The organism is Agromyces mediolanus (genome assembly GCF_044917495.1).
Classification (GTDB): domain Bacteria; phylum Actinomycetota; class Actinomycetes; order Actinomycetales; family Microbacteriaceae; genus Agromyces; species Agromyces mediolanus_B.
In genome coordinates, this window is record NZ_JAVSSI010000002.1 from 222454 (window position 1) to 335590 (window position 113137).

97 protein-coding genes and 3 tRNA genes (2 of these 100 running past the window's edge) are annotated in these 113137 nt (G+C 71.4%); 41 read left to right on the forward strand and 59 right to left on the reverse strand.

Going from position 1 to position 113137, the window contains the following annotated elements; all coding sequences use genetic code 11:
- From ftsH to tilS, 3 genes are all read right to left on the reverse strand, one after another.
- Positions 1–943, reverse strand: the 5' portion of a protein-coding gene (ftsH, locus tag ROT00_RS03840; protein ID WP_404772450.1) for an ATP-dependent zinc metalloprotease FtsH. It extends 1076 nt beyond the left edge of the window; only the first 943 of its 2019 coding nucleotides appear in the window; it begins with the start codon at positions 941–943; its stop codon lies off the left edge, out of view.
- A 109-nt stretch (positions 944–1052) separates the two neighbouring features.
- On the reverse strand, positions 1053–1604 hold the full coding sequence (gene hpt / locus ROT00_RS03845) for a hypoxanthine phosphoribosyltransferase (protein ID WP_404772451.1): 552 nt from the start codon (positions 1602–1604) through the stop codon (positions 1053–1055).
- Positions 1605–1647: 43 nt separating this feature from the next.
- Positions 1648–2706 carry a tRNA lysidine(34) synthetase TilS gene (gene tilS / locus ROT00_RS03850; protein ID WP_404772453.1) on the reverse strand — a complete coding sequence of 353 codons (1059 nt, stop codon included), beginning with the start codon at positions 2704–2706 and terminating at the stop codon, positions 1648–1650.
- A 61-nt stretch (positions 2707–2767) separates the two neighbouring features.
- On the opposite strand from tilS, the gene ppa reads away from it, so the two are divergent.
- A complete protein-coding gene (gene ppa / locus ROT00_RS03855) occupies positions 2768–3253 on the forward strand; it encodes an inorganic diphosphatase (protein WP_404772455.1) in 486 nt (161 codons plus the stop codon).
- Positions 3254–3337: 84 nt separating this feature from the next.
- On the opposite strand, the gene ROT00_RS03860 is transcribed toward ppa, so the two are convergent.
- A complete protein-coding gene (locus ROT00_RS03860) occupies positions 3338–4657 on the reverse strand; it encodes a C40 family peptidase (protein ID WP_404772457.1) in 1320 nt (439 codons plus the stop codon).
- A complete protein-coding gene (locus ROT00_RS03865; RefSeq protein ID WP_404772459.1) occupies positions 4650–5930 on the reverse strand; it encodes a peptidoglycan DD-metalloendopeptidase family protein in 1281 nt (426 codons plus the stop codon). The genes ROT00_RS03860 and ROT00_RS03865 overlap by 8 nt, the downstream gene beginning before the upstream one ends.
- Positions 5931–6171: 241 nt before the next feature.
- Here ROT00_RS03865 and ROT00_RS03870 point away from each other — a divergent pair.
- From ROT00_RS03870 to ROT00_RS03880, 3 genes are all read left to right on the forward strand, one after another.
- Positions 6172–6244, forward strand: a tRNA-Glu gene (locus tag ROT00_RS03870).
- Positions 6245–6281: 37 nt separating this feature from the next.
- Positions 6282–6355, forward strand: a tRNA-Asp gene (locus ROT00_RS03875).
- Between the two features lie 76 nt (positions 6356–6431).
- A tRNA-Phe gene (locus ROT00_RS03880) sits at positions 6432–6504 on the forward strand.
- 36 nt (positions 6505–6540) lie between these two features.
- Here ROT00_RS03880 and ROT00_RS03885 read toward each other — a convergent pair.
- Positions 6541–7851, reverse strand: coding sequence for a tyrosine-type recombinase/integrase (locus tag ROT00_RS03885; RefSeq protein ID WP_404772461.1), 1311 nt, complete (start codon positions 7849–7851; stop codon positions 6541–6543).
- On the reverse strand, positions 7851–8048 hold the full coding sequence (locus tag ROT00_RS03890; protein ID WP_127794348.1) for an XRE family transcriptional regulator: 198 nt from the start codon (positions 8046–8048) through the stop codon (positions 7851–7853). The genes ROT00_RS03885 and ROT00_RS03890 overlap by 1 nt, the downstream gene beginning before the upstream one ends.
- A gap of 138 nt (positions 8049–8186) precedes the next feature.
- Between ROT00_RS03890 and ROT00_RS03895 the strand changes: the two genes are divergently transcribed.
- The 6 genes from ROT00_RS03895 to mobF all read left to right on the forward strand — a co-directional run bounded on the left by ROT00_RS03895 (position 8187) and on the right by mobF (position 17434).
- A complete protein-coding gene (locus tag ROT00_RS03895; RefSeq protein ID WP_404772463.1) occupies positions 8187–8900 on the forward strand; it encodes a hypothetical protein in 714 nt (237 codons plus the stop codon).
- A gap of 139 nt (positions 8901–9039) precedes the next feature.
- A complete protein-coding gene (locus tag ROT00_RS03900) occupies positions 9040–9750 on the forward strand; it encodes a hypothetical protein (RefSeq protein WP_404772465.1) in 711 nt (236 codons plus the stop codon).
- On the forward strand, positions 9747–10889 hold the full coding sequence (locus tag ROT00_RS03905; protein WP_404772467.1) for an XRE family transcriptional regulator: 1143 nt from the start codon (positions 9747–9749) through the stop codon (positions 10887–10889). Before ROT00_RS03900 ends, ROT00_RS03905 begins: the two co-directional genes overlap by 4 nt.
- 207 nt (positions 10890–11096) lie before the next feature.
- The gene (locus ROT00_RS03910) at positions 11097–12887 is read left to right on the forward strand and encodes an ATP-dependent nuclease (RefSeq protein ID WP_404772469.1); all 1791 of its coding nucleotides are present in this window, start codon (positions 11097–11099) and stop codon (positions 12885–12887) included.
- Positions 12868–14619 (forward strand): UvrD-helicase domain-containing protein, encoded by a 1752-nt coding sequence (locus ROT00_RS03915; protein ID WP_404772470.1) that lies wholly within the window; start codon positions 12868–12870, stop codon positions 14617–14619. Before ROT00_RS03910 ends, ROT00_RS03915 begins: the two co-directional genes overlap by 20 nt.
- Positions 14620–14746: 127 nt before the next feature.
- Positions 14747–17434 (forward strand): MobF family relaxase, encoded by a 2688-nt coding sequence (mobF, locus tag ROT00_RS03920; protein WP_404772472.1) that lies wholly within the window; start codon positions 14747–14749, stop codon positions 17432–17434.
- Between the two features lie 143 nt (positions 17435–17577).
- On the opposite strand, the gene ROT00_RS03925 is transcribed toward mobF, so the two are convergent.
- Entirely contained in the window at positions 17578–18717 is a 1140-nt protein-coding gene (locus ROT00_RS03925) for a hypothetical protein (RefSeq protein ID WP_404772474.1), read from the reverse strand.
- A gap of 374 nt (positions 18718–19091) precedes the next feature.
- On the opposite strand from ROT00_RS03925, the gene ROT00_RS03930 reads away from it, so the two are divergent.
- Positions 19092–20189 (forward strand): hypothetical protein, encoded by a 1098-nt coding sequence (locus tag ROT00_RS03930; protein ID WP_404772475.1) that lies wholly within the window; start codon positions 19092–19094, stop codon positions 20187–20189.
- Between the two features lie 53 nt (positions 20190–20242).
- Here ROT00_RS03930 and ROT00_RS03935 read toward each other — a convergent pair whose 3' ends face one another.
- The gene (locus ROT00_RS03935) at positions 20243–20665 is read right to left on the reverse strand and encodes a GIY-YIG nuclease family protein (RefSeq protein WP_404772477.1); all 423 of its coding nucleotides are present in this window, start codon (positions 20663–20665) and stop codon (positions 20243–20245) included.
- A 411-nt stretch (positions 20666–21076) separates the two neighbouring features.
- Complete coding sequence (locus tag ROT00_RS03940; RefSeq protein WP_404772478.1) at positions 21077–21424, reverse strand: hypothetical protein; 348 nt, start codon at positions 21422–21424, stop codon at positions 21077–21079.
- A gap of 300 nt (positions 21425–21724) precedes the next feature.
- Between ROT00_RS03940 and ROT00_RS03945 the strand changes: the two genes are divergently transcribed.
- The 5 genes from ROT00_RS03945 to ROT00_RS03965 are packed head-to-tail and all read left to right on the forward strand — an operon-like array spanning position 21725 to position 24004.
- On the forward strand, positions 21725–22021 hold the full coding sequence (locus ROT00_RS03945; protein WP_404772480.1) for a hypothetical protein: 297 nt from the start codon (positions 21725–21727) through the stop codon (positions 22019–22021).
- Positions 22018–22296: a hypothetical protein gene (locus ROT00_RS03950; protein WP_404772482.1), complete on the forward strand. Its 279-nt coding sequence runs from the start codon at positions 22018–22020 to the stop codon at positions 22294–22296. Before ROT00_RS03945 ends, ROT00_RS03950 begins: the two co-directional genes overlap by 4 nt.
- Positions 22293–22664, forward strand: a complete 372-nt coding sequence (locus ROT00_RS03955; protein WP_404772483.1) for a hypothetical protein — start codon at positions 22293–22295, stop codon at positions 22662–22664. The genes ROT00_RS03950 and ROT00_RS03955 overlap by 4 nt, the downstream gene beginning before the upstream one ends.
- 58 nt (positions 22665–22722) lie before the next feature.
- On the forward strand, positions 22723–23397 hold the full coding sequence (locus ROT00_RS03960; RefSeq protein ID WP_404772485.1) for a TetR/AcrR family transcriptional regulator: 675 nt from the start codon (positions 22723–22725) through the stop codon (positions 23395–23397).
- 10 nt (positions 23398–23407) lie between these two features.
- Positions 23408–24004 carry a TetR/AcrR family transcriptional regulator gene (locus ROT00_RS03965; RefSeq protein ID WP_404772487.1) on the forward strand — a complete coding sequence of 199 codons (597 nt, stop codon included), beginning with the start codon at positions 23408–23410 and terminating at the stop codon, positions 24002–24004.
- Between the two features lie 16 nt (positions 24005–24020).
- On the opposite strand, the gene ROT00_RS03970 is transcribed toward ROT00_RS03965, so the two are convergent.
- The 4 genes from ROT00_RS03970 to ROT00_RS03985 all read right to left on the reverse strand — a co-directional run bounded on the left by ROT00_RS03970 (position 24021) and on the right by ROT00_RS03985 (position 28570).
- Positions 24021–25832, reverse strand: coding sequence for an amidohydrolase (locus tag ROT00_RS03970; RefSeq protein WP_404772489.1), 1812 nt, complete (start codon positions 25830–25832; stop codon positions 24021–24023).
- A 50-nt stretch (positions 25833–25882) separates the two neighbouring features.
- The gene (locus tag ROT00_RS03975) at positions 25883–27283 is read right to left on the reverse strand and encodes an APC family permease (RefSeq protein ID WP_404772491.1); all 1401 of its coding nucleotides are present in this window, start codon (positions 27281–27283) and stop codon (positions 25883–25885) included.
- 212 nt (positions 27284–27495) lie between these two features.
- Positions 27496–27882, reverse strand: a complete 387-nt coding sequence (locus ROT00_RS03980; RefSeq protein WP_404772492.1) for a hypothetical protein — start codon at positions 27880–27882, stop codon at positions 27496–27498.
- A gap of 10 nt (positions 27883–27892) precedes the next feature.
- On the reverse strand, positions 27893–28570 hold the full coding sequence (locus ROT00_RS03985; RefSeq protein ID WP_404772493.1) for a DUF2510 domain-containing protein: 678 nt from the start codon (positions 28568–28570) through the stop codon (positions 27893–27895).
- 135 nt (positions 28571–28705) lie between these two features.
- On the opposite strand from ROT00_RS03985, the gene ROT00_RS03990 reads away from it, so the two are divergent.
- Positions 28706–30151: an MFS transporter gene (locus ROT00_RS03990; RefSeq protein WP_404772495.1), complete on the forward strand. Its 1446-nt coding sequence runs from the start codon at positions 28706–28708 to the stop codon at positions 30149–30151.
- On the opposite strand, the gene ROT00_RS03995 is transcribed toward ROT00_RS03990, so the two are convergent.
- A complete protein-coding gene (locus ROT00_RS03995) occupies positions 30135–32624 on the reverse strand; it encodes an HAD-IC family P-type ATPase (protein ID WP_404772961.1) in 2490 nt (829 codons plus the stop codon). The genes ROT00_RS03990 and ROT00_RS03995 overlap by 17 nt on opposite strands.
- Positions 32625–32774: 150 nt before the next feature.
- Between ROT00_RS03995 and ROT00_RS04000 the strand changes: the two genes are divergently transcribed.
- Complete coding sequence (locus ROT00_RS04000) at positions 32775–33014, forward strand: hypothetical protein (RefSeq protein ID WP_404772497.1); 240 nt, start codon at positions 32775–32777, stop codon at positions 33012–33014.
- A 112-nt stretch (positions 33015–33126) separates the two neighbouring features.
- On the opposite strand, the gene ROT00_RS04005 is transcribed toward ROT00_RS04000, so the two are convergent.
- From ROT00_RS04005 to pip, 3 genes are all read right to left on the reverse strand, one after another.
- Entirely contained in the window at positions 33127–33336 is a 210-nt protein-coding gene (locus ROT00_RS04005) for a hypothetical protein (RefSeq protein WP_404772499.1), read from the reverse strand.
- A gap of 98 nt (positions 33337–33434) precedes the next feature.
- Complete coding sequence (gene ypfJ / locus ROT00_RS04010) at positions 33435–34319, reverse strand: KPN_02809 family neutral zinc metallopeptidase (RefSeq protein WP_404772501.1); 885 nt, start codon at positions 34317–34319, stop codon at positions 33435–33437.
- A gap of 9 nt (positions 34320–34328) precedes the next feature.
- Positions 34329–35429 (reverse strand): prolyl aminopeptidase, encoded by a 1101-nt coding sequence (gene pip, locus ROT00_RS04015; RefSeq protein WP_404772503.1) that lies wholly within the window; start codon positions 35427–35429, stop codon positions 34329–34331.
- A 140-nt stretch (positions 35430–35569) separates the two neighbouring features.
- Between pip and ROT00_RS04020 the strand changes: the two genes are divergently transcribed.
- The gene (locus tag ROT00_RS04020; RefSeq protein WP_404772505.1) at positions 35570–36580 is read left to right on the forward strand and encodes a malate dehydrogenase; all 1011 of its coding nucleotides are present in this window, start codon (positions 35570–35572) and stop codon (positions 36578–36580) included.
- Between the two features lie 25 nt (positions 36581–36605).
- Here ROT00_RS04020 and ROT00_RS04025 read toward each other — a convergent pair whose 3' ends face one another.
- Positions 36606–37034, reverse strand: a complete 429-nt coding sequence (locus ROT00_RS04025; RefSeq protein ID WP_404772507.1) for a GyrI-like domain-containing protein — start codon at positions 37032–37034, stop codon at positions 36606–36608.
- Between the two features lie 141 nt (positions 37035–37175).
- On the opposite strand from ROT00_RS04025, the gene ROT00_RS04030 reads away from it, so the two are divergent.
- Complete coding sequence (locus ROT00_RS04030) at positions 37176–37352, forward strand: HPP family protein (RefSeq protein ID WP_404772509.1); 177 nt, start codon at positions 37176–37178, stop codon at positions 37350–37352.
- Here ROT00_RS04030 and ROT00_RS04035 read toward each other — a convergent pair.
- From ROT00_RS04035 to ROT00_RS04060, 6 genes are all read right to left on the reverse strand, one after another.
- A complete protein-coding gene (locus ROT00_RS04035) occupies positions 37330–38112 on the reverse strand; it encodes an alpha/beta hydrolase (protein WP_404772510.1) in 783 nt (260 codons plus the stop codon). The genes ROT00_RS04030 and ROT00_RS04035 overlap by 23 nt on opposite strands.
- 23 nt (positions 38113–38135) lie before the next feature.
- Positions 38136–40220 (reverse strand): acyl-CoA dehydrogenase family protein, encoded by a 2085-nt coding sequence (locus ROT00_RS04040; protein WP_404772512.1) that lies wholly within the window; start codon positions 40218–40220, stop codon positions 38136–38138.
- Positions 40221–40421: 201 nt separating this feature from the next.
- Positions 40422–40820 (reverse strand): DUF7144 family membrane protein, encoded by a 399-nt coding sequence (locus tag ROT00_RS04045; RefSeq protein ID WP_404772514.1) that lies wholly within the window; start codon positions 40818–40820, stop codon positions 40422–40424.
- Positions 40821–40944: 124 nt separating this feature from the next.
- Positions 40945–42774, reverse strand: a complete 1830-nt coding sequence (locus ROT00_RS04050) for a glycoside hydrolase family 3 protein (protein ID WP_404772516.1) — start codon at positions 42772–42774, stop codon at positions 40945–40947.
- 126 nt (positions 42775–42900) lie between these two features.
- Positions 42901–44889: a DNA helicase RecQ gene (gene recQ, locus ROT00_RS04055; protein ID WP_404772518.1), complete on the reverse strand. Its 1989-nt coding sequence runs from the start codon at positions 44887–44889 to the stop codon at positions 42901–42903.
- Positions 44890–44987: 98 nt separating this feature from the next.
- Entirely contained in the window at positions 44988–48998 is a 4011-nt protein-coding gene (locus ROT00_RS04060; protein ID WP_404772520.1) for an ExeM/NucH family extracellular endonuclease, read from the reverse strand.
- A 290-nt stretch (positions 48999–49288) separates the two neighbouring features.
- Here ROT00_RS04060 and ROT00_RS04065 point away from each other — a divergent pair, with 290 nt between their 5' ends.
- Positions 49289–50260 (forward strand): GNAT family N-acetyltransferase, encoded by a 972-nt coding sequence (locus ROT00_RS04065; protein ID WP_404772521.1) that lies wholly within the window; start codon positions 49289–49291, stop codon positions 50258–50260.
- A gap of 28 nt (positions 50261–50288) precedes the next feature.
- Here the strand turns inward: ROT00_RS04065 and ROT00_RS04070 are convergent, their stop codons facing one another.
- The 3 genes from ROT00_RS04070 to ROT00_RS04080 form a co-directional block, all read right to left on the reverse strand.
- The gene (locus tag ROT00_RS04070; protein ID WP_404772523.1) at positions 50289–51779 is read right to left on the reverse strand and encodes an HNH endonuclease signature motif containing protein; all 1491 of its coding nucleotides are present in this window, start codon (positions 51777–51779) and stop codon (positions 50289–50291) included.
- Positions 51780–51916: 137 nt separating this feature from the next.
- Positions 51917–52366 (reverse strand): hypothetical protein, encoded by a 450-nt coding sequence (locus ROT00_RS04075; protein ID WP_404772524.1) that lies wholly within the window; start codon positions 52364–52366, stop codon positions 51917–51919.
- A gap of 181 nt (positions 52367–52547) precedes the next feature.
- Positions 52548–55028 (reverse strand): DEAD/DEAH box helicase, encoded by a 2481-nt coding sequence (locus ROT00_RS04080; protein ID WP_404772963.1) that lies wholly within the window; start codon positions 55026–55028, stop codon positions 52548–52550.
- A 373-nt stretch (positions 55029–55401) separates the two neighbouring features.
- Here ROT00_RS04080 and ROT00_RS04085 point away from each other — a divergent pair, with 373 nt between their 5' ends.
- Entirely contained in the window at positions 55402–57426 is a 2025-nt protein-coding gene (locus tag ROT00_RS04085) for a hypothetical protein (protein ID WP_404772526.1), read from the forward strand.
- A gap of 4 nt (positions 57427–57430) precedes the next feature.
- On the opposite strand, the gene ROT00_RS04090 is transcribed toward ROT00_RS04085, so the two are convergent.
- The 8 genes from ROT00_RS04090 to ROT00_RS04125 form a co-directional block, all read right to left on the reverse strand.
- Positions 57431–58354: an AEC family transporter gene (locus ROT00_RS04090; RefSeq protein ID WP_404772528.1), complete on the reverse strand. Its 924-nt coding sequence runs from the start codon at positions 58352–58354 to the stop codon at positions 57431–57433.
- 36 nt (positions 58355–58390) lie between these two features.
- Complete coding sequence (locus ROT00_RS04095; protein WP_404772530.1) at positions 58391–58930, reverse strand: DUF6328 family protein; 540 nt, start codon at positions 58928–58930, stop codon at positions 58391–58393.
- Positions 58930–59187, reverse strand: a complete 258-nt coding sequence (locus ROT00_RS04100) for a hypothetical protein (RefSeq protein WP_404772531.1) — start codon at positions 59185–59187, stop codon at positions 58930–58932. Before ROT00_RS04100 ends, ROT00_RS04095 begins: the two co-directional genes overlap by 1 nt.
- Before the next feature lie 70 nt (positions 59188–59257).
- Positions 59258–60445: a carboxylate-amine ligase gene (locus ROT00_RS04105; RefSeq protein ID WP_404772533.1), complete on the reverse strand. Its 1188-nt coding sequence runs from the start codon at positions 60443–60445 to the stop codon at positions 59258–59260.
- Between the two features lie 148 nt (positions 60446–60593).
- The gene (locus tag ROT00_RS04110) at positions 60594–60968 is read right to left on the reverse strand and encodes a hypothetical protein (RefSeq protein ID WP_404772535.1); all 375 of its coding nucleotides are present in this window, start codon (positions 60966–60968) and stop codon (positions 60594–60596) included.
- Positions 60969–61221: 253 nt separating this feature from the next.
- Positions 61222–61662: a VOC family protein gene (locus tag ROT00_RS04115; protein WP_404772537.1), complete on the reverse strand. Its 441-nt coding sequence runs from the start codon at positions 61660–61662 to the stop codon at positions 61222–61224.
- Between the two features lie 17 nt (positions 61663–61679).
- Entirely contained in the window at positions 61680–62150 is a 471-nt protein-coding gene (locus ROT00_RS04120) for an SRPBCC family protein (protein ID WP_404772539.1), read from the reverse strand.
- Positions 62147–62581: an ArsR/SmtB family transcription factor gene (locus ROT00_RS04125; RefSeq protein WP_404772541.1), complete on the reverse strand. Its 435-nt coding sequence runs from the start codon at positions 62579–62581 to the stop codon at positions 62147–62149. Before ROT00_RS04125 ends, ROT00_RS04120 begins: the two co-directional genes overlap by 4 nt.
- A 224-nt stretch (positions 62582–62805) precedes the next feature.
- On the opposite strand from ROT00_RS04125, the gene ROT00_RS04130 reads away from it, so the two are divergent.
- On the forward strand, positions 62806–63225 hold the full coding sequence (locus ROT00_RS04130) for a VOC family protein (protein ID WP_404772542.1): 420 nt from the start codon (positions 62806–62808) through the stop codon (positions 63223–63225).
- Between the two features lie 88 nt (positions 63226–63313).
- Here ROT00_RS04130 and ROT00_RS04135 read toward each other — a convergent pair whose 3' ends face one another.
- The 4 genes from ROT00_RS04135 to ROT00_RS04150 form a co-directional block, all read right to left on the reverse strand.
- A complete protein-coding gene (locus ROT00_RS04135; protein ID WP_404772544.1) occupies positions 63314–63697 on the reverse strand; it encodes a TFIIB-type zinc ribbon-containing protein in 384 nt (127 codons plus the stop codon).
- A gap of 263 nt (positions 63698–63960) precedes the next feature.
- Positions 63961–64164: a transcription antiterminator/RNA stability regulator CspE gene (gene cspE / locus ROT00_RS04140; protein WP_189083548.1), complete on the reverse strand. Its 204-nt coding sequence runs from the start codon at positions 64162–64164 to the stop codon at positions 63961–63963.
- A gap of 301 nt (positions 64165–64465) precedes the next feature.
- Positions 64466–65026, reverse strand: coding sequence for a hypothetical protein (locus tag ROT00_RS04145; RefSeq protein ID WP_404772546.1), 561 nt, complete (start codon positions 65024–65026; stop codon positions 64466–64468).
- Positions 65027–65277: 251 nt separating this feature from the next.
- Positions 65278–65850: a hypothetical protein gene (locus tag ROT00_RS04150; RefSeq protein WP_404772548.1), complete on the reverse strand. Its 573-nt coding sequence runs from the start codon at positions 65848–65850 to the stop codon at positions 65278–65280.
- Between the two features lie 196 nt (positions 65851–66046).
- Between ROT00_RS04150 and ROT00_RS04155 the strand changes: the two genes are divergently transcribed.
- The 3 genes from ROT00_RS04155 to ROT00_RS04165 are packed head-to-tail and all read left to right on the forward strand — an operon-like array spanning position 66047 to position 69521.
- Positions 66047–66574 (forward strand): hypothetical protein, encoded by a 528-nt coding sequence (locus tag ROT00_RS04155; protein ID WP_404772550.1) that lies wholly within the window; start codon positions 66047–66049, stop codon positions 66572–66574.
- Positions 66575–66609: 35 nt separating this feature from the next.
- Positions 66610–68751 (forward strand): ATP-binding cassette domain-containing protein, encoded by a 2142-nt coding sequence (locus ROT00_RS04160; RefSeq protein WP_404772552.1) that lies wholly within the window; start codon positions 66610–66612, stop codon positions 68749–68751.
- 14 nt (positions 68752–68765) lie between these two features.
- The gene (locus tag ROT00_RS04165) at positions 68766–69521 is read left to right on the forward strand and encodes an ECF transporter S component (protein WP_404772554.1); all 756 of its coding nucleotides are present in this window, start codon (positions 68766–68768) and stop codon (positions 69519–69521) included.
- A gap of 87 nt (positions 69522–69608) precedes the next feature.
- On the opposite strand, the gene ROT00_RS04170 is transcribed toward ROT00_RS04165, so the two are convergent.
- The gene (locus tag ROT00_RS04170; protein WP_404772964.1) at positions 69609–73190 is read right to left on the reverse strand and encodes a methionine synthase; all 3582 of its coding nucleotides are present in this window, start codon (positions 73188–73190) and stop codon (positions 69609–69611) included.
- A gap of 415 nt (positions 73191–73605) precedes the next feature.
- Here ROT00_RS04170 and ROT00_RS04175 point away from each other — a divergent pair, with 415 nt between their 5' ends.
- Together ROT00_RS04175 and ROT00_RS04180 are read left to right on the forward strand one after the other, a co-directional pair.
- The gene (locus tag ROT00_RS04175) at positions 73606–75339 is read left to right on the forward strand and encodes an ABC transporter ATP-binding protein (protein ID WP_404772556.1); all 1734 of its coding nucleotides are present in this window, start codon (positions 73606–73608) and stop codon (positions 75337–75339) included.
- Positions 75336–77498, forward strand: coding sequence for an ABC transporter ATP-binding protein (locus tag ROT00_RS04180; RefSeq protein ID WP_404772558.1), 2163 nt, complete (start codon positions 75336–75338; stop codon positions 77496–77498). The genes ROT00_RS04175 and ROT00_RS04180 overlap by 4 nt, the downstream gene beginning before the upstream one ends.
- A 303-nt stretch (positions 77499–77801) precedes the next feature.
- Here ROT00_RS04180 and ROT00_RS04185 read toward each other — a convergent pair whose 3' ends face one another.
- Positions 77802–78656, reverse strand: a complete 855-nt coding sequence (locus tag ROT00_RS04185) for a 3-hydroxyacyl-CoA dehydrogenase (RefSeq protein WP_404772560.1) — start codon at positions 78654–78656, stop codon at positions 77802–77804.
- Between the two features lie 91 nt (positions 78657–78747).
- A complete protein-coding gene (locus tag ROT00_RS04190; protein WP_404772562.1) occupies positions 78748–79194 on the reverse strand; it encodes a MarR family winged helix-turn-helix transcriptional regulator in 447 nt (148 codons plus the stop codon).
- A 142-nt stretch (positions 79195–79336) separates the two neighbouring features.
- Here ROT00_RS04190 and ROT00_RS04195 point away from each other — a divergent pair, with 142 nt between their 5' ends.
- Together ROT00_RS04195 and ROT00_RS04200 are read left to right on the forward strand one after the other, a co-directional pair.
- Entirely contained in the window at positions 79337–79810 is a 474-nt protein-coding gene (locus ROT00_RS04195) for a pyridoxamine 5'-phosphate oxidase family protein (RefSeq protein WP_404772564.1), read from the forward strand.
- Positions 79804–81162, forward strand: a complete 1359-nt coding sequence (locus ROT00_RS04200) for an MFS transporter (RefSeq protein ID WP_404772566.1) — start codon at positions 79804–79806, stop codon at positions 81160–81162. The genes ROT00_RS04195 and ROT00_RS04200 overlap by 7 nt, the downstream gene beginning before the upstream one ends.
- A gap of 81 nt (positions 81163–81243) precedes the next feature.
- Here ROT00_RS04200 and ROT00_RS04205 read toward each other — a convergent pair whose 3' ends face one another.
- Positions 81244–84369 (reverse strand): DEAD/DEAH box helicase, encoded by a 3126-nt coding sequence (locus ROT00_RS04205; RefSeq protein WP_404772568.1) that lies wholly within the window; start codon positions 84367–84369, stop codon positions 81244–81246.
- A gap of 117 nt (positions 84370–84486) precedes the next feature.
- On the opposite strand from ROT00_RS04205, the gene ROT00_RS04210 reads away from it, so the two are divergent.
- Entirely contained in the window at positions 84487–85476 is a 990-nt protein-coding gene (locus ROT00_RS04210) for a helix-turn-helix domain-containing protein (RefSeq protein ID WP_404772570.1), read from the forward strand.
- Positions 85477–85546: 70 nt separating this feature from the next.
- On the opposite strand, the gene ROT00_RS04215 is transcribed toward ROT00_RS04210, so the two are convergent.
- From ROT00_RS04215 to ROT00_RS04225, 3 genes are all read right to left on the reverse strand, one after another.
- On the reverse strand, positions 85547–86791 hold the full coding sequence (locus tag ROT00_RS04215) for an ROK family protein (RefSeq protein WP_404772571.1): 1245 nt from the start codon (positions 86789–86791) through the stop codon (positions 85547–85549).
- 229 nt (positions 86792–87020) lie between these two features.
- Positions 87021–90656 (reverse strand): glycoside hydrolase domain-containing protein, encoded by a 3636-nt coding sequence (locus ROT00_RS04220; protein WP_404772573.1) that lies wholly within the window; start codon positions 90654–90656, stop codon positions 87021–87023.
- Between the two features lie 341 nt (positions 90657–90997).
- Positions 90998–91507: an FBP domain-containing protein gene (locus ROT00_RS04225; RefSeq protein ID WP_404772575.1), complete on the reverse strand. Its 510-nt coding sequence runs from the start codon at positions 91505–91507 to the stop codon at positions 90998–91000.
- 75 nt (positions 91508–91582) lie between these two features.
- On the opposite strand from ROT00_RS04225, the gene ROT00_RS04230 reads away from it, so the two are divergent.
- Positions 91583–92131, forward strand: a complete 549-nt coding sequence (locus ROT00_RS04230; RefSeq protein WP_404772577.1) for a TetR family transcriptional regulator — start codon at positions 91583–91585, stop codon at positions 92129–92131.
- 309 nt (positions 92132–92440) lie between these two features.
- Here ROT00_RS04230 and ROT00_RS04235 read toward each other — a convergent pair whose 3' ends face one another.
- A complete protein-coding gene (locus tag ROT00_RS04235; protein ID WP_404772579.1) occupies positions 92441–92806 on the reverse strand; it encodes a winged helix-turn-helix transcriptional regulator in 366 nt (121 codons plus the stop codon).
- A gap of 111 nt (positions 92807–92917) precedes the next feature.
- Here ROT00_RS04235 and ROT00_RS04240 point away from each other — a divergent pair, with 111 nt between their 5' ends.
- On the forward strand, positions 92918–93778 hold the full coding sequence (locus ROT00_RS04240) for an SDR family oxidoreductase (protein WP_404772581.1): 861 nt from the start codon (positions 92918–92920) through the stop codon (positions 93776–93778).
- 83 nt (positions 93779–93861) lie between these two features.
- On the opposite strand, the gene ROT00_RS04245 is transcribed toward ROT00_RS04240, so the two are convergent.
- Genes ROT00_RS04245 through ROT00_RS04260 form a run of 4 tightly spaced genes read right to left on the reverse strand, consistent with a single transcriptional unit; the run spans position 93862 to position 97354 of the window.
- Positions 93862–94836, reverse strand: coding sequence for an aldo/keto reductase (locus ROT00_RS04245; RefSeq protein WP_404772583.1), 975 nt, complete (start codon positions 94834–94836; stop codon positions 93862–93864).
- Positions 94833–95621, reverse strand: a complete 789-nt coding sequence (locus ROT00_RS04250; RefSeq protein ID WP_404772585.1) for an amino acid ABC transporter ATP-binding protein — start codon at positions 95619–95621, stop codon at positions 94833–94835. Before ROT00_RS04250 ends, ROT00_RS04245 begins: the two co-directional genes overlap by 4 nt.
- The gene (locus ROT00_RS04255; RefSeq protein WP_404772587.1) at positions 95608–96507 is read right to left on the reverse strand and encodes an amino acid ABC transporter permease; all 900 of its coding nucleotides are present in this window, start codon (positions 96505–96507) and stop codon (positions 95608–95610) included. The genes ROT00_RS04250 and ROT00_RS04255 overlap by 14 nt, the downstream gene beginning before the upstream one ends.
- Entirely contained in the window at positions 96491–97354 is an 864-nt protein-coding gene (locus ROT00_RS04260) for an ABC transporter substrate-binding protein (RefSeq protein ID WP_404772589.1), read from the reverse strand. Before ROT00_RS04260 ends, ROT00_RS04255 begins: the two co-directional genes overlap by 17 nt.
- A 155-nt stretch (positions 97355–97509) precedes the next feature.
- Here ROT00_RS04260 and ROT00_RS04265 point away from each other — a divergent pair, with 155 nt between their 5' ends.
- Complete coding sequence (locus ROT00_RS04265) at positions 97510–98121, forward strand: MarR family winged helix-turn-helix transcriptional regulator (protein WP_404772591.1); 612 nt, start codon at positions 97510–97512, stop codon at positions 98119–98121.
- A gap of 34 nt (positions 98122–98155) precedes the next feature.
- Here the strand turns inward: ROT00_RS04265 and ROT00_RS04270 are convergent, their stop codons facing one another.
- Genes ROT00_RS04270 through ROT00_RS04290 form a run of 5 tightly spaced genes read right to left on the reverse strand, consistent with a single transcriptional unit; the run spans position 98156 to position 103290 of the window.
- Complete coding sequence (locus tag ROT00_RS04270; RefSeq protein WP_404772593.1) at positions 98156–99121, reverse strand: BadF/BadG/BcrA/BcrD ATPase family protein; 966 nt, start codon at positions 99119–99121, stop codon at positions 98156–98158.
- Positions 99118–100029, reverse strand: coding sequence for a carbohydrate ABC transporter permease (locus ROT00_RS04275; protein WP_404772595.1), 912 nt, complete (start codon positions 100027–100029; stop codon positions 99118–99120). The genes ROT00_RS04270 and ROT00_RS04275 overlap by 4 nt, the downstream gene beginning before the upstream one ends.
- Positions 100029–100982 (reverse strand): carbohydrate ABC transporter permease, encoded by a 954-nt coding sequence (locus tag ROT00_RS04280; protein ID WP_404772596.1) that lies wholly within the window; start codon positions 100980–100982, stop codon positions 100029–100031. The genes ROT00_RS04275 and ROT00_RS04280 overlap by 1 nt, the downstream gene beginning before the upstream one ends.
- 41 nt (positions 100983–101023) lie before the next feature.
- Positions 101024–102310, reverse strand: a complete 1287-nt coding sequence (locus tag ROT00_RS04285; protein WP_404772598.1) for an ABC transporter substrate-binding protein — start codon at positions 102308–102310, stop codon at positions 101024–101026.
- A gap of 44 nt (positions 102311–102354) precedes the next feature.
- Entirely contained in the window at positions 102355–103290 is a 936-nt protein-coding gene (locus tag ROT00_RS04290) for an N-acetylmuramic acid 6-phosphate etherase (protein WP_404772600.1), read from the reverse strand.
- Between the two features lie 94 nt (positions 103291–103384).
- On the opposite strand from ROT00_RS04290, the gene ROT00_RS04295 reads away from it, so the two are divergent.
- The 3 genes from ROT00_RS04295 (at position 103385) to pbp4b (ending at position 108373) form a co-directional block, all read left to right on the forward strand.
- The gene (locus tag ROT00_RS04295; RefSeq protein ID WP_404772602.1) at positions 103385–104443 is read left to right on the forward strand and encodes a serine hydrolase domain-containing protein; all 1059 of its coding nucleotides are present in this window, start codon (positions 103385–103387) and stop codon (positions 104441–104443) included.
- A 160-nt stretch (positions 104444–104603) separates the two neighbouring features.
- The gene (locus ROT00_RS04300) at positions 104604–105470 is read left to right on the forward strand and encodes a MurR/RpiR family transcriptional regulator (protein WP_404772604.1); all 867 of its coding nucleotides are present in this window, start codon (positions 104604–104606) and stop codon (positions 105468–105470) included.
- Between the two features lie 215 nt (positions 105471–105685).
- Positions 105686–108373, forward strand: coding sequence for a penicillin binding protein PBP4B (gene pbp4b / locus ROT00_RS04305; RefSeq protein WP_404772966.1), 2688 nt, complete (start codon positions 105686–105688; stop codon positions 108371–108373).
- 92 nt (positions 108374–108465) lie between these two features.
- On the opposite strand, the gene ROT00_RS04310 is transcribed toward pbp4b, so the two are convergent.
- Positions 108466–108978 (reverse strand): methylated-DNA--[protein]-cysteine S-methyltransferase, encoded by a 513-nt coding sequence (locus ROT00_RS04310; protein WP_404772606.1) that lies wholly within the window; start codon positions 108976–108978, stop codon positions 108466–108468.
- A gap of 84 nt (positions 108979–109062) precedes the next feature.
- Here ROT00_RS04310 and ROT00_RS04315 point away from each other — a divergent pair, with 84 nt between their 5' ends.
- The 4 genes from ROT00_RS04315 (at position 109063) to ROT00_RS04330 (ending at position 112999) form a co-directional block, all read left to right on the forward strand.
- Positions 109063–110175 carry a hypothetical protein gene (locus ROT00_RS04315; RefSeq protein WP_404772608.1) on the forward strand — a complete coding sequence of 371 codons (1113 nt, stop codon included), beginning with the start codon at positions 109063–109065 and terminating at the stop codon, positions 110173–110175.
- A gap of 200 nt (positions 110176–110375) precedes the next feature.
- On the forward strand, positions 110376–110663 hold the full coding sequence (locus tag ROT00_RS04320; protein WP_404772609.1) for a DUF1905 domain-containing protein: 288 nt from the start codon (positions 110376–110378) through the stop codon (positions 110661–110663).
- A gap of 31 nt (positions 110664–110694) precedes the next feature.
- Entirely contained in the window at positions 110695–111498 is an 804-nt protein-coding gene (locus ROT00_RS04325; RefSeq protein ID WP_404772610.1) for a hypothetical protein, read from the forward strand.
- Positions 111499–111556: 58 nt separating this feature from the next.
- Positions 111557–112999 carry an outer membrane protein assembly factor BamB family protein gene (locus ROT00_RS04330; protein WP_404772612.1) on the forward strand — a complete coding sequence of 481 codons (1443 nt, stop codon included), beginning with the start codon at positions 111557–111559 and terminating at the stop codon, positions 112997–112999.
- A gap of 30 nt (positions 113000–113029) precedes the next feature.
- On the opposite strand, the gene ROT00_RS04335 is transcribed toward ROT00_RS04330, so the two are convergent.
- On the reverse strand, positions 113030–113137 hold the 3' portion of the coding sequence (locus ROT00_RS04335) for an NADPH-dependent F420 reductase (protein ID WP_404772614.1). 537 nt of this gene lie beyond the right edge of the window; 108 of the gene's 645 nt are visible here — the last part of the coding sequence; its start codon lies beyond the right edge, outside the window; the stop codon is at positions 113030–113032.

Sequence of the window (113137 nt, forward strand, 5' to 3'; positions counted from 1 at the left end):
GGATGTCGGGGCGGTTCGTCGCCGCGATGAGGATGACGTTCGTCTTCGGGTCGAAGCCGTCCATCTCGACGAGCAGCTGGTTCAGCGTCTGCTCGCGCTCGTCGTGGCCGCCGCCCATGCCGGCGCCGCGGTGGCGGCCGACGGCGTCGATCTCGTCGACGAAGATGATGGCCGGCGCGTTCTGCTTGGCCTGGTCGAACAGGTCGCGCACGCGGCTCGCGCCGACGCCGACGAACATCTCGACGAAGTCGGAACCCGAGATCGAGTAGAAGGGCACGCCCGCCTCGCCCGCGACGGCGCGCGCGAGCAGGGTCTTGCCGGTGCCGGGAGGGCCGTACAGCAGCACGCCCTTGGGGATGCGCGCGCCGACCGCCTGGAACTTCGCCGGCTCCTTCAGGAACTCCTTGATCTCGTGGAGCTCCTCGATGGCCTCGTCGGCGCCGGCGACGTCGTCGAAGGTGACCTTGGGGCTCTCCTTCGAGACGAGCTTCGCCTTCGACTTGCCGAACTGCATGACGCGGTTGCCGCCACCCTGCATGCCCGAGAGCATGATCCAGAAGAAGAGGCCGATGAGCAGGAGCGGCAGCAGGATGCCGAGCATCGAGAGGAACCAGTTCGGCTGCGGCACCTCGTCGTTGAAGCCGTCCTTCGGGTTCGCGTCGTCGACGGCCGCGATGACGTCGGCCCCGCGCGGGGTGACGTAGTAGAACTGCACCTGCGTGCCGAGCTTCTCGTCAGCCTTCGCCAGGGTGAGGTCGACCCGGTTCTCGCCGTCGACGATCTTCGCGGCGGCGACCTTGCCGTCCTTCAGGAGCTCGAGGCCCTCCTGCGTCGACACCTCTTTGAACCCGGAGGCCGTGATGAGGCTCGCGCCGATCCACACCACGATCGCGGCGATCAGGATGTAGATGATCGGTCCGCGCAGGATCTTCTTCATGTTCATGGTGCTGCCAGGCTACCGTTCACCCGCTGATCGCCGGATGTGTGTTCGCTGAGGGCTGCGCAGCAGTCCCGAAGCGGACCGGCGGGCACAGCCGCTGAGGGCTGCTGGCTCAGCTGTAGACGTGCGGCGCGAGGATCGCTACGTCGCGGAGGTTGCGGTAGCGCTCCGCGTAGTCGAGGCCGTAGCCGACGACGAACTGGTTCGGGATGTCGAAGCCGAGGTAGCGCACGTCGACCTCGACCTTGGCGGCGTCGGGCTTGCGCAGCAGCGCGCAGACCTCGACGGAGGCGGCGCCGCGGGAGCGGAGGTTCTCGAGCAGCCAGCTGAGGGTGAGGCCCGAGTCGATGATGTCCTCGACGATGAGCACGTCGCGGCCGGTGAGGTCGGTGTCGAGGTCCTTCAGGATCTTCACGACGCCGGACGACTGGGTGCCGGCGCCGTAGCTCGACACGGCCATCCAGTCCATGTTCAGGTGCGGGCGCAGCTCGCGGGCGAGGTCGGCCATGACCATGACGGCGCCCTTCAGGACGCCGACGAGGAGCAGGTCGCGCCCCGCGTAGTCGACCTCGATGCGTCGGGCGAGCTCGGCGAGCTTCGCGTGGATCTCGGATTCGGTCACCAGGACTTCGGTGAGGTCGCCCTCGATGTCGCTCGCGTGCATGCATCGATCCTAGGCGACGCCGAGCGCCGCCGGGTGCCCCGGATCAGTGATCGTGCGGGAGGATCTCGGTCGCCCCGGTCGCGGAGAACACGACGTGGGCGCCGGCCCGGGTCGCGACCGCCCCGCCGGGGAGCGACACGGGCCCCTGCCCGTGCCAGTCGGTGACGAGTCGGGCCACCTCGAGCGTCTGCACGCGGCTGAGCGCGACGCCGAACTCGCTGCCGACGACGTGACGGATGATGCGCTGGCGGAGGGCGGCCGGGTTCGCGGCGAGCACCGCGGCGGAGACGGCGATGCCGGCTTCGGCGGGCTCGCAGATCTCCTCGATGAACTCCTCGAGCTGCTCGTCGAAGGCCGCCTCGTCCTCGCGGAGCTGCTCGGCGGTGCGGGCGAGTGCCTCGGCGATGCCGGGGCCGAGCTCGGCCTCGAGCACGGGCAGCACCCGGTCGCGGACGCGCACGCGCGCGTACGCGGGGTCGGTGTTGTGCGGGTCGTCCCAGGGCTCGAGCCCGGCGTCGAGGCAGGCGCTCCTGGTGGTCTCGCGCCGGATGCCGAGGAGCGGGCGCACGGAGCGGCCGTTCCGCTGCGGCATCCCCATGAGGCTCGCCCCGCCGGATCCGCGGGCGAGTCCGAGCAGCACCGTCTCGGCCTGGTCGTCGAGCGTGTGGCCGAGCAGCACGAGCGCGGCGCCCGTCTCGGCGGCGGCCGCGTCGAGCGCGGCGTAGCGGGCGGCGCGGGCGGATGCCTCGGGGCCGTCTCCCCCGGCCGGCACCTCGACCCGGCGCACGAGCACCGGGTCGAGCCCGAGCTCCCGCGCCTGGGCCGCGGCGCGCGCGGCGACCTCGGCGGATCCCGCCTGCAGGCCGTGGTCGACGACGACGGCGCCCGCGCGCCATCCGGCCCGCGGCGCCTCGAAGGCGGTCGCCGCGGCGAGCGCGAGCGAGTCGGCGCCCCCGGAGAGCGCGACGAGCGCGAGCGGCGCGACCCCGCCCGTCTCGGCGGCGTCGACGGGTTCGAGCACGGCGCGCACGGCGCGGCGAACGTCGGCGATCGGGGGTGTGAGGCGGGGACGGCGCTCTGCCGTGCGGTCGTCAGAAGGCATCGAGGTAACCTTATTCCGCCGCGCGCCACGTGCCCGGCGGGACTTCACACAAGGAGAGCACATGGGCGAGTACAACGCCGTCATCGAGATCCCCAAGGGGAGCCGCAACAAGTACGAGGTCGACCACGAGACCGGTCGGGTCTTCCTCGACCGCGTGCTCTACACGGGCTTCGTCTACCCCACCGACTACGGCTTCTTCGAGAACACCCTGGGCGACGACGGCGACCCGCTGGACGTGCTCGTGCTCCTCGAGTACCCGCTGTTCCCGGGCGTCGGCGTGAAGGTGCGCCCGGTCGGCGTCTTCCACATGACCGACGACGGCGGCGGCGACGCGAAGGTCATCGCGGTGCCCGCGGGCGACCCGCGCTGGACCCACATCCAGGACGTCGACACCATCCCCGAGTACACGAAGAAGGAGATCGAGCACTTCTTCGAGCACTACAAGGACCTCGAGCCCGGCAAGTGGGTCAAGACCGAGGGCTGGGGCAACGCGGCCGACGCCGAGGCGCTCATCCAGAAGGCGATCGAGGCCTTCCCGGGTCACTGAGTCCTGAGCGGATGCCGAGGCATCCGCCGCACGACGAAGGGGGCGAGCCGCACGGCTCGCCCCCTTCGTCTGTCTCCCCGCGGCTCAGCCGGTGGGCCGGGCCGCCGCGGACGGGCTGCCCCAGATGAAGTACTCCCGCACCGGGACGCCCTCGCGGGGCGCCTCGAGGATGCGGCCGCCGCCGAGGTAGATCGCGACGTGGTAGTAGTCGCCGCCCGAGCCCCAGAACAGCAGGTCGCCGCGCTGGATGCTGCCGAGCGAGACCGCCTTCCCCTGGCCCGCGAGCGTGTAGTACTGGTTCGTCGCCGAGTGGGTGCCGACGTAGATGCCCGCGTAGCCGTAGGCCATCTTCGTGAGTCCCGAGCAGTCCCAGACGTCGGGGCCGGCCCCGCCGAGGCGGTAGGGCTCGCCGAGTTGCTGCGAGGCGTACCAGATGGCCGACTCCACGGCGCTCTGGTTCGGCGGCTTCGGGTTCGTGGGCTTCGGCGGCGTCGTCGGCTTCGGCGTGGTGGGGTTCCCACCGCCGGTGTTGCCTCCACCCGTGTTGCCGCCACCGGTGTTGCCCCCGCCGGTGTTCCCGCCGCCGGTGTTGCCGCCGCCCGTGGTCGGCGGGTCGGGCCGCAGCGCCTCTTCGGCCTCCTCGCGGGCGATGCCCTCGACCCGCTCGCGCTCGAGCTCCGCCGTGGTGTCCTTCAGCCGGGCGAGCTGCGCGTAGAGCTCCGCGGAGCGCCGCTCCTGCTCGGCGACGGCCGCGGTCGCGGCATCCGCCTTCGCCTGCGCGTCGTCGTACTGGCCCTTCGCCTCGTCGGCGAGCTTCTTGCGCTCCTTCGCGGCGGCGTCGGCCTGCTCGCGGAGCGAGTCGGCGGCGTTCCGGTCGGCGAGCGCCTGCTCGTACACCGAGGTCGACTGCTCGCCGAGCTTCGAGGCCATGCCGAGCTGCTTCAGGAGCCCCGCGCTGTCGCCCGAGAAGACGAGGGAGGTGGTGAGGTCGTTGCCCGCGGACTTCGCGAGGTGCGCGGCGATGAGGCCGGCGCGCATCTTCGAGATCTCGGCGACCGCCTCGGCCTCCTCGGCCTGCTTGCCGAGGGACTCCTCGCGCTCGACCGCGTCGTCGCGCTTGACGACGGTCTGCCGGTACGCCTCGGCGGCGATCTGCGAGTCGCGCACCGCGGCATCCGCCGTCGCCTGGAGACCCGCGAGCAGCTCGCCGAGCCGGGCGATCTCCGCCTGCTTCGTCTGCTCGTTCTGCTTCGCCTGCTCGATCTCGCCCCAGGAGGGGTAGTCGACGGCGAACGCCGGGGCGCCGGAGACGCCGATCGAGGCGGTGACGGCGCCCACGGCGACCGCCGAGAAGACGGTCGCGGGCTTCACCCGGGACACCGGGCGGGTGCGGTTCTCAGCCAAGGGAGACTCCTCGTGCGGACATGAACGGCCCGGGGTTGATGCGGTCCCAGCCGTCCCAGACTTCGAAGTGCAGGTGGCAGCCAGTCGACGCGCCCGTCGTGCCGCTCCAGGCGATCTGCTGGCCCGCGTTCACCCACTGGCCGGAGCCGACGAGGATGCCGCCCTCGCGGATGTGCGCGTAGCCGGTGGAGATGCCGCCGCCGTGGTTGATCTTCACGTAGTTGCCGTAGCTGCCCGTCCAGCCCGCGATCGAGACGGTGCCGCTGTTCGCCGCGTAGATCGGGGCGTCGCAGCCGGTCGCGATGTCGTACGCGTAGTGGAAGCCGCTCGAGCAGTAGCCGCCGCCGCAGATGATCGGGCGGGCGCCGTAGCCGTCGGAGATGTACCCGGAGGCGGGGCGCGCCCAGCCGGAGCTCGCCACGGTGCCCGGGGCTCCGGCGGCGAGCGCCTCGCGGCGGCGCTTCTCCTCCTCGGCCTTCCGGATCCGCTCGCCCTCCTGGTAGGCGGCCGTCGTCTTCGCCTCGGCGTCCTTCATGAACTTCAGCTGCTGGTCGAGCTCGACCTTCTTCGCCTGCGACTCGTTCAGCGCGGCCTCCGCGGCGGCCTGCGCCTCCTGGGCGGCGGCGAGCGCGTCCTGGGCGGCGATCCTGAGCTTCTCGCGCTCGGCCTTCGCGACCTCGGCCTGCTCGCCGAGCGACTCGGCGTCGTTCGACTTCGACTGCGCGCTCCGGTAGACCTCGGAGGTGCGCTCGACCATCTTCTCCATGTTGCCGAGCTTCGAGAGCAGGGCGTCGGTCGCGACGGCGTCGCCCGACTCGAGGAACAGGTCGATGCTGAGGTCCCCGCCGCCGGAGCGGTAGAGCTGCGCGGCCACCTGGCCGGCGTTCTTCTTCGCGTCGGCGGCCTCGGCCGCGGTCTCCTCGGCGAGCTTCTCGATCTCCTGCGCCTTGCGGGCGGCGTCGTCGTAGCGCTGCTGGGCGTCGAGGAACTCGCCCATCCGCTTCTCGGCCTCGGCACGCGTCGCCTCGACGTTCTGCTCGAGCTGCGCGATGAGGGAGGTGATCTCGGCGACCGCGCCGGCCGCCGCGGCGGTGTCGGCCTTCGCCGCCTGCAGCTCGTCCCAGGTGGGGTAGTCGGCGGCGACCGCGGGGCTCGCGCCGAGCACGGACCCGGTCACCGCGAGTCCGGCGACGAGCAGGCTCGCGAGGGCACGGCGCAGCCGCGCCGGGGTTCGGCGTCTCGTCGTCGGGCGGTTGACTGTGGTTCGGTACATGGTTCCCCGTCCACGCGGGCTCGGGCCCCCGCGCCGTTCTGTGTTCAGAGCTTCTGGTTCAAGCTCAGCTTGAGGCGATCAGAGCCACGATAGGCATGGAATCGCGGTGCGAACGGCATTTCAGCGGGCATGTCCAGGCCGCGCCGCGGGCGCTCCGGAACCATGCCGGGCCCCGTTTTGGAATCTCGGCGGGAAACCCGTATGCTTGGCTGTCGGCGGGAGAGCGCAAGCACTCCCACCCGGCCCCATCGTTTAGTGGCCTAGGACACCGCCCTTTCACGGCGGCAGCACGGGTTCGAATCCCGTTGGGGTCACTCTCGAAGGTTTTACAATTGAATAGTCTCATTACGAGGCCCTGTGGCGCAGTTGGTTAGCGTGCCGCCCTGTCACGGCGGAGGTCGCGGGTTCAAGTCCCGTCAGGGTCGCTCAGGCGACAAGCCCTTTCCCTTTCGAGAGAAGGGGCTTTCTCCTTATCGAGGCACCCTTCATCGGATGCCTCGAGGCTCTGTAGCTCAGTTGGTAGAGCGTTCGACTGAAAATCGAAAGGTCACCGGATCGATGCCGGTCGGAGCCACAGCGAAACCCCCGGGAGACCGGGGGTTTTTTCGTGTCAGCGGGTGATTCCGCGAGGCCGCCGGTGAGGCTGTGCCATTAATGTGCCATTAACGGTTCGCCCGGTTCGGCGTTGTGCCATTTCTGGTTCTGCATGGGTGGTCTTCGCGGTGCGCTTGTCGCTGTTCTGGCCGGCGCTTCTGTCGGTGCTGTTGCCCGTGCTCGCGCTCGCGCTTTCGTCGGCTCGCTTGAGCGCATCGTTCAGTGCTGCCCCGGCTCGGATCGCGACGCCTTCGCGAGCGCGCGAGTAGCGCTCGGTGACCTGCAGGCTCGAGTGGCCGAGGGTCGCCTGCACGTCGGGCGCGGTGGCGCCTGCGTCGAACAGGATCGTCGCGAACGTGTGCCGCAGATCGTGGATGCGCAGGTCGGGTCGGCCGATCGCCTCTCTGAGCTCCTCCCAGTTCACCGCGCGCCGCGCGTTGTGGTTCGTGAGGCGTCCACCGTCGGGGCCATCGAAGAGCAGGTCGCTCCCCCGCTTGCCTCGTGCCGCGGCTTCGGCGTACGGACGCAGGGCGTCGATCAGCGGGACATCCCTCGACTTGTGGCTCTTGGGCGACTGCTCGATGAGCTCGCTGCGCATGCCCGGGCTCAGCGATCGGCTGACGCGGATAACACCGCGCCCGAAGTCGACGTCGCCGACGCGCAGCGCGGTCGCCTCGCCCGCTCGCATGCCCGTGTAGACGAGGGCGGCGAAGTACCGGCGGTAGACGCCGTCGGGAATGAGGCCGAGCAGCGTGGCGATCTGCTCGAGCGTGAGCGCCCGCGACACCGGCGAGATCGACTCGCGCATGCTCGGCCGCTTCACCTCGCGGGCCGGGTTGTAGTCGATGAACCGCGACCGGCGCGCGCCGTCGAGGAGGCGTGAGAGAACTGCGAGCGCATCGTTCTTGGCGGATGCCCCACCCGACCACGCGACCATCGCCGACTCGATCATGGGCGAGGTGATCTCGTCGAGCCGATGCCTGCCGAGACTCGGCTTCACGCGCAGGCACCAGGCCACGCCGTAGCTGCGGGCCGTCGCCGGGCGGATCGACGACTCGATCGCCGGCCAGTACTTGTCGTACCACTGGTCGAGCGTCATCGACCCGTTCGGGTTGCGGCCGGCGACCATCTTCGCGAGCTCGCGCTTGGCCTCGGTCAGGGTGAGGAAGGTACGGGAGCGTTCGGCTGCGCCGCCCTCCACGCTCGGGCCGACGACGCGGATCTGGTAGCGCTGGCGGTCGGCACGCCAGCGGATGCCCTCGGGCAGCGGCCGGCCCGTCCGCGGATCGACCCGCGTCGGGGTGCCCTTCGTCGGCCGCCCGGCCATCAGTGTTCCGTTCCACCCCGCGCGAGCAGCTCGTCGATCGTGTCGGCGCTCCAGAGCAGGTGCTTGCCCATGCGGGCGTCGGGCTCGGGGATCAGCCCGTCGTGGCGAAGCTTGTCGAAGCTCGACACCGGGATGCGACATCGCTCGGCCGCCTCGACTCGACTCAGGTACTCGACCCTCCACGCAGTGTCGGCCATGATGCTCCCCCTCGACTCATCGGCCGCCGGCTGGCATCTCGTGCATGCCGACCCACGCGCGGCTATTTGCAAGTACCTGAGATTATCACCGGTCGCGGGTTTCGGCAAGTATCTGAGTTGCATGGCTAGACTCGGGCCATGAACGCCCCCGAACCAGGTGAGTGGGTGGACCAGTCGGCAGACGGGCTCCTACTCCAGAGCGACCTCCCCGACGAGTGGTTTCTCGCGAACCGCTTCCCCGGCGAACGCACCGACGATGGCAGCGCTCAGATCGACGAGCTCCTCGGGTACAACGTCTGGCCGCCCGTCCGACCAGTGGTCAAGAACCCGGAAGAATCCGAACAGAACGAGACCATCGACGGTCGTTGGCGCTACATCGAGCACACCGCATCGAGCACACGCGTGATGATTCGTCTACAGCGCCAGAAGCTCGCCGTACCCGAGGAGGTGCGCATCACCGGAGTGATCTACCTGCCTTTCCGCCCAGGCAACCCGATCACAAGCCATCTCCTCCGCGAGCTGCCGACCGCCCGCATCGAGGCCGCGATCAACAAGCGCCTCTTCGCGATGAAGCGCAAGGAGACGATCGCCGGCGGCAAGATCGTGCTGCCGTCGGGCCACAAGATCAGCGAGCGCGACCTGCTCAACCCACTCGGTGACCCGAAGAAGACGCCCGACTTCTACGAGCTGGTCGCCCTGCAGCACGGCCACCTCTCCCGGGAGGGCGACAGAAACCCGAGCACAACGATGGCGGAGATCAACGGCGTCGCCCTCTCCACCGCTCAGGGCTGGATCACGAAGGCCCGCGACCGCGGACTGCTCCCACCTGGGCGCCGAGGCCGTGCGGGCTGACCACTGCCTGACGATGGACGACTACTGCAAGAACCTGACCGACAGCGAGACACCCCTTCTGAAGCACTTGTGCAAGTTTGCTGTATGGAACTAAAGTGATGATCGTGGTTATCGGTTGAGTTCTTCAGAGGGAGTGGTCGTGACGGATATGGTTCTGGGTGGAAGCGAGTGGTTCCAAGGGCGTTTCGGGACGGTGGCAGGCGAAGTCGCTGAAGCACTCGTCCGTGCTGGACGGAACGCACATGAGACGGCTGCTGACTCGAAGGCGGCCAGCAAGCTGAGGACCGATGAGCCCTACGGCGCGACCTTCTGGCAGATCCTGGCTCTGTCTACCGTCGAGGAGCTCTCCGGCACCCAGGGCGTACAGACCACGAAGCCGAAGGGCAGCCGGTTCGAACTCCCCGTGGTGAACGGCACGATCCTGTACGCAGCTAAGTGCGCGTCGCAGTCAGGCCCCCAGGCGGACCGCTTGATGATCCGATGGTCGAACTTCCGTGAGCGCCTGTTCGACAACGTCGAACGCGCGGACGCCATGCACCTGCCCCTGCCCGAGTGGGAGCCGGAAGCAAGTCGAATCGAGACACCGAGCTCCGCCGCAAATGCTGTCATCCTCGTCGCGTATGTGGCCAGCGATCGTGGCGGTCTCGAGCGCATCTACATCGGGGACGGCTACCTCGACGCTGAGGGACATGTGCACTGGGTGTACTACGAAGAACTGCCGGTGGGGCCCGCCGAGATGGGCACGGGCATGATGTCGACCGAGCAGGCGGGGCGCTTCGACGAGGCCCCTATGCCGGATCTCGACATGGGTCTCTATGTAGATGACGACGCTGCTGAAGGTGGCCGATGAAACCTGTAACACCTGGTCGGCCAAACGGTTTGAACGCCACGGATGTCGCGCGGATCTTCGATCCCGAGCGACTCCGTCAGGCACGCCAGCTGGCTTTGCGCACCAAACAGGATGTTGCGAACGCGGTCAAGGTTTCGCCTGCGGCGGTGGGCCAATTCGAAGCGGGCATCATCGCGCCCCGCCCTGACGTCATCGAAAAGCTCGCGGACTACTTGAGAGTGCCTGCAGCGTTCTTCGCAGCAGGCCGACCGCGCGAAGCGCTGGAGTCCGGAAGCGTGTTCTTCCGGAGCCTCCGTGCGACAACGGCGAAGCAGCGGAACAAGGCGGTGGCCTACACCGAGCATGTGTGGGAACTCTCGAATGCCCTCGAAGCCCACGTGCGATTTCCGCATGTGGACATACCAGGATTCTCCGGCGGCGAGATCACCCCCGGCACTTTTTCCGACGACCCAGTCATTGCGGCACAACAACTGCGTGATGCGTGGCAGCTGGGCGACGGGCCAGTGCCCCAGATGGTCCGACTAGTCGAGTCGAAGGGGATCATCACGGTCTTGGTTCCGATGGTCGAGGCTGAGGTTGCTCGGATCGATGCGTTCTCGACTGTCTCGTTCGGCAGGCCTGTCATGGTCCTGTCCCCCGACCGGGCTGACGACGTTTATCGTCATCGGTTCAGCGCCGCGCACGAGCTCGGGCACATCATCCTTCATGGCGGCCGCACCTCGGGAACGGTCGACATCGAGCGCCAGGCCGACCGCTTCGCCGCAGAGTTCCTCACACCGCGCCGAGTTATGGAAGTCGAGCTGAAGTCCCGTCTTGAGATGTCAGTGGTCATTCGCCAAAGCCAGCAGTGGGGCGTGGAGCCCAGCTCGATCATCCTTCGCAGTCGGGAGCTAGGAAAGATCTCCGAAGCAACGGCCCGGCGCGGCTACATCCGGTTGAACCAGATCGGCGTCGCGCACGAACCCGTCGTAAAGTTCCCGGGCGAGCAGCCAGCCCTGCTATCGAAGGCGGTTGAACTCGCCGAGCAGCGCGGTGTTACGGTCCGCGACCTCGCGAACGAGCTGGCGTGGTCGACAGCACATGTCCGCCGAATGCTCGGCGAGCATGATGAGCGCCCTCGACTTTCGCTCGTAACCTGAGGCCCCTTGCTGGACGCGATCGTCCATCCGTGATGGCAACGACATGTCTTCGCGTCGTCAATGCGTTTCAAGTACGACCAGCGAGCGGAATCGCCCGCGGCGGATATGCGCGCGAGTCGCAGCCGAACTCGTCCGGGTTCTGAGATCATGCGAATGCATGCCAACAGCTGCTCATTTCACCGTGCTCACTGACTGAAAGCGACCCCCATGCACCTTGCTCAGATCAAGGTCCAGAACTTCCGTGGCATCTCTTCGGCAGACGTCTCGCTGGCCGGCAATACCGTCCTACTCGGTGACAACAATTCGGGAAAGTCGACCTTGCTCGAAGCCGTGGAGCTGGCGCTCGGCGCAGATCGCCTGTTCCGGAGGCCGACGATCGACGAGCACGACTTCTACGGCGGCAATTACCGGGAGAACGAGGTGCAGGTCGACGTGATGGTCGTCGACCTTGACGAGGAGATGCAGTCTCGGTTCCGGAACCACCTCGAGTACTGGGATGCGACCAACAGCAACCTGCTAACGTCCCTGCCCGGGCCCGACTCGGATGCCCTCCCCTGCGTACGGATCCGGTTCGTCGGCAGGTACGACGCCGACGAGGACGATTTCGAGGGTCGTACCTGGTTCTGCAGCCCCGAAGATGAAGAGGGCAAGCCGACCAGTGAAGCGAGGTCTGCAGACAAGCGTGAATTCGGCTTCCTTCTCCTGCGTGCTCTACGAACTGGGACACGTGCGATGTCGATGGAGCGCGGGTCGCTGCTCGACGTCGTTCTTCGCGCGTTCGAGGTCGAAGTACAGATGTGGGAGAACTTGCTCGAGAAGCTTCGCGGAGTTCCGGTCGCGGGTGTTGAGAACCCTGAATTCGGTCAGGTTCTTTCGAGCATCGACGAAGCGATGAAGCAGATCGTGGCTTCGGAATGGGCAGATGCGCCGCACCTCCGGGTTTCAGAGCTCACGCGCGAGGACCTGCGACGGGTGCTGCGTTCCTTCATGGCTACCGGCGCGCCTGGTTACGCAGCGCCGTTCAACCACCAAGGATCGGGGACGATCAACTCCTTGGTAATCGCGATGCTGACCCTGATTGCTCAGAAGCGCAACGGGCGCGTGATCTTCGCGATGGAGGAGCCAGAAATCTCTGTACCTCCGACAGCACAAAAGCGAGTCGTGGATCTGATCCTCGCGCTTGGCGGCCAGGCTATCTTCACGACCCATTCCCCGTACGTCCTCGAAGAGTTTGAGCCTGAGCAAATGGCGGTGATCTCGCGGAATCACGGCACAGGTGAATTGTCGAGTACACGGGTGCATTTGCCCGCTTCGCTGCGCATCAAGGCGTTTCGGACTGGTATTCGGACTCGGTTCTGCGAGGCGCTTCTCGCGCGACGGGTCCTAGTCACGGAAGGCGACACCGAAGCCGTGTCGTATGCGGCGCTCGCCAAGACGGCCGCGCGCGCGAACCCGACGCGGTTCGCACGGCTCGACACCCGCGGCTGGGCCATCTTCGATGCACAAGGCGAGACCAACGTCGCGGGGTTCGCCGGCTTTTTCCGCGGGCTCGGTAAGGATGTCGCTGCCGTGTTCGATAAGCAGCCCGCCGATCGTAAAGCCGACATCGAAGCGAGTTCAGACCACGCCTTCGAGCAGCAATATGGCGGCTTCGAGGACCTGGTTATCGCCGAGGTGCCCATCGCAGCGATTCGCGCCTACGTCGATGCACTGATCGCAGATGCGGTTTGGCCTTCGCACGTGTCGGAGCCCGACGATGGCACGGACGCCGCCTACTTGAGCGCGCTTAGGAAATTGCTCTCAAAGAATAAGGGCGATCGCTACGCAGCGGACCTCGTCACCGGGCTTGCCGAAGCTGACTTCCCGACTTCGATGGTGGACGTCCTCGAGCGGCTGAAGGAGGCGAGCGAACCACCCACAATGACCAGTGCGGCGCCGACCTACGAACCCGCAGCGGAAGCCGAGGGAGGACAGGACGATGGCGGCGCCCCAGCCTGACGAAGACTACGAGCTGGCAATCGAGCCACTACTCACGGCGACTGGCCACGTGATGGTCACTGGCAGCGCCGGGTGTGGAAAAACCACCGTCGCACTTCGCAAAGCCGCGCTCGCGATCACCGATGGGCTCGGAAGCCGCCACTCGCGCGTGCTATTCCTGAGTTTCGCCAACGCCACCGTCGACCGCGTCGCAGAGCACGCAACCAGTCAATTGGCGAAAGACCATCGCTCACAGCTGGAAGTCGGTACATATCACAGCTTCGCGTGGTCCATCCTTCGAAGCCACGGATACCTTCTTGGAGCACCGCGTGGCGTGAAGATCATGTCGCAGGCTGAACAGAACGCCTTCCGATCGCACATTCAGGACCCTGACGCCGACATACGTGCCGAGTTCCGACGCCAATTTGAGACGTTGGGACACGTTGGGTTCGACGACTTCGCTGGCCTCGCGAACGAGATTCTCGCCGGCAGCCCCTCCCTGCTAAGTGCGTACACCTCTGCATACCCGGTGATCGTTCTTGACGAGTTCCAGGACACCACCGACGACCAGTGGGCGCTCGTCAGAACGCTCGGGCAACACTCCCAGCTCATCGCGCTTGGGGATCCCGACCAGCGCATCTACGACTTCGTGGATGGGGCCAGCGAAGCGCGGTTCGAAGACTTCGCGGCTGCATTCGCACCGCGACAGGTGGACCTTTCGGCGTGGAACTGGCGCAGCCCTGGTAGTTCGATCACTCGGTTTGGCCGCGACGTCCTGCGAGGCGACTTCGAGAACTCGTACGAGGAAGTCGCGGTCCTGACGAGTGGCTTCCCACCCCTACTGACTTTGAAAACGACCCTGCTCACCACGCTGAAGCGAGTTACGGCTGCGGGCGGTGGCACGGTCGCGATCCTTACGCCGACCAACGCCCTTTCGGCGCGCGTCTACGAATACATCAGCGAGGCGCAGGAAAACCCGAAACTGCCAGGCCTAAGGATCGAGATTCACGCCACGAAGGAGGAGGGGTACGCCGCCCTTATCTTCATTGGCACCCTCCTGGAAATCGGCGCTACCGACCCCGATCGGTACGCCGTCGCGTGCGAGGCTTTGGCGCACTACTTGCGTACGAAATCGACGAAGCTCGGGTCGACAGCGCGCAGTCTGGCAGATCGCCTCGCGGGCTACGCCGCGAAGCTACAAGCAGGGAGTCCTGTGAACGTCAAGATTGTCAATGCGATCCGGGCGGTCGTCGACGGGTCGATCGAGAACGCCCGTACCGGACACGTATATGGGGACTACCTCACGGTCGTCAGCCTCCTCGCGTCCTCCGGAACGACCGAGCTCAAGCCGATGGCAGCGAACGTGCGAATGCTTAATCTTGTGACTCGTGGCTCGGACATTGAGACATCACTCGCCGCCTCATGGCGTGTGAACGGCACTTACGTGAACGCCAGGGAGATCATCCGAGACGCGGTGTTGCAGTATCAGCTCACGAGCAGCAAGCGCAGCAATCGGGATCTCATCGTCATGACCGTTCATCGAGCCAAGGGTCGGGAGTTCGACGAGGTAATCGTCTATGAGGAGCGATACGATCCGCTTCTCAAGCTGACGCCCACCCAGAAGGACTTGGGATCCGCGCGATATGCGTTGAACGTCGCAGTAACGCGAGCTAGGAAGCGCGTCACAATCATCACGCCTCAAAACGCACCCTCACCCCTTCTCACCCTCAAGCTCGATCACGTGCTGAGATAGGCCTGCACGGCTATCTCAGTCTCCTGGCAATCACAGAGCGATCGCGCAAGATTACCGAATGGACGTATGCTACCGTAGGTAGTTGCAAGAACCTGAGCTAGCTCGGAGGAAGGCGATGCGTGGTGGAGTGATCTTGTACCGGGGTTCCGGGGCCGACGCGCGCCGGTACCTCGAGTCCGATCGCTCCCGCGCCGACGACTACTACCTCGAGGGCGGCACGGCGCTGGCCGATTTCTCCGTCGTTGACGGCAACGGCGACCTGATCGGCGAGGGCGCGCTCACCCCCGACCAGTACGCCCAATGGGTCGACTGGATCAACCCGCTCACCGGCGAGTCGATGGGCACGCCCCGCCACGCCGGCGACGCTCGCCATGGGTCGCCGCGGTTCGCGGAGATGGTCGTCAACGCGCCGAAGTCGTTGTCGATCGCCGCAGCGCTGCACCCCGAGGTATCCGATGCGCTCGATGCGGCGCAGCAGGACGCGGTCGCCGAGCTCCGCGTTTGGCTCGGCGAGCACTCGGTCACGCGCGTCGGCCCGCGTGGTGCGCAGCGCGTCGTGCCGGTCGAGCAACTCGAGACGGTCGCGGTCTCGCACAAGACCTCGCGAGCGGGCGACCCGCACCGGCACATCCACTTCCAGATCGGCACGCGGGTGTGGGCGGATGCCGCGTGGCGAGGTCTCGACACTGCCGCCCTGTTCCGACAGCAAGGCGCGATCCGCGCGCTCGGCACGGCCGTGATCGCAGCGCACCCACGGCTCGCGGCCGCGCTCGACGCGGTCGGCCTCACGCTCGATCCGGTCACGGCCGAGGTCACCGAACTACAGCCGTTCAACGCGGCGATGAGCAAGCGCGCCGAGCAGGTTGCGTGCAATCTCGCGCAGTTCGAGAAGGTCTGGCGTGCCGAGCATCCGGACCAAGAACCCGGACCCGCCGCGATGTCGCGACTGACCGCGATGGCGTGGGATCACGAGCGGCCGCACAAGAAGCCGACCCGGCTCGGCAGCGAGGAAGCGTGGCGGCGCGAGCTCCAGGCATCCGGTTATCGACCTGATCTCGAACGCGTGCGGGCGCAACGGGCCGCCGCGCTCGATGAGCTGATCGTGCAGGATGTCGCGTCCCGCGCGCTCGATCGATGCGCGGCCGCCGCGTCGACGTGGACGGTGCACGACATCCAGGAGCACGTGTCGCACCTCGTCACCGAGGCCGGCGTGCGTGCCGACCCGACGCCGCTGCGCGAGTTCGTCACGCTCGCCACAGAGCTCGCAGCGGAGAACTGCCTTTCGGTGCTGCCGCCCGATGGGCCGCGTCCTGAGCACGTCGCGCACCTGACGAGCGTGCACGTCATCGCCGTCGAGACCCGGCTGCGCGATCTGCTCGCGGCCCGGGCCGAGCGACCGCAGGTGCTCACGCCCGACCTGTCGCGCATTGCACATCGACTCCGACTCGACCCGGCACAGGCGCGCGCGGCTGCCTCCGTGGCATCCACTAAATCGCTCGTCGTCGTGGAAGGTGCGGCCGGCGCGGGAAAGACGACGATGCTCGCCGCTGCGATCAAAGCGGCGGCCATGGAAGGCCGCAAGACGCGCGTGGTCACGCCGACGAAGAAGGCGGCCGACGCTGCGCATCAGGAGCTCGGCGTTGCGGCCGACAGCGTCGCCAAGCTCGTGCACGAGCACGGGTGGCGGTGGAATCGTGACGGCGTGTGGACGCGGCTCACCATCGGCGACCACGACCCAGATACGGATGCCGTGTACGTCGGCCCTGCGGCATCCGCTCGACTGCGCCGCGGCGAGCGAATCGTCGTCGACGAAGCGGGCATGCTCGACCAAGACACTGCGCTCGCGCTCCTGACCATCGCCGATGAGGCCGGCGCTACGGTCGCCATGGTCGGCGACCGTGCGCAGCTCTCGGCAGTCGGCCGCGGTGGCATGCTCGATATGGCCGCGCAACTGCTCCCCCGCGTGCACCACATGACCGCCGTGCACCGATTCGTCGACCCGGAGTACGCCGCGCTCACCGTGCAGATGCGGCGCGGGGATCATCCGGAGGCGGTCTTCGATCGACTGTGCGCGCTCGGTCTCGTTGCGATTCATGAGAGCCCGGATGCGCAGCTCGAGGCGCTCGCACGTGAGTGGCGCGAGGGTTGCACGATGACCGTTGCAACGAACGACGAGGCGCGCGAGCTGAATGCGCGGATTCGCGAGGAGCGAGTGCGCGCTGGCGACGTCGATGACAGCCGCACGGCGATAGGGAGCGATGGGCTACGCATCGGGCGCGGAGATGTGATTCAGACGCGGCGGAACGACTCAGCCGTGCGGGTGGCGAATCGGCAGGTGTGGGTCGTTCGGAGCGTGGTCGACGACGGCGTGGTGTGGGCGACGGAGCGTGCCGCCAGCCATCTGCCGCGATCCGTGCGTCTGCCAGCCGAGTACGTCGCCGAGCACACACATCTCGCGTACGCCGCGACTGCGCACGGGGTGCAGGGGATGACGGTTGCCGAGTCGCACACGGTGGTCGGCGATGTGATGGGTGCAGCGGCGTTGTACGTGGGCACTACCCGTGGGCGAGACTTCAACCGGCCTCATCTCGTCGCGGCCGATGTGGACGACGCACGAGACCGGTTCGTCCTCACGACGGTACGCGATCGCGCCGATCGCGGCCTCGCGAACGCGACGGCGACGGCACGTGAGTCGCTGCGCGGGCTCACGACAGGTAGGGAGCAGCGACACCGCCGGATGCAACGGATGGACGAGACTAATTTCGCTCAGACCAGTGCGTCGAGTACAACTCCCGATGTCGGACTGATGCGATGAGAAAGACCGCTGCGATCTCACGGTCGTGGCAGGTGCGCGATCGAGATCAGATGCGGATCCAAAACCTGGCGGCGAACTGAAGCGGAACTGTCCGCGTGCATTCCGCCGATGTACGGGCGGCGCCGACCGCGCTCCGGCCCCCTTCAGACGAAAGTCACAAGCTCCGAAGTGCGGCTCTGAGGGTCGTACTTCAGCGCGAGCGTAAAGTTCCGTAGGCCCTTGGATGTCTCGACCTCGATCAGCGAGTTGTACATCAGCACTTCGTCGCCGGTGTTGGCATGCCGCTCGAATCTGAGGTTGTACATGTGACCATCTGCGCTGTGTTCGGTGAGCGTCATTTCGAGTCGCTCCTGATCAAGATCTGCGAATTCCGCAAGTGAGAGCGCGCCGCCGTGCCGCACGTGCAGGTACTTGAATCGTCCATCGGTCATCCATACGGTCGGTGACTCGATCGCGCCCACGTGCGGATCTAAGGTTCCAATCGCGAGGTCGATATCTGAGAAGTTCCTTCCACTGAGTCGCGTGTTGATCCTGAAGGTCAGGAACGGAAGGTACAGCTGCGACCAAACTCCGACGGGAGTGAAGCCGTTTTCCTCAAACGGGTAGCCGAGAGGATTCGCGATCTCACCGTCAACGCCGTCCAAGAGGATCGAGCCCACTCTTAGACCGATCTGTGGGAGAGAGAGTGCGAGGTGCTCCTTGAGGTCGCTGTGCATCGTGCAGTCGGCAAAGCCGACATACGCGGGGTTGGGACGCACCGCTTCGACCAATGCCCTAGCTTGGGTCGGAGATAGGTTCGAGATGTAGACGGCGTAGATCTGATCGGCGTTCATCGACCGAGGCGTCTCGATGTCGGCGTCGTTCAAGAGCGCCCGCCGAAGTGATGAGCCCCGCCCTTCCAAGATGTCTCCATGCAGGATGGCGTTTAGCCCCCGGTTGTGTGCAGGCCGGGGCAGAGCGGGGATCCACGTTTCCGCGAGATATCGACCGTAGAAGCCGTTTGATGCTTCCGAAGCGACTGACCAGTCGAACAGGAGCGCGATCTCTCGCCGACCACTGTGGGGGACGAGAGCGCGAGCGATCAGGTCGTAGTCGACACCGACTTGTGACAATTCGCCAACCAGCATGGAGTGCATCGATCGAATCCAGTGATGGAACTCGGCCGACCGAACTCCATATAGCGACTGAGCTTGTGTAAGCACACTGCTGTTGAGCGCTGTGACTGCGTGAATACGGAACGGCCCACTACTCAGCTCATCCCAGGTCATCGACGAGCTGGTCATGTCCTCACGCTACCGTTGACAACGGTTCCGACAATTTACGGCCACGGTGGCCCTCGTGATTCCTGCGATCTCGTAGATCGGCTTGCGGCGCGCCGCGTTCTGCCGAGGCGGCAAGTCACCGGCACCTACGCGACGTTAGTGTATGCGACGTGATGGTTCGACACGCGTTGCGGTGCCCTGGATGCGAAGAAGTGCTGTTTGTCCGAGTCCCGGCAGATTCCACCACGGGCACTCGCTTCTACTTTCCCTGCCCCTATTGCGAGCTGCCGATTCGTGGCCGTGCTCGTGAGGTCGACGGCAGTTCATTCGAAGTGACATTCGACGCCGAGGAAGTCCAGTGGGACGTCGCCCCTACCGACTCAAGGGTCGTGACAGTGAACCCGTTCGCACCTGGCGACTTCGCGGCCGATTCGCTTGTCGCCCTCGGAGGCTCGAGCATCTTCACCCTCTACGATCTGCTCGGCGACCGAGTAATGGACTTCTTGTCCGACCGCGGGACTGCGGATCATGCGGCCGACGAGCTGTGGCCACCGGTCCGCCGGCTTTACGAGTACTACCTCTCGGAGGGCTGGACCGGATTCGATCGAACAATCACCAGGTCATTCTCGGACTGGAACTTGCCTCGTGGAACCACGTTGCCAGAAAGGATAGTTCAAGCCCATCAGCCAGCACTCGCATTGACGTCGGCGCTCGTAACACCTGGACAACCCGTGACCCAATTTCACGAGCGCTTCATGCGCAAACATGTGGCTGCGGCAACGCGCCCAACCTACTTATCGCTTCTAGAGAGCGACGAAGCGGCCGGAAAGATCAGGGCGCTTCAGAGATCGGTGTTCGATGTGATCGAGCTCTTCGTAAATAGGAGGGAGGCGTGGCTTATTGGCGCACTTCCACGATTCATCGATCCGCAGCGACTGCCGGACCTGGAACGATTGACGCTCGCGCGTGACGAGTTCAGTGAAACACGCGATCTGTTCCAGCAAGCTTTCGAAGTCATATCCAAGACCCTCGTCTACCCGATCGCGGCACAGAACACAATCAAGCGTGGGCATCCCGGAGACTTTGGTAAGGCGCATCCCACACTCGTGCCAGTTAGGTCCAGACCGACCTCTCTCGCCAAGTATCAGCAGCTCGCCAATGCATACAAGATCGCCTATGCGGCCGAAGTTCCTGGGTGGGAAGGCTTCACGAGCATCCTCGACAATCGCGTCCGGAACACGATCGGTCACGCGTCAGTTCGCCACGACCTCCGCTCGGGGCGAGTGGTCTCGGGTTCCGACGCTACAAGCGTCGACTACATGACCTTCCTGCGCGGCGTCTACGATCTATTCGATGCTCTGGCCGCGACCTTGCAGGTATTGCGGTCGGTACGCATCACTGCCACGAGACGTCCGACCTCCGGACCGGCAACGGCATCAGGTACTGCCACAGGTGCTGGTAACGAGCCGCCGGACATTCAACCATCCCCCTGAGGTGGCCCTACCCTCGGGGCGCGGCCGTCGACTGCGATCTCGGCAACGCCGCGCTACGCAACATTGATTGGCGGATGCCACTCCGAAAGCAGTCTCGCTTCGAGTGACGCGGCCTCTTCTTTCGAACCGGTAGTCAGCCACGCGAGATCACAGGATCGGATCCAGGCTGTAACGACCGCGACCTGCACGTCGGTCATGACCGTTGGACGCCGACGCGTCTGCTCTCTCGTCAGCCCGAGCTCTCGCACGGCGACCCAAGAACGCAGCGTGCTCCGGCTAAGGTCTAGAGATGTCCGGAGGTGCGTACTGATACGCGATCTCAGGTTCGAGGCCTTCCCGAGATAGACGCACTCGTCGTCCCTGAACCATGCGTAGACGCCCGGACGATCGGGGATGTCTGACCGCCGAATCGAGCCCGCGATCATGCGAGGTTGAGCAAGCACGACTTTCCACTCCGATGTGGTGAGATTGGCCATTTCGTTAGCGTAACGACGAGGTCGACATCGCGTACTTTCGCACCGCGGTGAACACGCAGGCAACCGCCGCCTGCCTCGAAGACAGGCACGCCAGCGGTCGATCAGCTCGAAGGCGAAAACATCGATCCCGGGTAGCCTGAATCCCAGGTCTGATGTTCAATTGCGCTCCGATCTTGTGCCATTAATGTGCCATCAAATGCGCGAAAACCATCTGAAACCAACTGGGACCGTTTCGAAGAATCCCTGATCAGAGCGATATCGCAACCAAAAGAACTGAGCGAAAACCGCCCAGGCTCACTGAAAATCGAAAGGTCACCGGATCGATGCCGGTCGGAGCCACAGCGAAACCCCCGCAAGATCGGGGGGCTCCTTGTTGCCACGTGCCGGTTCGCGCCGCCTGCGAGTAGCTCCCTATCCTCCCGACTGCCACGGCTCCGACGATCCCCACCGCGCGAAGTACGCCTCAATCGCGCTCGGTGAGTCATGATCGACGGCCAGCCACTCCGAAGCCGCCTTGCGGCCGATCCCGTCCGTCAGCTCTTCGGACAAGGGGCCCTGCGGGTCATCGGTGAGATCGCTGATCTCCATCCACACGGAGTACGCGGCGCCTCCGTGCTCGCAGTCGATGTACTCGTCGCTGAACTGACCAGCACCATCCACCACGATGTCGTACGTGCGCCGGCCTCCCCGGTTGAGGACCGCTTCGGCCACGGCACTCATCGCCGCGCGGAACCGCGCCTCCAGCTCCTCGCTGCTCATCGTGCAATCACCCGCTCCGGCACTCGCCGTCCAGCGGCGCTGGTCTGACGATAGCGTCGGCCAGGCTCGCCGCAGGTGCATCGGTGCGCCGACGCGCTTCGCTCCAGTCATGAGCGACGGCGGAGAGCGGGCAGCCGATCCGTTCCGTGCTCAGCTCGACGCCGATCCCGAGAAGTGGGAGGCGGCATTCTGGGGCCGGCTTCGCGATCAGGCGCCCGAGCTATACGCCCGATTCGACAGCAGAATGACCTAGCTTCCCTCCGGGTACCATCGGGCGGCCCGGCCCCATACGATCAGCAGGTGGACGGACTCGCGAACGGCTTAAAGCGCCTCGATGCTGCGCAGACGACGGATCAGCTCATCAGCGCCCTGTGGGATCTGCGCGACTCCGCCTACGACGAGCCCGAGCGCTGGAGCACGTTCACCGCCGAGGACCTGCTGCAGCGTCTGACCTCGGAGCTGGACGACGACGCCGTCGAACCTGCAGTCGAGATTCCGGTGCCCGCGCTTGGACAAGCCCTGGCGCGGGCGCTCGACCCTCGACCGCGCGACCAGCGCTCAGGTGACCAGGAACGCCGCATGAAGGAGCAGCGATGAAGATCGGCCTCGCAGCGATGGGCATCGGTGCCGGAGTCCTCGCGACACTCGGGGTCGTGCTCGTTCTGCTCCCGGCGCCGAGTGCGTCGTTCGGGTGGTTCGCCTATCAGCGCATCGCCGATTTCGGCTTCGTCGGCGGCTGGCCGCCGGTGGCACCCGAGCGCATCTGGGGCATCGTGCTGCTCGCGCTCGCGCTGGCCCTCGGCGCATTCACCACCGGGTGGGCGTTGGGCAGCGCCCGCGCCCGCAAGCGCGAACGGAGCGCCCGAGCATGACCACGATCCCGACGACCACCTGGGCCCCGCCGAGCAATCGCCCGGCGGCCACCGCCAAGAAGCTCGTTCCGTGGACCATCGCGGTCGCAGCCCTGTTCTGGCTCGTGCCGATCGCGCTCACGTTCGCCCCGTCGCCGACCCTGCAGACGATCGGGCTGATCGTCGTCTGGATCGGGTTCCTCCCCTACCTGGGCCTCACCGTGACCACCATCGTGTTCGCCGTGAAGGGACTCGCCGACGCCGGCCGACTCGGCGGCCTCGGTCGCTCGGAGGCCCGGTTCGCGCTCGTCGCAACCATCGTCATGTTCGCCACAGCGCCGATCGTCGCCATCGTCGTCGGGGCCCTCGTGTCGCTGCTGTTCGCCTGAACGAGCGGGGATCCCTCCCGGCATCCGCCGTCCGCGCCGCGCGCCTAGAATCGGACTCGTGCCCCACGCCCAGCAGCCCGCGGAGCCTCAGCTGCCCGCAAAGGCGCCGAAGCCCTCGAGATCGGGGGCGACGCGCGCGGCGATCCTCGGGGCGGCGACCGAGCTGCTGAGCGAGCACGGCGTGCGGGGCGTGACGGTAGAGGCCGTCGCCGAGGCCGCCGACGTCTCGCTCGGGCTCCTCTACTACCACTTCGAGAACCGGCAAGACCTGATCCGCGCGGCGCTCGCGGAGGCGCTGCAGAACTACGCGTACCGCCGCCCGCCGCAGGACCTGCCGCCGGCCGAGCGCCTACGCACGGCGCTCAGCCAGCACATCGGCGTCGAGGCCGAGGCGGCGCGCCAGGACCGCGTCTACGCGGAGGCGATGCGGGCGGCGGCCTTCGATCCCGCCATCCGCCCCGCCCTGACCGAGACCCTCACCGGCTGGAACGGCGGGATGACCCGGCTGGTCGCCGCGGCGGTGCCGCAGCTCGCCGCGCCGGACTCCGCGGCCCAGTCCGCGGAGCAGGCGCCGACCGCACCGGCCGCGGAGGCCGCGACGGCGCTCACCGCGCTCGTCGACGGCCTGCAGCAGCGCGTCCGCTCCTCGCTGCTCCCGCCCGAGCGGGCGCTCGAGCTGCTCGGCATCGCGACCGGCGCCGTCCTCGAGAGCGGGGCACCGGATGCCGGCTGAGCAGAAGCGCGTGAAAGCCGCGACACCCGCGAAGCCCGTCAGCAAGCGCGACCGGATCCTCGCCGCCACGGCGCAGGCGATCGGCGAGCGCGGCCTCGACGCCTTCGTGGTGAAGGATGTCGCCGCGATCGCGGGCGTCACGACGCAGCTGACCTACTACCACTTCCCGAACCGGCAGGCCCTGATCCGCGGCGTCTTCCAGTACGCCGCCGAGCGCGCGCCCTCGGTGAACCTGCTGAGCCTCGACCGGGAGGCGAGCGGCTACGAGGCGCTGCGCAGCGCGCTGCACGCCGAGTTCGACGACTCCCCCGAGGTGCGCGACCTGAACCTCATCTGGAACGAGGTCACCGCGCTGCCGATCGAGGACCCCGAGCTCGCCGAGGCGGTGCTGCGGGCCACTGAGCGCTGGAACGAGCAGCTCACCATCGGCATCCTGCGCGGCCTCGCCGACGGCTCGATCGCGACGGCCGCGGCGCCGCAGGCCGTCGCGGAGATCCTCACGGCGACGGTCGAGGGGCTGAGCCAGCGCTGGCTCGCCGGGCTCGTCTCCCCGGACGACGCCCGCCGGACCCTCGACGTGGTGCTGTCGACGATCCGGCGGGCGTGAGGCGGTTCAGAACCGCTCAGAGCTTGCCGTAGACGGCCTTCCCGCCGAGCAGGGTGAGCTCCACCTTGGTGTCGACGATCTCGTCGACCGGCACCTCGGTGAGGTTGCGGTCGAGCACGATGAGGTCCGCGAACTTGCCGACCTCGATCGATCCGCTGGTGGCGTCGCCGTGCATGATCCGCGCCGGGTTGATCGTCATGGCGCGGATGGCCTCCTCGATCGTGAGCCCGCGGTCCTCGCCGAGCTTGCCGGGGAAGCGGTCGCCGCCCTCGGGGTTCTCGCGCGTCATCGAGATCTGCAGCGAGGCGAACGGGTTCAGCGGGTCGACCGGCCAGTCGCTGCCGTTCGCGACCTGCGCGCCGGCGTCGGCGAGGCTGCCGATCGGCTCGGTGCGCGCGAAGCGCTCCGGCCCGAGGGTGTCCTGGGCGGCGTCGATCGAGTCGAACGCCGGCTTCGCCCACTGCAGGCCCATGGCGGGCAGCACGTCGAGCTCCGCGAACCGCGCGAGGTCGTCGGGGTGCACCGACTCGGCGTGCGCGATCGCGAGCGGGGTGTCCGAGTCGGACTGGGCGCGCGCGATCTCGAAGGCGTCGAGGGCGGTGCGCACCGCGCGGTCGCCGATCGCGTGCGGCTCGGGCGTGATGTCCTCGTCGAGGAGCAGGGCGACGATCGCGCCCATCTGCTCGGCGGTGTACTCCGGCTCGGGTCCGGCGTTCGTACCGGGCCGCCAGTCGGGGGCCTCCTCGGTGCCGAAGTTCTCGTAGTACGGCTCGAGGAAGGACGCGGTCAGGGCGGGCGCCTGCAGCACCCCGTCGAGGCCGAACTCGGCGACGTTGTTCACGGCGATGCCGGGCTCCTCGGCCGAGGCATCCGTCGCCCACTGCTCGCGGAACGCGACCACCTCGTCGACCGCCGCGCGCGGGTCGGTCTTGCCGAGCTCCGCCGAGATGTTCGGCGCGAGGAACACGCGCGTGGTGAGCTCGCCGCGCTCGCGCAGCTCGGTCATCGCGGAGGCGACGTCCTCGCCCGAGAGCTGGTCCATGTAGGCGGTGACGCCGACGGCGGACAGCGCGGACATGGCGGCGGATGCCGAGGCGACGCTCTCGTCGAGCGTGCGCGGCGGCACGATCTTGGCGCGCGCCATGAACGCGGCGCCCTCCTCGAGGATGCCGTTGGGCACGCCGTTCGCGTCGACCTCGATGTGCGGCGGGCCGGAGTCTTCCGAGGTGATGTTCGCGGCCTCGAGCGCCTTCGTGTTGAGCAGCACCGAGTGGCCGTCGGTCGTGTAGACGAGCACGGCCCGGTCGGTGTCGAGCGCGTCGAGGACGCTCTTGTCGACCTTCACGCCCTGCGGCTGCATCGCCTGGCGGTACCAGGTCTCGACGATGAGGGGCTTGTCGGTGTCGCCCTCCTCGTCGAGGCAGCCCTGGATCTTCTCCTGGAACTGCGGGATCGTCAGCGACTCGAAGTTCAGGTTGCAGGCGGTCAGCTTGTCGCCGCCGAGGAAGGTGTGGATGTGGGCGTCCTGGATGCCCGGCATCACCATCTTGCCGCCGAGGTCGATCGTCTCGGTCCGCTCGCCGATGAACTTCCGGGCGCCGGCGTCGTCGCCGACGTAGACGATCTCGCCGTCGGTGATGGCGACGGCCTGCTGGACGCTGTCGTCGGCGTCGACGGTCCAGACGAAGCCGTTCGTCAGCACGGTGTCCGCGGCGTCCGCGTCGGACGTCGTCGTCGGCGTGCAAGCGGCGAGGGCGCCGGCGACCGCGACGGCCGCGAGGCCGATCGCGAGGAGCCGTGGTGCCTTCGAGGGGGGATGGATGCGCATGCGCGTTCCTTTCTCGGTGTGGCTGGGGTGCTGCTCGGCGGGGAGGGCCGTCAGCGGGTCGGGACGACGGGGGCCTCGTCGTGATCGGGATCGTCGGCGCGCTCCTCGCCCTCGTCCATGCCGAGCTCGGCGACCGGCCGGCGGAAGCCGCGGGTGAGCCCGAAGAGGAGCACTACGCCGATACCGGTCCAGACGGCACCGAGGAGCATCGCGTCGGCGCTCAGGTGCACCCAGAGCAGGCCCGTGCCCGCCGCGCCGAGGAGCGGCAGCACGATGAACCGCAGCACCTCGCCGAGGGTGCGCCGACGCCCCTGGCGGATCGCGTAGTGGGCGATGACGGCGAGGTTCACGAAGGTGAAGGCGATGAGCGCGCCGAAGTTGATGACCGAGGAGATGAGGTCGAGCGAGGGCGTGATCGCGAGCAGCACGACGAGGCCCGAGAGCACCGTCGTGAACACCGGGGTGCGGAAGCGGGGGCTCACGGCGCCGAACCAGCGCTTCGGCGCCAGCACGCCGTTGCGGCCCATCACGTAGAGCAGCCGGGAGACGCTCGCGTGCGAGGAGAGCCCGGAGGCCACGGCGGCGGCGAACGCGACGGCGACGAAGAGGAGCTGGAAGACCTGGCCGCCGACGAAGAGCGCGAGCTCGGGCAGCGTGTCGTCGATGTACTCGAAGCCGTCGAGGGTCGGGAAGGCGGACTGGGCGAACCAGGCGCCGGCGAAGAAGATCGCGCCGCCGATCAGCACCGTGAGCATGACGGCGCGGGGCACGGCGTTCGGGGTCTTCGCCTCTTCGGCGTACATCGTGACCGCGTCGAAGCCGATGAACGAGAAGGCGACGATCGTGGTGCCCGCGAGCACGGCCGACAGCTGCACGCCGTCGTGCCAGATGGGCTGCAGCGAGAAGAGCGTGCCGGTGCCCATGCCCTTCGAGATCTGGAGCCCCGCGAGCACGAGGAACGCGGCGATGCCGGCGAGCGCGGCGATGAGCAGCACGCCGTTCACACGGGAGGTCGCCTTCACGCTCACGACGTTCAGGCCGATGAGGAGCACGGCGACGCCGATCACCCAGACCGCGCCCGGCACCTCGGGGAAGAACTGCTCCATGTAGAGCCGGATGATCACGGCGTTCACGACGGGCAGCAGGAGGTAGTCGAGGAGCGACGCCCAGCCGACGAGGAAGCCGAGCGCGGGGTGGATCGCCTCGCGGGTGTAGGTGTACGCGGAGCCGGCGGCCGGGAACGCCCGCACCATCGCGCCGTAGCTGACGGCCGTGAACAGCAGGACGACGAGCCCGACGAGGTAGGCCATCGGCACGACGCCGTCGGTCTCCTCGGTCACGATGCCGAAGGTGTCGAACACGGTCACCGGGGCCATGTAGCCGAGGCCGAGCCCGACGATGGCCCACATCCCGAGCGAGCGCTTCAGGGTCGGTGCAGTCACTGCGCACATCCTTGTGTCTTCGAGACGCGGGTCGCCTCATCGCGGATGCCGGGGCGGGCGCCGCCGGCGTGAACGACTGCGAGCCTAGGAGAAGTTCTTGAAAGTCACAACATGATTTCCTAGTGACGTTTTCAAACCGTTACCGGCGTGAGCCCACGGCAACGCGAACGCCCCCGCATCCGGGCGGATGCGGGGGCGTTCGAAGCTGCGGGGCGGGCCGCCTAGCCCGCCGTGGGGAGGGTGCGCAGCGCCACGGCCTGACTGACGGCGAAGAGCGCGACGTCGACCGCGACCGCGAGGACCGCGAGCACGACGAGCACCGTCGCCGCGGCGAGCGAGACGGCGGCCACGGCGAGCGCGGCAGCCAGGTTCGCGAGCATCACGAAGCGCAGCGCCCGCCGGAGCGGGAGCCGTGCGAGCATCCATGCCACGATGCCCGCCCAGAGCACGACCGCGACGCCGATCGCCACGACGAGCACGACGGGCAGGCCGACCGCGGGCGCGATCGGCACGGCCCAGAGCGCCACCCCGGCGCCGAGCACGGCGCAGTACGCGGCATCCAGCCGGAGGCTCCACCGCCCGACGGCCCCGCCGTCGATCGCGCGCATGTCCGGCGCCTCAGTAGCTCGTCATGGGCATGGACCGCACGAACTCGAAGATCTGCGTCATGAGCCAGGCGGTCCAGATCATGGCGACGACGAAGCTCGCCACATTCACAGCGATGACAGCCCACATCGGCGCCATTCCGCGGCCGCCGGCCTCGCGGCGGACGAACACGCTGCGACCGATGACGTAGACGAGCGCGGAGAGGAACGTCCACGCCCAGTGGAAGCGGCGCACGTAGCCGAGCTTGGCGAGCGCGGCGTAGTCGAGGTAGGAGAACCAGACCGACAGGCCGTAGACGATCCAGCCGAGGATCATCAGCGTGAGGTACCAGGGATCGAAGAAGATCGCCGTGCTCGCGGCATAGGGGCTCGCCACGGAGGCTTCGAGGTAGCCGCGCACATCCCAGAAGAACAGCATCACCAGCGGGATGATCGGCAGGAAGACGACGAGCCAGACCCAGACGGTGCTGGTCGGCGTGCCGTCCGGCACGCGATGGACGGGAACCCCGTACCCCTGGTAGGGCGCGGGGCTCGGCGCGCCGGGCACCGCTGGCGCAGCGGACGCGGCTGGCGCTGCCGCCGGCGCCAGGTGCTCGGTCCAGCCGATCCCGTCCCACCATCGCTGTCCGCCGCCGCCGGCGGGGTCCGGGTACCACCCGGGGGCGATCTGCTGGCCGTGCGCGTCCGTCATCGAGGCTCCTGTCTCTCTCCGGCCATGCTAACGACGTCGCACGGCTTGACGCGGGTGCGACGCTCCGCTATATCTATACCCCCTAGGGGTATTAACTCTCGATGCCCCGATCCTCATCCGAAACGGAGCAGCACCATGTCACCCAGCAGCAGATCCGGCGGCCGCCGCGGCCTCGGCCTCGCACTCATCGCCGCGGCCCAGTTCGTCGTCATCATGGACACCTCGATCATCGGCGTCGCCCTGCCCGACATGCAGGCCGCGCTCGGCTTCACGCCCGAGTCGCTGTCGTGGGTGTTCAACGCCTACGTCGTCGCATTCGGCGGCCTGCTCCTCCTCGGCGGCCGCCTCGCCGACGTCCTCGGCGCCCGGCGCGTGTTCATCGCCGGCTGGACGATCCTCGCGCTCGGCTCCGTCCTCGCGGGAGCGGCGCCGGACGCCGTCACCGAGATCGTCGGCCGCGCCGTCCAGGGCGGCGGCGCCGCGCTGATCGCCCCGGCCGCGCTCTCCCTGCTCATGGCGCTCTTCGGCGGCACCGCCGAGCTCCCCCGCGCCTTCGCCGTCTACGGCGCCGCGGCACCGATCGGCGGCACCGCGGGCGTGTTCCTCGGCGGGGTGCTCACCGAATACGCGAGCTGGCCCTGGGTGTTCTACGTCACGGTCCCGATCGCCGTCCTCGTGATCGCGTTCACGCCGGCCGCCCTGCCCGCCGTGCCCGGCGGCCGCGGCTCGGTCGACCTCGCCGGCGCGCTCACCGCCACCCTCGGACTCGCCACGATCGTCTACGCCGTCGTCCGCGCCCCGGAAGCCGGCTGGGGCGGGCCGGAGACGATCCTCGGGCTCGTGGCGGGCATCGTGCTGCTCGTGCTCTTCTTCGTCATCCAGTCCCGCCGTCGCACGCCGCTGCTGCGGCTCGGCATCTTCCGCGCGCCGCAGCTCGGCGGAGCGAACCTCGCCCAGCTCCTCCTCGGTGCGGCGTGGGTGCCGATGTGGTTCTTCCTGAACCTCTACCTGCAGCAGGTGCTCGGCGCCGGCGCGTTCGCCTCGGGCGCGGCGCTCCTGCCGATGACCGCGCTCATCGTCGTCGTGATGGTGGCGCTCGCGCCCAGGCTGCAGGCCCGCTTCGGCGCGAAGGCGCTCATCGCGTGGGGCTTCGTGCTGCTCGCGGCGGGACTCGGCTGGCTCGCCCTCGCCCGCCCGGACGGCGCCTACGCGCTCGACGTGCTGCCGGCGTCGCTCGTCGCCGCCTTCGGCATGGCGCTCGCCTTCGTGCCCTCCCTCGGGACGGCGATCAGCGCGGCCCGGCCGGAGGAGGCGGGCGTCGCCTCGGGGCTCGTGAACACGAGCTACCAGATCGGCTCGGCCGTCGGCCTCGCGGTCCTCACCGCGGTCGGCGCGGCGATGACGAGCGGGACGGATGCCGCAGGGCTCACGGCGGGCTACTCGGCGGCGTTCCTCGGGGCCGCGATCGTCGCGGCGGTCGGCTTCCTCGCCGCGGTGCTCTTCCTCCGCGGCCGCGCTCGTCCCGGTGCGGGGCAGTCGGCCTCGGCGGAGCCCGCGGCGGAGCTCAGCCCCGGCGCCTGAGCCGCTTCACCTCGATCTCCGAGGCCGCGCCGAACCGGCGGCGGTGCCAGAAGCCGATCGACTCGATCAGCACCCAGGCGGCCGGCACCGTCCAGGCCATCGCGACGAGCGTCTCGTGCCCCGGCATCGAGAGCTCGAGGAACTGCTGCGCGATCGGCACGACGAGCACGAGCGCGAGCCCGGCGACCATGGCGAGCACGACGCCCGCCTTGATCCAGGTGAACGGGCGCGACAGGACGCCGAGGATCCAGAGCCCGATGAGCGCGAGCGTCACCATCGACGCCGTGCGCACGGCATCCTCGGCGTCCCCCGTCGCGCGGGCGAGCCCGGAGACGACGGTGATCGCGGCGGCGACCACGAGACCGGCCGGGATCGCGAACGACAGCGAGCGGCGGAGGAAGCCCGGCACGTAGCGCCGGGAGTTCGGCAGCAGGGCGAGGAGGAAGGCGGGGATGCCGATCGTGAGCCCGTCGGTGATGGAGAGCTGGCGCGGCAGCAGCGGGAAGGCCCAGAGCAGGATGCCGAAGAGCACCGACATCGTGATCGCGTACGAGGTCTTCGAGAGGAAGAGCATCGAGACCCGCTCGATGTTCGCGATCACCCGGCGCCCCTCGGCGACGACCCCGGGCAGGTGCGAGAAGCGGTTGTCGAGGAGCACGATGCGGGCGACCGCCTTCGTCGCGGCCGAGCCCGACTCCATCGCGATGCCCATGTCGGCGTCCTTGATCGCGAGAGCGTCGTTCACGCCGTCGCCGGTCATCGCGACGGTGTGGCCGCGCTCCTTGAGCGCGTGCACCATCGCCCGCTTCTGCACGGGCGTGACCCGGCCGAACACGCGGTGCTCGTCGAGCACCCGGCCGAGCTCGGCCGGGTCGCTCGGCAGCTCCCGGGCGTCGAAGCCCTCCCCCGCGTCGAGCCCCACCTCGCGGGCGACCGCGGCGACGGTGAGAGGGCTGTCGCCCGAGATCACCCGGACGGCGACGCCCTCCTTCGCGAAGTAGCGGAGCGTGGATGCCGCGTCGTCGCGCACGACCTCGCGGAAGGTGAGCAGGGCGACCGGGCGGAGCCCGCCCGGCAGCGCCGCCCGTTCGACGAGGTCCGGGTCGAGGGGCTCCGGCGAGTGCGCGAGCAGCAGCGTGCGCCGGCCGCTCGCGGCGAGCTCGCGACCGCGCTGCAGCGCGTCGCCCGCTGCGGCGCCGGACGCGCCGTCGTCGGCGAGCACGAACTCGGGCGCGCCGAACACCCACGTGCCCGAGACGCCGTCGGCGAAGGTGACCGCGCTCCACTTGCGCCCGGAGGAGAACTCGATCCGCTCGGCGGGCGCGAGTCCGGCGTCGTCGGGGAACCGCTCGACGAGGCAGCGCGCGGTGGCGTTCGCCTCGGGCTCCGCGCCGTGCCAGGCGAGCACCCGCTCCCAGCCGGTCGGACGGTCGTCGCCGAGCTCGTGCACGCCGTCGAAGCGGATGTCGCCGGTCGTGATCGTGCCGGTCTTGTCGAGGCAGATGAGGTCGACCCGGGCGAGCCCCTCGACGGCGGGCAGCTCCTGCACGAGCACCTTGTGCGAGCCGAGCTTCACGGCGCCGACGGCGAAGGCGATGCTCGTCATGAGCACGAGCCCGAGCGGGATCATCGCGATCACCGCCGCGACCGAGGCGGTCGCGGCATCCCGCCAGGCGCCGCTCTCGATCGCGTGCTGCCAGCCGCCCGCGGCCTGCATGTTCGCGTTCACGACGACGATCATGATCGGGAAGATCGCCCAGGTGATCCACTTCAGGATGCGGTCGACGGAGCCGCGCAGCTCGGAGGCCACGAGCGAGAAGCGCTTCGCCTCGGCGGTGAGCGTCGCGGCGAACGCCCGGTCGCCGACGGCGGTGACGACGGCCGCGCCCTGCCCGGCGACGACGATCGAGCCGGAGAGCACGCGATCTCCCGGCAGCTTGTCGACGGGGTCCGACTCGCCGGTGAGCAGGGACTCGTCGACCTCGAGCCGGAGGCCGTCGAGCACGACGCCGTCGGCGGTGACCTGATCGCCGGCGCGCAGCACGAGGAGGTCGCCGAGCACGACCCCGGTCACCGCGAGCTCCTGCTCCGCGCCGTCGCGGACGACCCGCGCCCGCGGGGCGTGCAGCAGGGCGAGCCGGTCGAGCGCGCGCTTGGCCCGGTACTCCTGGGTGACGCCGATCGCCGCGTTCGCGATCGCCGCGAAGCCGAACAGCGCGTCCTGCCATCGGCCGAGCGCGAACAGCAGGGCGAAGCCGCCGACGACGATGCCGTTGAACAGGGTGAAGACGTTGGCGCGGAGGATGCTCCAGAGGCTCCGGCTCGAGGCATCCGTCGCGATGTTCGCGAGCCCCGCCGCGGCGCGCCGCGCGGCCTCGGCCTCGCTCAGGCCGACTGCGGGATCCGTGGGCTCGAGCTCGGCCCGACGGGCGGCCTCGGCCGCGATCGCGCCCGGCGTGCCGGCCAGCAGCATCCCGTCGTCCACGGCACCCCCGATCCCCCCGGTCGGCGCACCCCCGGCCGACGGGGTCGAGTCTGGCACAGCGCCGCCGCCGGACGCGAGCGCGCTCGCGCGCGTGTCAAGGCCCTGGGGCGCGGCGGCCCGCGGTGCGACGATCGGGCCATGGATGCCGGAGCAGAACACACGAGGTCCGAGCCCGTCGAGGACGGCCACGACGAGGCCGAGCGCGGGCGGAAGCTCGAGGGCGTGATCGAGCAGGTGCGCGCCGACGCGCTGCTCGGCAACGTCGACGACGTGCGACGGATGGTCGCGGAGCGGCTCGAGCAGGCGGGGCTGCCCGCCGCGGAGCACGACGTGGACGCGGTGGTCACCGCGGTGGGCGACGCGCCGTCGGGCGGCTGAACACGGGGCTCGCCGCGCACCGCGGATTGTGTAACAATGTGCCCGGGTGGCGGGACGGCGCGGCCGGGACACCGTCCCGTCCCGCCACCCGATCAGTCGAGCGGGCGCGCCGCTACCGCGCGGACTGCGCCGCGGGCTCGGCGAGGCCCTCGGACTCGAGCGGGCCGACGAGCTCCTCGGCCGTGAGTGCCGGAGCGCCGATCGGCGCCCCGTACCAGTGGTCGGCCGCCCGCGTGCAGGTGCACAGGCAGGCGATGACCTCCTCGGAATTCATGGCCCGGAAGAACTCCCGGTGCGGCACCGGTGGCGTGCGTCGTCGCATGTCCCATCCCATCGCTCACGCGGACGACCCGTCGGCCGTCACTGAAGAGACGGCGACGGGCGGCGATCATGACGCGGATCGCGGAACGAGTTTCGGGCTCAGAGCGACCCGGTGGCGACGTCGAAGGTGTTGCAGGCGCCCGCGCCGCCGTCGAAGCCGGTCTCGAACCAGCGGATCCGCTGCTCGCTGGTGCCGTGCGTGAAGGTGTGCGGCATGACCTGGCCCTGCATCGACTGCTGGATGTGGTCGTCGCCGACGGCCGCGGCGGCGTCGAGCGCCGAGCGGTACTCGGCGGGCGTGATCGGCTTCAGGAAGGCGACGCCCTGCTCGTCGGTGGTGCTGGATGCCGCGGCGGCCCACGCGCCGGCGAAGCAGTCGGCCTGCAGCTCGACGCGCACCGCGTTCGAGCCGGGTCCCGTCTGCCCGTCGCGGGTCGAGTCGAGCACCCCGGCGAGATTCTGCACGTGGTGGCCCCACTCGTGGGCGATGACGTACATCTCGGCGAGCGGACCGCCCTCGGCGCCGAAGCGCGTACGCAGCTCGTCGTAGAAGGAGACGTCGAGGTAGATGGTCTCGTCGGGCGGGCAGTAGAAGGGGCCCGTCGCCGAGGAGGCCTGCCCGCACGCGGTCGAGACCGCCTGGTCGAACATCACGAGGTCGTTCGGGGCGCGGTAGGCGACGCCGATCCCCGGCGCCTCGGCCTCCCAGTAGGTCTCGAGCGACGCGGCGGCGCCCTTCATCCGGCACTCGACCCGTTCGTTCGCGTCCTGGCCGGTGAGGCACGTCTCCAGCCCGGACTCCTCGACGACCTCCTGCTGCTGACCGGTGCCGCCCGCGAGCCCCGTGAGGTCGACGCCGAGTAGCTGCGAGACGAGGAAGAGCACGATGAGCACACCGCCGCCGCCCGCGACCGCGATGCCGGTGGTCCGGCCCCGCTTCGAGGCCTTGCCGCGGCTGATGTCGGCGTTCGGGTCGAAGGTCATGGTGCGACGCTACTCCGCCTCGGGGCGTCCCGTCTCGATGTCCGGGTCGTCGAGCTCGCTGGCGTCCTCGTCGAGCTCGTCGGCATCCTCGTCGAGCTCGTCGGCGTCGGCATCCGCCGCCTCCTCGGCATCCGCCGTGTCCTCGTCGGCAGCCTCGGCCGCGAAGCGGTCGGTCGCCTCGATCAGCGCGTCGAGGATGCCCGGCTCGTCGAAGGCGTGCCCGGCGTCGTCGATGATCCGCAGCTCAGCCTCCGGCCACGCGGTGTGCAGGTCCCAGGCCGTCATCATCGGCGTGCAGAGGTCGTAGCGGCCCTGCACGATCACGGCGGGGATGTCTCGAAGGCGCACCGCGTCGCGGATCAGCTGCCCCTCCTCCCACCAGCCGCCGTGCCGGAAGTAGTGGTTCTCGATGCGGGCGAACGCCGTCGCGAACTCCGGCGAGCCGTAGGCCTCGAGGTTCTCCGGCCGCGGCAGCAGGGTGATCGCGGCGGCCTCCCACCGCGCCCAGGCGATCGCGGCGGGCTGGTGCACGGCCGGGTCGGGGTCGCTCAGCAGCCGGCCGTAGGCCTCGATCAGGTGCGAGCGCTCGCCGTACGGCACCGGCTCGAGGAACTCGCGCCAGCGGTCCGGCAGGAGCGCGGCCGCGCCGCCCTCGTAGAACCAGTCGAGCTCCGCCCGGCGGAGCGTGAAGATGCCGCGGAGCACGAGCTCGGTGACCCGCTCGGGATGCGTCTCGGCGTACGCGAGCCCGAGGGCGCTCCCCCACGAGCCGCCGAAGACCTGCCAGCGGTCGATGCCGAGGTGCGCGCGCAGCCGCTCGATGTCGGCGATGAGGTGCCAGGTGGTGTTCGTCGCGAGGCTCGCGCCGGGCTCCGAGGCGTGCGGGATGGACAGCCCGCAGCCGCGCTGGTCGAAGAGCACGATGCGGTACTTCTCGGGGTCGAAGAGGCGCCGGTGCGCGGGCTTCGTCGCGCCGCCCGGTCCGCCGTGCAGGAACACGACCGGCTTGCCGGCGCGGTTGCCCGACACCTCCCAGTAGATGTGGTGGCCGTCGCCGACGTCCAGCATGCCGGTCTCGAGCGGCTCGATCTCCGGGTACAACTCGCGCATGGGGCCACGGTAGCGGCCCTTGGGATGCCTCGTGCGCGCGCCGCGCCGATTGGTCTGACCGATCCGGCCGCCGCGAGATCGAGCCTTGCTCAGGATGCCAGGCGCCGGAGACGCCCGGCCGACGGGCGTAGGCTCGGGGCATGGCAGCGAAGAAGCCGGTCACCGTCACGCTCACCGGAGCGGGCGGCCAGATCGGGTACGCCCTCCTGTTCCGCATCGCCTCGGGCGCCCTGCTCGGGCCCGACACCCCCGTGCGGCTGCACCTGCTCGAGATCCCGCAGGGCGTCCGCGCGGCCGAGGGCGCCGCGCTCGAGCTGCAGGACTCCGCGTTCCCGCTGCTCGCCGGCGTCGAGGTCACCGACGACGCCCGGACCGCGTTCTCGGGAGCGAGCGTCGCCCTCCTCGTCGGCGCACGCCCCCGCACGGCGGGCATGGAGCGGGCCGAGCTGCTGCAGGCGAACGGCGGCATCTTCGGCCCCCAGGGCGCGGCGATCAACGCGGCGGCGGCCGACGACATCCGCGTCGTCGTGGTCGGCAACCCGGCGAACACGAACGCGCTCATCGCCTCGGCGCACGCCCCCGACGTGCCGGCCGAGCGCTTCACCGCACTCACCCGGCTCGACCACAACCGCGCCCTCGGCCAGCTCGCGGTGGCGACCGGCACCCCGGTCGCCGAGATCCGGGGCGTCACGATCTGGGGGAACCACTCGGCCTCGCAGTTCCCCGATCTCGCGCACGCGACCGCCGCGGGCGACGCGATCCCGGCGCTGCTCTCGGCGCGCCTCGGCCGGGAGGGCTACCGCGAGTGGCTCGCGGGCGAGTTCATCCCGCGGGTCGCGAAGCGCGGCGCGGAGATCATCGAGGTGCGCGGCTCGTCCTCGGTCGCCTCGGCCGCGGCGGCGACGATCGACCACGTGCGCGACTGGGTGAGCGGCACCGCGAACGGCTGGACGAGCGCGGCCGTCGTCTCCGACGGCTCGTACGGCGTGCCGGAGGGACTCGTCTCCTCGTTCCCGGTGGAGTCGGTCGACGGGGCGTGGCGCATCGTGCCGGACCTCGCGATCGACGAGTTCGCGCGGCACCGCATCGACGCCTCGGTCGCGGAGCTCGTCGACGAGCGCGAGCAGGTGCGCGCCCTCGGCCTGATCTGATCCGGCCTGATCTGATCCGGCCCGCTCAGGAGGCGAGCGAGACGAACAGCTCGTGCGCCTGGTCGGAGCCGTCGGCGCGGTAGCCGACGTCGAGCTTCGCCGCGCCCGCCGTGCGCCCGGCGGCCCGCAGCCAGTCCTCGATCTCGCCGAACGCCCCCGCGATGCCCGCCCGCGGCCCGCGGTGCTCCAGGTAGGCGTACTCGCCGCCGGGGACGAGCGCGTGCACGAAGCCGTCCCGGCGGGCGTCGAGGGCGGCGAGCACTCCGACGACCTCGTGGTACTGGCCGCCGACGCGCGTGCTCGCCTCGGCGAACGGCCGACCATCGCCCGCGAACTCGGCGAAGGCACGGGTCCACGCCGCGGGGACGAGGGTCGAGAGCCGGTCGAAGGGGGCGAGCACGGGCACGCCGATGACGAGCCGCGGCGGCATCCGCACGAGTTCGACCACCGTCATCCTCCTCGCTGCACTGCCCCGCTTGCTGCACCGCCCCGCTGGCCGCGCTGCCTCACCGATTGAACTGAACATAGCCGCGGCCGCCGCCGGGCGCCAGGTCTCGCGCGGGAAGGCGCGGCCGCCCACGCCTAGGCTTGACGCATGGCCGATCGCGAACCGCTCTCCCCCGCCCGCCGCAAGCAGCTCATCGTCGGGATCATCGTCGGTGCGCTCGTCGGCGTGGGCGTGAGCCTCTGGACCGAGTTCTGGCTCTGGCTGCCCGCCGGACTCCTCGTCGGCCTCGCCGCCGGCGCGATCATGCGGCCGCCGGGCGACTGACGTCGCGGGCGTCCAGGAAGCCGGTGACCGCCGCGGCGATCTCGCGCCGCACCTCGGTGTCGTCCACGGTCGACTCGCCGTCGCCCGGCTGCACGCCGTAGTCGCCGAAGTCGGCGTGGTTGACGCCATCGAGCTCGACGAACTCCGCCCCGGCCGGCAGGAGCCCGCTCGCCCCCGCGATCTTCGCCGGCGTGGAGAGTCCGTCGTTCGATCCCGAGACGCTGAGCGCCGCGAGGCCGGTGCCCGAGAGATCGTTCGCGCAGTACGAGCCGAACAGCATGACGCCGAGCACCTCGGGGCCGCCCGAGGCATCCGCGCCCCCGGCGAGCTGGCAGGCGCGCACCCCGCCGAGGGAGTGCCCGCCCACCCACCACTCCTCGATTCCGGGCGCGAGCGCGGTGAAGGTCTCGAGCGGCCGGGTGTCGAAGAACGCCAGGTTCAGCGTCGGCTTCGTGATGACGATCGTGAGCCCCGTCTCCTCGGCGACCCCGGAGAGCTTGAAGAGGTAGGCGAAGGGGTCGACCTTCGCGCCGGGGATGAACACGAGGCCCTGCCCCGCCGCCGGACCGCGGTCGTCGGCGACCGGCTCGATCAGGATGCCGACGTCGGTCGAGGTGATCGACACGGCGTCGTCGCGCCACGCCTCGAGGGCCGCGGGCCGCTCGCCCTGCATCACCGTGTGCGCGTAGGCGAGGAAGACGACGCCGAGGAGCACGACGACACCGACGATCGAGACGAGGATCCGGAGCAGGCGGCGCATGTCCGAAGCCTACGTCGCGCGCGCTACTTCTTCGGCGACTTCTCCGGCACCGGCAGGGTGCCCGCCCGGCGCTCGGCCTCGAACCAGGCGCGCGCCTCGTCCTGCCGCTCCTGCTCGATGCCCGTCGCGATCGTCGCGCGGAGGTGCTCGGGGCGGAAGCCGAAGGCGTCCACGAGGTCCTGCGCGTGCGGGCGCAGGCGCTCGACGAGCCGGTCGATGTAGGCGCCGACGGCCTGCGCGCGCTGCGGCGAGAGCCGGCCGTTCATCAGGTACCAGGCGAGGTGCTTCTCGAGGAGCCCGAGGCCGAACAGGTCGCGCACCCAGGTGAGCACCTGCTTCGTGCCCTCATCCTCGACGCGGGCGAGCGCGCGGGTGAACGCCTCCCACTGCAGCAGCTCGCCGTGCGCGCGGGCGGCCTCGATGAGCTCGTTCTGGTTGCGGTTGAACGCGGCGGCCGCGTCGGCCTTCGGCAGCTTGCGCGCGTCGCGGAGGCGGCCGGCGATCTCGGCGATCATCGTCTCCACGCGGTCGGTGAGGAGTTCGCGCTGGGATGCCTCGTCGCGCAGCTCGCTCACCGAGCGGGCCGTGGAGCCGAAGTCGGCGATGGTCTGGCCGAGGCGGCGGAGGCCGGTGCCGTGGTAGGCGCGCTCGGCGGTCTGCGAGACCACGTAGCGGGCCATGGCGCCGGCGTCGGCGTTCTTGAACTGCTTCGAGAAGTCGGTGAGGAGGCGCTTCGCGACGAGCTGCAGCAGCACGTTGTTGTCGCCCTCGAAGGTGACGTAGATGTCGAGGTCGTGGCGGAGCCCGGTGATGCGGTTCTCGGCGATGAAGCCGGCCCCGCCGCAGGCCTCGCGGGCCTCCTGGAGGGTGTCGAGCGCGTGCCACGTCGACAGCGGCTTCAGGGCCGCGGCGATCGTCTCGAGGTCCTGCCGGTCGTCGTCGCTGTCGGCCGCGCCGCTGAAGACGGCGTCGAACTTCACGAGGAACTCGTCGTGCGCGAAGTACTGGGCGTAGGTGGTCGCGAGCCGGGGCAGCAGGCGGCGCTGGTGGCGCTGGTAGTCGAGCAGCACCTCTTCCTCGGTGTCGCTCGAGGCGGTGAACTGTCGGCGCTGGTTGCCGTAGGTGATCGCGATCGTGAGCCCCATCGCGCTCGCGACGGTGGCGGCACCGTCGAGCGAGACGCGCCCCTGCACGAGCGTGCCGAGCATCGTGAAGAAGCGGCGGCCCGGGCTCTGGATCGGCGAGGAGTACGTGCCGTCGGCCGCGACGTCGCCGTAGCGGTTCAGCAGGTTCTCGCGCGGGATGCGCACGTCGGTGAAGTGCAGCCGGCCGTTGTCGATGCCGTTCAGGCCGCCCTTCAGCCCGTCGTCCTCGCCGCCGACGCCGGGCAGGAAGTTCCCCTCGTCGTCGCGGATCGGCACGTAGAAGCAGTGCACGCCGTGGTTCACGCCCTTCGTCACGAGCTGCGCGAAGACGGTCGCGTGCTTGCCGTGCAGACCGGCGTTGCCGAGGTACTCCTTCCACGCCGCGCGGAACGGCGTGTGGATGACGAACTCCTCGGTCTCCGGGTCGTACGTCGCGGTCGTCGCGATCGAGGCGACGTCGGAGCCGTGCCCGATCTCGGTCATGGCGAAGGCACCGGGCACCTCGAGCGACATGATCGCGGGCAGGAACTTCTCGTGGTGCGGCTTCGTGCCGAGGTGCAGCACCGCGGCGCCGAAGAGACCCCACTGCACGCCCGACTTGATCTGCAGGCTCGGGTCGGCGATGACGAGCTCCTCGAACGCGGCGATGTTGCCGCCGTGGTCGTCCTCGCCGCCGAGCGCCTTCGGGAAGGCGCGGTGCACGGCGCCCTGCTCGACGAGCAGCTTCAGCTGCCCGAGCACGCGCTCGCGGTGCTCGGCCATCGGCTGCCCCTCGATGCGCTGCAGCTCGGGCGCCGCGGCCCGCTCGCGGGACGCGAGACGGATGTCCGCCCAGGTGCCGAGGAGCTGGCGGCCGAGGGCCGCGACGTCGACCGCGGGGCCGGGGCGGCCGCGATCGGATGCCGCGGGGATCGCGGGCTCCGTGGCGCCGTTCGCTTCGGTGCGCGCTGCAGTGTCAACCATCTTCGGTCTCGCCTCCGACTTCGTGGGGTGTCCCCTCACGCTACGACCGGCCCCGCGGGAGCCGAAACGCTCGGTCGACCGGCGACAATCCGGCCCGGGCGCGCGTCGACGCCAGCTGTGCAGTGTCTACAAACGAGGCATCCGCACGCATTGGAGGTTCGACAAGGCGGACGTTCGACAAGGCGGAGCCCGCCGAACGCCTCAGCCGCGGAAGAAGGCGTTCGCCCGGCCGGTCCAGAGCAGCGCGATGACGATCACGGCGATCGCCGCCGAGAAGTACTCGCCGATCGCGCCGGCCGGGTACGCGATGGCGAAGAAGATCGAGGCGACGATCGAGAGCACCTCGATCACCGTGATCACCATCCGCGAGACCGCGCTGCCGCGGAGCAGGCCGTTCGCGACGACGATCACGATGGCGCCGATGAGGATCGACACGATCGCCGAGGTGATGAGCCCGCTCGCCCCGCCGAACGCCTCGGCCGTCGCCGCGACGCTCGTCTGGAAGAGCAGCAGCGTACCGCCGATGATGTCGAGCAAGCCCGAGATCCACGTCAGCACCGCGACGAGCGTGACCCCGCCGGGCCGTTTGACCTGTCCCATGTCGATCCCCCCGGATCCCGCCGCCCGATGCGGCGCCTGGCCCCGATCGTAGCGACGAGACCCGTCAGCGGGCGAGACCCTGATTCAGTCGGCGAGACCTTGGCTCAGTCGGCGAGCCCCTGACTCAGTAGTCGAGCCCGTGCCCGTGACGGAACAGCGGGTCGGCCGTGTCGAAGGGCACGTCGGGCCGGTTCGCCTCGACCGCCGCCATGCTCGAGGGGAGGTCGAACGGCAGCCGCCCCTTCGGCTCCGCCGCGCCCGTCAGCACGTCGAGGAGCGCCCGCGGGCTCGCGCCCCAGTTGCCGGTGAGCGCCGCGAGCTCGTCGACGAACGGCGTCAGGATGGCCGGACGGTCGAGGAAGACGTCGACCACCGTCGGCACGGCGGCGGCGACCTCGCGCACGTGCGCGACGACGTCGGCCGGGAAGTCGAGCGAGCCGGAGTGGAAGAAGTTCTCGAAGAACGTCGGCCGCTCCTCGAAGGGCGCCTGCAGCCGGAGCACGGCGACGTCGGCCTCCGCGGGGCTCGCGACGACCGTGCCGTACTCGCCGGCGATCTCGGCGTCGATGCCCTCGACGTAGAGCTTCAGCCCGCGGGCGAGCGGCAGCACGGGAGCGGCGGGCGCGCCCGAGAGCTCGCGCTCGCGGTTCACGAGCAGCGCGATCGCGGCGCGCTGGGCGGCCTCGCCCGCCGCGACGAAGTCGGCGCGGCCGACGAGTTCGCGGGCGCGGTCGACGTCGACGTAGGGCTGGTCGAAGAGGCCGAGCACGAACTTCTCGCGGAGCAGGCGCCGGGCCGAGGCATCCAGTCGCTCCTCGGCGATCTCGCCGTCGCGCACGAGGGCGATCAGGAGCTCGGGCACGGCCTCGCCGCCGAACTGGTCGCAGCCGGCGTCGATGACCTTCTTCATCCGCTCGCGCGGCGCGAGGTGCTCGACGCCCCAGGCGCGGGCCGGGAAGGGCGCGCCCATGATCTCGGAGTCGCTGATGAGGCCCCAGTCGGTGCAGACGATGCCGTCGAAGCCGTAGCGCTCGCGGAGCAGGCCCGTGATGACCGACTTGTTGAAGCCGAAGCCGACCTCCTCGTACTCGGTGCCGACGGGCATGCCGTAGTACGGCATGATCTGGCTCGTGCCGGCCTCGAACGCCGCCTCGAACGGCTTCAGATGCAGCTCGAACTCGCCGCCGGGGTAGACCTGCTCACGGCCGTGCGCGAAGTGCGGGTCCTCGCCGTCCAGCTGCGGGCCGCCGCCGGGGAAGTGCTTCGTCATCGTCGCCACGGAGTCGGGGCCGAGGGTCTCGCCCTGGAAGCCGCGGATGTAGGCGGCGCCGAGCCGCGACGCGAGCTCGACGTCCTCGCCGAAGGTCTGCAGCGCGCGCGACCAGCGCGGCTCCGTCGCGAGGTCGATCTGCGGGTGCAGCGCGACGCGGATGCCGACCGCCGTGTACTCCTGCCGGGCGATGTCGCCGAAGCGCTCGACGAGCTCCTCGTCGCCGATCGCGGCGAGGCCCATCGTCTCCGGCCAGACCGAGAACGCCCCGGCGAGCAGGCCCGCGAGCGGGTTGTCGGTGTAGGAGTGCCGGGGGTCGGTGGAGATGGTGACCGGGATGCCGAGGCGGGTCGAGGCGGCGAGCTCCTGCAGGCGGTTGTGCCACTCGGCGATCTGGCCCGCGTCGGCGGGCGCCTGGAGCACGTTGAAGTGGGTCAGGTGCCGGTCGAGCACGTAGTCGGTGGTGGCGGGCAGGCCGAAGGTCGCGTCGCCCTCGGAGAGCGTGCCGCCTTCGCCGATGCCGATCATGGTCTGGAAGAAGAGCCCGGCCTTCTCCTCGAGCGTCATCTGCGCGAGCAGGATCTCGACGCGCTCGGCGACGGGGAGGCTCGCGTCGCGGTAGCGGGTGTCGAGCGGCGCGTCGCCCGCGGATGCCTCGGGGGTCGCGTTCTGCTGATCGGTCATGCCTGCACTCCTTCATGCTCGGGCTCGCGCGGCCGCGGAACGGGCTCGCAGCGGTCCAGCCATCATAAACCGAATGTCGCTAGGTTTTCGAGCGCTGCGTCGGGATGGATGGGGCGGGCCGGCCGCTCAGGCGGCCCGGACCACCTCGATGAGCCCCTCGCCGTAGGCCTCGCGCTTCTTGGCGCCGATGCCCGTGATGCCGTCGAGCTCGGCGAGACTGCCGGGCCGGGCGACGGCGACCGCACGGAGCGTGGCGTCGCCGAAGACGATGTACGCGGGCACGCCCTGCTCGCGCGCCACCCCCGCGCGCCAGGCGCGCAGCGCCTCGAACAGCTCGGCCTGCGCCGGCTCGAGGTCGGCCGCCGCGGGTGCCGCACGGCGCTCGCCGCGGCTCCGGCCCGGGCGCTCCGCCTCGGTGCGGAACTGCACCTGCCGCCCGCCCGCGAGCACCTCGGCCGACGCCTCGCTCAGCCCGATCACGCCGTACTCGCCGACGGTCTGCGCGAGCCCCTGCGCGAGGAGCTGGCGCACGACGCCGCGCCACTGCTGCTCGCTGAGCTCCTGCCCGATGCCCCAGGTGGCGAGGGAGTCGTGGCCGTACTGCTCCACCCGCGGGGTGCGCTTGCCACGGAGGATGTCGATGAGGTGCCCCGCGCCGTAGCGCTGCCCGCGCTCGCGCTGCAGCCGCACCACGGTCGAGAGGAACTTCTGCGCGACGACCGTGCCGTCCCATGAGGCGGGCGGCTCGAGGCAGGTGTCGCAGTTGCGGCACGGTTCGCTCTGCTCGCCGAAGTAGGCGAGCAGGTTCTGGCGGCGGCACTGCACCGTCTCGCAGAGGGCGAGCATGGCGTCGAGGTGCGCGGCGAGACGGCGACGGTGCGCGAGGTCGCCCGGGCTCTCGTCGATCATGCGGCGCTGCTGCACGACGTCCTGGAGGCCGTAGGCGAGCCAGGTCGTCGAGGGCAGCCCGTCGCGGCCGGCGCGGCCCGTCTCCTGGTAGTAGCCCTCCACCGACTTCGGCAGGTCGACGTGCGCGACGAAGCGCACGTCGGGCTTGTCGATGCCCATGCCGAAGGCGATCGTGGCGACGACGACCACGCCGTCCTCCCGGAGGAAGCGGTCCTGGGTGCGGCGACGGAGCTCGGGGTCGAGCCCCGCGTGGTACGGCATGGCGTCGACGCCGTTCGCGGCGAGGAAGGCGGCGATCTTCTCGGTGCTCGCCCGGCTGAGGGCGTAGACGATGCCCGCGACCGGGCGGCCGTCGGCGTCGACGCCCTCGGTGCGGACGAAGTCGAGCAGCTGCTTGCGCAGCTCGAGCTTCGGCGCGATGCGGTACTGGATGTTCGGCCGGTCGAAGCTCGCGACGAAGTGCTTCGCGTCGCCGAGCGAGAGCCGCTCGGTGATCTCGCGGTGCGTCGCCTCGGTCGCCGTGGCGGTGAGCGCGATGCGCGGGACGTCGGGCCAGCGCTCGGCGAGCTCGGCGAGGGCGAGGTAGTCGGGGCGGAAGTCGTGCCCCCACTGGGCGACGCAGTGCGCCTCGTCGATCGCGAAGAGGGAGATGACTCCGCGGGCGAGGAAGCGCTTGGCGCCCTCGCTGTTCAGGCGCTCCGGCGCGATGTAGAGCAGGTCGAGCTCGCCGGCGAGGTACGCCCGCTCGACCTCGGCGCGCTCGTCGGGCGCCTGGCTCGAGTTCAGGTAGGCCGCGCGGACGCCGTTGCGCACGAGCGCGTCGACCTGGTCGTGCATGAGCGCGATGAGGGGCGACACGACGACGCCCGTGCCCTCACGGAGGAGCGCCGGGATCTGGTAGCAGAGGCTCTTGCCGCCGCCCGTGGGCATGAGGACGACGGCGTCGCCGCCGCCGGCCACCTGCTCGATGACGGCCGCCTGGTCGCCGCGGAACCCGTCGTAGCCGAAGACGGAACGGAGGGCCTCGAGCGCGGAACCGAACTTCGCCGGCGCCGGCCGCGACTGCACGGGCTGCGAGTGCACGGATTGCGGCTGCACGCGCGCCTCCGGCGGGGGCGGCGGCGCCCACTCGTCGTCGGGCGGGAGGAGCTCGTCGGGGTCCCAGGGGACCTCCTCGATCCCGTCGGGCGCGCCGTGCTGAGTCATCGGATGGAGTCTACCGGCGGCCGCCGACGCCGAAGGGCGGGCGGATGAGTCATCCGCCCGCCCCTCGGGTCGGGATCGCGCGTGCGCGCCGTGCCTCGCTAGTAGGCGAGCACCGGCACCTTGAAGGAGCGCGAGTCCTCGTAGCCGTCGCCGGTGAAGGAGGCCTGCAGCACGTGCAGCCCGCGGCCGAGCTTCGGCAGCTTCACGTCGACGCGACCGCGATCCTTCGCCGCGATCTCGACGGTCGCGATCACCGTCGAGCCGTCGGTGATCGTGACCGTGCCCACCGGGCGGCTGCCGTCGCCGGTCACGACGAGACCGACCCAGCGGATCGTCGAGTTCGACTTGAACAGCAGCTTCGACGGGAGCCCGACGATCGCCGTGTCGACGAGATCGGGAGCGGCCTGCACCGTGATCGGCACCGTGACGCTCGTGCCGGTCGCGGCGACCGCGATCGTGAGCGACTGCGCACCCTCGACCCCCTCCGGGATGACGATCTCGACGGTCGCCCGACCGCCCTCGTCGGTGGTGGGCACGACCGTGCGGTCGACCGCGGCGGTGCCGAGGACGGTCCCGCCGAGCGACACCGTCACCTCGCCGGCCGCCGGCTCGCTCGTCGAGAAGTCGAGCGAGCTGAGCTGCAGGCTGAGCGTCTCGCCCGGCGCGTACGCCGTGCCGTCGGCCGGGGCCGGCAGCACGAGACCAACGGAGCGCTGCGCGGCATCCGGCGTGGCCGTGCCGTTCGCCGCGAACCAGTCGACCATCGACTGCAGGTCGACGCGGCCGGTGTCGGCCTTGTTCGCGCCCTTGCCGAGCGTGAAGAAGTTGTCACCACCCGAGGCGAGGAACGAGTTCGCCACCACCCGGTACGTCGCCGCCGGGTCGATCGCCGTGCCGTTGAGCGTCACCTGCGTGACACGGGAACCGGCCGCGGCCGTCGGGTCGTAGACGACCTGGAGCTCCTTATTGACACCGAGCTTCAGGAACGGCCGCGACGAGCCCGCGGGCTGCCACTGCTCCTCGAGCACCTGCTTCACCTGCGCGCCCGTGAGGTCGAGCGTCACCAGCGTGTTGGCGAACGGCTGGACGCCGGCCGCCTCCTTGTAGGTGAGATTGCCGTCGGGGTCCTCGGCGCTCGTGCCCTTGTAGACGAGGTCGGTGCGCAGGCCGCCGGGGTTCATGAAGGCGATGTCGGCCTTGGCGTCCTGCTTCGCCGCCCACAGCTGCACGTCGGCGACGAAGTTGCCGAGCGTCGACTCCCCGCCGCGGTTCTCGACGAGCGTCGGGTTGCCCTGCGCATCCGTGCCGGGCTGGCGGGCCCGGTTGAAGTCGCCCGTGATGTCGCCGACCTTCTGCTTGCCGAGCTGATCGGCGACCTTCTTGGCCTCGTCGACGATCGACTGCACCGCCGGCACCGCCGGGTAGAGCGGCGTCGTGCCGTTCATGAGGGGCTTCAGCTCGTTCGAGATCGAGAGCAGCTCCTTCGTGACCGGGTCGACCTGCAGCTTCATGAGACCGAAGCGCTCGCCGTACTGGCCCGCCGAGACGACCGGACGGCCGTCGACGACGTGGTTGTACGGGAGGTGCGTGTGCGCCGAGACGATCGCGGCGACCGAGGGGTCGACGCCCTGGACGATCTTCGCGAACGCCGAGCCGTCGCTGAGGCTCGCGATGTCGGTCGTCGTCGCGCCCTCGTGCACGAGGAGCACGAGCACGTCGGCCTCGCCGTTGGCGGGGTCGCCGTCCTTCAGCTGCTCGGCCACCGCGTTCACCGAGTCGACGACGCCGCGCACCTCGAGGTCGGCGATGCCGGCCGGGCTGACGAGCGAGTCGAGCTCCTCGGTGACCGCGCCGATGAAGCCGACGGTCACGCCGTCGAGCGTCTCGGTGTAGTACGGCGCGAGGGCGGTGTCGTCACTGCCCTTCAGGAAGACGTTCGAGGAGATGTACTCCCAGTCGGCGCGGGTCTGCACCCGGTCGCGGAGGTCTTCCCAGCCCTGGTCGAACTCGTGATTGCCCGCCGCGCTCACGTCGAGCCCGGCGGCGTTCAGCGCATCGATCGTCGGGTTGTCGTCCTGGATGAACGAGGTGAACGTCGAGGCGCCGATGAGGTCGCCCGCCGCGGCGAAGATCGTGTTCGGATTCTCCGCCCGCACCTGCGCGACGGCGCCCGCGAGGACCGCGGCCCCTGCGGCCGGCGCCGACTGCTCGATGCGACCGTGGAAGTCGTTGATCGTCACGATGTCGATGTCGACCGGTGCGACCTCGGCCGAGAGGCCGAGCACGATCGGGTCGTGGTCGCTCGAACGGTAGGGCGTGCCGGCCTCGGTCGCGCCGAAGGCGTAGCCGCGGTCACCCCACTCGGGCGAGTTGATGTTCCAGACCCCGACGCCGGTCACGTCGGAGGCGACCGAGGGGCTCGCCAGCACGTGGTCGAGGGAGCCGAGCTCGCCGTTGAACGAGTAGGTGAACTGCTCGGTCTGGGACGGGACGAGGTCGGTCCATCCGGCGCCCGTGAAGACGTCGATCGGGTCCTCGTGGGCGTAGGAGTTGAAGTCGCCGATGAGGAACATCGCGTCGCTGCCGGATGCCTCGGCCACCGTGTCGGTGAAGGCGAGCAGCGATTCCGCCTGCTCGACGCGCTCGGCGTTGAAGAAGCCCTGGCCGTCGGCCGGCTCCGGCGGGTTGCCCGAGGGCGGGCTCTTCGACTTGAAGTGGTTCGCGACGACCGAGAACACCTTGCCGCTGTCGAGGCGGAAGGCCTGGGCGATCGGCTCGCGCGCGATGTCCCACACGGTCTCGTCGACGACGGTGAGGCTGTCGCCCACCGGGGTGACGAGGTCGTTGCGGTAGATGATCGCGCTCGTGATGAAGTCGGTGATCGCGGCGTCGTGGAGCGCGGCCGGGGTCGGCACGTACGACCAGACGTCGGCGCCTGCGGCCTCGTTGAGGCCCGCGACGAGGTCGGCGAGGGCCTCGTCGGGCGCCTCGCCGAGCTTCACCGAGTTCTCGATCTCCTGGAGCGCGACGACGTCGGCGCCGAGGCCGGAGATCGCGCTGACGATCTTCGACTTCTGGATGGCGAACTCCTCGGCGTCGGCCGCGCCGCGCGCCTGCGAGTTCACCGAGGTGAACGTCGTGAAGTAGTTGTAGACGTTGAACGCGCCGACCTGGACGTCGCCGCCGACCTCGGGGGCCGTCTCGGGACGCGGGTTGAGCGACTCGAAGGTGGGCTTCAGGGAGGCGTCGCTCGCCGAGTCGATCGGGGTGGTCGGCTGGAGGCGCCACTCGTTGAAGCCGTAGCCCAGCACGTAGCCGGTGTCGGGGAAGACCACACGGTCGCCGTTGCGCACGACGGTGTCGGCGGTGAAGTACGGCTGGTCGTTCGGGTGGGCCGAGTTGTCGACGCGCGTCGACCAGCCGTCGTCGAGCAGGAGGCGCGAGTCGCGGTTCGCCTGCGCGATCGTGGCGTTCGCGGGGTCTGCCGCATCGACCTGCTCGGTGCTCTTGACCGGCAGCTCCTCGCCGGCGTTCAGCCAGAGCTCGCCGAAGCTGTAGAGGGAGTGGCTCGACACGAGGCGGTACTCGCCGGCCGGGGCGACGTACATGCCCTCGTAGGCCTCGCGGTCCGCGCCGCGGACGTCGTCGGGCAGCGGAGTCGTCTCGGGGAGCCCCGCGCCGGCCTGCACGACCGAGACGGCGGCGGCGTTCGCGACCGAGATCTGGGTCTGTCCGCCGAACTCGTTCGGCTTGCCGGTGACCCGCACGAGGTCGCCGATGGCGCCCGGCGTCGTCGCCGCGGCGTTGCCGAGGAAGACGAAGACGGCGTCGGAGGCGCCCGGCGTCGCGTCATCCGCGCCGCCCGAGCCCTGGGTCTGGATGAAGATGCCGCGGTAGCCGCCCGTGCGGTGATCGGCGGTGATCACGCCCTCGACGGTGACATCGGCGTTCGCCGGCAGCGGGGTGGCGGATCCCGTCCCCTGCACCTGGGCGATGGTATGGGTGACATCGGCGGCCTGGGCCGGTGTCGCGGCGAGCAGCCCGCTGGCGAGCGCGCCGGCGGCGACGACCGCGACGGCCGGCCACCTGCGGATGGTGCGGCGTTGCATGAGTTCTCCCTCCGAGTCGCCCCCACTCGGGGGACGCACTGCCCCAGAGCATAGGAGGACCGGGCGACGCTGCCAAGGGGTGATCCACCCCGGAATCCGTTGATTTCATGCGGCGCACCCGACGATTTCACGCCTCGTTCACGCCCGCGCGCGCAAATGAGCAATGGCCCCCGGATGGGGTGCTCGGATGCGCAGCCATCTGCGATCCGTCATCGAGACGTGCTCGCGGCGCCAAGCGCGCTTCCTGGACGGTCAAGTGCGGGAGGCGCCGCCGTTCCTACGCTGGACGGATGGATCACGACGAACGCGTCCACGCGCTCGACTCGGTGCTCGCCGCGGCTCCGCCGCTCGACGCGGCGGCGGGAGGCTTCCTCTCGGCAGTCGTCGGCGCAGGCAGCGCCGAGGCGGTCGCCCACTTCGACTCGCTCGAGTCGACGTCGCCGGACGCGGTGTGGGGCGCGCTCCGCCAGCACTCCCTCGAGCTGCGGAGCGCCGGACCCGACCGCGAGCGCACCGCAGCCGTCGAGCGGGTGCTCGACGACTGGCTGGCCCGCATCGCCGCAGCGGAGACCCCGGGCGACCTCGACAGCAGCGCACGCCTCTCGCTGCCGACGCGGGACATCGCCCTGGTGAACGCCCTCTACGCCCGCGGCTTCGGGCCGACGGGCGTGCGCGCCGTGCGTCAACGACCGCGCACGACCCCCGCCCAGGCTCCCGTGCTGCCGCAGCGACTCGACGGCGCCCTCGTGCGGCTCGCGACGCTCAGCGATGCCGAGCGGCTCGGCGCGCTCGACGCGCGGCTCCTCGAGCTGGACGCCCACTTCGCCGGGGTCACGCTGCGCGACGGCGCCGACGCCGGATTCGCGACCGCCTACCGCGACCGGCTCCGGCGAGCGCCGGACACCACCTGGGTGCTCGAGCGCGACGGCGACATCACGGGATTCATCCACGTCGTCCCCGATGCCGACTCCCCCGAACCCGATTCGCAGCTGCTCGCCGAGACGGGCGGCCAGTACCTCGTGGTGATGTACCTCGACGAGTCCGAGCGCGGGGCCGGCCTGGGAGCCGCCTTCCTGCAACTGGCCCACGACGCGCTCGACGCCGCCGGAACGCCGTACGTGCTGCTCAGCTACGCGGTCGCCAATCCCCGCTCGGGCCCGTTCTGGGCTCGGAACGGCTACCGGCCCGTCGTCACCGAGTGGCAGCGCCGTCCGGCGATCTTCGCCCCGATCGCGCCGCCGGAGGCCGACCGGCCGGCCTGATGCGCTCACGCCAGCCGGCCTGACGCATTCACGCCACCGCGCGGGCACGCGCGAGCCGCGCGCTGAACTCGCGTTCGACCGGACGGTTGCCGGCGCGTGGACGCTGCTCTGGATCGAGGTGCGCGGGCGGGATGAACCAGCTCGACCCGTCGCGGATCCGGATGGTCCAGCCGTCGTCGTGCACCCGATGGTGATGATGGCTGCAGAGCAGGATGCCGTTGTCGAGGTCGCTCGTGCCGTGGTCTCTTCCCCACCACGCGAGATGATGCGCCTCCGTCTGCCCGGGCGGCCGCGGGCACGCGGGCCAGGCGCAGCCGCCGTCGCGTTCTGCGAGCGCCAGCTTCTGCGCCGGGCTGAAGAGCCGTGCGGAGCGCCCGAGCCGGAGCGGCAGCTCGCCGCGTCCGATGAGCATCGGCGCGATGCCCGCGGTCGCCGCGAGTTCGCGCACGGTGTCGAGCGAGACGGGCTGCTCGATGCCGTCGATCGTCGCGGCGCCGCGCCCGGTGCGGAGCGCCTCGGCATCGGCACGGACCACCACCGTCACGGTGCGGAGCGCCGGGATGTCCGCGCAGCCCAGCGCGTGGCGGGCGAGGTCGGCGAGGGCGTCGGCGTTCAGCTGCGCGATCGTGCGCGTCTCCGCCACGACATCGTCGGCCGGGCCGGCGGCAGCGCCCGAAGCGCCCGCCCCGGCGGAGGCAGCGAGCGATGCGGCTCCCGCACGGGCGCCGAACGACGGTCGCGCGTCGCGCGCGCGGTGCAGCTCGGCGCCGACCAGCGCGTCGATCGCCGTCTTCACGATCGCGCCGCCCACCGGATCGAACGCCCCGCGCACCCGCACCATGCCCGCCGCATCTTGCCAGACGCGCAGCCCCCGTGCGGCGCGGAGCTCGTCTTCGCGCGGCTTCACCCCGTCTGGGTCGAGTCGTGCCTCCAGCCGCTTGACGAGGAGTCCGAGCCCGTCGGCCCCGACGACGGGGGCGCGCTCGACGAGCAGTGCCTCGGCCTCGGCGAGCTCCTCCGGCGCAGCACGGAGTTCGACGCGGTCGAGGAAGCGCCGGATCACCTCGGCCGCCTCGACCCCCACCTCGCCGCGCTCGACCGCCCGTGCGAGCGCCGGACGCTTCGGCGGCAGCGGACCCGCGGTGAATGAGGTGCGGCTGCTGGTGGCGCGGCCGACCGCGACGAGCTTCACCGCATCGGCGTACCGCCCGCCCGTCGTCTGCGCGATCAGGCGCTCGGGCGTGGTGAAGCCATGCGCCTTCGCGAGGTCGTCGCCGGCGATGCCGCTGCATCGCTCGTCGAGCTCGGCGGCGATCCGCACCTGCAGGGACTCCACCACCCGGGCGAGGTGCGCGAGCGCGTCGTTCGCCCGGAGCAGCCCGTCGTCGCTCATGGCACGGGCGTCGGCCTCCGGCTCGGATGACGCTCGAGTGAGCGCCCCGCCCCAGGCCGCCACGACCGCGGCGCCGGCCGCATCGAGCAGCGCGAGCGCCGCGGTCGGGGTCTGGGAATCGGGCATGCATCCATCGTCCCAAGCCCCGGCACGAGTGTCGAACGTTTCTTCGACATCGCGCCACTTCCATCGCACTCGGGCGGGAGGAAGGGGGAAGGGGGAAGGGTGCAGCGCAGCCCGAGGTACCGACCGCCGCGCGGCGCTCAGCCCTGCCGCGAGGCGTACTGCGGAGCGAGCGACAGCGCGCTGAAGGTGAAGGGCCGGTCGACCCGGACGAAGCCGAGGGGGCAGTGCCGCACCCCGGCCGGGATGTAGACCGAGCCGGTGGTCGTGATGAGTCGGCGTTCGCCCTCGATCTCCAGGAAGATCTCGGCGCCCAGCTCACGAGGGTGCTCGGGGTCGCTGCCGGTCCAGGTGAGCACCTCGTCGTAGTCGTGCACGTGCTCGCGCACCCACGGGGTCTCCTGGTCGACCTCGGTGATCCAGACGTGCGTCATGTGGATCGTGCTCTCGGGCTGGGTCAGGCGTCCGACGAGCTCGTAGCCCTCGCCGACGTTGTCGGGGTCGGGGAGACCGGCGGCCTCGCCCTCGTCGGTCCAGACGACGTCGAGGAGCGGGAGCGTGGTGTTCAGGAGGTCATCGATGCGGGCCATGTCCCGACGCTAAGGGTGGACCGCGGCGGCGTGAAGGGCGCGAGCCCGACCGTGCCCGGAGCGGCAAGCGGCCGTGCACGCGCAGACAAGACACATAGACAAGACGCAGTCAGGAAGCGCAGCAGGAAGCGCAGACCAGACACGCAGACCAGACCCGCAGACACGCGCTGCAGCGGCGGGCCTACAGGCGTACGAACGCCACCTCGCCGAGCACGGCCGTTCCGGCCTCGGCGGACTCCTCCAGATCGACGACGGCGCGGATCCGCCAGTCGTGGTGCCCGGCCGGGTCGTCGACGGTCTGCTCGACCCGCCAGATGCCGTTCGAGGCATCCGTCTCGTCGATCGCGACGAGTCGCGGCGAGCGTGCCGACGGTCCGGTGCCGATGGCGTCGTGCTCCTCGTAGTAGGCGTCGAGCGCATCCGGCCAGCCCGCGTCGGGGTCGAGCTCGACGAGCTCCTCCTCGCGGTCGAGGGCGGCGAGCTGCACCCGGCGGAACAGCTCGTTCCGCACGAGCACCGTGAACGCCCGGCGGTTCGCGACGACCGAGGGCGGGGCGGGCGGCACGACCGGCGCCTCGTCCTCGGGCAGGTGGGCGGCGGGGTCGACGAGCTCGGCCCATTCGTCGACGAGGCTCGAGTCGACCTGCCGCACGAGCTCGCCGAGCCACTCGATGAGGTCGAGGAGCTCCTCGTTCTTCGCCTCCTCCGGCACGGTCTGCCGGATGGCGCGGTAGGCGTCGGAGAGGTAGCGCAGCACGAGCCCCTCGCTGCGGGCGAGCTGGTAGAGCGCGACGTATTCCCCGAACGACATGCTGCGCTCGAACATGTCCCGCACGACCGCCTTCGGCCGCAGTTCGAAGTCGCGCACCCAGGGCTGACTCGCGGCGAACCGTTCGAAGGCGTGCGAGAGGAGCTCCTCGAGCGGCTTCGGCCAGGTGACGTCCTCGAGGAGGGCCATCCGCTCCTCGTACTCGATACCCTCCTGCTTCATCGCCGCGACGGCCTCGCCGCGGGCGCGGAACTCCTGCTGCGAGAGGATCGGCCGCGGGTCGTCGAGGGTGGACTCGATGATCGAGACGACGTCGAGCGCGTAGTGCCCGGTGCCCTGCTCGCTCGTCTCCGGGTCGAGCAGCTCGATCGCGGCCAGCGCGAACGGGGAGAGCGGCTGGTTGAGCGCGAAGTTCGGCTGCAGCTCGACCTCGAGCCGGATCTCGACGCCGAGGGCGGTGCCCTCCGCGTCGGGCGAGAGGGTCACGACCCCGGCGTCGCGCAGGGTGCGCAGGATGCCGAGGGCACGGCGCGCGAGCTCGAACCGCCGGGCCTGCGGCTGGTGGTTGTCGAACACGAGCGACGCCACGTTCGCCGCCACGTCGCCGCCGCGCGCGATGACGTTGATGAGCATCGCCGCGGTGAGCTGCAGCTGCGGCACGAGCGGCTCCGGCTGCGCGGCGACGAGCCGCTCGAACGCGCCCTCGCCCCAGCTGATCTGCCCGGCGGGCGGCTTCTTGCGCACGACCTTCTTGAGCTTCTTCGGGTCGTCGCCGGCCTTCCGCACGGCCTGCTCGTTCTCGATCTCGTGCTCGGGGGCGAGCACGACGACGGTGCCGGCGGTGTCGTAGCCGGCACGGCCCGCGCGCCCGGCGATCTGGTGGAACTCGCGGGCGCTCAGGTGCCGCATCCGCTGACCGTCGTACTTCGCGAGCGCGGTGATGAGCACGCTCCGGATCGGCACGTTGATGCCGACCCCGAGCGTGTCGGTGCCGCAGATCACCCGGAGCAGCCCGCGCTGGGCGAGGGTCTCCACGAGCCGCCGGTACCGCGGGAGCATCCCCGCGTGGTGCACGCCGATGCCGGAGCGGACCAGTCGGGAGAGCGTCTTGCCGAAGCTCGTGGTGAAGCGGAAGCCGCCGATGGCCTCGGCGATCTCGTCACGCTGCTCGCGCGCGACGACCCGGATCGACGAGAGCGCCTGTGCCCGCTCCATCGCCTGCGCCTGGGAGAAGTGCACGATGTAGACGGGCGCCTGCCGGGTCTCGAGGAGCTCCTCGACGGTCTCCTGCACGGGCGTCTTCGCGTAGGAGAAGCTGAGCGGCACGGGGCGCTCGACGCCGGTGACCTCGGCGGTGGCGCGGCCGGTGCGCGCGGACAGGTCGTCGGCGATGGCGGTCACGTCGCCGAGCGTCGCCGACATCAGCACGAACTGCGCCCGGGTGAGCAGGAGCAGCGGCACCTGCCAGGCCCAGCCGCGATCGGGGTCGCCGTAGAAGTGGAACTCGTCCATCACGACCTGGTCGACCTCGGCGTCGGCCCCGCGGCGGAGGGCGAGGTTCGCGAGGATCTCGGCCGTGCAGCAGATGATCGGGGCATCCGGGTTGACCGAGCTGTCGCCCGTCACCATGCCGACGTTCGCCGCGCCGAACACCTCGACGAGCTGGAAGAACTTCTCGGAGACGAGGGCCTTGATCGGCGCCGTGTAGTAGCTGCGCCCACCCTGAGCGAGGGCGACGGCGTGGGCGGCGACCGCGACGAGCGACTTGCCGGTGCCGGTCGGCGTGGAGAGGATGACGTTCGCGCCCGACACGATCTCGATGACCGCTTCGTCCTGCGCCGGGTACAGCGAGAGCCCCCGCCCGGCGGCCCAGTCGACGAAGGCGTCGTACATCGCATCCGCGTCGTAGGGGCGCGGGACGAGGTCGAGGAGCTGCGGGGTCACCCGTCGAGTCTGTCACGGCGCCGCCCCGCCCCGGCTCGCCCCACCGTGCCGGAACGGGGGGAGCCGGCCCATGACCGCGGTTCGGGTCGCGATCGGGGCCGGCTCTCAGCGGACGCGCCCGCCGGAATCAGTTCCCCCTGCAGTCGCGGCGGGCTGCGGTCCAGTGCTCACGCTAGAGCGAGGCCCGGGCCATCCGCCTCAGGGGTGTCCCTGAACCCCTGCTCCAGGCATCCGCCCTTGCCGGGGCGTTCCGCGCGCCAGTAGCGTTCGCTCAGCCCGAACGGACGCCCCGCAGGGGTGTCCGGCCCGAGAGGAGACCGCGATGTTCATCGCCGAGGACGCCGGCCGCGAGTCGGCGAAGTCACCGGAGCCCGGCGCGTTCGACAGCGCGCTCGTCGTCGTGCACGGCATGGGCAGCGCGTACACGAGCCAGATCCTGCTGGAGTGGGCCGAGCCGCTGCTCGAGCGGATGGACTGGATCGCCCGCGACCGCATCATCGGCGGTCGCGACGAGCACGGGGTGACGATCGTCGACTCCGAGCTCACGGGCGACGTGCCGATCGTCACGGCGACGGTCGCCTTCCCGACGCGCGGCACCGGCCGCCTCGTCGACGGGGCGGTCGTGGATGCCGAGACCAGCCGCCGCCGCATCGCGATCGTCGAGGCGCGCTGGTCGGAGTCCTTCGTGCCGATGTCCCGGGCCCAGGTGTTCCGCTGGGCGGTGCCGTTCATGTGGCGCGCCCTCACCCGCATGCTCGGGCTCTTCCGGCAGACCCTCGTCGAGCTGCCGTGGCTCACCCTCGTGGAGCACCAGCGCCCGCCCTACGACCGGCTGCTGCTCGGCCGCGCGCTCACCGCGATCGTCGACGCGGTCCGGGTCGCGGTGCTCACCGTCGTGTTCGCCGCCGTGTGGCTCGGGGTCGTGCTGCTCGGCGTCGTGCTGACGCCGATCCTGCCCTTGCTCAGCCCGCTGCTGCTCATCCCGTGGTTCAAGGATCTCGCGCAGGGCGTGCTCGATGCGCTCGTCGGCTCGATCGGCGACGTCGCCGCGTGGAAGGAGCGCCCCGTGCGCGCCTCCGCCATGCGCCTCGTCGTGCGCGACGCGCTCGCCCGCGCCCGCGAACTCGTCGGCGACGACGGCGAGGTGCACCTCTTCGCGCACTCGCAGGGCGCCGCCGTCTCGACCTTCGCACTCTTCCAGGAGCTCGACCCGGCGGCGTTCAACGTGCGCCGGCTCACGACCGTCGGTGCGGCCGTGGTGCTCCTCGGTCGCGAGAACTGGCGCGGCCGCAGCGACCGCTACGCACCGGTCTCGAACTGGATCGGGGCGGATCCCGCCCAGCCGGTCGCCTGGGCGAACCACTGGGCGGTCTGGGACCCCTTCTCGGCCGGGCCGATCGCGGACACCCGCCGGGCCGCGCGGGAGCGCTGGCGGGCCGCCTACTTCCCCCGGCCGGGCGACGCCGCGCTCGGGCCGGAGGAGCACGCCGTGCACAACACCAGCCAGCCCTTCCTCGACCACAGCGAGTACTACCGCAACGTCGTGCAGGTCGTCGACCCCACCGCGCGGCACCTGCTCGGCCCGGACCTCGCCGCGCGCCCGGCCGAGGTCGCCTACCTCGAGAACCGGCTCGCGGTCATCGACAAGAAGTCGCTCGGCACGAACCTCCTCGCCGCACTCGTCACCGCCGCGATCCTGCCCGGCCTGCCCGCGGCATCCGCCGCCTTCGCCTGGCTGGTGCAGTCGTTCGCGCTCGCCGTCGGCGGCGTCGCCGGCTTCTTCACCGGCGCGCCCGCGAGCGACGCGCTCGCCTCGGTGGCCTGGCTCGTCGACGACGGCCGGCTGACGGACTGGGGATGGCTCATCGCCTCCGCGCTCGTCGCGGCGCTCCTGATCTGGCTGAACCAGCTGCTGAACGGCATCACGCAGCGCTCCCTCGTCTGGCAGCGCTGCCCGATGGAGGCCCGGCGCTGGCTCGTGCTCACCGCGCTCCCCCGCGTCGGCTACGTCGCGGCCGCGGCCGTCACCGTGTGGTGCGCGATCGCCGTGTGGACGGCACCGCCGCTGCCCGCCGCGGCACTCTGGGCGTGGGGGCTCGGCATCGCGCTCATCGCCGCGTTCGTCATCGCCGAGCCGCGGTTCGCGCCCTCGCCCGTCGTCGTGCCCGCCCGCCGCACGGCGCCGACCGCGACTGCGAGCTCGGACCTCCGGCCGCCGCTCACGATCGGGCGGGCGCTCGCGAGCACCGCGTACCGCGAGGAGCTCGCCGCGCGCCGGCGCCTGCTCGCCCCCACGACCGCGTGGTCGCGGTTCTGGGCGCGGGTGCTGCACGACTGGCGCGGCTGAGCCCTCAGGTACCGAGAAGCAGCGCGATGACCGTGAGCACCGGCACCGCGCCCACCGTGGTGAGGAAGATCGTGTCGCGCGCGAGCACCTCGGCCGTCTCGTAGCGCTGCGCGTAATTGAAGACGTTCTGCGCCGTCGGCAGCGCCGCCAGCACCGTGACGGCGTAGAGGGCGGTGTCGTCGAGACCGAAGACGAAGCGCCCCACCGCCCACGCGACGAGCGGCATCGCGACGAGCTTCAGCCCCGCCGCGATGAAGACGTCGACCCGGGCGCCGCCCGGCGCGAGCAGACGCCGGCCGTGGAGCGACATCCCGTAGGAGATCAGCATGAGCGGCACCGCGGCGTGCCCGATCAGCTCGATCGGGTCGAGCACGATCGGCGGCAGCTCGAGCCCGGAGACCGCGACGAGCACCCCGGCGAGCGAACCGACGATGATCGGGTTCGTGAGGGTCCCGCGCACGATCGCGACGACGGAGGTGCGCTGCTCGACGACGGCGCCGAGCACCGCGAGCGCGACCGGCGCGAAGAGGAGCAGCTGCAGCAGCACGATCGGCACCGACAGCGCGGCATCGCCCAGCATGTAGACGGCGATCGGGATGCCGATGTTGTTGCCGTTCACGTAGCCCGAGGCGAGCGAGCCGATCACCGTGTCGGCGAGGGGGCGGCGGAGCAGCAGCATCGCCACGAGGCCGAACACGAGCATCATCGTCGCCGCGGCGATCGCCGAGACGGGCAGCAGCGTCGAGAAGAGCTGCCGGACGTCGGCCGTCGCGAGCACCGAGAACAGCAGGAACGGCGCCAGCACGTTGAAGGTGAGCTTCGCGAGCACCGGCCGCGCCTCCGGGCCGAACAGGCCCGAACGGGCGGTGATCCAGCCGACGACGACCGCGAGGGCGATGACGACGAAGCCGGTGAGCACGCCGATCATGCAGCGGCCCCGGTCGCGTCATCCACGGTCCAGAGCCTACGCGCCCGGCCGCGGCCTCCGTCCCGCCGAGGCCATGAGCGCCCAGAAGCCGATGACGACGAGCGCCGCGACGACGAGCGCGACGACGCCGATCGTGCGCCCGGCCGCGACGTCGAAGATGAGCCCCGTGACCCCGGCGGCGATGAACGAGACGACGGCGATCTGGGCGATGAGGAGCCGGTTCGCGGTGCGCACCAGCCGGGGCTTCTCGTGCTTGCGGAAGAGGGCCCGATGGAGCATCACGGGCGCGAGGCCGAGCACGGTGGCGAGGCCGGCCGCGACGACGAGGCAGAGGTAGAGCGCATGTGCGTAGGGGTCGAGGTCGCCGAAGCGGGGCTGGAAGGCCACTGCGAGGAGGAAGCCCGAGAGGATCTGCGTGCCGGTCTGCACCGCGCGGAGCTCCTGCAGCAGGTCGCTCCAGTTGCGGTCGTAGCGCTCGGTCTCCGTCTCGGCGCGGCCGTCGGCGGGGTCGGCGTCGGCGTCGGGGTTGCCGCCTGCTGAGCCCGGGCGTCCCGCGCCCGGAGGGGTCGCCGTCATCACTCCCAGGCCGCGGTGTGCGTCCAGCCCGCGAGGTACGCCCGCTCGTTCTCGTTCAGCCGGACGTAGTCGCGGCCCGGGAGCCGCTCGAGTTCGCACAGCTCGTAGATGCGTCGGACGACGGCCCGCCGCAGCGGCGCGCTCGGGTGCTCGAGCACCTCGCGCTGCAGGGTGGGTTCGAGCATCGGCCACCACAGACCGATCGGCGGAAGCGCGGCGCGTCTCGCGCTGGTGGGTTGCGGTGCCTCGATGGTCATGGCGGTTCCCTCTGTTCCCCGATGTGGTGTTCCCCGAGCCGAGCGCGACGCCGCCCTCGGCAGTCTGAAGCTACTCCGCCGCGGCCTCCGCCGCATCGGGCTTGACCCCCTGGGGAGCCGGTGCTAGCCCGGAGGTGCGGAGCGGTCCGCGATGGGCGGCCACCGCGGCGCCGAGCGCCGCGAGGCCCCCGGACCCGTAGGCGCGGCGCTGCCGTTCGGCCCCCGATCCGCGAGCGAGGAGCGAGCGCACGTCGCGGGCCACCGACCCCGGCGAGCCGCACCAGTCGAGCGCCCACTCGACGAGCGCCGCGACGGGGGCGGTGCCGTCGCCGAGGGGATGCGGCACCCGTGCCGCGTGCCCGTCCCGGGCCGCGGTCCAGACGGCGGCGTCGAGCACGTCGGAGCCGATCGCCGGCGGGGGCTGCGGCATCCGCATCATCCGCGCCGCGACGAGCCGGACGAATCCGCAGACGGCGACGGTGTCGCGGACCTCGAGCTGCGCGTCGCCGAACCGCAGCTCGATGGTCGGGAGGTGGTGCGAGAGCCGGATGGTCCAGGTCACGAGCGCCGCGTCGTCGTCGCCGACGGCGGCGAGCACCTCGGCGCGGCGACGCTCGTAGTCCTCGGGGTCGGCGAACGGAGCCGGGACCCCGATCGCGACCCACCTCCGCAGGATGATCGTGCGCCAGCTCGCGAAGCCGGTGTCCCCGCCCCGCCAGAACGGCGAGTTCGCGGCGAGCGCGGTGAAGAGCGGGATCCAGCCGCGGAGCCGGTTCAGTGCCTCGACCCGGTGCTCCGGCGCGTCGTAGCCGAGGTGGACGTGCATGCCGCAGACCTGGTGGTCGTCGAGGAGCCCGCGGATGTCGGCGGCGATGCGGCGGTACCTCGCCCCGTCCGCCGGTTCGGGCGACACCGCCTCGTGCAGCAGGGTGCCGCTCGCGGCGACGCCGAGGCCGAGCTCCGCCGCCGCGGCCGCCAGTTCGCGCCGGGCGCGCAGCAGCAGAGGCGCTGCGGCCCGCGCGTCGTCGCAGACCGGCGTCGCGTACTCGAGCTGATGGGCGAGGAACTCCCCTTCGATGCGCGGCGACCCCGGCAGGCTCACGGCGGCGAGCCGCTCCCGCACCGCGGCCGCGGCATCCGCGGGCTCCAGGGTGCGCGGCACGACGAGGGCGAACTCCTCCTCGATGCCGAGACGGGGCGCGGGCGGCGCGGTCCAGGCGGAGACGCCCGTGGGTGCTCGGTCGGCGAACCCGGTCATCGGCGACTCCGTTCGGTCACGGGAGTCGCAGCGCGGACCCCCACCGTACGGTCTACTCCGCCCCGGCCCGTGCCGCACGGGCTTGACGGTTCGGCCGGCTCGTGCGATCGCGCGCGTCGGGCGGCACGCGCAGGCGACGGAGGCGGGCTCAGGCGGGCATGGCGAAGCGCGTCGCCGACCAGGCGGCCGTGACGCGGCTCACGACGAGCGCGCCGTAGCCGGCGTCGCGCATGACGCCGCGGACGGCGTCGGCACCGGGCGCCGGGCCCTGCGCGCCGCCGTGGACGACCCACACCGGGGCGACCACGCCGCACTCGCGGAGCCAGCCCGTGAGGCCGTGGAGGGAGCGCTCGTCCTCGACGACGGCGACGACGACGTCCGCCTCCCAGGGCACGACGCGCGGCGAATCGGCGAGGGCGTCGACGAGCGAGTCGACGGGGAGCCGGCCGAGCACGGACACCGAGGCGTCCTCCTCGACATCGAACTCCCCGGGGGGCGGGGGCGGCGCTCCGACGAGACGCACCGCTGATCGCTCTGCGTTCGAGTCCCACCCCATCGCAACCCTCCCCGGGACATGATGACCCCGGCAGGGGGCGGCGCGCAATGCCCTGAGCGAGGTTGGTCTCCGGGTGACGCGACGGGTGACGGACCGGCGCCCTCGGCGCACGGTCCGTCACCCTCGAAGCGGAGAATCGCGCTCCGCACGCGGGGCCGACTCGGCCTGCGCGCCGGCCCTCGGACTCGGCCCCGCGCCGGCCCGCGGACTCGGCTCGGCGTCAGCCCTCGGACTCGGCTCCGAAGCGGCCGCGAGCGTCGACCGGGATGAGCGGATGCTCCGCCCGGGCACGGATCTCCTGCACCGCCCAGGTGTTGCCGTCGGGGTCGGCGAAGCCGAAGAAGGTGCCGCCGTCGCGCTCGTCGAAGGTGACGAGCTCGCTCGCCTCGACGCCGCGCGCGAGGAGCTCTGCGCGCGCGGCCGCGGCATCCGCGACGACGAGCTGCACGCCCTTCAGGGAGCCCGGCGCCATCTCCCGCTGCGCGGGCAGGGTGCCGAGCACGATCGAGCAGCCGGAGCCGGGCGGGGTCAGCTGGGCGACGCGCATCTGCGGCGTCTGCGTGTCGTGGTCGAGCACGAAGCCGACCCGGTCGCGGTAGAACTCGATCGCACGGTCGAGGTCGCTGACCGGGACGATGACGACTTCGAGGGTCCAGTCCATGAGCGGTGCTCCGTTCCTCAGGCGACGAGGGCGTCGAGTCGGCCGTAGCCCTCGGTCAGGCCGCGCTCCATGCCGCTCGCGACCATGCCGTCGCGGGCCTCGACGCTCGGGTACACCGAGTGGATGACGAGCCGGGTACGGCCGTCTCCGGCATCCTCGAAGCGGAGCGTCTCGATCGCGACGACGTCGGGGTAGCCCTCGAACTCGAAGGTCTGCACGGCGATCTCGTTCTCGCGCACGGAGTGGAAGCTGCCGTTGAAGGCGTAGCGCTCGCCCTGCCCGTCGGTGTGCACGTAGCGGTAGCCGCCGTGGCTCACGAAGTCCCACTGCTCGATCTGCATCTCGTAGCCGTTCGGCCCGAGCCACTGCGTCACGAGCTCGGGGTCGCGGTGGGCCGCGAAGACACGCTCGACGGGCGCGTCGAACTCCCGGACGATGTCGATGAAGGGCAGGCCCTCGGGGGCGGTGATGGTGACGGGGTTCGTCATGATGATCTCGTTTCGGAAGCCGGGCCGGCGGTGCCTGGACCCGGGTGGGATGCCTCGGGCGAGGCATCCCGTTCGTGTGGAGCCGAGCCGCCGCCGGGCGGATCGGTGGTGAGCAGCGCGTCGAGCGAACGGAAACGCTGCTCGTGGATCAACCGGTAGCGGTCGATCCACGCGGTGAGGGCTTCGAGGGCGGCGGGGTCGAGATGCACGGGCCGCCGCTGGGCGTCACGCGATCGCGTGACGAGACCGGCGTGCTCGAGCACCTGGATGTGCTTCGACACCGCCTGCTTGCTGATGGCGAACGGCTCGGCGAGCTCGTTCACCGTCGCCGGTCCGCGGCTGAGACGCGCGATGATGCGACGCCGCACCGGGTCGGCGAGTGCGAGGAAGGCGCGGTCGAGGCGGTCGTCGGACGACGGATCCAGGATCATCTCGCACCTCCGCTTCGCGTCGTCGTGGTCATTTGATCAATGAACTCGTTGATCAACCGTTTGATTGATTACGATACGCGCGACTGCCATGCACGTCAAGAGCTGCGCCAGGACCGTCGCCGCGACCCCCGGAGCGTCGCCGCGAATTCACCTCGCCCCCCTCGCGGACGGGCCGCGAGCGGAGCAGAATCAGCGCCAGAGCCGATTCGATCGAAGGAGTCGTGATGTCCGTCACGCTGAATCCGTACCTGAACTTCCGCGACGAGGCGCGTACGGCGCTCGAGTTCTACCACTCGGTGTTCGGCGGCACGCTGAACATGTCGACCTTCGCCGAGTTCGGGCAGGCCGAAGACTCGGCCGACGCCGACAAGATCATGCACGGGCAGATCGACGGCGAGAACGGGATCACCCTCATGGCGGCCGACACGCCCTCGCACCTGGAGTACCGCCCGGCCGCCGGGTTCTCGGTGTCGCTGTCGGGCGACGACGACGCCACCCTCCGCGGCTACTACGACCGCCTCGTCGACGGCGGCACCGTCGTCGAGCCACTCGTGGTCGCGCCGTGGGGCGACGCCTTCGGCATGCTCGTCGACCGATTCGGCGTCAGCTGGGTCGTGAACATCTCGGGCGGCGCGCAGGGGTAGCGCTGACGCGAAAGGGTCGTTCCCCGGCATCCGCCGCCCCGATCGGGCGCCTCGGCGTCGGAAAACGACCCTCTCGCGTGGAGCCGGCTCAGTCGAAGAGTTCGGAGAGCCAGTTCTCCTTCTTCTTCTTGCGGGAGTGACCCTGGTCGTAGCCGCGCTGGTCGTAGCCGCGGTCGTACCCCTGCCCCTGGCCGGCCACCTGGCGGAGCAGGTCCATCGGGCTCTGCCCGCCCTGCTGCGCGGGCTGCTGGTACTGCGGCTGCGCCGGCTGCTGGTACTGGGGCTGCGCGGGCGCCTGCTGCACCGGTGCCTGCTGCACCGGTGCCTGCTGGCCGCCGTTGCCGGCACGGTCGATGATCTTGTCGAGCTCTCCGCGATCGAGCCACACGCCTCGGCAGGTGGGACAGTAGTCGATCTCGATTCCGCTGCGCTCGCTCATCACGAGCACGGCTCCGTCAACGGGGCACTGCATCAGACTGGTTCCTCCCAGGTGCGCGTCGGCGGATCGGTCGATCCGATTCCCGTGAGCGTATTGGTCGAAGCTGTGCTCACCCTGGGGTTGCGGGCGCGCGCCAGCGGCGCGCGCCGTCCGCGTCGACGATGCGTGCGGATGCCGAAACACGCGACGCGCGGATGCCGATTCGCAGCCGAGACCCACTGGTGCCACCGTCGCCCGGAAACGACGAACGCCGCGGGGTGTTCACCCCGCGGCGTTCGCTACGTTCGATGCCGAGATCAGATCGCGCGGATCTTCTCCGCCTGCGGGCCCTTCTGACCCTGCGCGACGTCGAACTCGACCTTCTGCCCCTCGTCGAGCGAGCGGTAGCCGTTGCCGTCGATCGCGCTGAAGTGCGCGAAGACGTCAGCGCTGCCGTCGTCGGGGGAGATGAAGCCGTAGCCCTTTTCGGCGTTGAACCACTTGACGGTTCCGGTTGCCATGCTGTGTTTCCTTCGTTCGTGCCAATGGGCGGCTCGTGCCCGCCCTGCGCGGTCGACCGGACCGGTCGTCGCGCGCCGCGGACGCCCCGCGGAGGCCGAGGCGGAACGCTGCTGGCGGCCGCACTCGAATCGGGTCATGCCGCACGGAAGGATCCGCCCCCGGGCAATCAATATGGAGGCACGGGCGGTCGCCCGCTGAGTTGGAGTACTGGATAACATAGCCCACCTGTGACTTCGACCGGAAGAGTCTCCACATCACGAATCGGTACGAGGCGCTGGTGTATGTCGCCGTGTGACGCCATCAGCATCCCGGGCCGTCCGGGTTCGCACGGCAGTCGCCGTCGGTGAGGACGGTGTCGAACGTTCCGACGAGCAGCTCCCGCTCCCCCGCATCCACGGCGAGCGTGCCGGGGATGCTCCGCCACACGGATCCCGCGAAGCGATACTCGGCGGCGTAGCGGACGGTCAGGGCCACGGTCACGCGCCCCGGCCGCTCGAGCCGGAGCGACGTGTCGGTGCTCGACAGCTCGGGAACGCCGAGCTCGCGCCAGCTGCGCCCCGCCGCCTCGGTCACGAGACGCTTTCCCGTCGAGGCGCTCCACTCGAAGGCGACCGGGGTGAACGCGACGTCGACGGGGCGCCCGAGCAGGGTTCCGGTGCGCGTCGTGGCGGATGCCTCTGCGAGCAGGTTCACCGGACGGCCGACCACCGCCCACCCCGACGGCTCGCTCGTGAAGCCGGGTGATGCCGGACGGAACGACGCGATGTCGCGCAGCGTCAGACTCGGCTCGGCCGGTGCCGGCGCCGGTTCCGCCGGCGGGACGTCGTCGCGCTCCGGCGCCGCGCACAGCGCCCGGTTCATCGGACTGCAGTTCGCCGGAGGCGGGGGTGGGGGTGGTGCGGGTGACTCGATCAACTCTGGTTCAACCTCATTGTCGTATGAGGTGTGACGCGGCCCATTCGGCTGACCGTCAGATCGAACCTCGGCGGCAATGTTGACTGATTTACCGCCGTCAGCTTGACCGCCAATCCAGCCGCCGAGCTCTGACCAGTCGCCACCTCCCGACGTGCTCGCGACGACAGCCACAAGACCAGCGGAGACAACGCGGAGCGCTACTCGCACGGCGTCTGATCCTTCCAAGGTTCGATCTGCGAGATCACGAGATGCCCGCGAGTGCCTTTGAACGAGACGAGCAAAGACTGGCGATCCTGGCGATCGGCTGGGGTGACATCATCGCCGGTGCGATCAAGAACGCGAACGTTGGAGACGTCCCGGCATAAATAGGCGCTGATGAGTACTTGGTCATTCAGCGCTCGGTGATCTGCGAGCGCCGCGTTCCTGATGATCGATGTGCCTTCCGAGCTGAGGCCCATTTCCTCGAACTGACGAAATTCTTCTACCGACTGTTTGTATAGTTCGACGTCCACAAGGTCGCGAAGCCGCTCCACACCAACGCCACCGTCCGCGCCGACGGCCGCGGAGGCAGCCGCATACGCCGCATACGCATCCTCGGCGGCGGCGAGGGCCTCCTCGTCGCTCGCGAAGATGGGCTCGTCCGGCGGCGGCATCGACGGCTGGGACGGCGACGGCGCGGTGCCCGCGCCCGAGTCGCACCCGGCGAGCGCGGCGGCGAGCCCGAGCGCGAGCGCGGCGGCAACGACCCGGGAACGGTGGCTTCGTGGCATCCCTGCACGCTAGGCGAGTGCCGCCGCTCGGGCGGGCCGTTCTCCACAGGCGACCACGTACTCGCGAACGGATCAGCGGCGGGCGGACGGGCGGCGGGCGGACGGCGCCCGGCTCGTCCGGACGCGAGCGACGCCGGCCAGCACCGCAGCGCGTCGCGGCACGACATCCGACCTCTGGCACCCCTACGCTGGGTACGTGAATTCCCCTCTCCGTGTCTCCCTGATCGTGGTCGCCGCCGTCGCGGCGCTCGCCCTCACCGGCTGCACCGGACAGCCGAGCCCGTCCCCCACCGCGTCGAGCGATGCCGCAGCAGGCACGTGCAGCGGCGTCACCGTCATCGTCGACCCGGGCAACCTCGACGTTCCGGGCGACGCCTCCGTCGATACCTGCGTGGTCACCGAAGATCCGATCATCGCGGCCGACGCGCTCGCGCGGGCCGGCGTCGAGACGGAGGGCACCGTGCAGTACGGCGACCAGGTCGTCTGCCGCGTCAACGGCGTCCCTGCCCAGGACTTCGCGATCACCGCGGCCGACGGCAGCGAGTACCACGAGTCGTGCGAGTCGATGCCCGCGGCGTTCGCCTACTGGGCGCTCTGGCAGAAGCCCGCGGACGGCGAGTGGGGCTACGCCCAGGAGGGCCTCGGCACGCTCGAGCTGCAGCCCGGCGACGCCGTCGAGCTCCTCTTCACCCTGAACGACGAACCGGCCGCGCCCGCGGAGTGATCCCGCCGGCGCCCCGCATCCCCCCGAGAGCCGCCGTGTTCCGATTCCGAGCCGCACCGTTGCGGCACGCCGCGATCCTCGCCGTGGGGTTCATCGTCGTGCGCGTGCTCTACCGGATCCTGTTCCACGGGGTCGACGGCGGCGGAATCGTGCTCCTCGATCTGCCCGTCGTGCGCCTGCCGGCGCCGTTCGCCCACGTCACGATGCTCGGCCCGGTCACGACCGGCGGCATCTGGAACTCCGTCGAGAGCGCACTGCCGATCGCGGCCGTCATCTTCGCCTTCGGCGCGCTCAACGCCTGCGTCGACCTCTCGCGGCTCTTCGCGCGCGGCGCCCGCGGCGGTCCGCTCCGCGGCGCGGCCCGCACCCTCGTCATCGCCTGGGCGACGGTGCCGGCGCTCGGCGACGCGGTGCGGCAGGTCGCGCTGGCCCGGAAGCTCCGCGGCTCGCGCGGCGCGGCGGCGCTGCTCGTGCCGCTCCTCGAACGCACGGTCGAGCGGGCGGTCGCGATCGCGGCGGCGATGGAGGTGCGCGGCTTCGGCGCGCAGCGCTCGGTGGATGCCGGAACGGCCACTCCGGTCGAGTTCCGCGGCGCGGTGCTCGCCTACGGGGCGTGCGCGGATGCCGCGGACGGGGCCGACGACGCCGGCACGGGCGCTGCGGGCTGGACCCTCGCCGTCGAGGAGCTCGTCGTCCCGGCCGGGGCGCTCGTGCTGGTGAGCGGGCCGACCGGATCAGGCAAGTCGACGCTGCTGCACGCGCTCAGCGGCCTGCACACCCACTTCGACGACGGAGAGCTGCACGGCACCGCCCGGCTCGCCGGGATCGACCGGCGGTCGGTTCCGCCGCGCGAGACCGCCGGCTTCGTCGGCGTCGTCCTGCAGAACCCGCGGCTCGGATTCGCGAGCGAGACGGTCGCCGACGAGATCGGATTCGCTCCGACGGCCCGCGGCATCGTTCCCGCGATCGTCGCAGGGCGCGTCGCGGAGGCGGCGGCGCGGGTCGGGGTGACCCGGCTGCTCGACCGCGACATCCGCGCCCTCTCGGCGGGCGAGGCGACGCTCGTCGCGATCGCCGCGGCGCTCGTGGAGCGGCCCCGGATCCTCCTCGTCGACGAACCGCTCGCCGACCTCGACGCCGACGCGCGCCTCCGCATCCGCGCGCTGCTCGACTCCCTCGCGCACGAGAGCGGCGTCTGCGTCATCGTCGCGGAGCACCGGCTCGGCGAGCTCGCCCAGGTCGCCGACGCCCGGTTCGACATCGCCGACGGGCGGCTGCAGCGAGTGCCGCCGTCCGATGGCGTGCCGGCCGCAGGCATGTCCTCGCCGCTCGCCGAGACCGGCGACCGCGCGGACAGCCCGGATGCCTCGAGCGGAACGGTCGGGCCGAGCGGAACGGTCGGGCCGGGTGTGCCGGGCCGGACGCGCAGTATCGACACTGCGGCGGGCGCACACGGCGGCGCGCGCCTGGAGGCACGCGGCATCCGCGTCGTCCTCGGCGGCCGCGTCGCGGTCGCGGATGCCTCCTTGGACCTCTGCTCGGGCGAGATCGTCGCCCTCGCCGGACCGAACGGCGCCGGGAAGTCGAGCCTGCTGCTCGCCCTCGCGCTGCCGAAGGCCCCCGGTCAGGTGCACGTCGGCGGGGGCGACGTCGCCCGCCTCCGCCGCCGTGCCCGACGTGCCGCGGTCGCGCTCGTGCCCGAGGCATCCGACGATCTCCTCTGCGCGACGAACGCCGAGGAGGAGTGCCGGCGCGCCGATCGCGAGGCCGGCGCACCGGCCGGGACGACCCGGGCCCGGTTCCTCGCGTTCCTCGGCGCATCCGACGGGGTCGCGGTCGGTGACGAGGGCCGCGTCGAGGCACGCGCCGCCGCGGCATCCCGCCTCCTCGCGAGCCATCCCCGCGACCTCTCCACCGGTGAGCGGCGCTGCCTCGCGATGGCGATCCAGCTCGCGGCGGATGCCTCGGTGCTCCTCATCGACGAACCGACCCGCGGACTCGACGCCCGAGCCCGCGCGCTCGTCGCCGCGGCGCTCCGGGCCGCCGCCGACGAGGGTCGCGCCGTCGCGATCGCCACGCACGACCACGCCTTCGCGGCCGAACTCGCCGAGCGCACGATCGAGATGCACGACGGCCGGCTCGGCACCGGCGCCCTGCGGACGGCGGTGCGCCCGTGAAATGGAGCCCGCGCGTGCAGACCCCGCTCGTCTGGGGCGGGCACCTGCTCGCCGTCGCCGCCTTCGCGTGGCCGTTGTTCGTCCCGGCGCTGCCGAGCGAGGCGCAGGGGGCGGTGCCGTTCGTCGCGCTCGCGCTCGCGCCGCTCGCCGCGGTGACGCTCGTCTTCGTCCTCGACGGCAGCGTGCGCTCGGCGAAGGTGCTCGCGCTCCTCGGCACGCTCACCGCCGTCGGCGCAGCCGTGCGGGTCGTCGGCACCGGCGTGGGCGGCATCGAGGCCGTGTTCGTGCTGCTGATCCTCGCGGGGCGGGCCTACGGGGCGCGGTTCGGGTTCCTCCTCGGCGTCTTCGTCATCCTGCTGTCGTCGACGCTGCAGGGCGGCTTCGGGCCGTGGACGCCGTTCCAGATGTTCGCCTGCGGCTGGGTCGGGGCGGGCGCCGGGCTTCTGCCGCGGCTCCGCGGCCCGCGGGCGAAGCTCGCCGAGATCGCGATGCTCGCGGCCTACGGGGTGCTCGCCTCCTACGCCTTCGGGCTCGTCATGAACTTCTGGTACTGGCCGTTCGCCGTCGGCACCGGCGCCGGGATCTCCTACGAGCCCGGCGCGACGCTCGGCGAGAACCTCGGCAGCTTCCTGCTGTACTCGCTCGTCACCTCGACCGCGAGCTGGGACACCCTGCGCGCCATCACCACCGTGATCGGCCTCGCGGTCGCCGGCCCGGCGGTGCTCGCGGCGCTGCGGCGCGCCAAGCTGCCGCGGAACGCGCTGCGCTGAGCGCAGTTCGCTGCGCCTGGTTCGCAGAGCTCATCGAAGCGAGCGCCCCTTCGACACGCTCAGGGGACCAGTAGCTCGGGGGCCGGCTCAGACCGAGAAGTACTTCGCCTCGGGGTGGTGGAAGACGAAGGCGTCGGTCGACTGCTCGGGATGCAGCTGCAGCTCCTCGCTGAGCTCCACGCCCATGCGCTCGGGCCGGAGCAACTCGACGACCTTGCGCCGGTCCTCCATGTCGGGGCACGCGGGGTAGCCGAGCGAGAACCTCGCCCCGCGGTACTCGAGCTTGAAGAGGCCCGCGGCATCCGCCGGGTCCTCGCCCGCGAAGCCGAGCTCGGCGCGGATGCGCGCGTGCCAGAACTCGGCGAGCGCCTCGGTGAGCTGCATCACGAGCCCGTTCAGCTCGTAGTAGTCGCGGTACCGGTTCTCGGCGAAGAGCTTCGCCGTGACCTGGTCGATGTTCGCCCCCGCGGTGACGAGCTGCACCGGCAGCACGTCGACCTCGCCGGACTCGCGCGAGCGCACGAAGTCCGCGAGGCAGAGGTGCCGGTCGCGGCGCTGCCTCGGGAAGCGGAATCGCAGCCGCTCGGTTCCGAGCGGGCCGCCCGATCCGCCGTCGGGCGCGAGGAGCCCGGGCCGGCCGAGCGCACCCTCCGGGTCGTCGTCGTGGTGCAGCACCACGAGGTCGTCGCCCTCGGACACCACCGGGAAGTAGCCGTACGCCACCGAGGCGTCGAGCATGCCCTCGCCGAGGATCCGGTCGAGCCAGTACCGCAGCCGGGGCCGTCCCTCGCGCGCGACGAGCTCCTCGTAGCTCGCGCCGTCGTCGCCCCGCCCGGGCTTCAGCCCCCACTGGCCGAGGAACGTGGCGCGCTCGTCGAGGAACGCCGCATAGTCGGCGAGCGCCACGCCGCGGACGATCCGCGTCCCCCAGAACGGCGGGACGGGCACGGCGTTGTCGCGGGCGACATCGGAGCGCTCGGGCATCGCCTCGGGCTCGGTGAGCGTCAGCCGGGACCCGGCGGAGTGGATGCGCTTCTTCAGCGGCGGCAGGCCCACCTCGGCGGGGTCCGCGCCGCGCGCGACGCGGACGAGCGGCTCCATGAGGGCGAGGCCCTCGAAGGCGTCACGGGCGTAGCGGACCTCGCCGTCGAAGATGCCGGCGAGGTCGTCTTCCACGTAGGTGCGGGTGAGGGCGGCGCCGCCGAGGATGACGGGCCAGCGCGTCGCGAGGCCGCGCGCGTTCAGCTCCTCGAGGTTCTCCTTCATGACGACGGTGGACTTCACGAGGAGGCCGGACATGCCGATGACGTCGGCGTCGTGCTCCTCGGCTGCGGCGATGATGTCGGCGATCGGCTGCTTGATGCCGAGGTTGATCACCCGGTAGCCGTTGTTCGTGAGGATGATGTCGACGAGGTTCTTGCCGATGTCGTGCACGTCGCCGCGGACGGTCGCGATGACCATCGTGCCCTTGCCGGATGCCTCGGTCTTCTCCATGTGCGGCTCGAGCAGCGCGACGGCGGCCTTCATGGTCTCGGCGGACTGCAGCACGAACGGCAGCTGCATCTCGCCCGAGCCGAACCGCTCGCCGACGACCTTCATGCCCTCGAGCAGGTGGTCGTTGATGATCTGCAGCGCCGACAACCCGCCCGCGCGGGCGAGGTCGAGGTCGGCCTCGAGCCCCTTCGACTCGCCGTCGATGATGCGCCGCTCCAGCCGCTCGCCCACCGGGAGCGCGGCGAGCTCGGCGGCGCGCTGATCGCGGAGCGCGGCGGTGTCGACGCCCGCGAAGAGGTCGAGCATGACCGCGAGCGGGTCGTACGTCGTGCGGCCGTCGGCGTCGTACTCGCGGCGGTCCCAGACGAGGTCGAGCGCGACCTTTCGCTGCTCCTCCGAGAGCGAGGCCAGCGGCACGATCTTCGCGGCGTCGATGATGCCGGAGTCGAGCCCGGCCTCGACGGCCTCGTGCAGGAACACCGAGTTCAGCACGCTCCGCGCCGCCGGGTTCAGGCCGAAGGAGACGTTGGAGACGCCGAGCGTGAAGTGCAGGCCCGGGTAGGCGGCGTGCAAGCGCCGGATCGCCTCGATGGTCTCGATCGCGTCGCGGCGGGTCTCCTCCTGCCCGGTCGCGATGGGGAAGGTGAGCGCGTCGAGCACGATGTCGTGCTCGCGCAGCCCCCACTCGCCGGTGAGCTCCTCGACGAGCCGGGTGGCGATGCGCACCTTCTCGTCGGCGGTGCGGGCCTGGCCCTGCTCGTCGATGGTGAGGGCGACGACCGCGGCGCCGTGCTCCTTCACGAGCGGCATGATGCGGCCGAACCGGGAGCCGGGGCCGTCGCCGTCCTCGTAGTTCACGGAGTTGACGACGGGCCGGCCGCCGATGAGCTCGAGCCCCGCGGCGATGACGGCGGGCTCGGTGGAGTCGACGACGAGCGGGAGCGTCGAGGCGCTCGCGAGCCGGGAGACGACCTCGCGGATGTCGGCGACGCCGTCGCGCCCGACGTAATCGACGCAGACGTCGAGCAGGTGCGCGCCGACGCGGGTCTGCTGCTTCGCGATCTCGACGCAGTCGTCCCAGCGGCCCTCGAGCATCGCCTCGCGGAACGCCTTCGAGCCGTTCGCGTTCGTGCGCTCGCCGATGGCGAGGTACGCGGCATCCTGATCGAAGGGCACGTGCTGGTAGAGCGAGGCGACGCCGGGCTCGATGCGCGGGCGGCGGGATGCCTCGCCCACGGTGCCGGCCGGGGCATCCGCGCCCGCCTCCGCGTTCGTGCCGGCCGGGGCATCCGCGCCCGCCGATCCGCCCGGCCGGAGCCGCTCGACCACCGCTGCGAGGTGCTCCGGGGTCGTCCCGCAGCAGCCGCCGACGAGCGCCAGGCCGAACTCGCGGACGAACTGCTCGTGCGCCGTCGCGAGCTCGGCCGGCGTGAGCGGGTAGTGCGCGCCGTCGGCGCCGAGCACCGGCAGGCCCGCGTTCGGCATGCAGGCGACCGGCACGGGCGAGTGCTTGGAGAGGTGGCGCAGGTGCTCGCTCATCTCGGCCGGCCCGGTCGCGCAGTTCAGGCCGATCGCGTCGACCCCGAGCGGTTCGAGCGCGGTGAGCGCTGCGCCGATCTCGGAGCCCATGAGCATGGTGCCGGTGGTCTCGACGGTGACCTCGACGAGGATCGGCAGGCGGATGCCCCGGCCGACGATCGCCTGCTTGCAGCCGTTCACCGCGGCCTTCGTCTGGAGCAGGTCCTGCGAGGTCTCGATGAGGAAGGCGTCGGCGCCGCCGTCGATGAGCCCCTCGGCCTGCAGCGCGAAGGTCTGCTTCAGGTGCTCGTACGTCGTGTGGCCGAGGCTCGGCAGCTTGGTGCCCGGGCCCATCGAGCCGAGCACCCAGCGGAGGCGGCCGTCGGCGCGTTCGGCGGCCTCGACGCGCTCGCGGGCGATGCGCGCGCCCGACTCGGCGAGCTCGGCGATGCGGTCGTCGATGCCGTAGTCGGAGAGGTTCGACCAGTTGGCGCCGAAGGTGTTCGTCTCGACGGCGTCGATGCCGACCGCGAGGTAGTCGTCGTGGATGGCGCCGATGACGTCGGGGCGGGTCGCGTTCAGGATCTCGTTGCAGCCCTCGTGCCCCGCGAAGTCGACCTCGAGGGAGAGCTCGTGCTGCTGAAGCATGGTGCCCATCGCGCCGTCGGCGATGACGACGCGGGTGCGGAGCGCCTCGACCAGCTCCTCGGCGCGCTGAGTGCGGGGCACGGCGTCGATGTCGAGGGGGAAGCGCGGCGCTCGCGCGCCCGGGGCGGTGGTGGGGCCGGTCACGCGGGCGAGTCTAACCGGGCGGTCCGACGCCGGCTGCCGATGCGTCGCCGTGCGGCGCCGGGACTGGGATGCCGATCGGAACGGAGATGGTACCCCGGGACGATGCCGCCTCCCCCGAGCGACGGTTGCGGGATTTCTAAACACGATATATCGTGACTCCTCGTCGAACGCGATATATCGTGATTTTCCCGCGTTCGCGGACCGCGTACGCGGATGTCGGGGGCACGCTGCACAATGGAGCGTCCCTCCGCACCGACACGATCGAACCCCGGAGTCTCCCGTGCTTGCAAAGCTGCTCGTCAGATACCTCAAACCATACAAATGGCTCTTGCTGGGGGTGCTGGTCTTCCAGTTCCTCTCCGCTCTCGCGAGCCTCTACCTCCCGCGCCTGAACGCCGACATCGTCGACGAGGGCGTCTCCCGCGGCGACACCGCCTACATCTGGTCGACCGGCACGTTCATGCTGACGATCTCGCTCGGGCAGATCCTCTGCTCGATCATCGCGACGTACTTCGCGGCGCGCGCGGCCATGCAGCTCGGCCGCGACATCCGCAACGACGTCTTCGAACGGGTCTCGAGCTTCTCCGAGCGCGAGGTCTCGAAGTTCGGCCCCGGCTCGCTGATCACCCGCAACACGAACGACGTGCAGCAGGTGCAGATGCTCGCGATGATGGCGGCGACCTTCCTCGTGACGGCTCCGCTCCTCGCGATCGGCGGCATCATCATGGCGCTCCAGCAGGACGTCGGGCTCAGCTGGATCATCGGCGTCGCGGTGCCGACCCTGCTCGTGCTCGCGGCCCTCGTCATCGGTCGCATGGTGCCGCTCTTCCGCTCCTACCAGCGCAAGCTCGACGGCGTGAACCGGGTCATGCGCGAGCAGCTCACCGGCATCCGCGTCATCCGCGCCTTCGTCCGAGAGCCCATCGAGGAGGAGCGCTTCCGCGAGGCGAACACCGACATCATGATCGTCGGCCGCAAGGTCGGCTCGCTCTTCGTGCTGCTGTTCCCCCTCTTCATGCTGATCCTGAACGTCACCACCATCGCGGTGATCTGGTTCGGCGCGATCGAGGTCGACCAGGGCGGCGTGCAGATCGGCACGCTCCTCGCCTTCATGCAGTACATCGGCATCATCCTCGGCGGCGTGCTCATGGCGAGCTTCATGACGATGATGATCCCCCGTGCGGCGGTCTCGGCCGACCGCATCGGCGAGGTGCTGCACGCCGACACCTCCCTCGAGCGCCCGGCGAACGCCGTGAGCGAGTTCCCCGAGACCGGCACGGTGACCTTCCGCGACGCGGCGTTCACCTACCCCGGCGCCGAGCACCCCGTGCTCGAGGGCATCTCGTTCGGCGCCGCCCGCGGCGAGACCGTCGCCATCGTCGGCTCCACCGGCGCCGGCAAGACGACGCTCGTCTCGCTCATCCCGCGGCTCTTCGACGTGACGAGCGGCGAGGTCGTCGTGAACGGCGTCGACGTGCGCCGCGCCGACCTCGACGCGCTCTGGCAGACGATCGGCCTCGTGCCGCAGCGACCGTTCCTCTTCAGCGGCACGGTCGGCTCGAACCTGCGCTTCGGCCGGGAGGACGCCACCGACGAGGAGCTCTGGCACGCGCTCGAGATCGCCCAGGGCCGCGACTTCGTCGAGGAGATGCCGGGCGGGCTCGACGCGCGCATCGCGCAGGGCGGCACCAACGTCTCCGGCGGCCAGCGGCAGCGCCTCGCGATCGCCCGTGCGATCGTGCACGCGCCCGAGATCCTCGTCTTCGACGACTCCTTCTCGGCGCTCGACCTCACGACCGACGCCCGGCTGCGCCAGGCGCTCTGGCGCGAGCTCCCCGAGGTCACCAAGATCGTGGTCGCGCAGCGCGTCTCCACGATCACCGACGCCGACCGCATCGTCGTTCTCGACGACGGCGGCATGGTGGGCGTCGGCACGCACGCCGAACTCCTCGAGACGTGCCAGACGTATCGCGAGATCGTCGAATCCCAGCTCGGAGTGGAGGCCGCACGATGACCCGCACGACCCCGCAGCAGCCGGAGCTCAGCGAAGAGGAGAAGCTCGAACTCGAGCTCGCCGAGCAGGCCCGCATCTCGGCCGACGACTGGTCGGGCGCGGTCGCACCCGGCAAGGCGAAGAACTTCCGGCAGTCGTTCGGCCGGCTCCTCGGCCTCCTCGCCCCGCACAAGTACGCCTTCGCGCTCGTGTCCCTCCTCGGCGCGCTCGGCGTGCTGCTCACCGTGCTCGGCCCGAAGGTGCTCGGCGAGGCGACGAACCTCGTCTTCGCCGGCGTCATCGGTGCGCAGCTGCCCGCCGGCACGACGACCGAGCAGGCCGTTGAGCAGCTCCGCGCCGCCGGCCAGGAGGAGATCGCGAACATCGTGGCCGCCGCCGGGGTCGTCCCCGGCGAGGGCATCGACTTCGTGCGGCTGAGCCAGGTCATCATCCTCGTGCTCGCCCTGTACTTCGCGGCGGCGGTGCTCACCTGGCTCCAGGGCTACGTGATCAACGTCATCATGGTCCGCACCATGTGGCGCCTGCGCGAAGAGGTCGAGGCGAAGATCAACCGCCTGCCGCTCAGCTACTTCGACAAGGTGCAGCGCGGCGAGCTGATCTCCCGCGTGACGAACGACATCGACAACATCACCCAGATGATGCAGCAGTCCCTCTCCGGGGCGCTCACCGCCGTGCTCACGGTGGTCGGCGTGCTCATCATGATGTTCTCGATCTCGTGGCAGCTCTCGCTCGTCGCCCTCGTCTCGCTGCCGCTCATGGCCGTGATCTTCGGCATCATCGGCCCGAAGTCGCAGAAGGCGTTCGGCATCCAGTGGCGCAAGGTCGGCCGTCTCAACGCCCGCGTCGAGGAGTCGTTCTCGGGCCACGCGCTCGTGAAGGTCTTCGGTCGCGAGCAGTCGAGCCTCGAGGCGTTCAAGGCCGAGAACGAGGAGCTCTACCGCGCCTCGTTCAAGGCGCAGTTCCTCTCGAACATCATGATGCCCGGCATGATGTTCATCGGGAACCTGACCTACGTCGGCATCGCGGTGCTCGGCGGGCTCATGGTGGCCGGCGGCCAGCTGCGACTCGGCGACGTGCAGGCGTTCATCCAGTACTCGCAGCAGTTCACCCAGCCGCTCTCGGAGCTCGGCGGCATGGCCGCGGTGGTCCAGTCGGGCACGGCCTCGGCCGAGCGCGTCTTCGAGCTGCTCGACCAGGACGAGCAGGACGCCGACGCGGCGGACGCCCCGGCCCCGGCCGACGGCGACGGCGTCATCGAGTTCGAGCACGTCTCGTTCGCGTACCACCCCGATCGGCCGCTCATCCGCGACCTCTCGTTCCGGGTCGAGCCCGGGCAGACGGTCGCGATCGTGGGCCCGACGGGTGCGGGCAAGACGACGCTCGTGAACCTCATCATGCGGTTCTACGAGCTGAACGGCGGCCGCATCCTGCTGAACGGTCAGGACATCGCCGAGCTCACCCGGCACGACGTCCGCGCGCGCACCGGCATGGTGCTGCAGGACCCGTGGCTGTTCGCCGGCACGATCCGCGAGAACATCCGCTACGGCCGGCAGTCGGCGAGCGACGAGGAGATCGTCGAGGCGGCGAAGGCCACCTACGTCGACCGCTTCGTGCACTCGCTGCCCGACGGGTACGACACCGTGCTCGACGAGGACGCCGCCAACGTGTCCGCCGGCGAGAAGCAGCTCATCACGATCGCCCGCGCGTTCGTGTCGCAGCCCTCGGTGCTGATCCTCGACGAGGCGACGAGCTCCGTCGACACCCGCACCGAGCTGCTGCTGCAGAACGCGATGGCGGCGCTCCGCGAGGGGCGCACCTCCTTCGTGATCGCGCACCGGCTCTCGACGATCCGCGACGCCGACCTCATCCTCGTGATGGAGCACGGCGACATCGTCGAGCAGGGCACCCACGAGGAGCTCATCGAGAAGAAGGGCGCGTACTACCGCCTCTACAACTCGCAGTTCGAGCAGGCGGCCACCGACCTCGACGCCGAAGCGGCGCTCGGCGACGATCTCGTCGTCTCGGGTGACGCCGACGACGAGTCAGTCGACGGCGAGGGCGCTGGCGAGGGCGAGGGCGACGGCAGCGAGACCGCCGGGCTCCAGGGCGGCGCTCCGGCGTCGGCCCAGCGCTCGGCGGGATCAGCCGAGACGAGCTAGCCGCACGCCGCACGCGGAACGCCCGCCCCTCCGAGTGAGGGGCGGGCGTTCCGTCGTTTCGGGCGCCGGGCGCCGGTCGCCGACCGCCGGTCGCCGGTCGCCGGTCACCCGACCGCCGACCGTCGTCTCCTCGCGAAGTCGCGCGAATGGCTCCGACGGGTCTGCCCCAGCCGCAGTCTGCGCGACTCCGCATCGTGGAGTCGCGTGATCGGCTCCTTTGACGGCACCGGAGCGACCGTTCGCGCGACGGCGCGAGCGGCGCGCCCGGTCCGGGGCCGCGCCGGCGCCGGCCGCCCAGCCGGCTCAGGCGGCGGGGTAGGTGTAGAACCCCTCGCCAGTGGCGACGCCGAGCTTGCCCTGATCGAGGTAGCGCTCCTTGATGAGCGCCGCGAAGGCGCGCTGCTTCTCGTCGCCCATCATCGAGATGTTGTACGCGGTCGTGAGCCCGACGACGTCGTAGATCTGGAACGGGCCCATGGGCGCGCCGGTGCCGATGCGCCAAGTCTGGTCGATGGCCTCCGGCTCGGCGATGCCGTCGACGAGCAGTTCGCCCGCCGCCTGCAGGAACGGCACGAGCAGCGAGTTCAGCAGGTACCCGGCCTTCTCCTTCTTGATCTCGATCGGCACCATGCCGATCCGGCCGGCGAACTCGACGACGGCGCGGTACACGGCGGGGTCGGTCTGCTCGGTGCCCATCACCTCGGCGGTGTTGTGCGCCCAGACGCGGTTCGCGAAGTGCAGCGCGAGGAACTGCTCCGGCCGGCCGGTGAACGGCGCGAGCGCGCTCGGCAGCAGGGTGGAGGAGTTCGTCGCGAAGATGGTCCGCGCGGGGGCGACCCGGCCGAGCTCCTCGTAGACGGCCTTCTTGATGTCGGGGTTCTCCGGCACGGCCTCGATGACGAGGTCGGCGTCGGCGACGGCGTCGGCGAGCACGTGGCTCGTGCGGATGCGCGCGAGCGCCTCCTCGGCCTTGCCCTCCGCGGCACCGGCCACACCCTCGGCGCGGTAGGTCTCCGCGAGCTTCGCGAAGCGCTCCGTCGCCGCGGCGAGCGCGGGCTCGTCGACGTCGTACGCCACGACGTCGAAGCCGTGGTAGGCGGTCTGGAAGGCGATCTGCGAGCCGAGCACGCCGGTGCCGAGCACGGTGATGTGTTGCATGGTGTTCCTCATTCTCTGGTGGAGCTCGTGGGGCTCTCGTGGAGCCCGCTCCGGGTGGGTGGCCGGCGGGCACCGGCCGCTGCTCGCGGCGTCAGGGGCGGGTCTCGCTCCCGGCGTCGCGGTTGAAACGCTGCAGGTCGTGGGCGAAGCGCGCGACCTCCTCGTCGGTCCAGTCGGACAGGTGGCGGTCGACGACGCCCTGCAGGATGCCGATGGCCTCGTCGTACGCGGCCCAGCCCTCCTCGGTCAGCTCGAGCGGGGTGCCGCGGCCGGAGGCGTCGGCGAGTTCGCGGACGACGCCGAGCCGGACGAGGCCGGCGAGCTGGCGGGAGACGGTCGAACGGTTGAGCCGGAATGCCTGCGCGATGTCGGTCGAGCGGGCGCCGGGGTGCTCGACGAGGTAGCCGAGGATCGACTGCTCGGTCATCGAGAGCCGGATCCTCGCGGTCCGGGCGTCGGCGACGCCGCGCCGGGAGACGACGATGAGCGCGCTCAGGATGGCGGCGGCGTCCGCGCTGCGCGCTGCGGGTCCAGGCATCCGATGCTCCGTTCCTTCTGTTGTCATATGCAACGCTACGCCGGTGTGTTGCATTCCGCAACGCAGAAGTGGCGCGCTCGCCCACCCCCGCTTGCCTCGCCCCCGCCCGGCTGCGAGGCTTGACCCGGAGGTCACCACCCAGATGCCAGCTTCACCGTCCGCGCCGCTCCCCGAGTCATCCGCACCCCTCGTCTTCGACACCGCGAACCCCGTGCACGCGCGGGCGCTCGAGCGGCTCGGCACCGAGGAGGTCGCCTGGCTCGGCACGATCGACCGGCACGGCTTCCCGCACGCGGTGCCCGTCTGGTTCCTCTGGGAGGGCGGCACGATCCAGGTGCTCATCCAGCCCGGCTCGGTGAAGACCCGCAACATCCGCCGCGACCCGAAGGTCCTCGTGCACTTCGAGACCGACGCGGAGGGCGAAGACGTCACCGTGCTCCAGGGCATCGCCGAGCTCGCCGAGGAGTCCTCCGCCGAGTGGATGGCGCGGCTCGGCGAGCCCTACCTCGCGAAGTATCGGGCCGGGCTCGACCGGCTCGGCTGGTCGCTCGACCGGATGACGGACGACTACTCGACCGTGCTCCACGTGCGCCCCACGAAGCTCATCGGATGGTGACCCGGGCCGCTGCCGCCGCCCCGTGGCGCATGTGGCTCGTCTGGGCCGTCGGCGTCGCCGCCTACATCGTCTCCGTCACGAACCGCACCTCGCTCTCGGCCGTCGGCGTCGACGCGGCCGAGCGCTTCCACGCGGATGCCTCGACGCTGTCGATGTTCGCGGTAATCCAGCTCGCCGTCTACGGGCTCATGCAGATCCCCGTCGGCCTGCTGCTCGACCGCTACGGCGCGCGGCCGATCATCACGATCGGCATGCTGCTCATGGCCTCGGGCCAGCTCGTCATGGCCTTCGCACCGAACGTCGGCATCGCGATCTTCGCGCGGATGCTCCTCGGCGCGGGCGACGCGGCGATCTTCCCGAGCGTGCTCCGCGTCGTCGCCACGTGGTTCCCCGACCAGCGCTCGCCGTTCATCGTGCAGATGACCGGCATCGTCGGGCAGCTCGGTCAGCTGCTCGCCCTCCTGCCGATGGCGGCTCTCCTGCACGCGACGAGCTGGTCGATCGCATTCGGCAGCCTCGCGGGCCTCGGCGTGCTCTTCGCGGTGCTCACCTTCGGCGTCATCCGCAACCGGCCGCCCGGTCGCGACGCCGACGTCGCCGTCAACACCGAGACCGGCGCGATCCGCATGGTGACCTCGGCCGCCGACCTGCGCGAAGGGTTCCGCGAGAGCTGGGGGCATCCCGCGACCCGGCTCGCGTTCTGGTCGCACTTCACGACGCCCTTCGCCGGCACCGCGTTCGGCATGCTCTGGGGCTTCCCGTTCCTCACCGCCGGTCAGGGGCTGAGCCCGGCCACCGCGTCGCTCATCATCAGCGTCTTCGTCGTCTTCGGCATGATCGTCGGCCCGGTCATCGGGCTGCTCTCGAGCCGGCATCCGATGCGCCGCTCGCGTCTGCTGGTGCTGCCGATCATCGCCATCCAGGCGCTCGTCTGGATCGCCGTCATCGCCTGGCCCGGGCAGACGCCGCTGTGGCTCCTCTTCGGCCTCGCGCTCGCGCTCGCGACCGGCGGCCCGGCCTCGATGATCGCCTTCGACCACGCGCGCACCTTCAACCCGAGCCACCGGCTGAGCACGGCGAACGGCATCGTGAACGGCGGCGGCTTCATCGCGGCGCTCATCGCGATCTTCCTCATCGGCCTCGCGATGGACCTCCAGGGCGCCGGCACCCCCGCCGATTACTCCCTCGAGGCGTTCAAGATCGCGTTCCTCACGCAACTGCCGCTCTGGGGCCTCGGGGCGCTCATGATCGTGATCGAGCGCCGCCGCACGCGCGTGCACATCGGCATCGAGGAGCCACGCCGGCGCCGCCCCCGTGCCGATCGAGGCGAGGCAACCGAGTCCGGGTCATGACGTCAGTACTCGTGGGTCGCCAGCGCTCGACAGCCGCAGAAACCGACGTCTTGCGGCGCGCGGTGGGGCGAGTGGCGGGGCTCAGCCGTCGAGGAGGGCGCGGAGCTCGTCCGCGCTGAACCGCGCCTCCGCGAAGTCGACCTCGTCGGGGGCGAGCGCGTCGGACTCGGACGGCTCGACATCGGCCCCCGGTCCCGCGCCGAGCACCCCGGCGACGAGCTCGCCCTTCCGCGCCTGCAGGGCGAGCACCTTCTCCTCGATGGTGCCCGCCGCGACGAGCCGGTAGACGATGACCCGCTCCGAGCGGCCGATGCGGTGCGCCCGGTCGATGGCCTGCTGCTCGCTCGCCGGATTCCACCACGGGTCGAGCAGGAACACGTAGTCGGCCTCGACGAGGTTCAGTCCGAATCCGCCGGCCTTCAGGCTGATGAGGAAGACCTGCGCCTCCCCCGCCCGGAACCGGGCCGCCTCGGCATCCCGCTTCGCGAGCGGCGTCGAGCCGTCGAGCAGTGCGAACGGGATGCCCGCCGCCTCGAGCCGTGCCGCCGCCCGGCCGAGGAACGAGGTGAACTGGCTGAACACGATCGCCCGGTGCCCCTCCTCGATGAGCTCCTCCAGCTGTTCGAGCAGGGCGTCGAGCTTCGCCGAGCCGATCCCGTCGTGCGTCTCGTCGATGAGCGCCGGGTCGAGGGCGAGCATCCGCAGCAGGGTCAACGAGCGGTACAGGATGAAGCGCCCGCTCTCGTCCTTCACGAGGTCGAGGAGCTTCTGCCGCTCGCGCTGCAGCGTCGCGTCGTAGATGCGCCGGTGGGCGGCCGACAGCTCGACCGCGATCGTCTGCTCCTGCTTCTCCGGCAGCTCCGGCGCGACCCGCGCCTTCGTGCGGCGGAGGAGGAACGGCCGGATGCGCCGGCGGAGCTTCGCGAGGCGCTCGGCGTTGCCGTCGTCCTCGATGGGACGGCGGTACCGCTCGTCGAATCCGCGGCGGCTCGGGAAGAGCCCGGGAGCGACGAGCCGGAGGATCGCCCACAGCTCCCCGAGGTGATTCTCGATCGGCGTGCCCGTGAGGGCGAGCACGAAGGGCGCACGGATGGCGCGGGCCGCCTCGTGCACGCGCGTCTTCGGGTTCTTCACGAACTGCGCCTCGTCGAGCACGAGCCCGCCCCACTCGATCGCGGCGAAGCGCTCGGCCTCGAGCCGGAGCACGGCGTAGCTCGTCACGACGAGGTCGGCGCCGGCCGCGGCCTCGGCGAAGCCCGGGCGGCCGGCGCGCTCGGTCGTCGTGAGCCCGGCGACCCGGAGGCCGGGCACGAAGCGCGCCGCCTCGGCCACCCAGTTCGAGGCGACCGAGCTCGGCGCCACGACGAGGAAGGGGCCGGCGCCTTGCTCGACGGCGTGGGCGACGAGCGCGAGCGCCTGCGCCGTCTTGCCGAGCCCCATGTCGTCGGCGAGGATCGCGCCGAGGCCGGCGGCGCGCATCCGGGCGAGCCAGCGGAATCCCTCGAGCTGGTACGGCCGGAGCGGCAGCGCGAGCCCGGCGGGCGGCGAGATCGCCGGGACGCCGGCACCGCCCGAGCCGGCACCATCCGAATCGGCACCGCGCGGGTCATCGGCATCCGCCCCAGGCCGGATCGCCGCGAGCAGCGCGCGCCAGGCGAGCGCCGGCCCCTCGAACTCGGCGAGGTCCTCGAAGTCGGCGTAGAGCGCGAGGGCCTGTTCGCGGGGCATCCTGAGCCCGGCCTCCCACTCGACGAGCCCCTCCGCCTCGGCGATGAGCGCGCGGAGTTCGTCGAAGACGGGCAGCTCCAGCGAGAGGTAGCTGCGGTCGACGAGGAGGAGCCGCTTGCGCCCCTGCGCGAGCGCACGGAACAGGGGCAGGAAGGGCACGGGCTTGCCGTTCACGGTGACGACGACGCCGAGATCGAGCCAGTCGGTCTTCGGCGACTCGACCATCGTGACCCGCAGTTCCGGCGGATCGAGGAGCTCGCGGTAGTCGGGGCGCTCGCCGCGCTCCTCGATGACGAGCCGGCGGGTCTCGGCGAGCCGCTCCAGCTCGGGCAGCCGCTCCGCCACGAAGCGCGCGGCGTCGACCCCGCGGAGCACGATCGCCTCGAACGGCACCCAGCCGAGCACGTCGATCACCCGCGCGACGAGGTCGGGGTCGCGCTCGGCATCCGTCCGTCCCTCGCCGTCCTCGGCGTCGTCGGCGCTCGCCGCGGCGAGCCGGCCGTCCGCGAAGCGCCACGACCAGGCCGCGCGCACGACGTCGCCGGCCTCGTACCGCAGATCGAGCACGAGCTCGGCGGGCGGCGCGGGCGGCGGCTCGAAGCTGCCGTCGGCGCTCGCGACGGGCACCGCCTGCGCGAGCGCGAAGTAGTGCGTGCGGGTGAACTCCGCGAGCTCGGCCTGCGGCACCCGCACGGCGTCCGGCCGATCGAGGAGCGCGAGCTGCGCCGCGGTGGGCGCCTCGGCGAAGGGGGCGAGCTCGATCGTGCCCCGCTCGAAGCCCGCGCGGTAGACGCCGTGCCGGCCGACCGCCCGCACCGCGCCGAGCGGGGCGGGCACGGCAGGGCTCCGCGGGCCGCTGAAGCGGACGACCGGCGTGAGACTCAGGCCGCGGTCATCGGCCGCCGCGTCGAAACCGAGCTCGGCGCCGCTGAGGATGCGCACCGTCGGGGTCGCCTCGCCGCCGACGAGCGGGATGCCGAGGCGCGCCGCCTCGGCGAGGAGCACCCAGAGCACAGGGCTCTCGTACTCGTCGATCGTGATCCACTCCGAGCCGTACGGCGTGTAGACGCCCGGATTGCCGCCCTTCAGGAGCGCGAACTGGGCGAACCAGCGGGCGTGCGCCGGGTCGTATCCGCCCGCCTCGCCCTGGTAGGCGACGTTCTGCCAGGTGAGGCCCTGCTTCACCCAGGCGCCCCGCGCGCCGCGGGTCATCGGGCGGACCGCGAGCCGGTCGAGCTGGGCGAGCCGGGTGGCGGGCTCGTCCTTCGGGCCGCGCCACTGCCCGGGTCGCTGCGCGAGCCGATGACGCAGCTCGAACTGGAGCGCGAGCGGCGTGGGGCCGGGCCGCCGATCGGCGTCCGTCGCACCGTCCGGGCCGCCCCGGCCCGTCTCGACACCGGCGCCCGTTCCGGTCGGCTGCGGCACGAGCCCCTCGAGCGCCGCGCGCCAGTCGGCGGGATCGGTCGGGGGCGGGGTCACCCCTCCATGCTCGCAGCTCCCGCCGACGGGCTTGACCTTCCATCGTCCACTCACCTAGGCTGATCTTAGTTCACTGACTAAGTAAAGTGGTCAGGCACGCGACCCGGAGGTGCAGCGATGGATGCCACGACGCGCCCCCGCCCGGTGCTCTCCCTCCTCCGCGAGGCGAAGGGCTGGAGCCAGTCCGAGCTCGCGGCGGCGGCCTACCTCTCGAAGGCGACCGTGTCGCGGATCGAGTCCGGCGACCTCCGGCTGAGCGACCAGACCCGGCGATCGCTCGCGCGGAGCCTCGGCTGTCCGCCCGCCGCGCTCGCCGACGGGGCCGCGATCCCCGAGCCGAGCTGGTCCGACTGCCGGCCGCGCGACGTCGCGGTCGCCGCGCTCCCCTCGCGCGAACGACGGCGGCTGCTCGCCGCGGTCCAGCTGACGGCCCACGAACTCGACGCGCTCGGCGCGCCAGCGCCGGACGACTCGCCCCTCGCCGCGCCCGCGGCGACGCCCGGCGGTGCGCGGACGGCCGATGCGACGCGGACCGCGCAGGCGCTGCGCGCGCGGCTCGGTCTCGGGCTCGCGCCCGTCGCCGACCTCGTCGGCACCGCCGAGGCGGCGGGCGGATCGCTCCTCGAGCGCGCCCTCCCCGGCTCGGTCGCCGCGATCGCCCTCCGCCCCGCGAGCCCGAGGCGGACGGCGAGCATCGTGCTGAACGCGGCGCTGCCCACCTGGGACCGCCGGGAGGCGCTCGCGCACGAACTCGGGCATCTGCGGCTCCCGCACGCCCCCGAGGACGCCGTCGTGCGCTTCGCCGACGAGCTGCTCGTTCCGAGCGAGGCCGTGCAGGACGGCCTCCGCCGCCCGCGGGTCACCGAGCTCCACCATCTCGTGGGGCTCGCCCGCCACTGGGGCGTCCCCGTCGCCTCACTGCTCCGCCGCGCCCAGGAGCTCGGCGAGCTCACCCGCCGGCGGCGCCTCGAGCTCGAGGACGCCGTGCGCCAGCACGGGCTCGATCGGCTGCAGGGCGCGCCGGGCGCGGAGCGTCCGCGCCGCGTCGACGCCGCCCTCCGGGCCCGCCGCCGCGCCTGGCACGACGCGCTCGTCCGGGTCGCCTGAGGGAGCGGATGCCGCGACGGCGCGACCCCCGCAGCGGCGCATCCCCCGCAGCGGCGCGACCCGGGAGCGCTCAGCCCTCGGGCGCCGCCGAATCCTCGGGTGCGCCCGGATCCTCCGGCGCGGGCAGGATGAGGGGCACGCCGAGTGTCGAACTCAGCGCGTGGCGCGCCGGGCCGACGAGGCGCTCGTGCATCGAGCGCGCCCGGGCGTAGCGGATGCCCGCGCCGCCCGTGCCCTTCGCCGGATTGGCGTCGAATGCCGCGAGCACCCGCGCGAGGAACGCGTCCCCGAGCGCAGGCCCCGCACCGCCGAGCACCACCTCGTGCGGGTCGAGCATCGCCGCGAGGATGCGCAGGAGCCGGGCTAGGGCGTAGGCGCCGGCGCCGAGCCTCGCGTCCGCACCCGGTCGCCCGGCGAGCTCGGCGATCTCCTCGAAGTCGAGCTCGTCGTGGTAGTCCTCGCCGAGCATCGCGGAGAGGGAGGCCACCGCCTCGACGCACCCCGTGGCGCCGCACTTGCAGCGCGGGGCATCCTCATCGAAGACGATGCGCACGTGGCCGATCTCACCCGCGCGCTGGTGCGCCCCGGGTACGACGACCCCATCGACCGTCACCGCGCCGCCGACGCCCTCGCCGAGCCGCACGAACAGCCGCTGCACCCGGCGCGACTCGTCGAAGGCCGACTCGTTGAGCGCTTCGCCGTCGGCGTCGTTCAGCACGAACACGGGGGCGCCGATCGCGGCCTCGACCACATCGGCCAGCGGCTCGCCGTGCCAGCCCATCAGCACGCTCTCGACGACCGTCCGGCCGTCCGTGACGCCGGGCGACTGGATGCACGTCGCGAGGATCCGTCCGGCGTAGTCGCGCGTCGCGGTCGCCGCCGCGGCCGCGACATCCGCCGCGTCCAGGCGCCCGCTCGCGGGGATGGCCGAGGAGCCGAGCCAGCGGCCGTCGAGCGAGATCAGGGCGATCCGCACCTCGCGCGGGCGGACGAGCACCACGCAGATGACGAAGCCGTCGGGGTCGAGCGCGAGCCCGGTGGCGCGCTTGCCGCCGGTGCTCGCGAGCGGCGCGGACTCGGCGACGAGCCCGAGTTGGATGAGCTCGGCCACGAGCGAGGAGGCCGTCGCGGAGGTGAACTGCGAGTCCCGGGCGATCGAGGCCCGCGTGCAGCGCCCCGGGTCGGCCGCGATCAGCTCGAGTGCGCGCCGGAGGTGCCTGCGGCGGATCGTGCTCTGCGCGTCGAGCTGCTCGCCCGGCTGGGCGCCGAGCGGCGAGCGGCGCAAGCGCTCGATCATGGTCGGGGCTGCCTCCACCGTGACTCCTCCCGCCGGGCGGCTCGACGGGGTCGGACGTGGCGCTCCCGCGCTCGGCCCACGCAGTTTACCCACTGAGTGAAGTCGCGAAGCCGCGCCCACGCCCACCGCGGCGCCCACCGCGGCCGCGACGGAGGCGGCGACCCCGATCGGGGCCGCCGCCTCCACGACCGGGCGGTCGCGGCGCACCGAGCCACGACCGCCCGCGCCGTCGACCACGGCGCTCCGCTCAGCCTCGACCGGGCACCCGCCGGCGTCGGCGCAGCACGAGGACCGTGCCGAACGCGGCCAGTGCGAGGCCGAGCGCGACGAGCCCGCCGAGTCCCGCGACGCCAGTCGACGCCAGGTCGCCGTCGCCCGACCCGCCAGGCCCCGCCGGCTCGCCGGGTCCGCCCGGCTCGCCGGGTCCGCCCGGATCCACCGAGGCCGCGCGCACGGTCACGGGCAGCTCGCGGGCGCCCTCGGTTCCGTCGGCGTCAGTCCCCCGCACGAACAGCGTGTGCGCCCCGGCCGGCGTTCCCACCGGTACGGTGACGGTCGCCGTGAACACGCCCGAGGCATCCGCCGTCCCCGATGCGAGCCGTACCGGCGCGGAGTGCAGCTCGATCTCGACCGCGCTGTCGGCCGCGAGGCCCGAGACGACGACCCGCGCCGGCTGCCCCGCGACGAGCGTCGCGCCGCCCGGCAGGGCGATCGTGAAGTCGGGCGTCTCCGGCTCGGCGGCCTCGACCGTAACGGTCGCCGACGCGGTCTTCCCGCCGTCGGCGCTCGTCACCGTGATCGTGGCCGTGCCCTCGGCGAGCGCGGTGACCGTCGCGGTCCCGCCGTCCGCGGCGACGCTCGCCACGGTCTCGTCGGAGCTCGCCCAGCTCACGGCCGGGTCGCTCGCATCGGCGGGGAGCACCGTCGCGGTGAGGGCGCCCTGCTGCCCGACCGTGAGCGCGAGCGCGCCCGGGTCGACGGTCACCTGCTCGACCGGCACCGGGATGGTGGCGGCGTAGGCGCGGGCGGTCTCGTCGAGCGTCGCGCGGAGCGCGGTCACGACCGCGGGGATGTCCACCACGCCCGGGTCGATCCGGCCGCCGAACGGGTCGGAGGCGTAGCCCGGGTTCTCCATGCCGGCCATGAGCGCGGTGAGCGTCGCGGACGCCTCCGGGCTCGCCTTCCGCAGGATGCGGATCTTCTCGGCATCCCGCGCGCCCTCGGTGAGCTTCTCCCAGCGGATCGAGCTCAGCGCCCCCGGGTAGATCTGGGCCGTGTCGCCCGACTCCCAGGTCTTGAAGTCGGTCGTCTGGAGCGGGTTCGACACGAAGCTGTCGAACGCCCAGCGGAGGAAGCCGTCGGAGCCGGTCGCGACCGTCTTCCACTGCACCCAGTCGCCCTCGGCCGGGTTCGAGCGGGTGAAGGTGTTCGGGAAGTGGCCGACGCAGCTGTACACGCTCGTGATGAGCCCGAGCTCGCGCCGGTGCGCGGACACCTCGGCGAACTCGGCGTCGCCGAGGTCGACGTAGTACGAGCCGAGCGAGATCTTCTCGATCCGGTCGAGGCGCGGGTCGCCGAGGCTGTTGTAGTTCATCGCGGCCCCGACCTTCAGCCCGGGCGCCTTCGCGGCGATGAGGTCGACGGCCTTCATGATGTCGCCGAGCGCGCGCTCGTCCATCGCCATGTAGGTGCGGTCGAACCAGCCCTTCTCCTTCAGGTGCGGGCCGAAGGCCTCGAGGAAGGCGCCCCACATCGAGTTCCACTGGGCGGTGCCGACGTCGACCTTGGCGTTCACGTTCTGGCCGGTGGCCTCGTCGTAGTAGAGGATGCGGCTCGCCCAGTTCACCATCGAGTAGGCGTCGATCTGCCCGTCGATGCCGATGTCGTCGATCATGTACTCGACCCAGGCGTCGAAGGCGGAGAAGTCGAACTCCCAGCCGCCCTCGCGCGTCTTCGCCCACTGCACCATCGAGCCGTACTTGTCGTAGGTCTGCGAGGCCCACGGGTCGGCGACCACGGTCGTGGTGATGACGTCCTGGCCGCCGTCGGCGAGCATCCGGTAGTACGGTCGCATCGCGTCGAAGTGGGCCTTCGTCCAGAGCTCGTCCGCCGGGACGCCCTCGACGCGGGCGATCGCGTACGGGTTCTGCCAGAGGTCGATGAACTGCTCCCACTCGCTCGGCTCGGGGAGGGTGAGCCGCAGCACCTCGAGCGTCAGCTCGAAGGTGAGCTCGGCGCCCTCCGCGCTCGTCGCGGTGACGGTGCCGGTGTAGTTCCCTGGCGCGGTGCCGGTGGGCACGTCGACGGTCATCCAGACGCCCTGCACCGAGCGCGCGGCGAGGTCGAACGGGACGTTGCCGCCGAGCACGTCGGGGACGCGCTCCTGCGGGCGGCCGGCGGAGGGGTTGCCCTGACCGGCGAGCACGGTGCGGATGACGTCGAGGGTGATCTCCTCGGCCGGGATCGACGCACCGCCGGGGCCGGTGAGGGCGCTCGCGGCGAGGGTCACGTCGGACTGCGCCTCGGTGCCGGTGCGGAAGACGAACTGCCCGTTGACGCGGTCGCCGCGCCAGGCCGTGGCCGACCAGGCGGTGCCGGTCATCTGCACGACGTCCTCGTAGTACTTCCGCTCGTAGTCGTCGAAGGTCTTCCGATCGACGTAGTGGAAGTTCGTGTCGCCGACGACGCCGGCGAGGCCGGAGCCGATGCCGACGACCTGCACCCGGCGGGTGGCGGTCTTGCCGCCGTCGACGGTCGTCGCGGTGAGCTCGGCCTCGCCCTCGGCGGCCGCGGTGACGGTGCCGTCTGCGGCGATCGTCGCGACGGCCTCGTCGCTGCTGGACCAGCGGATGCCGCGCTCGATCGCACCCTCGGGGAGCACCTTCGCGCTCAGCTTGGACTGCTGCCCGACGAGCAGGCGGAGCGGTGCGGCATCCAGCTCGACGCCGGTGACGGCGACGTTCTCGGTGTAGACGGTCGCGAAGTCGATCTGCCCGTCGGCGCGGGACGCCGCGGGGTTCTTGTCGCCGGTGAGCCGGAGCGTGACGGTGTGCTCGCCGTACGGGAGGAGGCCCGTGCTGAAGACCTGCTGCTTGAACAGCCGTCCGCTGCTGTAGCCGTCGACCACGGTCTCGGCGCCGCCGTCGACGGAGACGCCGTAGCGGCCGTGCTCGGGCGCGGTGACGCCGTGCAGGGTCGCGAGCACACCCGTGAAGGTGAACGTGAAGCTCGGGGTGCCCGCGGGCTTCGCCCAGTGCTCGGTGCCGTTGTGGTAGTTCGTGGTGCTGTTGCCGGTGCCGGCGACCCATCCGGTGCCGTACGCGAAGCGGTGCGGGCCACTCGTCGTGGCGTCGTCGACGATGCCGCCGACGATCTCGGTGGGTTCGGGGGCGACGACCTCGGCCGCGTCGATCGAGACGCCGATGCCGGTCGACGCGGCGTGCTTGTCGCCGGTGACGCGGTACGTCAGTGTGTGCGCCCCGTCGGCGAGCGTCGGGCTCTCGAACAGCAGCTGCTTGTAGGAGCGGGTGGCGGCGTAGCTGTCGGCGGGCACCTCGGGGCCGCCGTCGATCGAGACGGCGGCGATGCCATGACCGGGCGCGGTGACGCCGAAGAGCCGCACGGCGGTGCCGGTGAAACGGAGGGTGAAGCTCGAGGTGCCGTTCGTCCAGTGCTCGGTGCCGTCCTGCCAGCGGCTCGTGTCGAGGCCGGTCGAGGTGGACCATCCGGATCCGTAGTCGAACTGGCCGTCCCCCTTCCCGGTCTTCGCGTCGTCGATGACGGTGACGAGCTCGGCGGATTGCGCGGGCGGGGCGGTGAACAGGACGCCGCCGAGCGCGACGGCGAGGGCGACGATGCCCGCGAGTGATCGCGTGATCTTCATGTCGGTCCAATCGGGGAGAGAGGTCGGTAGTACCTTTAGTGACCGGCTAAACTAAGTTCCACTCAAGCTAGGGCCGCACTCCCGGGCTGTCAAGACCCCCATCTCCCGCGCCCACATCCGCATCCGTCGCCCCGCCGCACCCGCATCCGTCGCGCGCCGTCCCGCACTCCTCGCGACCTGCGAGTTGCACGACGGACGTCCCGACGCGCCGATCCCGCGCGGCACGCTGCCGCAGCCGTCGTGCAACTCGCACACAGGGCGAGAGCAGGGCAGGGCGGGGCAGGGGCGAGCAGGGAGGGGGCGGGGCGGGTGCGCAGGGCGAGGCAGGGCGGGCGGATGCCTCAGGCGAGCACGTCGGCGAAGAAGGCGTCCGTGCGCTCGACGAGACCGGCGACGCGACCGGCGACGATCTCCTCCACGGGCGGGTCGAGCGGACCGCGGAGCGGCGGCTGCCGGACGCGGGCGTGGCAGGCGAGATCCTCGCAGGCGAGCACGCCGACGGTATCGCCCCGCGCGCCGGCGGCACCGGCCCGCGGCGCGGTGAAGAGCGCCACCTCCTCGAAGCGCGCGGTGAAGCGGCAGAAGGTGCACATCACCGCGCGGTCCGGACGGCCGGGCGCACGGGCGATCATGAGCAGCAGCCCCTGCGGACGCGGCATCCCGTCCGGCCGATCGGCCGCCCAGCGCACGAGGTAGCCACGGTGGCGGGCCCGCGGATCGCGCCAGGCGAGCACGTCGCGCACCGACCAGTCGAGCTCGCCGAGGCCGCGGGGCAGCAGCATCGTGCGGCGGACCCGGTCGTCGGCGTTCCGGATCGATCCGCGGATCTCCCGCGGTCTCAGTTCGCGCATGCTGCTTCTCCCTCCAATTTGGGCATGTGTCCAAATCGACTCTACGCAGGATTTGGGCGACTGTACAATTCAGGGATGAGCTACCTCCCCCGCGACGAACGGCGCACCGAGCTGCTGCACGCCGCCGTCCGCGTGCTCGAGCGCGACGGGCTCGCCGCCGTCACCTCCCGCGCTGTGGCGACCGAAGCGGGCGTCTCCCCCGGGCTCGTGCACCACCGATTCACGAGCACCTCCGAGCTCGCCGCCGAAGCGTGGCGCGCCTACGTCGACCGCGAGCGCGCGGCGTACGAGCACGAGACCCCGACCCCCGGACGAGCCTCCGTCGACGCGTTCTTCGCCCCGTTCGCGGCCGGCGACCGCACGGAGCTCGCGAGGTGGGCGGATGCCTGGCGGCACGCGCAGAGCGACGCGCTGTTCGCCGGGGCCTTCGCCGAGAGCTACCGCGGGCTCGAGCGCTCGCTCGCCGCCCGGATCCCGGGCACCGGCGACCGGACGGCCGCCGCGAGCCGCCTGCTGCTCATCGCCTTCGGCCTCGCGGGCGCCCAGCGGATCGACCCGGACCTGGTCCCCGGCCCCGCCGCCCGCATGTCGGCGGCCATCGACCGCGAGCTCGCCGCCCCCTGAGCCCCCTGCCCCTGGCCCCACCCCTGGCCCGCGCTCGGGCCCGCCCCCTGGCCCACCCCGGCCCACCACTGACCCCAACTCGCCCGACCGCTCTGCGAGTTGCACGACGAACGCGGCGGCACGCCCCCGCCGCGCGGCGCGTCGAGGCATCCGTCGTGCAACTGGCAGATGGTGAGGGCAGGTCAGGGCAGGGGCGGGTCAGGCAGGTCAGGGCAGGGGCGGGCGGGTCAGGCGGGGCAGGGCGGGGGCGGGCCGGCGCGAGGCCGGGGGCCGGGGGCCGGGGCAGGTGCGTCGGGGCAGGCGGGGCGGTCAGGCCTGGGCGACGATCCCGTCGGCGTGCTCGGCGACCCAGCCGACGAGGGGCAGCATGCGCTCCATGAGCTCCTCGCCGAGCGGGCTCAGCGCGTACTCCACCCGGGGCGGCACCTCGGGGTAGGAGGTGCGCACGACGATGCCGTCGGCCTCGAGGGTGCGCAGCGTCGAGGCGAGCATCTTCTCGCTGATGCCGTCGACCTCTCGGCGCAGCTCGCCCCAGCGCAGCGTGCCCTCGCTGAGGGCGAGCAGCACGAGCACGCCCCAGCGGCTCATGACGTGGTCGAGCACGACCCTCGTCGGGCAACCGTGGGTGAAGATCTTCGGGCGTTCGATGCGCAGATCCGCAAGACTTACCTGCATGTGGGTACCTTACCGGAAAGTGGGTACCCCCCGGAAGGAATGCGAAGGCCGAGGCATCCGGTTGGCCCTTGGTGACGCCGGAGGGGCCGGCGCTCCCGAAAGGACCATCGTATGACCATCCTCGTCACCGCCGCCTCCGGCCAGCTCGGCCGCCTCGTCGTCGACGCCCTGCTCGAGCGCGGGGTCGCCCCCGCCGAGCTCGTCGCCACCGCCCGCGACACCGCGAAGCTGCAGTCGGCCGCCGAGCGGGGCGTCCGCACCGCCGTGCTCGACTACGACCGCCCCGAGACCATCGCCGCCGCGCTCGAGGGCGTCGACACCGTGCTGCTCATCTCGGGGAGCGCCCCCGGCGCCCGCGCCGCCGGCCACCGCAACGTCATCGACGCCGCGAAGGCAGCGGGCGTCGCGAAGCTCGTGTACACGAGCGTGCCGAACGCCACCACCGCCGAGTTCGTGCTCGCACCCGACCACAAGGCGACCGAGGAGGCCATCGCCGCCTCGGGCGTGCCCGCCGTCATCGCCCGGCACAACTGGTACACCGAGAACTACGTCGGCGACGTGCAGCAGGCCGCCGAGTCGGGCACCATCCTCGCGAGCGTCGGCGACGGCAAGGTCGCGAGCGCCACCCGCGCCGACCTCGCCGCCGGCCTCGCCGCGCTGCTGACCGAGGACGGCCACCTCGGCGCCGTCTACGACTTCTCCGGCGAGCACGCCTGGGGCTACGAGGAGCTCGCCGCCGCGGCATCCGAGCTGACCGGCCGTCAGGTCGCGTACACGCCCGTCTCGAGCGAGGAGCACGTCGCCGCGCTCGAGGCCGCCGGTCTCGACGCCGGCACGGCCGGCTTCGTCGCGGGGATCGACGACGGCATCCGCCGGGGCGTCCTCGCGAACGCCGACGGCACCCTCGCCCGCCTGATCGGCCGCCCGACGACCTCGCTCGTCGACGGCCTCCGCCAGGCGATCTCCGCCTGAGCCGGCCGACGGACGAACCAGGAGGGGCGGCGCCGATCGGCGCCGCCCCTCCTCGCATCGCAGCGGATGCATCCCGCAGAGGCTCAGGCCACGAACTCCTCGGTGAGCGGAGCCGCGTGGGCGTAGGGCGGGTCGATCTCGTGCGCGTCGATGCCGAGCCCGGCGGCGAGCCGGCGCACCTCGTCGCCACGGGCCGCGGCGAGCGCGACGCCGCGCAGGTTCGCGTCGATCTGCTCGGGCCGCGTCGCGCCGAACAACAGCGAGCACACCTCGGGCTTCGACACGGCGAAGGCGATCGCGAACTCCGCCGCCGTCACGCCGAGCTCGGCGGCCGCCGCCTGGATCGCGGGCACCCGGGCGCGGATCTCCTCGCGGATACCGCCGATGTCGAGGCCGATCGTCCGGACCGGCGCGAGGGTGCCGGTGAGGATGCCGCCCTCGAGGCTGTCGGAGGCGTGCACGCTGATCCCGGTCTCGGCGAGGACCGTCGTGTAGTCGGGTCCGTCGACGACGTTCTGCCGCACGAGCGAGTACTTCAGCTGCACGAGCTCGGGGGTCGGCAGCCCGCGCTCGCGGCAGTGGCTCCAGGCGCGGTGGATGAGCTCGGGGCGCCAGTTGAGCCCGCCCCAGACCCGGGCGCGGCCGGAGGTGACGAGGCCGGCGGCCTCCTCCGCGAGGGCTTCGACGTCCATGCCCTCGCGCGGGTGCTCCACGATGATGACGTCGACCCGCTCGACGGCGAGGCGGCGGAGCGAGGCGTCGAGCTGCGCCGCGAGCGAGCGCTCGGGGTAGTCGAAGAACCAGACCTTCTCGGCGAGGACGATGTCCTCGCGGCCGAAGGACGCCTCCTGCAGCATCCGCCCGAAGAGCACCTCGGTGTGCGGCTTGTCGCGGTAGTAGGCGACGTCGAAGAAGCGGATGCCGCTGCGGTACGCGTGGTCGACGAGCGCGACGTTCGCCTCGAAGCTCAGTCGCGAGTAGGTGTTCCAGGAGCCGAGCGAGAGTTCGCTGACCTCGATGCCGGTGGTGCCGATGGTTCGCATGGTTCTGTCGTTCACTTTCTCTTCATTGCGTTGACGAAGGCCTTCGCGCGGTCGGACTGCGGGGCGGTGAGGACCTGCTCGGGGGCGCCGAACTCGACGATCCGCCCCTCGTCGAGCAGGGCGACCGCGTCGCTCACCTCGCGTGCGAAGTTCATCTCGTGGGTGACGATGAGCATCGTCATCCCGGCGTCGGCGAGCTCGCGCATGACGTCGAGCACCTCGCCGACGAGTTCCGGGTCGAGGGCCGAGGTGGGCTCGTCGAAGAGCATCACCGCGGGGCGCGGCGCGAGGGCGCGCGCGATGGCGACGCGCTGCTGCTGGCCGCCGGAGAGCATCGCCGGGTACTGCCCGGCCTTGTCGGCGAGGCCGACCCGGTCGAGCAGGAACCGTCCGCGCTCCTCGGCCTCGGTCTTCGACTGCCGCTGCACCACCCGCAGCCCCTCGCAGACGTTCTCGAGGGCGGTGAGGTGCGGGAACAGGTTGAACTGCTGGAAGACCATGCCGAAGTGCACGCGCTGCCGGCTCTTCCGCTTCTCGGCGAGCGGGTGGTACACCCCGTCGCGCAGCTCGAAGCCGAGCACCTCGTCGCGGTAGCGGATCTCGCCGGAGTCGATCTGCTCGAGCAGGTTGATGCAGCGGAGGAAGGTGCTCTTGCCCGAGCCGGAGGGGCCGAGCAGGCTGATCACCTGCCCCTCGTGCAGGTCGAGGTCGATGCCGGAGAGCACGGTGTGCTCGCCGAAGCGCTTCTCGACGTCGCGGGCGCGCACGAGCGGCGCCCGGTCCGGGTCAGTCGTCGACACCGCGGAACCCCTTTCCGAATCGCTTCTCGAGCTGGCGCTGGCCGAGCATCGCGATGCTGGTGAGCGCGAGGTACCAGATGCACGCCACGACGAGCAGCGGGATGGTCTGGTAGGTCTCGCCGTAGATGAGCTGCACGGTCGTGAGGAGCTCGGTGTACCCGATCACGAACACGAGCGAGGTGTTCTTGAAGAGGGTGATCATCTCGTTGCCGAGCGGCGGGATGACGACCCGGATCGACTGCGGGGCGATGATCCGGCGCATGGCCTGCCAGTGGGTCATGCCCATCGAGCGGGCGGCCTCGAGCTGGCCGCGCGGCACCGAGAGGATGCCGCCGCGGTAGATCTCGCCGATGTACGCGCCCTGGATCAGGGTGAGCCCGAGCACCGCCGCGGTGGACTGGGAGATGAGGGTGTTCGTCGGCAGCGTCGCGAACGGCGGCAGGAACGGGAGCCCGATGGGGATCTGGGGCAGGAGCGCCGCGAGGAAGAAGATGAACAGCAGCAGGACGAGGGCCGGGATGGCGCGGATGAGCCAGATGTAGACGGCGCCGATGACCCGGAAGACGGGGTTCGACGACATCCGCAGGAAGGCGACGACGCCGCCCATGATGAGCCCGGTGACGGCGCAGGTGATCGTGAGGACGATCGTGTTGCCGAGGCCGGCGAGGATGTCGGGGTGGAAGAGATACTCCGCGACGACGTCCCACTGCCAGTTCCGCCCGTTGACGAGGAAGTCGACGACGCCGAGGAGGACGAGCGCGAAGACGCCGCCCGAGATCCACCAGCTCCAGCGCACCGGCCTGGCGAAGCGGTACTCGCGCCGCTCCCCGCTCGCGGCGCCGGCCGGGGTGGCCGGCGCCGCGAGGGACTCAGAAGTCGGAGCCATTGATCTCGATCTCCTCGAGCGCGAGGCCCTCCTGGCCCCACTCGGCCAGGATGCGGTCGTAGGTGCCGTCGGCCTTCATCTCGGCGAGCACGCGGTGGATCGCCTCGGTGAGCTCGGGCTTCTCCTTCGGGATGCCGACGCCGTAGGGGGCGAGGAGCTCCGCCTCGCCGGCGAGCTCGAACGCGTCCGGGCTGTCCTTCACGAGCTGGTTGGCGACGGCGAGGTCGGACCACTCGACGTCGACGCGGCCGCTCTGCAGGGCGAGGGTGGCGGTGGGGCCGTCGGCGTAGCCCTGGATGTCGATCGCGGGCTTGCCGGCGGCCGTGCACGCCTGCTGCTCCTCGTCGGCGTAGCCCTGCTGGATGCTGCCCTTCACGATCGCGAGGCTGCGGCCGCAGAGGTCGTCGCGGCCGGTGACGCCGGCGGGGTTGCCCGCCTGGACGACGAGCACGACGCCGCCCTTCACGATGTCGACGAAGTCGAGGGTCTTGCGGCGTTCGGCGAAGTCGCCGGCGGCGAGCGCCACGTCGTAGCGGTTGGCGAGGACGCCGGGGATGACGGCGTCGGAGGACACCTTCTCGAAGCGCACCTCGAGCCCGAGCCGTTCGGCGTACTCGCGGGTGAGGTCGGGGATGACGCCCTTCATCTCGCCGCTCCCGCCCTCGGTGTACTTCAGCGGCTTCACGCTGCCGCTGTCGGCGGTGATGAGGATGCCGGGTTCGGCGAGCGCGGCGGAGAGGGGGTCGGCGGCGTCGGCGCCGGACTGGGCGCAGCCGGTCAGCCCGAGGGCGAATGCGGCGACGAGTGCGCCGCCGAACACAGCGGAGCGACGGGGGGAAAGCTTCATTGCTCGTCCTTTCAGAGAGGCGGTGTGAGGCGACCATACCCACGCCCCGCCGCGTTAGTCAATATGTGAACTAAATTGCCCGCGGCTGGGTATGATCGGGGAATCGCCTGCACGTCGACGTGCGTCGCGGGCGCCCCAGCCAGCCGAGGAGTGGGATGGATCCTGATCGCAGCGCAGCACGGAACCCGGCCGTGAGCGGCCCCGCCGACCGCCCGAGCACGGGGCGCTCACCGGCGCCCGACTTCGACTCCGCCCCCGACGCCGGCGAGGTCGACTACTGGTCGTTCGTCGACCACTTCGCGAAGAACGCCGGCGAGCAGCGGCCCTGGCTCGACCTCGAGGCCGCCGAGTTCTTCATGACTCTGCACCGCGCCTTCGAGCTCATCGTCTACGACATCCGCGGCGAGCTCGAGCAGCGGATGAGCTCCGCCGCGCTCCGGGTGCTCCTCGTGCTCACGACCGTGGGGCCGTCGACCCTGCTCCGGGTCACCGAGCTCACCGGGATGAGCCGCGCCGCCGTGTCCGCCCTGCTCAAGCGGCTCGAGGCCGACGGGCTCGTCGACCGCTCGCCGTCGCCGGAGGACGGCCGGAGCATCGTCATCCAGGCGACCGAGGAGGGCAAGCGCGCCTGCGACGAGGTCTACCGCGACTACAACGCGCGGGAGTCGTTCTGGTACGGCCACCTCGACCCCGAGGAGGCCGAGGCGATCAAACGCGGGCTGTCCCGCCTCGCCGCGAGCGTCAGCGAGGCCCGGCGGCGCAGCTGAGCCGCGTCGCCGCTCGGGCGCGCCCCATCGCCGCTCAGGAAAGCCAGAGCGACGGCGCGCGGGCGACGAGCTCGCGCCCCGCCGCGCGCTCGGCGAGCAGCAGCGCGCCGTCGAGCGGATCCCCGAGCGGTGCGCGGAGCTCGGCATCGGGACGCAGCTCGGCGAGCGTCGCCGCGAAGCGCTCCGCGAGCGCCCCGCCGGCGCGGAACAGTCCGCCCGTCGCCGCGACGCGCGGCGCGAGCCCCGGCACGAGGGCGGCCGCACCGCTCCGGGCCGCCTCCTCCCCCGCGGCGGACACGATCGCGAGCGCGGCCCCGTCGCCGGCCGCGGCGAGCGCCACGACGTCGGGCACGAAGCCCGCGAGCACGCCGGCCCGGTCGTCGCGGGTGTAGAGCTGGGCCGGCCAGCCGAGCGGCTCGCCGAAGCGGGCGCGGGCGGCGTCGAGGAGCGCGCGGCCCGAGGCATCCACCCCGTCGTGCGCCCGGAGCGCCGCCTCGAGCGCGGCGCGACCGATCCAGGCGCCGCCGCCGCGGTCGCCGAGCAGGTGCCCCCAGCCGTCGACGCGGTGCCAGATCCGGTGCCCGTCCGAGCCGAAGGCGATCGCCCCGGTGCCGAGCGCGACGATCGCGCCGGATTCCCCGCCGAGGGCGCCGAGGTGGGCGGTGACCGCGTCGATCGCGACCGCCACTGCAGGGGCCGGGGCGTCCGCTGGCCGGCCCTGCTCGAGCTCCGCGCGCAGCGCGCCGGCGAGGGCGGCCGGGTCGGCGACGAGCGTGCCGAGCCCGGTGGAGCCGAGGCCGAGCCCCTCGACCGCGGCGAGCTCCTCGGGCCACCGCTCCCGCGCCAGGCGGAGCAGTCCGAGCGCGGTCGCCGGCGCCGAGCTGCCCGCGCCGGTCACCCCGACCCGTTCCCCGGCGAGCTCGCGCCGCGCCCCGGCGCCGCCGACGAGGGCGAGACGACTGCCGGAGCCGCCGAGGTCGATGCCGAGGCGGAGACTCACTTGCTCATGCCGGCGGTGAGGCCCGAGACGATCTGCTTCGTCGCGAGCAGGAACAGCACGACTAGCGGGATCGTCGCGAGCGTGAGGCCCGCGAAGAGCGTCGCCCAGTCGGTCTGGTACTCGCCGAAGAAGCGGGTGATGCCGACCGGGAGCGTGTATGCCGACTGGTCGCGGATGAGGATCAACGGGTAGAAGAAGTCGTTCCACACCGGCACGAAGCGGAACACGATCACCGTGGCGATCGCCGGGCGCACGAGCGGGAGGTGCACCCGCCAGAACGTCGCGAACGGCCCGGCGCCGTCGAGGCGGGCCGCCTCGTCGAGCTCGATCGGCAGCTGCCGGAAGAAGCTCGCGAGCACGAACGTCGAGAACGGGATGCCGAGGGCGCCGTAGACGAGGATCAGCCCGCCGAGGTTCGAGATCATCCCGGCGGAGTCGAGCAGGAAGAACAGCGGCAGGATCGCGAGGTACACCGGCAGCATCAGCCCGGAGAGGAAGAGCCCCTCGAGCGTCGCGAACAGCTTCGACTTCGTGCGGGCGAAGGCGTACGCCGCGAGCAGCGACACCGCCGTCGAGAGCAGCACCGAGGCGACCGTCACGAAGATCGAGTTGAAGAAGTAGGTGTCGAACGACGCCGTGATCCACGCCTTCTGGTAGCTCGTGAAGTCGGGCGGCAGCGGGAGGCCGAGCGGGTGCTTCGCCATGTCCTGCGTGGTGCGGAGCGAGTTCGACAGCATGAGCAGCAGCGGCGCGATCGAGATCGCGGCGTAGAGCCAGAGGAAGGTGCTCGAGGCGACCCCGCTCGCGGTGACCTTCTGGCGGCGGCGCGGGGGCGCGGTGCGCTGGCGGCCCGGCTTCCGGCCCTCGGATGCCGCGTCGGCGGTGCTTCGGGAGATCGTCGCGGTCATCAGAAGAGCTTCCGTTCGGCCCGGCGCATGAGCCAGGTGATCAGCATCGAGATGCCGAAGATGAAGAGGAACAGCAGGGTCGCGATCGCCGAGCTCGTGCCGATGGCGTTCGAGGAGCCGGACTCGAACGCGGTCCGGTAGAAGAGGAGGCTCAGCACATCGGTCGCGCCAGCGGGGTTGCCCTGCGAGCCGCCGAGCGCGTACGGGATCGGGAAGGCCTCCATGGCCCCGATGAAGGTGAGCACGCTCACCGTGCCGATCGCGGGCACGAGCATCGGCAGCGTGATCGAGCGGAACCGCTGCCAGGCGCTCGCGCCGTCGAGCGAGGCCGCCTCCTCGATCTCCTCCGGGATGCCGCCGAGGGCGGCGCCGTAGAGGAGGACGGGGAAGCCGATCCACTGCCACGCGGTGACGAAGACGACCACCCAGATCGCCGTCTGCGGGTTCCCGAGCCAGGGCTGGGCGACGTCGCCGAGGCCGATCGTGCGGAGCACGGCGTTCACCGGCCCGAAGAGCGGCGAGAGCATGAGCGACCAGAGGTAGCCGATGACGAGCGGGGAGACGAGGTACGGCAGCGTGTACATCGTCTGGAAGAAGCGCTTGAAGCGGCGCACCCGGTGGAGCAGGGTCGCGAGGCCGAGGCCGACCGTGTTCTGGAACAGCATCGCGCCGACGAACAGCAGCACGTTGTGCACGAAGGCGTTCGGGATGTCCTCGCTGTACGGGAGCTTCGTGAACAGCGTGAGGTAGTTCTCGATGCCGACGAAGTCGCCGCGCACGATGCCCGTCCACCCGAAGAACGAGTAGCTGAGCGCCGTGAGCAGCGGGTAGGCGATGAACACTCCGAAGAGGATCAGCGCCGGGAGGACGAAGACCATGCCCGCCCGTCGGGTCAGGGCGATGCCCGTGTTCCCTCGGCGACGGGGCGCCGTGGTCATGGTGGTGGCGGACATGGTCTTCGTTCCTCGCTATCGGGTGTGCTGGGGGGAGGCGATCACTCGCCGGGCGTGAACCACTGCGAGATGCCGGTCTGGAGCGCGGCGGCGGCGCCGGCGGCGTCCGTCTGCCCCAGGAACATCTTCTGCACCTCGGCGCCGAGCACCGCGGTGCCGAGCGGCTCACCGTACCGGAAGTCGACGAGCAGCAGGTACGGCGCCTGGCCCTTCTCGTAGTTCGCCCACGCCTCCTTCATCACGGCATCCTCGTACTCGACGCCCGGGATCGCGGAGAACTGGTTCAGCTCGTCGGCGACGAGCTGGCCGAACTCCGGCGTCGCGAACCAGTTCAGCAGCTCGAGGGCCGCCTCCTTGTTCTTCGACTTGGCGTTGATCGCGAAGTTGCCGTCGGCGTACGCGGGCGACACCGGGGCGTCGAGGACCGCGCCGTCCGGCACCGGCACCTGGTAGGAGCCGAGGTCGAGGTCGGGCGCCTGGTTGCGGAACGTCGCGATCTCGAAGGAGCCGCCGGGGAACTGCGCGGCCTGGCCCGAGGTGAACTGGATCTGGCTGTCGGTGTAGCTCACGCCGACGACGTCGGGGGTGAGGTACTTCTGCAGCTCGGTGATGATGCCGAGCGACGCGACGTAGTTCGGGTCGGTGAAGTCGGTCGCGCCGGAGAGCACCTGCTCCTCGAACTCCGAGCCGCCGTAGCGGGCGCTGCCCACGATGTCGGCGAAGATCGGGAGGATCCAGTCGTCCTTCGCACCGAGCGCCATCGGGGTGATGCCCGCGGCGAGGAGCTTCTCCTGGACGTCGATGAACTCCGCCCAGGTGGTCGGCACCTCGAGGCCCTGCTCCTTGAAGATCTGCTTGTTGTAGAACATCTGCAGCGTCTGCGTCGCGAGCGGCACGGCGTAGGTCTTGCCGTCGGCCTTGCCCTTCGCACCGGCGATGACGCTCGGGGCGATGCCGTCGAGGCCGTCGACGTCGCCGTCGATCGGCTCGAGCTGGCCGGCCTCGATGTTCGGCTGCAGCTGGCCGTAGGCGCGCACCATCGGCACGTCGGGGCCGTCGCTGCCGGCGAGGCCGGTGGTCAGGATCTGGTTGTACTCGGTGTTCTGGAACGCCTCGAACTCGACGGTGATGCCGGGGTGCTCCTTCTCGAAGACGTCGAAGATCGTGTTGTACGCCTCGACGTCTTCGGTGCGCCAGGACCAGACCTTCAGCGTGACGTCGTCGCCGCTCGCCTGCTCGCCGCCGCTCGATCCGCTCGGCGCGCAGGCGCTGAGCAGGAGGGCGGAGCCGGCCAGGAGGGCCGCGCTCGCAAGGATACGTCGCCTCATCGTGATTCTCCTTCGTTGTGGTGGTGCATGGGGGATGGTGCAGGTCAGTGGGATGCCGCGGCGAGCGCGTCGCGGACGGCGCCGCCGTGGGCGGCGAGGAGCCGCCGGGCCTCGTCGATCCCGAGGCCGCCGTTCGCCGCCACGATGGCGGTCTTGAGCTCGCCGTCCGCGGCGCCGAGCAGCTCGAGCGCCGCGTCGTGGTCGAGGCCGGTGGCCTCCTCGAGGATGCGGACGGTGCGCAGGCGCAGCTTGTCGTTCGTGGCGACGACGTCGACCATGAGATTCGACCACGTGCGGCCGACGGCGACCATGAGCGCGGTGGAGAAGCCGTTCAGCACGAGCTTCTCGGCGGTCGCGGCCTTCAGCCGGGTCGAGCCGGTGAGCACCTCCGCGCCGGTGGCGAGCACGAGGTCGAGGTCGGCGAGCGGCGCGAGGGCCGCGTTCGGGTTGCTGGAGACGAGGGCCGTGCGGGCGCCGGCCTCCCGCGCCGCGGCGAGCGCGCCGCCGACGTACGGGGTGTTGCCGCTCGCCGCGAGGCCGATGGCGACGTCGTCGGGGCCGACCCCGGCGGCGGCGGCGCGCCCCTCGGCCTCGGAGTCCTCGGCGTCCTCGACGGCGTTCACGAGGGCGGCGGGCCCGCCGGCGATGTGCGCGACGACGCGGCCGGCCTCGAGGTTGAAGGTGGGCAGGAGCTCGGCCGCGTCGAGCACGCCGAGCCGGCCGGAGGTGCCGGCGCCGAAGTAGTGGACGGTGCCGCCGCGGCGGAAGCGCTCGGCGGCGATCTCGACGAGCTCGGCGAGCTCGGGCAGGACGGCGGCGACCGCCTCGACGGCCACCCGGTCCTCGGTGTTCAGGAGCCGGAGCACCTCGAGGCTCGACTTCGCGTCGAGCTCGGACGAGGCCTCGAGTCGCTCCTCGGTGGGCGAGAGCGGGCGCTCGCCGTCGTTTCGGCGATCGAGCAGGAGGTCGTTGGTGCTCATCAGCGGTGCTGAATCCTTCACTTCGGCGGGCTGGTTCCGACTCAGTATGTACAAAAGTGTCGCGTTTGGGAAGTTCAGGGATTATTTTTTTCATATGCGTTGCGAAACCGTCACCATCGAGGGGATCGTCGACGACGCCCTCCGCCGCGGCACCGGCTCGGCCGCGTCCGCGATCCTCGCCCTCGACGGGCGCCCGGTCGTCGAGCATCACGCCGGAGTCGTCCGGCGGTGGGATGCGCCGGGCGTCGAGACCGATCGGGCGCCGTCGCCGGTCGAGGCATCCACCCGCTTCGATCTCGCCTCCGTGACGAAGCCGATCGTCGCGGCGGCGCTCCTCGCGGAGCTCGACGCCCGCGGACTCGACGCGGAGCTCCCGCTCGCCGAGCTGCTGCCGGAGTTCCGCACGCCCGCGCTCGGCGCGGTCCGCGTCGCGCAGCTGCTCTCCCACACCGCCGGCTTCGCGGCCGAGTGGTTCGACCGGGACCCCGATCCGGGCGCCGCCCGGTTCCGCGCCGGCGCGCGCCCCGTCGCGCCGCCCGGGGCCGGGCACCGGTACTCCTGCGTCGGCTTCATCTGGGCCGGCCTCGCCGCCGAAGCCCTCGCGGGCGAGCCGCTCGACGCGGTCGTCCGCCGCCGCGTGCTCGACCCGCTCGCCATGCACGACACGGGCTTCCGCCCCGGAGCCGGGCTGCGCAATCGCATCGCCGCCACCGAGTGGCAGCCGGAGCGGGGGCTCGTGCACGGCGAGGTGCACGACGAGACCGCGGCGGCGCTCGGCGGGGTGAGCGGCAACGCGGGCCTCTTCGGCACGGCGGCCGACCTGCTGCGCTTCGCCGAGGCGCTCCGCCTCGGCGGCGCGGACGGGGACGCGCCCGGGCTCGCGCCCGCGGTGGTCGAGGCGCTCACCACCGCGATCGGGATGCCGGACGACCCCGGGTACGGCCAGGCGCTCGGCCCCCGCCTCGACGAGGGCTGGATGCGCGGGCTCGGCCCGAGGACCGCCGGGCACACCGGGTTCACGGGCACCGCGTTCGTCACCGAGCCGGGCGGACGGCGCTCGCTCGTGCTGCTCGTGAACCGCGTGCATCCGTCGCGGGACTCCGAGGCGATCCACGCGCTCCGCGCCCGCGTCGCCGAGGCGGCCGGGCGATGAGCGGGCCCCGGCGTCATCCGCTCGCCGCTCCTCCGTGTGCGCCCGGCCGCGAGGGGCCGGGGTGGGTAGTATTCGACTCCAGGCCGGTGCCCCGCGGTGGGCGCAGATCCCGCCGGCCGCGACGCCCCTCCGGCGTCGCCGATGCCGTGGGAGGCCGCTCATGACCGACGTGTTCGTCGCCCTCCGACAGCGGATGCCGCAGCTCTCGAAGTCGGAGCGCCACATCGCCGAGCTCGTGCTCGAGCGCCCGGCCGTCGTCGTCGAGTCCACGATCACGAAGCTCGCGGAGCTCGCCGCCACCTCCCCCGCCTCCGTCGCCCGGTTCTGCCGCGCGGTCGGCTACGCCGGCTACAAGGAGTTCCGCATCGCGATCGCCGCGGCGAACAGCCGCGAGGAGGCCGCCCGCGAGCTGTTCCGGGTCGACGATGCCGAGATCGACGCGACGGACTCCGCCCTCGACGTCGTCACGAAGGTCGCCTACCAGGAGGCCCGGGCCATCGAGGAGACCGCCCGCGGCATCGATCTCGACGCCCTCGACGCCGTCGTCGCGGCGCTCCGCACGGCGCCGCGCATCGACATCTTCGGCGCGGGCTCGAGCGGACTCACCGCCCAGGACCTGCAGCTGAAGCTGCACCGCATCGGCATCCCGAGCTTCTGCTGGACCGATGCCCACCTCGCGCTCACCTCGTTCGCGCTCACCGGCCCGGGGAGCGTCGCGATCGGCATCTCGCACTCGGGCCAGACGCTCGAGCCGAACCAGATGCTGACCCTCGCCCGCAGCCGCGGTGCCACGACGGTCGCGATCACGAACTACCCCGACTCGCCGCTTGCGGCGGCCGCCGACCGGCTGCTCGTCACGAGCGCCCGGGAGTCGCGCTACCGCACGGGCGCGATGTCGAGCCGGCTCGCGCAGATGGCGATCGTCGACTTCCTCGTCGTGCGGCTCCTCCAGGGCGAGATCGACCGGGCGGGCACGCTGCTGCGGCTCACCTACGAGGCCGTGCAGGCGCACCGCCTCGACGGCTGAGCCCGTCCGCGCCGGTGCCGCCGGGGCATCCGAGTCACCTTCGGCTGGTCTGAAAAAATACTTCACCATTTCGCGCAGTTCTGATAATTTCTTCCATCAACGCCCTCGACCGACTCCCCCGGCTCCGATCCCGAGCCCTCCGGTCGGGCGCCGATGCGGCGTACCCGCCGACACGATTCCCGTCAGAACGCACTGGAGCATTCAACGTGAAGATCATGAGACGGCTCGCCGTCGTCGCGGCGAGTTCCCTCGCCCTCGCCCTGCTCGTCGACGCGCCCGCGGCCCAGGCCGCGCCGCCGCCGGGCCTCGTCGTGCACTACAGCGACGCCACCGCCGCCCCCGCGGGCGCCATCACCGCGCAGCTGCTCGACGGCACCGCCCCGAGCTCGAGCGAGGTGAGCGCCGACGCCTACGGCGAGGTCACCAGCTTCGCCTTCGACGCACCCCTCGTCGGCAGCGTCGGCCTGCGCGTCACCGGCGACTCCGCGTTCGCCGACGACCTGCGCTACGTGCAGGCCGAGGGCGGCGCGGCCGAGGTCTGGCTCGTCGACGGAGACCCGCGCGTCTACGGCGAGCCGATCGCGATCGACCCCGCCGACCTCCGCGTGCAGGACCGCCGCGCCTACCTGCCGGTGAGCGCCCTCGCCGAGCTCGTCGACCTCCGCTTCCAGTACGGCAAGAACGGCTACCGCTTCGACGGCTCGCCGACCGGCAGCCTCGACGTCCTCACCCTGTACCGCGGCCGCGACTACTTCGAGATCGCCGTCGACACGAACCGGATCGGCTCGAACGTCACCGGGAACATGCTGAACGCCTACACCGACCTCGTCTTCGACGACGTGGAGGGCTTCCGCGACGGCGGCGAGTACTACCTCTCGCTCGGCGCCATCGAGCGCACCCTGCAGCTCGGCACCCTCGTGCACCCGACCGGCACGTACCTGCTCGAGCCGCAGACCGTCGCCCACGACCGCCTCGTCGAGGCGGCCCCCGCGAGCGTCGGCTTCGACGAGGCGAAGCTCGCCGAGCTCGACGCGTTCGTGCAGCGCCAGGTCGACGCCGGCGGCCCGGCCGTCGCCGTGTCCGTCACGAAGGACGGACGCCTCGTGAAGGACGACGCCTGGGGCTTCGCCGAGAAGTACTCGACGAGCACCGGCCCCGACGGGGAGACCGTGCCCGCCGCGCTCCTCCCCCGATCGGAGTGGACCCCCGCGACGAGCGACACCGTCTTCGACCTCGCCTCGAACAGCAAGATGTACGCGACGAACTACGCCATCCAGCGCCTCGTCAGCGAGGGCCGGCTCGACCTCGACCGCACCCTGCAGAGCTTCCCCGGCTGGGAGAGCTTCACCGACGCGAACTCCGAGTACACCGGCAAGTGGACCGTCGGCGGGCCCGGCGGCATCCCCGCCGTGTACACCGGCAAGGAGACCGTGACGATCCGCGACATCCTGCACCACGTCGGCGGCATGATCCCCGATCCCGAGTACCCGAACCTCGCCTCGGCGGGCGGCCTCTGGTACCAGAACGACGACCCCGACCAGCGCGCCGGCATCATCGACGCGATCTCGCGGACCCCGCTGCGCTACACCCCGCGCACCGTCTTCGCCTACAGCGACGTGGACTACATGATCCTCGGGCTGCTGGTCGAGCAGGTCACCGGCCAGCGCCTCGACGTCTACCTCGAGCAGGAGTTCTACGGCCCGCTCGGGCTCGCCGACACCGGGTTCCGCCCGCTCGAGGCGGGCGTCGACCCGGCCCGCATCGCCGCGACCGAGCTGAACGGAAACACCCGCGACGGGAACGTCTCGTTCGGCGTGCAGGGCGACGGCACGCCCGTGCCGATCCGCGACACCACGCTGCGCGGCGAGGTGCACGACGAGAAGGCGTTCTACTCGATGGGCGGCGTCGCCGGCCACGCCGGGCTCTTCTCGACGGCGGGCGACATGGCCGTGCTCACCCAGCTGATGCTGAACGGCGGCGTCTACGACGGGCGCGAGTACTTCTCGAAGGACGTGGCGGATGCCTTCGTCCAGCCCTTCGCCGTGAGCCCCTCGGGGCTCGGCGGCTCGACGATCGGCCTCGGCTGGCGCCTGCACTCGCAGAACGCCGCCGCGTACTACTACTTCAACTGGGGACCGAGCCGCAGCACATACGGCCACCAGGGCTGGACGGGCACGCTCACCGTCATCGACCCGCTGCACCAGATGACGATCACGATCCTCACGAACATGCGGCACTCGCCGGTCGTGAGCCCGCCGAACGGCTTCGCCGGCGCGCAGTACGACGTGTCCGACCTCGCGCCGGTCTCGGCGATGGTCTACCGCGCCCTCGTGGGCGACGAGCCCGACTTCACCGCCGAGTCCGCCGTCGCCGAGGTGCCGCCCGTCGCCGTCGACCACGGCACGAGCGAGGCCGACGCGCTCGCCGCACTGCCCGCCACGGTCGTGCTGCGCGACGAGGACGGCGCCGATCACGAGCTGCCCGTCACCTGGTCGCTCGCCGACTACGACGGCGAGCGCGCGGGCGACTACCGGGCGACGGGCGCGGTGCAGCGACCGGCCTGGCTGGTCGCCGCCGACGGCGCGGAGCTGCTCACCGCCCAGGCGACGGTGACGGTGCGCGCGGCCGAGGAGCCCGGGACGGGCGGACCCGGCACCGGCGAACCCGGCACGGGCGGACCCGGGACGGGCGGACCCGGCACCGGCGAACCCGGGACGGGCGGACCCGGGACGGGCGGACCCGGCACCGGCACCGGTGGGCCCGGCACCGGCTCGTCGGCCGGCGACCTCGCGGAGACCGGCGTGCCTGCCGGGCTCTGGGCCGGGATCGGCGCACTCGTCCTCGCCCTCGGCGCACTGCTCGCCGGCCTCGGCATCCGCCGCCGCCGCCGCGCGACGCCGTAGCCCGGACGCCACGGAGCGGGGCGGCGCGCGATGCGCCGCCCCGCTCTCGCGTGCAGCGCACCGCCGCGCTCGGTTTCAGCGCGACGCCGCCCTCAGAACAGCCGGCGCTGCGCGACCACCTCCGCGCCCTCGAGCTCCAGCAGCGTGCGCTTGCGCTCGAGGCCGCCGGCGTAGCCGGTGAGCGAGCCGTCCGCGCCGACGACCCGGTGGCACGGCACGAGGATGCTGATCGGGTTGTGCCCGACCGCCCGGCCGACCATGCGGGCGAGGTTCCGGTCGCCGAGCCGGAGCGCGAGCTCGCCGTACGTCGTCGTCTCGCCGAAGGGGATCTCCCGCAGCATCGCCCACACCCGGTGCTCGAACTCGTCGCCGGCCGGGTCCAGCGGCACGTCGAACTCGCGGCGCCGCCCGGCGAGGTAGTCGTCGAGCTGGCGCGCGAGCTCCATCAGCACCGGGTCGGCCGAGGCATCCGTCGCCGCCCCCAGCGTGCCCGCGGCCGGCGGATGCCAGTGGCCGGGGAAGTAGAGGCCCGCGACGCCCCCGTCGTCCGCGACGACGAGGAGCTCGCCGAGCGCGGTCGGCAGGGTGGCGTGACGGCGGGTCATGCTCCCATTCTCGCCGCGCGGCGGCGGGCGGAGGCCCGGTCGGGCAGCGGGTTTCGGACCTGTGCGCCGGACTAGGCTGATCGGATGCCCCAGCTCCCCCGCGTCGCCGGCGCGCACCTCGTCGGATCCGTCAACCAGCCCACCGCCGAGGCGGTCTTCCGCCTCGCCGCGGGCGAGCTCGGCGAGGCGCTCCCGCGCATCCCCGACGGCGAGGTCGGTGAGCGCTTCCACTGGATCCTGTTCCAGGGCGCGGCCTTCGACCGGGTCGCCGGGCTCAGCCGGGCGCCGATCGATCCGATCGTGGTCGCCGGCTTCGACCTGCGGCCGCTCCTCCTCGACGGCACCGTGCCCGCGTCGGAGCTCGTCTTCGGGCCGCTCGGCTACGCGGCCGCCGCGATCGAGAGCCACGCCGAGTTCGTGCGGCTGCGCGAGGCGGGCGTCATCCCCGCCGGCACCCGCTTCCAGGTCTGCCTGCCCTCGCCGCTCGCCCCCGTGACGAGCTTCGTCGCGCCCGGCGACCGGGCCGCCGTGTACCCGGCCTACGCCGCCGCCCTCGTCGCGGAGCTGCGCGCGATCACGGCGGCGATCCCCGCCGCGGACCTCGCGGTGCAGCTCGACCTCGCCACCGAGTTCGCCTACCTCGAGGGCATCAGCCTCGGCGGCGGCCCGCTCGAGGCCTTCTTCGCGGCCGCGGCCGGCGACGACGCCGACGGCACCGCCCCCGACGCGCTCGCTGCCGAGGTCGCCCGCCTCGCCGCCGAGCTCGCCGACGCCGTGCCCGAGGGCGCGGAGCTCGGCTTCCACCTCTGCTATGGCGATGTCGGCGAGAAGCACTTCGTCGAGCCGCAGGACGCCGGTCGCCTCGTGGCCGTCGCGAACGCGCTCGGCACGGCGGTCTCCCGCCGCATCGACTGGGTGCACCTGCCGGTGCCGATCGAGCGGACGGATGCCGCGTACGCCGCCCCGCTCGCGGGCTGGGCGCTGCCCGCCGAGACCGTGCCGTTCCTCGGGCTCGTGCACCACGAGGACGGCGTCGAGGGCGCGCTCGCCCGGCTGGCTCCCGCGCGCGAGGCCCTCGCCGCCGCGGGCGTCGCCGAGTTCGGCATCGGCACCGAGTGCGGCTTCGGCCGCGGCCCCGCCGAACGCACCGCCGGGCTGCTCGCCCTGCACCGGGAGATCCTCGCCGCCGCGCAGTAGCACCCCGCGCCCGCGCCCCGCCTCCGCGCCCCCGACATCTGCGAGTTGCACGACGGAACGCGCGCCGCGCCGGAGCAGGTGGCGCGTCGAGGCATCCGTCGTGCAACCGGACGAAGACGAGCCGCCGGGAGGTCCCCGCCTCCGCGGGCTGCGCCCGGCATCCAGCACCGCGCGTCGGCGGTCGCCGCTACGCTCGGCGCATGCGCATCCGATTCGAGGCCGAGATCTACGAGTGGGCGGCCAGGCGCAACTGGTTCTTCGTCGACGTGCCGCCCGAGCCGAGCGCCGACATCTCCGACCAGCCGCGCATGCCCCGCGGCTTCGGCGCCGTGAAGGTGACGGTCTCGCTCGGCGGCAGCACCTGGAGCACCTCGATCTTCCCGAGCGGCGAGGTCTACGTGCTGCCCCTCAAGCAGGCGGTGCTGCGCGCCGAATCCGTCGGCGAGGGCGACACGGTCGAGGTCTCGCTCGACGTGCACGACGGGTGAGGGTGTCGGCGGCCGCGGGTAGCGTCGCCCCATGAGTGAGATCGCAGGCACGACCGGCACCGGAGTCCCCTACGCGGCACGTGCGGCGTCGCACCCCGACGCGCCGATCGTCGTCGCCTGGCACCTGCTCGACCCGCCGAACACCCCGGCCGCGATGGCGGCGGCGCTGCCCCTCGCCGGCCTCGACGCCCACGTCGTCTACCTGGGGCTGCCGCTCAGCGGGGCGCGCGCCGTCCACGCCGACTTCGAGGCGCTGCTCGGCAGCGGCATCGACCTGGTCACCGAGTTCTTCGGCCCCATGCACGAGCAGGCGACGGCGGAGTTCCCGGCCGCGCTCGCCGAGATCCGCGAGCGGCTCGGCGCGAGCGCCGACGCCCCGCTCGTCGCGCTCGGCGGCTCCGCCGGCGCCTCGGTCGCCGCCGAGGTGGCGATCGCCCACGGCGCGGCGCACGGCCTCCGGGCCACGGTGCTGCTGAACCCGATGCTCCGCCTGCGGCCCATGATCGACGCGATGGCCGAGTTCCTGCCGCAGCCCTACGCGTGGACGGATGCCTCGAGCGCCGTCGCCGGGCGCATGGACTTCGTGGCGCGCGCAGCGGAGCTCCGGGCGCTCGGCAGCCCGGTCCTCGTCGTCGAGGGCGACGCCGACGAGGCCCCGTTCCTCGATGCCGTGCAGGCCCTCGAGCCGCTCGACGTCGCCGAGGTGCGCTACGTGCCCGGCGTCGAGCACGCGCTCGCCGAGTGGCCCGGCACCGAGCCCGCCCCGCAGACCGACGACGCCCGCGCGTACGACGAGATCGTGGTCGAATGGCTGCGCTCGGTGCTCGCCCGCTGATCCCCCGAACGGGCTACAGTGGACCCGGCAGCACTGGGGATGCCAGACGGGGGAGACCATGCCGAAGCTTCGCACTGCCGCACGCGCATCGGGCGTACTCGCATCGGGCGCACTCGCACTCGCCGCACTCACCGGGTGCACCGCGCCGCCCACCGCGACACCGACACCGAGCGCGCCGCCGAGCGCGGCCGCGACGCCGCCGCTCCCAGCGGGCGAACTCGAGCTGGTGTACCAGGCGCCGCAGGTCGGCGACGTCGATCGCAGCACGAGCCCGATCATGCAACCGGGCGTCTCGATCTCCGAGAAGTGGATCGCCGTCGTCTCCCCACCCGACGGCGCGCTCACCGTCTTCGAGCGGGCCACGCTCGACGAGGCCTGGTCGGCGGCCGGTGGCCCGGCCGACTGGGGCCCGTGCGGCGATCCGTTCTTCCTCTCCGAGGAGCGGCTCGTGCTGCTCACCGGCATCGAGGGCGGCGGAGCCTGCGCGCGCTTCGTCGTCTACGACCTCGAGAGCGGCGAGGCGGTCGACGGCTTCGAGTTCGTGACGGCGGAATACCAGGGCACGAAGAGTTACGAGCAGGTCACCGGCACCGCGGCGGTCGACGGCCGGCTGTGGTTCGTCACCTCGTTCCACGGCCTCGGCTTCCTCGATCCCGAGACCGGCGAGCCGGTGCCGGTGCTCGACGGCGAGGAACTGGGCGCCTTCACCGACGACGACGGCGGCCGGGCGCACGTGAGCTCGCTCGCCGTCGACCCCGGGTCCGGCCTGCTCGTCACGACCCTGCTGCACGGCGAGCTGCTCGGCGATGCTCCCGCATCCGACGTGTACGGCGTCCGAGTCGACGGCGCCGACGCCGAGGTGGTCTGGAAGTTCGGCGACACGATCGACGGCAACGCCTCGCTCGGCGTCGGCGAGCTCGACGCATCCGATCCGTTCCTCTTCGTCGACGAGCGCGAACCCGGTGTCCTCGCGATCGCCGAGCTGGCGGGCGGCGGCGCCGTGCTGGGCCGGCTCGATCCCGAGACCGGGCGCATGCCGGCGCCGATCTCACCGAGCACGGGGGTCGAGTTCGCCGCAGGGCTCACGAGCGGGCACGGCGCGTACGAGGTCGTCGGCGATCTGCTCGTCACCGGCGCGAAGGACCCCGACGGCGGCTCGGTCGATCTCGTCGGCTACGACCTCGCCACGGGCGAGGAGCGCTGGCGCACCACGCCGCCGGCACCGTTCACCGCGACCCTGCAGGACGTCAGCGTCGGCACCGACGGCGAGCTCTACGCGCTGAGCATCGGTCTCGTGAACGGCGACGCCGCGCTCAACCGCATCGACCCGGAGACGGGCGAGAGCACCGAGAGCTGGGAGATCCCCTCGGGCCTCTTCGGCGAGACCGGGGTCACCGCGAGGGTCGTCGACGATGCCGTCGTGCTCGCCTACGAGAGCAATCAGGCGATCGCGTTCCCGACCTCACCGCTCGTCATCCTGGCCGCCGAGCAGCGCGACTGACGCGCGAGCGCGCAGCACGCTCGGGCGCGCCTACGCGGCGCGTTCGGCCTTCGCGAGGTTCGCGACGAGCTCCTCGCGCGTCTGCGCGCCCGCCGAGTACGCGGGCTGGTCGCGCTCGACCCGCCAGCTCTCGGCGAG

What these genes read in the sequence shown, in the direction of transcription:
- hpt (WP_404772451.1), bottom strand. Translation starts at nt 1,604, where the DNA reads ATGCACGCGAGCGACATCGAGGGCGACCTCACCGAAGTCCTGGTGACC.
- tilS (WP_404772453.1), bottom strand. Translation starts at nt 2,706, where the DNA reads ATGCCTTCTGACGACCGCACGGCAGAGCGCCGTCCCCGCCTCACACCC.
- ppa (WP_404772455.1), top strand. Translation starts at nt 2,768, where the DNA reads ATGGGCGAGTACAACGCCGTCATCGAGATCCCCAAGGGGAGCCGCAAC.
- ROT00_RS03865 (WP_404772459.1), bottom strand. Translation starts at nt 5,930, where the DNA reads ATGTACCGAACCACAGTCAACCGCCCGACGACGAGACGCCGAACCCCG.
- ROT00_RS03885 (WP_404772461.1), bottom strand. Translation starts at nt 7,851, where the DNA reads ATGGCCGGGCGGCCGACGAAGGGCACCCCGACGCGGGTCGATCCGCGG.
- ROT00_RS03890 (WP_127794348.1), bottom strand. Translation starts at nt 8,048, where the DNA reads ATGGCCGACACTGCGTGGAGGGTCGAGTACCTGAGTCGAGTCGAGGCG.
- ROT00_RS03895 (WP_404772463.1), top strand. Translation starts at nt 8,187, where the DNA reads ATGAACGCCCCCGAACCAGGTGAGTGGGTGGACCAGTCGGCAGACGGG.
- ROT00_RS03905 (WP_404772467.1), top strand. Translation starts at nt 9,747, where the DNA reads ATGAAACCTGTAACACCTGGTCGGCCAAACGGTTTGAACGCCACGGAT.
- ROT00_RS03910 (WP_404772469.1), top strand. Translation starts at nt 11,097, where the DNA reads ATGCACCTTGCTCAGATCAAGGTCCAGAACTTCCGTGGCATCTCTTCG.
- ROT00_RS03915 (WP_404772470.1), top strand. Translation starts at nt 12,868, where the DNA reads ATGGCGGCGCCCCAGCCTGACGAAGACTACGAGCTGGCAATCGAGCCA.
- ROT00_RS03925 (WP_404772474.1), bottom strand. Translation starts at nt 18,717, where the DNA reads ATGACCAGCTCGTCGATGACCTGGGATGAGCTGAGTAGTGGGCCGTTC.
- ROT00_RS03935 (WP_404772477.1), bottom strand. Translation starts at nt 20,665, where the DNA reads ATGGCCAATCTCACCACATCGGAGTGGAAAGTCGTGCTTGCTCAACCT.
- ROT00_RS03940 (WP_404772478.1), bottom strand. Translation starts at nt 21,424, where the DNA reads ATGAGCAGCGAGGAGCTGGAGGCGCGGTTCCGCGCGGCGATGAGTGCC.
- ROT00_RS03950 (WP_404772482.1), top strand. Translation starts at nt 22,018, where the DNA reads ATGAAGATCGGCCTCGCAGCGATGGGCATCGGTGCCGGAGTCCTCGCG.
- ROT00_RS03955 (WP_404772483.1), top strand. Translation starts at nt 22,293, where the DNA reads ATGACCACGATCCCGACGACCACCTGGGCCCCGCCGAGCAATCGCCCG.
- ROT00_RS03970 (WP_404772489.1), bottom strand. Translation starts at nt 25,832, where the DNA reads ATGCGCATCCATCCCCCCTCGAAGGCACCACGGCTCCTCGCGATCGGC.
- ROT00_RS03975 (WP_404772491.1), bottom strand. Translation starts at nt 27,283, where the DNA reads ATGTGCGCAGTGACTGCACCGACCCTGAAGCGCTCGCTCGGGATGTGG.
- ROT00_RS03980 (WP_404772492.1), bottom strand. Translation starts at nt 27,882, where the DNA reads ATGCGCGCGATCGACGGCGGGGCCGTCGGGCGGTGGAGCCTCCGGCTG.
- ROT00_RS03985 (WP_404772493.1), bottom strand. Translation starts at nt 28,570, where the DNA reads ATGACGGACGCGCACGGCCAGCAGATCGCCCCCGGGTGGTACCCGGAC.
- ROT00_RS03990 (WP_404772495.1), top strand. Translation starts at nt 28,706, where the DNA reads ATGTCACCCAGCAGCAGATCCGGCGGCCGCCGCGGCCTCGGCCTCGCA.
- ROT00_RS03995 (WP_404772961.1), bottom strand. Translation starts at nt 32,624, where the DNA reads ATGCTGCTGGCCGGCACGCCGGGCGCGATCGCGGCCGAGGCCGCCCGT.
- ROT00_RS04000 (WP_404772497.1), top strand. Translation starts at nt 32,775, where the DNA reads ATGGATGCCGGAGCAGAACACACGAGGTCCGAGCCCGTCGAGGACGGC.
- ROT00_RS04005 (WP_404772499.1), bottom strand. Translation starts at nt 33,336, where the DNA reads ATGCGACGACGCACGCCACCGGTGCCGCACCGGGAGTTCTTCCGGGCC.
- ypfJ (WP_404772501.1), bottom strand. Translation starts at nt 34,319, where the DNA reads ATGACCTTCGACCCGAACGCCGACATCAGCCGCGGCAAGGCCTCGAAG.
- pip (WP_404772503.1), bottom strand. Translation starts at nt 35,429, where the DNA reads ATGCGCGAGTTGTACCCGGAGATCGAGCCGCTCGAGACCGGCATGCTG.
- ROT00_RS04020 (WP_404772505.1), top strand. Translation starts at nt 35,570, where the DNA reads ATGGCAGCGAAGAAGCCGGTCACCGTCACGCTCACCGGAGCGGGCGGC.
- ROT00_RS04025 (WP_404772507.1), bottom strand. Translation starts at nt 37,034, where the DNA reads ATGACGGTGGTCGAACTCGTGCGGATGCCGCCGCGGCTCGTCATCGGC.
- ROT00_RS04030 (WP_404772509.1), top strand. Translation starts at nt 37,176, where the DNA reads ATGGCCGATCGCGAACCGCTCTCCCCCGCCCGCCGCAAGCAGCTCATC.
- ROT00_RS04035 (WP_404772510.1), bottom strand. Translation starts at nt 38,112, where the DNA reads ATGCGCCGCCTGCTCCGGATCCTCGTCTCGATCGTCGGTGTCGTCGTG.
- ROT00_RS04040 (WP_404772512.1), bottom strand. Translation starts at nt 40,220, where the DNA reads ATGGTTGACACTGCAGCGCGCACCGAAGCGAACGGCGCCACGGAGCCC.
- ROT00_RS04045 (WP_404772514.1), bottom strand. Translation starts at nt 40,820, where the DNA reads ATGGGACAGGTCAAACGGCCCGGCGGGGTCACGCTCGTCGCGGTGCTG.
- ROT00_RS04050 (WP_404772516.1), bottom strand. Translation starts at nt 42,774, where the DNA reads ATGACCGATCAGCAGAACGCGACCCCCGAGGCATCCGCGGGCGACGCG.
- recQ (WP_404772518.1), bottom strand. Translation starts at nt 44,889, where the DNA reads ATGACTCAGCACGGCGCGCCCGACGGGATCGAGGAGGTCCCCTGGGAC.
- ROT00_RS04060 (WP_404772520.1), bottom strand. Translation starts at nt 48,998, where the DNA reads ATGCAACGCCGCACCATCCGCAGGTGGCCGGCCGTCGCGGTCGTCGCC.
- ROT00_RS04065 (WP_404772521.1), top strand. Translation starts at nt 49,289, where the DNA reads ATGGATCACGACGAACGCGTCCACGCGCTCGACTCGGTGCTCGCCGCG.
- ROT00_RS04070 (WP_404772523.1), bottom strand. Translation starts at nt 51,779, where the DNA reads ATGCCCGATTCCCAGACCCCGACCGCGGCGCTCGCGCTGCTCGATGCG.
- ROT00_RS04075 (WP_404772524.1), bottom strand. Translation starts at nt 52,366, where the DNA reads ATGGCCCGCATCGATGACCTCCTGAACACCACGCTCCCGCTCCTCGAC.
- ROT00_RS04080 (WP_404772963.1), bottom strand. Translation starts at nt 55,028, where the DNA reads ATGTACGACGCCTTCGTCGACTGGGCCGCCGGGCGGGGGCTCTCGCTG.
- ROT00_RS04085 (WP_404772526.1), top strand. Translation starts at nt 55,402, where the DNA reads ATGTTCATCGCCGAGGACGCCGGCCGCGAGTCGGCGAAGTCACCGGAG.
- ROT00_RS04090 (WP_404772528.1), bottom strand. Translation starts at nt 58,354, where the DNA reads ATGATCGGCGTGCTCACCGGCTTCGTCGTCATCGCCCTCGCGGTCGTC.
- ROT00_RS04095 (WP_404772530.1), bottom strand. Translation starts at nt 58,930, where the DNA reads ATGACGGCGACCCCTCCGGGCGCGGGACGCCCGGGCTCAGCAGGCGGC.
- ROT00_RS04100 (WP_404772531.1), bottom strand. Translation starts at nt 59,187, where the DNA reads ATGACCATCGAGGCACCGCAACCCACCAGCGCGAGACGCGCCGCGCTT.
- ROT00_RS04105 (WP_404772533.1), bottom strand. Translation starts at nt 60,445, where the DNA reads ATGACCGGGTTCGCCGACCGAGCACCCACGGGCGTCTCCGCCTGGACC.
- ROT00_RS04115 (WP_404772537.1), bottom strand. Translation starts at nt 61,662, where the DNA reads ATGGACTGGACCCTCGAAGTCGTCATCGTCCCGGTCAGCGACCTCGAC.
- ROT00_RS04120 (WP_404772539.1), bottom strand. Translation starts at nt 62,150, where the DNA reads ATGACGAACCCCGTCACCATCACCGCCCCCGAGGGCCTGCCCTTCATC.
- ROT00_RS04125 (WP_404772541.1), bottom strand. Translation starts at nt 62,581, where the DNA reads ATGATCCTGGATCCGTCGTCCGACGACCGCCTCGACCGCGCCTTCCTC.
- ROT00_RS04130 (WP_404772542.1), top strand. Translation starts at nt 62,806, where the DNA reads ATGTCCGTCACGCTGAATCCGTACCTGAACTTCCGCGACGAGGCGCGT.
- ROT00_RS04135 (WP_404772544.1), bottom strand. Translation starts at nt 63,697, where the DNA reads ATGCAGTGCCCCGTTGACGGAGCCGTGCTCGTGATGAGCGAGCGCAGC.
- cspE (WP_189083548.1), bottom strand. Translation starts at nt 64,164, where the DNA reads ATGGCAACCGGAACCGTCAAGTGGTTCAACGCCGAAAAGGGCTACGGC.
- ROT00_RS04145 (WP_404772546.1), bottom strand. Translation starts at nt 65,026, where the DNA reads ATGAACCGGGCGCTGTGCGCGGCGCCGGAGCGCGACGACGTCCCGCCG.
- ROT00_RS04150 (WP_404772548.1), bottom strand. Translation starts at nt 65,850, where the DNA reads ATGCCACGAAGCCACCGTTCCCGGGTCGTTGCCGCCGCGCTCGCGCTC.
- ROT00_RS04170 (WP_404772964.1), bottom strand. Translation starts at nt 73,190, where the DNA reads ATGGGCACCATGCTTCAGCAGCACGAGCTCTCCCTCGAGGTCGACTTC.
- ROT00_RS04180 (WP_404772558.1), top strand. Translation starts at nt 75,336, where the DNA reads ATGACCCGCACGACCCCGCAGCAGCCGGAGCTCAGCGAAGAGGAGAAG.
- ROT00_RS04185 (WP_404772560.1), bottom strand. Translation starts at nt 78,656, where the DNA reads ATGCAACACATCACCGTGCTCGGCACCGGCGTGCTCGGCTCGCAGATC.
- ROT00_RS04190 (WP_404772562.1), bottom strand. Translation starts at nt 79,194, where the DNA reads ATGCCTGGACCCGCAGCGCGCAGCGCGGACGCCGCCGCCATCCTGAGC.
- ROT00_RS04195 (WP_404772564.1), top strand. Translation starts at nt 79,337, where the DNA reads ATGCCAGCTTCACCGTCCGCGCCGCTCCCCGAGTCATCCGCACCCCTC.
- ROT00_RS04200 (WP_404772566.1), top strand. Translation starts at nt 79,804, where the DNA reads ATGGTGACCCGGGCCGCTGCCGCCGCCCCGTGGCGCATGTGGCTCGTC.
- ROT00_RS04210 (WP_404772570.1), top strand. Translation starts at nt 84,487, where the DNA reads ATGGATGCCACGACGCGCCCCCGCCCGGTGCTCTCCCTCCTCCGCGAG.
- ROT00_RS04220 (WP_404772573.1), bottom strand. Translation starts at nt 90,656, where the DNA reads ATGAAGATCACGCGATCACTCGCGGGCATCGTCGCCCTCGCCGTCGCG.
- ROT00_RS04225 (WP_404772575.1), bottom strand. Translation starts at nt 91,507, where the DNA reads ATGCGCGAACTGAGACCGCGGGAGATCCGCGGATCGATCCGGAACGCC.
- ROT00_RS04230 (WP_404772577.1), top strand. Translation starts at nt 91,583, where the DNA reads ATGAGCTACCTCCCCCGCGACGAACGGCGCACCGAGCTGCTGCACGCC.
- ROT00_RS04235 (WP_404772579.1), bottom strand. Translation starts at nt 92,806, where the DNA reads ATGCAGGTAAGTCTTGCGGATCTGCGCATCGAACGCCCGAAGATCTTC.
- ROT00_RS04240 (WP_404772581.1), top strand. Translation starts at nt 92,918, where the DNA reads ATGACCATCCTCGTCACCGCCGCCTCCGGCCAGCTCGGCCGCCTCGTC.
- ROT00_RS04255 (WP_404772587.1), bottom strand. Translation starts at nt 96,507, where the DNA reads ATGGCTCCGACTTCTGAGTCCCTCGCGGCGCCGGCCACCCCGGCCGGC.
- ROT00_RS04260 (WP_404772589.1), bottom strand. Translation starts at nt 97,354, where the DNA reads ATGAAGCTTTCCCCCCGTCGCTCCGCTGTGTTCGGCGGCGCACTCGTC.
- ROT00_RS04265 (WP_404772591.1), top strand. Translation starts at nt 97,510, where the DNA reads ATGGATCCTGATCGCAGCGCAGCACGGAACCCGGCCGTGAGCGGCCCC.
- ROT00_RS04275 (WP_404772595.1), bottom strand. Translation starts at nt 100,029, where the DNA reads ATGACCGCGACGATCTCCCGAAGCACCGCCGACGCGGCATCCGAGGGC.
- ROT00_RS04280 (WP_404772596.1), bottom strand. Translation starts at nt 100,982, where the DNA reads ATGTCCGCCACCACCATGACCACGGCGCCCCGTCGCCGAGGGAACACG.
- ROT00_RS04285 (WP_404772598.1), bottom strand. Translation starts at nt 102,310, where the DNA reads ATGAGGCGACGTATCCTTGCGAGCGCGGCCCTCCTGGCCGGCTCCGCC.
- ROT00_RS04290 (WP_404772600.1), bottom strand. Translation starts at nt 103,290, where the DNA reads ATGAGCACCAACGACCTCCTGCTCGATCGCCGAAACGACGGCGAGCGC.
- ROT00_RS04295 (WP_404772602.1), top strand. Translation starts at nt 103,385, where the DNA reads ATGCGTTGCGAAACCGTCACCATCGAGGGGATCGTCGACGACGCCCTC.
- ROT00_RS04300 (WP_404772604.1), top strand. Translation starts at nt 104,604, where the DNA reads ATGACCGACGTGTTCGTCGCCCTCCGACAGCGGATGCCGCAGCTCTCG.
- pbp4b (WP_404772966.1), top strand. Translation starts at nt 105,686, where the DNA reads ATGAGACGGCTCGCCGTCGTCGCGGCGAGTTCCCTCGCCCTCGCCCTG.
- ROT00_RS04310 (WP_404772606.1), bottom strand. Translation starts at nt 108,978, where the DNA reads ATGACCCGCCGTCACGCCACCCTGCCGACCGCGCTCGGCGAGCTCCTC.
- ROT00_RS04315 (WP_404772608.1), top strand. Translation starts at nt 109,063, where the DNA reads ATGCCCCAGCTCCCCCGCGTCGCCGGCGCGCACCTCGTCGGATCCGTC.
- ROT00_RS04320 (WP_404772609.1), top strand. Translation starts at nt 110,376, where the DNA reads ATGCGCATCCGATTCGAGGCCGAGATCTACGAGTGGGCGGCCAGGCGC.
- ROT00_RS04325 (WP_404772610.1), top strand. Translation starts at nt 110,695, where the DNA reads ATGAGTGAGATCGCAGGCACGACCGGCACCGGAGTCCCCTACGCGGCA.
- ROT00_RS04330 (WP_404772612.1), top strand. Translation starts at nt 111,557, where the DNA reads ATGCCGAAGCTTCGCACTGCCGCACGCGCATCGGGCGTACTCGCATCG.